Here is a 115343-nt window from a genome sequence, read left to right on the forward strand (position 1 = left end):
ACCAACCCCACCCAACGCGCCCAGCCGCCACCGGGGGACGGCACCAAGCAACCTACAAACTCAGGTCGTCGGAAATCGCGCCAGCGATTTTCGAACGAAACAAATCAACGGCATGCATGAGTACGAACCTCAAGTGACCCATCACTCACCCACGTCACGCCCCAACCCCCTGTAGCCTGGCGGTTCGTGCGCCTAGGAGTGCTCGACGTCGGTTCCAACACCGTCCACCTCCTCATTGTCGACGCCCATCGTGGCGGCCATCCCACCCCGATGACCTCGGAGAAGACCTCCCTCCGGCTCGCCGAGTCCCTCGACCAGGATGATCGGCTGAGCAAGGCGGGGGCGGATGCGCTGGTCCGCGCGGTGCGTGAGGCCCGTGACTCGGCGGCCGCCGCCAACTGCGGTGACCTCCTGGCGTTCGCCACCTCCGCGCTGCGTGACGCATCCAACTCCGCCGCCGTACTAGCGAGAGTCCACGACGAGACGGGCGTATCCCTTCAGGTTCTCCCCGGAGAGGACGAAGCGAGGTACACGTTCCTCGCGGTGCGCCGGTGGTTCGGGTGGTCGGCGGGGCGGCTGCTGGTGCTGGACATCGGCGGCGGCTCGCTCGAGCTGGCGGCCGGACTGGACGAACTGCCCGAGCTCGCGGAGTCGCTGCCGCTCGGCGCCGGGCGGCTGACCAGGGAGTGGTTCCGGTCGGACCCGCCGACCCGGCAGGAGGTCGCGGCGCTGCGCGAGCATATCGACATTGTGCTGGCGCCGGTGGCGGCCAAGTTGGGGACCCTCGATCGGGCGGATCGTGCGGTGGGCACGTCCAAGACGTTCCGGTCGCTGGCCAGGTTGACGGGGGCGGCGCCGTCCAGTGCGGGGCCTCGGGCACGGCGGGTGCTGACCGACACGGGGCTGCGTCAGGTGGCGGCGTTCATCAGCCGGATGTCCGCCTCTGACCTGGCCGAACTGGAGGGCGTGAGCGCCAGCCGGGCGCACCAGCTGGTGGCCGGCGCGTTGGTCGCGGAGGCGACCATGCGGGCGCTCGGGCGCAGCGAGTTGGAGATCTGTCCGTGGGCGCTTCGTGAAGGCGTTATTCTGCGACGCCTAGACTGGCTCGACGGGACCACCCGGGTCGACGACCCGGCCCATGACACTGGACTGGTCGCCTCTCGGGAGGCACGGTATACGGGATGACTGCGGACCACGGCTCCGACTCGGGGCGCCAGCGGACGGTCGCCGAGCTGCTCCAGCAGTACGGCGGTGAGAACCGCGGTGGCGGGCGTCGGCGTCGGCGCGCCTCCGAACCCGAGGACACCCCGGAGCCACGCTCGGACGAGCCGCCGGCCACCAGCGCCCCGACCGCCGACGAGCGCACCGACACCGTCACCGGCTCGGGCCAGCGCAGCGCCGCGCCGCCCGCGTCCTCGACGCCGCCCGCGCTGGACTCGACGTGGGCCTCGTTGGAGTCGCCGTCCAGCCGCGACGTCGGCTCGGGCACCGGCGGGTTCGACGCCCGCAACGGCTCCGGGACCTTCTCGGCGTCCTCCGTGCTCGACGGGCTCACCGGACACACGGGACACACCGGCCTCACCGGTCAGCCCGGTGAGGCGCCGCCGACCGGCCTGACCGGCTCGCCGTGGGACCGCCCGTCCCAGGCCACCGGCGCCGACTCGTTCACGCCGTCCAGCCCGTACTCCGGCACCGGCATATACCAGGCCCAGCCCTACCCGACCGGGATCTACCAGAGCGATCCGGTCACGTCCTCGACGCCCACCCGGCGCCCCGAGGAGCCGACCGACCAGCTGCCCAGATACCCCGGTGCCGGCGCCGAGGCGACCCAGGTGGCCGTCCCGATCGGCGACGACCCGAAGAAGAAGGTCGAGGGCTCACAGGGCACGAAGGCCGTCGAAGACAGCGGCCCGAGCACCGCCGTCGCCTCCCGGGCCTCGCTGTTCGACGACACGGACCCCGACGAGGACACCGAGGACACCGACGACGAGCCCGTCGACGACAAGGCCGCCCGCAAGGCCGCCAAGAAGGCCGCCCGCGAGAAGGCCCGCGCCGCCAAGGCCGAAGCGAAAGCCGAAGCCAGGGCCGAGGCGAAGGCGGACACGGACGGTGAGGCGCCCGCCGGGCTGGAGGACGGCGATGACGTCGACGTCGAACCGTCCGGGTTCAAGGCATGGGCGGTGCTGATCGCGCAGGGTGTGCTCGGCGCGGTCGGCGGCGCCGCGTTGTGGGTCGGGTTCCGTTACCTGTGGCTGAACCTGCCGGTCGTCGCGCTGGCCGCCGCCGTGGTGGCCACCGCCGGGTTGGTGCTGCTGGTGCGCACCATCCGGGGCAGCGAGGACCTGCGTACCACGATGCTCGCCGTGCTGGTCGGGCTGATCGTGACGATCTCGCCAGCCGTGCTTTTACTCGCCTCAGTGAGGTAGCCGCCCGTGCCCGATCAGCTTCCGCCGGTCGCGTTGTCCACCGCCTCGGTGTATCCGGAGTCCGCCGAGGTCGGCTTCCTGCTCGCGGCCGAGCTGGGCTACGACGGGGTCGAGCTGATGGTGTGGACCGACCCGCTGTCCCAGGACATCAAGGCCGTGGAGCGGCTCTCGGCGCGGTACCGGGTGCCGGTGCTGGCGGTGCACGCGCCGTGCCTGGCGGTGACCCAGCGGGTGTGGGGGACCGACCCGCTGGAGCGGTTGCGCCGCAGCGGCGAGGCGGCCGGCATCCTCGGCGCCGGCACTGTGGTGATCCATCCGCCGTTCCGCTGGCAGCGCGGGTACGCGGCGGCCTTCGCGGACACCGTCGAGGACGTGGCGCGCACGTACGAGGTCGCCCCGGCGGTGGAGAACATGTTCCCGGTGCGCAGGGCCGGCCTGAGCGCCGTGCCGTACGCGCCGAGCGCCGACCCCACCGACGTCGGTCACCGGTACTACACGCTGGACCTGTCGCACACCGCGGTGGCCGGCGTGGACGCGCTGGCCATGATGGACAGGATGGGCGACGGGCTCGCGCACGTGCACCTGGCCGACGGCAGCGGCTCGGCCCGCGACGAGCACCTGGTGCCCGGGCGGGGCAACCAGCCGTGCGCCGAGGTGTGCGAGCGGCTGGTGGCCAGCGGCTTTGACGGCGTGGTGGTGCTCGAGGTGAGCACCCGGCGGGCGCGAACCAGGCACGACCGCGCCGCGCTGCTCGCCGAGTCGCTGCTGTTCACCCGGCTGAGTTTGCAACCCCCGGCCCCGGTCGTGCCGACCCAGGCCGAGCCGCTCGACCCACCCGTACCGGCCGTGACGCCGGGCACAGAACCCGCTCGCTGAACGGGCGGTCACCGGCCCGGGGTGATACAAGTAGCTATATGCAACCCAGCTCGCCGGCTACCGCCGTCACCGCCTCCGACCAGCCATTCTCCGACGGACTCGCGCTGACCGCGCTGGGCGCCGGGCGCTACGGGGCCGAGCTGGGCGAGCAGTGGACGGTCGGGTACGGGCGGTTGCACGGCGGGTTCCTGCTCGCCCTGGCCACCAGCGCCGGCCTGACCGGCCTGGCCGAGCACTCCGAGAACGCCGAGCACGCCGACCAGCCCGACCCGGTCTCGGTGAGCGCCGAGTTCCTGCGCGCCCCCGTGGTTGGCCCGGCGGAGGTGACCACCGAGGTACTCAAGACCGGCCGAACGGTCTCGGTGGTGCGGGCCGTGCTGCACCAGTCCGGCCGCCCGGTGCTCAACACCACTGTCACCGCCGGCCGCCTCCCCGACGGGCCGAACGACTGGACCGACCTGCCCGCGCTGGCCGCCGAGCCACCGCCCGACGCGATCGCCACCACCGAGGTCCCCGGCACGCTGCCGCCGCTGGCCACCGCGTGTGACGTACGGCTCGATCCGACCACCACCCACTACCTGCGCAAGGAGAACGGCCCGCCGCTGATCCAGGGCTGGGTCCGGCCGCACCGCGAACCGACCAGCACCCTGTTTGCGCTGGTCGCCAGCGACCTGCTGCCGCCCGTGCTGTTCAACATGGCCCGCCGGGGCTGGGCGCCGACGGTGCAGCTCACCGCCCTGGTGCGGGCCCGCCCGGCACCGGGCTGGCTGCGCCTGCGGACCAGCTGCAACGTGGCCGGCGGCGGCTGGCTGGACGAGGACTACACGGTGATCGACTCCGCCGGCCGGCTGGTCTGCCAGGCCCGCCAGCTCGCCCTGGCGCCGTTGCCCCAGGACTGACCGCGCACGAGCGCCCAAGCTAGCGTGACCGGCATGAGGAACATCGCTGTGCTGGGCGCCGGCAAGATGGGCGAGGCGCTGCTGGCCGGGCTGGTGAAGTCCGGCCACCCGATCGACCGGCTGTGGTTCACCGAGCGGCACCCGGAGCGCGTCCGTGAGGTGGCCGAGCGGCACGGCGTCGGCCCGGTGGACGTCCCCGGCGCCGCGAAGGCGGCCGACGTGCTCGTGGTCGCCGTCAAGCCGCAGGACATCGAGCCGCTGCTCGCCGAGCTCGAACCGGCCATCCGCCCCGGCACCCTGGTCGTGTCGCTGTGCGCCGGCCTCACGACCGCCCTGTTCGAGCGCAGGCTGCCCGAGGGCATCGGCGTGGTCAGGGTCATGCCGAACACGCCGATGCTGGTCGGCGAGGCGATGAGTGCAATCTCACCCGGGCGCCACGCCACCGAGGAGCACCTGGTCACCGTTGAGGGCATGCTCGGCACCGTCGGAAGGGTGGTGCGGGTGCCTGAGGCGCAGCAGGACGCGGTGACCGCGCTGTCCGGCACGGGGCCCGCCTACTTCTTCTACGTCGTGGAGGCGATGGTCGAGGCCGGGGTGCTGCTCGGCGTGCAACGCAAGCTGGCCACCGAGCTGGTGGTGCAGTCCGCGCTCGGCGCCGCCCGCATGCTGCGCGAGACCGGCGAGCACCCGGCGGTGCTGCGGGAGGCGGTCACCTCGCCCGGCGGGACGACCTCCGCGGCGCTGCGCGAGCTGGAGCGGCACGGCGCGCGAGTGGCCCTCACGGCGGCCGTCGAGGCGGCTCGGGATCGTTCGGTTGCGCTAGGCGCCGCTGACTCTCTGTAGCTATAGCGGCAAGAATATTAGGCCGTTCGAGTAATCTTCACCCACAGGGCTTGTTATAACCTTCGCCTGAGTAACCGATGCCACGTTAGTCTCAGGGAGAACGTACGGGTAGCTCAGACGCGGGCGTCCCAGTAGCGCAGCGTGACCGACGCCGAGGTGAAGGCGATCAGCATGCTGATCGCATTTCAGTCCGCCGGCGAGCGAGGCACGAGCACGGGTGAAGGTGAGGGGCCGTATGGCGGGAGAACAGGCGAACCAGCCGGACCTTGGCAAGGTCGCGTTTCTGACAGTTGCCGAGGTGGCCGCCATGATGCGGGTCTCCAAGATGACCGTATACCGATTAGTCCATTCAGGTGAGCTCCCCGCCGCCCGAGTCGGCAGGTCCTTCCGGGTGCCGAAAGAGTCAGTTCAGGACTACCTGCGCAACGCCTACCACGACGCCGGCTGATCATCAGCCCGTGCGCGGGTGCTCCGCTTCGTTGCGCGTTCATCCGGCCAGGTAGACTCGGCGACCAGCGCCTGTAGCGGTCCCTCACCCCCCGGTCGGGGCGGACGGTACCCCGGGTAGCCAGCGCAGTTCGTCAGATCAGAAGGGTGCCGCCGAGTGGGCTCGGTCATCAAGAAGCGTCGTAAGCGGATGTCGAAGAAGAAGCACCGCAAGCTCCTCCGCAAGACTCGCGTGCAGCGGCGCAAGCTCGGCAAGTGACGCCTCGGCTCGGCTCGGTGGTCGCTCGCCGTGCCGAGCCGGAGCGAGCGGGCTCGGTTACCACAGGACGACACCTGCCGGACACACCCGGATGGCGTAGGTAACCCGGCGGTCTCCAGCCGGTAGCGGCATGTAAGAGGTGCGTGAATTCCACCGCTAGCAGGTATCCCGTTCCGCTCTGAGGACTAGCATCGGCCGTCGCGGTTCGTTCGGGGAGCGACGTTCAGGAGACCTGGTGACGCCTTCGGTTGTCCTTGTGACCGGCGTCAGCCGGTTCATCGGTGCACATCTGGCGGCGAGGTTGGCCGCCGACCCTGGGATCGACCGGGTGCTCGGCGTGGACACCGTGCCGCCACCGAGGGACTGGCTGCGCGGCATGGGCCGTGCCGAGTTCGTCCGCGTCGACATCCGTAACCCGCTCATCGCGCGGGTGATCGGCTCCGCCGAGGTGGACACCGTGGTCCACACGTCGCTCACGTCCAACCCGATCTCCTCGGGCGGGCGCGCGGCGATGAAGGAAATGAACGTCATCGGCACCATGCAGCTGCTCGCGGCGTGCCAGCGCTCGCCGAGGGTGCGCCGCCTGGTGCTCAAGTCCACCACGGCCGTGTACGGGTCGAGCCCGCGCGACCCGGCCATCTTCACCGAGTCGATGGCGCCCAAGGCGCTGCCGTCCGGTGGGTACGCCAAGGACGCCGCCGAGATCGAGGGCTACGTGCGGGGGTTCGCCCGCCGTCGCCCGGACGTCGCGGTGACCGTCCTGAGGTTCGCCAACTTCATAGGTCCGCGCATCGAGACCGCGCTGACCAGGTATTTCTCCCTCCCGGTCGTGCCGACGGTGCTCGGTTACGACGCCCGGATGCAGCTGTTGCACTCCGAGGACGCGTTGGCCGTGCTCGAACAGGCCGCCCGGGAGGACCTGCCAGGGGTGTTCAACGTCGGCGCTGACGGGGTACTGCTGCTGTCCCAGGCGATCCGCCGGGCCGGCCGGGCGCAGGTCGCCATGCCCAGCGCGGTGATCGGTCCGGTCAGCCAGCTGTTCCGGAGTGCGCGGTTGGTCGACTTCACCCCTGAGCAGATGCGTTTCTTGAACTTCGGCCGCGTGGTGGACACCGAGCTGCTGTGGGAGACCTTCGGGTTCGCCCCCCGGTGGACGACCATGCAGGCCTTCGACGACTTCGTGCGGGGCCGTCAGCTTCGTCCGGTGATCTCGACCGCGCAGGTCAGCGCGGTCGAGAAGGGCGTGCTGGCCACCGCGCGAGCCTTACTCTGAGGGAGACGGCGTGACCGAGGCACGAGTGATCCCGCTGCGCGGTGCTCAGAAAACGGCCCAGACGACGCCCACCGTGCCGTTCCAGGACAGGGGTGGAGCCGAGCGGCTGGCACCGGTCCGGGTGGTACGGCGGCCGGTGCCGACACGGCCGGAGGTCACCCCCGAACCGGACCAACGGCCGGACCAGCCAGCCCGTGACCTCGAGGAACGGCTCACCGAGGCGGTGGAGTTCCTGCGCAGGCGCGCGGGCGGCGACTACCACGTGGACGAGTTCGGCTTCGACCGCGAGTTCACCGACCACATAGTGATGCCGCTGCTGCGCCCGCTGTACGAGCACTGGTTCCGGGTGGAGACCATCGGCATGGACAACGTGCCGGGCACCGGCGGGGCGCTGGTGGTGGCCAACCACTCGGGCACCCTGCCGATGGACGCGCTGATGACCACGGTGGCGCTGCGCGACCACCACCCGGCCGGGCGGCACCTGCGGATGCTCGGCGCGGAGCTGCTGTTCCGCACCCCGATGCTCGGCTCGCTGTCCCGCAAGGCCGGGCACACCCTGGCCTGCAACCCGGACGCGGAACGGCTGCTCACCTCGGGCGAGCTGGTCGGGGTGTGGCCGGAGGGCTTCAAGGGCGTCGGCAAGCCGTTCAAGGACCGCTACAAGCTGCAGCGCTTCGGCCGGGGCGGGTTCGCCTCCGCCGCCATGCGCACCGGGGTGCCGATCGTGCCCTGCTCGATCGTGGGCGCCGAGGAGATCTACCCGCTGATCGGCGACCTCAAGCCGCTGGCCCGGCTGTTCGGCCTGCCGTACTTCCCGATCACGCCGACGTTCCCGCTGCTCGGGCCGCTGGGCGTGGTGCCGCTGCCGTCGAAGTGGTACATCGAGTTCGGCGAGCCCATCCGCACCGACAAGTACTCAACGGCGGACGCCGAGGACCCGATGCTCGTCTTCAACGTCGTCGACCAAGTCCGCGAGACCATCCAGCACACGCTCTACAGGCTGCTGTCCCAACGCCGCAACGCATTCACCGGGTGAGCGGTCAAGACCTGCGCCGGTACGCGAGGCCCGCGGCGACCGCGCCGGCCACGGCGCCGGCGCCCAGTACGGACGGCACGCCGATCTTGGCGGCCTTGCGGCCGGTGCGGAAGTCACGGATCTCCCAGCCGCGCCGCCGCGCCACGTCACGCAGCTCGGAGTCCGGGTTCACAGCGACCGCCGTACCCACCACGGACAGCATCGGCACGTCGTTGACCGAGTCGGAGTACGCGGTGCAGCGGCGCAGGTTCAGGCCCTCGCGGGCGGCCAGGGCGCGGACCGCGTGCGCCTTGGCCGGGCCGTGCAGGACCTCGCCGACCAGCCGACCCGTGTACACCCCGTCCTCGCTCTCCGCCACGGTGCCCAGCGCCCCGGTCAGGCCCAACCGGCGGGCGATGATCAGCGCCAGCTCCACCGGGGTCGCGGTGACCAGCCAGACCCGCTGGCCGGCGTCCAGGTGCATGTTGGCCAGCGCGCGCGTCCCCGGCCAGATCCGGTCCGCGATCAGCTCGTCGTAGATCTCCTCGCCGAGCGCCACCATGTCCGCGACCGGCCGGCCGGCCACGAAGGACAGCGCGCTGTCCCGGCTGTTGCGCATGCCCGACCGGGTCTCCCGGCCGCCGACCCGGAACTTCAGCTGCTGCCAGGCGAACAACGCCAGGTCGGAGGTGTCGAAGAACTTGCGCGCGGCCAGGCCCCTGGCGAAGTGGAAGATCGACGCGCCCATCATCATGGTGTTGTCCACGTCGAAGAACGCGGCGGCGGTGAGGTCCAGCGGGATCAGCGCGCCGGTGGTGTCCCTGGCCTCGAGCTGCGGTTTGAGGTTAGCCAGGGCGGCGGCGGCCGACGCCTCACCGGCGATCTCGGCCGAGGTCGTCACCGGTGTCGCACGGGGCTCGGCTGTGCGTCCAGCCGTTGCCTTCCCAGGGTCAGGTGGAACAGCCACCCAGCGCCTCCGATCAGCGGGGTGCGTGCGTACCCGGTCAGCGTACTTGGCAAGGACGCCGATCGGGGTCCCTGTCAGCCGTCGCTTCGCTTGTTCAACCCGTTGGCGATCGGCTGGAACAGGATGGGCAACAGCGGCAGCTGGAGGTTCAGTCCCGGCTGCGGCTCCTTGCTCGGGGTCGGCAGCAGGTCACCACCGTTGGTCGACTCCCGCCCCGGGAGCGGACCGATGCCACCGGAGCCGGACTTGTCACCGCCGGTCAGGCCGCCGAGCCCGGGCAGCTCGGGAGCCTTCTGCTTGCTGGACTTCTCCGACGACGACCCGCGCGAGGACTCCGACGACTCGCTCGACGACGAGCTGGAGCCGCTGGACTGCTCGGACGACTTGCTCGACTTCGAAGGCGAGCTCGGCGCCACCGACTTGATCGGCGCGAGCGTGTTCTCCTTGGAGGTGCACGAGCCCTTGGCCGGCAGCGGCCCGAGCTGGTCGGAGTCGCCGGAGGTGACCTTGTCGCAGCCCTGCCGGTTGATCAGCGACTGGGCGCGGGTGCGCAGGTCCTCGAGCAGGCGCATCGAGTGGTCGGCATCGGGCTGCGCGTTCGCCGGCATCGTGGAGCGCAGCGAGTTCAGCTTCTGCTGCTGCGTCTGCGCCCAGTTGGCCAGCGCGCCCAGCTCGGCGCTGTTGTTCGTGCCCGCCGAGGACAGCCACATCCGGGAGCCGTCGGCGGTCTGCTGGTTGAAGCCCTTCAGCGCCTGGCTGATGTCCGCGCCCCGGTCGATCGTGGGGGTGGGCCCGTTGTTGAGCTGGCGCACCTCGTCGATCCGGCTGGCCGCGTAGTCGAGCTGGCGCTGAGCCTTGTTGCCCTGCCCGGGGGTGACCCCGACCAGCGCGGACTCGGTGGCCTGTTTGACGCCGTAGAGGCTGTCGCCGGGCAGCGCGTCCTGGCTGAACATGGCACCGCCGCCGGTGATGGCCAGCACGATCACGCCGGCGGCCGCGGTGATGGTCAGCTGGGCGCGCCGGTGCGGGCTCGGGCTCGCGGTCCTGGCCTTGCGCGGGAACCGGTGCCGGCCCCGACCGCGCTCGATCGGGACGACGTTGGTGTCCTCGGGCTTGTCGTCCTCAACCGCGTCAGCGATGAGCGTCGCGTCGCCGGGAACCGTCGGCGCGTCCATCACGGTGGTCGCGTCCTCGTCGTCATTCGATGAGGTGGACGCGTCCTGCTCGGGCTGAGGGAGCATCGTCGCGGCGGCGGCCATCACCTTCGCGCGCATCCGCGCCGACGCATCGGCGTCCGGGGCCAGCGCGGCGCGGCTCTCCTTGAGTAGCGCGACGAGCTCCAGCTCACGGCGGAGTTCCTGGTCACCCGGTGGCACGGCCGCCATGCCGCGCTCTAGCGCGGCGGCGAACCGCTCGCGTCCCTGACCGTCACCCGCCGGCATGTCTGTCGTCCTCACTGCTTCACCGCGCTTACCCGACCCTGATCTACACAACGAGTCAGGAGACAGAGGGTTACGGGGGTGACGGCGTTCAGCATATCGAGTGAAGCAGTCACCAAAACTGTGCGCGACGTGATCATGTCGGTTACGCCCCGTACGGGGGACGGGGCGCTCACCGGAGGCCTTCAGGGAGTAACTGGGCGAGACGCCGGACGGCACGGTGCTGCAGCGCCTTGACGGCGCCCTCGTTGCGTCCCATCAGCCGGGCGGTCTCGGCGACCGAGAGCCCCTGAAGGAAGCGCAGCGCTATGCATTCCTTCTGGTCGGAGTTGAGCTTGGCCACGCAGCGCAGCAGCTCCTCGTAGGTGGCACCGTCGAGGACCTGCTGTTCGGGGCCGGTGGTGCTCGGCGACAGGTCGGCGATCTCCGAGGTGGTCTGCTCCAGGCGGTAGCGGCTGGACTTGACGTGGTCGAGCACCAGGTTGCGGGCGATGGTGACGAACCAGGCGCCGATGTCGCGGCCCTGGTAGCTGACCGACCCGATCCGGCGCAGCGCGCGCAGGAAGGTCTCCGCCGTCAGGTCCTCCGCGAGCTGCCGGTCGCCGACCCGGAACAGCACGTACCGGAACACCATCTCGTGGTACCGGTCGTAGAGCTGGCCGAACGCCTCCTGGTCACCGGCCTGCGTGGCACGGACCAGGTCCCACCCGGCCAGACCGGTGCCGTCCGGGCCGGGCCCCTCGTTGCCGGCGGCGGGAGCGGAGCCGTTGTCGGGGCGTCGGGGCGTTGTGTCCACCCCATGAGCCCCGCCCACCCTGTCACCGGAGCGCGGCTCGGCGACGCGGGGCGCGGCCGGCCTGCCCCGCACCGGTCCCTGGGGTCCCGTCTGCGACGGAGCCCCCGGTCGCGCGGCCGGGGGCGTCTGGGTCGGAGCCGAGCTCCGGGGCGGGGTCTGTGCGGTGGGCCCGCCGTTGAGCGGGGGAGCCGGCACTTCGTCGGGTCGGGGGCGCGGCAGCACGGGCAGCGAGCGGCCCGGCTGGCGCCCGGTCGGCTGGCCGCTGCGCTGGGCGCCCGGGTCGGCCGACCGTGAGGTGGGGAGCTGACCAGTGATCTCCGCCTCCGAGCGTTTCTCGGAACGCAGGAGTCTCGTTGGCCTGAATGGGCGGGTCACGATTCCCGGGGCGGGGTGCTTGCGGTGCCCCGGGTCGAGGTGACCAAGACCCGTGACTGGACCGGCCTGCTGCCGGTGGCGTTCAGCATGTGGCGCTCCCTCGGATCGACGGTGCCAGGCGGCCGTCCCCGCCTGCCCAGCCGGTCGTGCAGGGAGCATAGGGCCGACGGCTTCCGCGTTTTCACCGCATCCCCACGTTCTTGGAATGCAGCCGGTGAACGGCCTGTAGTGGTCGTTCGGCGCGGCATTTGTGTCGTTCGGCGGTCGGCGGCGTGTCGCGTGACCGATAAGCGGGTGGTCTATGCCGATGAGTGGGGAGTTTCCGCCGATCGTCGCCGATCATGACGCCGGTTGGTTGATTACGGAGGGCAAGGACGAGGCGGTTGGTGGCGACCGGGCCCTGTGGGGTAGCTGTGAGCGGCATGTGCTGTGCGCCGGATGCCGCGCGACGCGACCGGCCCGGGCGTGTCAGACTGCCGCCGTGGCCAGCCAGCCGAACATGAGCGATGCCGGAGCCGTGCTGGGCGGGAACCTGGTGGACCTGGTCGCGGCGGCCGCCGAGCGCGGACCCGACCACCCGGCCCTGGTCGACCCGGGTCGTGGCGTGGCGCTGAGCTGGTCACACGTGCAAGCGGCCGCCGATGCCGAGGTGGCCAGGCTGCGCGCCGCCGGGGTCCGGCCGGGGGAGCGGGTGCTGGTCCGGTTGGCCCACGGCGTGCCGTTCTGCCTGGCGCTGTTCGGCGCCGTCCGGGCCGGGGCGGTGGCGGTACCCATCGGCGCGGGCGCGCCCGCGCGCGAGCTGGCCGCGATCGTCGCGGACTGCGCGCCGTCGGTGCTGGTCGCCGAGCCGGGAGACGCGGCGGTCGCCGAGGTCGCGGGCGGAGCGCGGGTGCTCGGTCCGCCGGCACTGGACGCCTCTGCCGCTGCCGGGGCGGACGTGTCGCCGGCCGGTGCCGGTGAGGACATCGCGGTGCTCGGCTACACCTCGGGCACCACCGGCGTGCCGCGCGGCGTGCGGCTGTCGCACCGGGCGCTGCTGGCGAACCGGGCTCAGATCGCACGGTTGCGCCCGGCGCCGGTCAGCCCGGCGGACCGGGTGCTGCTGCAGTTGCCGCTGTTCCACCTGTTCGGGTTGGGCGCCGGCCTGCTACAGGTGTGCTGGTCCGGGGCCACCGGCGTGCTGGTCTCCGGCGCGGACCCGGTCGAGCTGATCGACGTGATCCGGGCCGAGCGGGTGACCGTGCTGGCCGGGGTGCCGTCGCTGTACCGGTCGATGTTGCGGCTGCCGGCCGAGCGGCTGCGCGAGGAGCTGGTCACCGTGCGGCTGTGCACCACCGGCGGCGCCCCGCTCGCCCCGGAGCTGCCCACGGAGTTCGCCGAGGCCACCGGGCTGGAGCTGTACGAGGGCTACGGGCTGACCGAGACCGGGCCGGTGCTGACCAGCACCCTGGTCGGCGGCCGGAGCAAGCCGGGTTCGGTGGGCCGCCCGCTGCCCGGCGGTTCCGAGGTGGCCGGCGTGGAGCTGCGGCTGGTGGACACGGACGGGTCGGAGGACCCCGACGACGAGGACTCCGGCGACGACGAGGACTGGGACACGGGCCAGCCGGACACCGGGCTGGTGTCGGTGCGCGGGCCGAACCTGTTCTCCGGGTACTGGCCCGACGGCGCCGGCGGTCCGGACGCGGACGGTTGGTTCCGGACCTCGGACGTCGGCTACCTGGACGCGGACGGTGACCTGCACCTGGTGGACAGGGCCAGCGACCTGGTCATCGTGAACGGCTTCAACGTCTACCCGCACGAGGTGGAGCAGGTGCTCGAGGAGCACCCCTCGGTGGCCGAGGCGGCGGTGATCGGGATCGCGGACCCGGCGACCGGGGAGGCGGTGAAGGCGGTGCTAGTGCCGCGCGCCGGCGCCACGCTGACCGAGGACGAGGTGCGGGCGCACTGCGCCGCGCGGTTGGCCAGGTTCAAGGTTCCCTCGGTAGTCGAGTTCGCGGACGTGCTGCCGCACTCGGCCACCGGCAAGATCACCAGGGTGGCGCTGCGGGAGGAGCGGCGATGACGGCGGTGACGGTGATGACGCGGCGGGAGTGCTCGCTGTGCGAGAAGGCCGTCGACGCGGTGCGCCGGATCTGCGGTGAGTTCGACGGCGTGCGATGGGAGACCGTGGACATCGACACCGACGCCGAGCTGCGCGCCGAGTACGGCGACCGGATACCGGTGGTGTTGATCGACGGCAAGGAGCACGGGTACTTCGCCGTGGAGGAGGACCGGTTCAGGGCGGCGCTGGCCCGCCTGGCCGCCGCCGGGGGCTGAGCATTACCGATCGCTGACGGTATCGCCCGCAAGCCTGGAAACGACCGCCGACCTGGTAAAACCGGGTTCATGACGGACACTCGCGCGCCCGCCGAGGCGCCGCTGCGGTTGCCGGCGGGGCAGGCCATCGGCGTCGTGGTGCTCGCGTTCGCGGCCGCCATCGGGGTGGGGCACCTGGTCGCGGGCGTGGTCAGCCCGCTGTCCTCGCCGTTTCAGGCGGTGGCCGACGCGGTGGTGCGGCTGGCCCCGTCGCCGCTGGTCGAGTTCGGCAAGTCGCTGGCGCTGCCCGGGCTGCCGGCGGGGCGGGCGGACAAGGTCGGGCTGTTGGTCGGCGTCGGCGTCGTGCTGTTGGGAGTCGCGGTGGCCGCCGGCTTGGCCTCACGGGCGAGTGCCCGGCCGGCGCGGTGGGCTCTGGTGGTGCTGGGGCTGGTGGGGCTCGCGGCGGTGTTCTCCTCGCCGGTGTTCGCGCTGGCCGACCTGGTGGCGCCGTTGGCCGCGATGGGCGCCGGGTTGTGGTCGCTGCGCTGGCTGCACGAGCGGGCCATGGCGGACGCGCTGACCGGTGTGTCGGAATCCGCGACTCACCCTGACAAAATCCCCGACTCGCGGGCGGTTGGGACGGCGGGGGTCACGCGGCGGGGGGTTCTCGTGGGTGTGGGGGCGGTGGGGGCCGGGGTTGGGGGGTATCTGCTGGGGGCTGGGGCGGATGTTAGCGGTGGGGCTGGTGGGGAGTTGGTGGCGCGGTTGCGGGGGGCGAGCCGGGCGGGGGCGGTGCCGGTGGGGGCGGACTTCGCGGGGTTGGGGACGCCGACGTTTTTGACGGCGAACGCGGACTTCTACCGGATCGACACCGCGCTGCGGCTGCCGGTCACCTCGGCGGCCGACTGGTCGATGCGGGTGCACGGGATGGTGGAGCGCGAGCTGGTGCTGTCCTACGCGGATCTGTTGCGCCGTCCGCTGGTGGAGCGGCCGGTGACGCTGGCCTGCGTGTCCAACGAGGTGGGCGGCGACCTGATTTCGACGGCCAATTTCGTCGGCGTGGAGCTGCGGCCGTTGCTGCTGGAGGCGGGCGTGCGGCCGGGCGCGGACCAGCTGCTGTCCACCAGCCAGGACGGCTGGACCGCCGGCACCCCGACCGACGTGCTGCTGGAGCCGGACCGGGGCGCGCTGCTCGCGCTGGGCATGAACGGCGAGCCGCTGCCGCTGGAGCACGGCTTCCCGGTGCGGATGGTGGTGCCGGGGCTGTACGGGTACGTCTCGGCCACCAAGTGGCTGGCCGACCTGGAGCTGACCACGTTCGAGGACGCGCAGGCGTACTGGCTGCGGCGCGGCTGGGCGAAGCTGGCGCCGATCAAGACCCAGTCCCGGATCGACCGCCCGCGCTCGGGCGACTCGGTGCCCGCCGGGCCGCTCACGGTGGCCGGGATTGCCTGGGCGCAGCACCGTGGGGTGTCCGGGGTGGAGGTCCGGGTGGACGGCGGCCCCTGGCAGCCCGCCGTGCTGAGCACCGAGGTGGGCCGCGACACCTGGCGGATGTGGCGGGCCGACCTGACGCTGCCGCCCGGCCCGCACCGGATCCAGTCGCGCGCCACCGATGCCACCGGGGTGCCGCAGACCGAGGCGATCGCGTCGCCGGTGCCCGACGGCGCCACCGGGTACCCGGAGATCTCCGTGAGCGCTCGCTAGAAACAGGCGCCGGCGCGGCCGTCGCGTGATCGGGGAGACACACCCAACACCCGTTGGAGTGCGCAAGCTATCCGCAGGTCAGCGACTTGCGGGCCGATCTTCAGGCCGGTTTCAAGATCGCTACTTTGTGCCTGCGTTCACAAGCGGCTACCGTAGTCGCCGACGCTACGACATGGACGGCGACCTGCCGGTCGGGCACCCGCGGACAGCGCCACAACCTGGGCGCCGCGACCGAGCCATCGACCCAGTGTCGGCGCGCAGACCAGCCGTAAGGATTCGAGGAGAAGCCAGCGTGACGTTGCATCCGCAGGCCGATCCGGCTGAGTCGGAACCGGCCCGCGCCGCCGCTGACCGAGCGATCCCGGAGGCGACGGTCGCTCGGCTGGCGGTCTACCTGCGCGTGCTGGGCGACTTGGCGCGGACCGGCGGGATGCCCGGGGTGGTCACGGTGTCCAGTGAGGACCTGGCCGCGGCGGCCGGGGTGAACTCGGCGAAGCTGCGCAAGGACCTGTCCTACATCGGCTCGAACGGCACCCGCGGCGTCGGCTACGAGGTGACCCGGCTGGTCCAGCAGATCGAGCACACCCTCGGGCTGACCCAGCGGCACGGGGTCGCGCTGGTCGGGGTCGGGAACCTCGGCCACGCGCTGGCCGGCTACAGCGGGTTCGCCAACCGCGGCTTCCCGCTGCGCGCGCTGTTCGACGTCGATCCCGACCTGGTCGGCATCCACATCGCCGGCATCCTGGTCGAGCACGCCGACCGGATCCCGGAGCTGTGCGTGCAGCGCGGGGTGACCATCGGCGTGATCGCCACCCCCGGCCCGGCCGCGCAGAAGGTGTGCGACCAGCTGGTCGGCGGCGGCGTTCGGTCCATCCTGAACTTCGCCCCGGTGGTCCTGCAGGTGCCCGACGAGGTCGAGGTGCGCAAGGTGGACCTGGCGGTGGAGATGCAGATCCTGTCCTTCCACGTTGCCCGCCGGCACGGGGAGACCCTCCCCGAGGTCGCCGGGAACGGCACCGGGGTGATGCCGCGATGAGCGTCCTCGTGGTCGGGCTGTCGCACCGCAGCGCCCCTGTCGACGTCCTGGAACGCGCCTCGGTGTCCGCGCAGGACGTACCGAAGCTCCTCGACGAGCTCATTCGGGCCGGCGCGACCAGTGAAATCCTCGTGCTCTCCACCTGCAACCGCGTCGAGGTCTACGCGGTGGTGGAGACGTTCCACGGCGGGCTCGCCGACGTCTCCGGGGTGCTGGCCAGGCACGCCGGCAGCGACGTCGGCTCACTGTCCCGTCACCTGTACGTGCACTACGCGGCGTCCGCGGTGGAGCACCTGTTCTCGGTGGCCGCCGGGCTGGACTCGATGGTCATCGGTGAGGCGCAGATCCTCGGCCAGCTTCGTACCGCGTACAACGCCGCGATCGAGGCGGGCACCGTCGGCCGGGTGATGCACGAGGTGGCCCAGCAGGCGCTGCGGGTGGGCAAGCGCGCGCACACCGAGACCGGCATCGACGCAGCCGGCGCCTCGGTGGTGTCCGAGGCGCTGGTGGACGCCGACGCGACGCTCGGCGGGCTGGCCGGCCGCCGCGCGCTGGTGGTCGGCGCCGGTTCGATGGGCGCGCTGGCCGCCGCGCAGCTGCGCCGCGCCGGGGTGTCCGAGCTGACGGTGGCCAACCGCACCCCCGACCGGGCTGCCCGACTGGCCGCCGCGCAGACCGCCGAGGGCCTGCCGTCCCGTGCCGTCGGCCTGGACCGGCTGGCCGCCGAGATCGAGCTGGCCGACCTGGTGGTCACCTGCACCGGCGCGGTGGGCACGGTGCTCACCGCCGACATGGTCGCCGAGGCGGTCGCGCGCCGAGCCGGACGGCCGCTGGTGATCTGCGACCTCGGGCTGCCCAGGGACGTGGACAAGGCGGTGGCCGAGCTGGTCACCGTCGTCGACCTGGCCACCCTCAACGAACGCCTCGGCGACCGGATCGAAGGCGACACGGTCAAGGCGGCCCGCCAGATCGTCGCCGACGAGGTGGCTGCCTACCTGTCAGCGCAGCGCTCCGCCGAGGTCACCCCCACGGTGACCGCGCTGCGCCGGCGCGCCGCCGAGGTGGTGGACGCCGAGCTGCTGCGGCTGGCCGGCCGGCTCCCCGAGCTGGACCCCGCGGTCCGCGACGAGCTGACCAGAACCGTCCGCCGCGTGGTGGACAAGCTGCTGCACACCCCGACCGTGCGGGTCAAGCAACTGGCCGAGGCGCCGGGCGGGGACACCTACGCCGAGGCGCTGCGCGAGCTGTTCGGGCTCGACCCGCAGGCACCCGCCGCCGTGGCCGCCGCCAGAGGAACGGCCGGCGTGCCCCTTGACCAGATTCCCCAGGACGGTGTCCATTGACCCAACGAGCGTCAGAGAGCGCGCTCACCAGGACGCTTCGGATCGGAACCCGAGGCAGCGCGCTGGCACTCGCGCAGGCGAACTTCGTGGCCGACACGATTCGCAAGGCGGGCTGCCCGGTCGAGCAGATAGTGGTGAGCACCACCGGCGACGAGTCGTCCGCCCCGGTGGCCGACCTCGGCATCGGGGTGTTCACCTCCGCGCTGCGTGAGGCGCTGGCCCGCGGCGAGGTCGACTTCGCGGTGCACTCCTTCAAGGACCTGCCCACCACGCCGGACCCGAGGTTCACCCTCGCCGCCGTCCCGGTCCGGGAGGACCCCCGGGACGTGCTGGTGGCCCGCGACGGCCTCGCACTGGCCCAGCTGCCGTCCGGCTCGGTGGTCGGCACCGGCTCGCCGCGCCGGGCCACCCAGCTGCGCGCGCTCGGGCTCGGCCTCGAGGTGGTCGGGATGCGCGGCAACGTCGGCACCCGGATCCAGAAGGTCCGCGACGGCGAGCTGGACGCGGTGGTGCTGGCCCGCGCCGGCCTGGCCCGGTTGGGCCGGCTGGACGAGATCACCGAGGTGTTCGACCCGCTGCAGATGCTGCCGGCGCCGGCACAGGGCGCGCTGGCCATCGAGTGCCTGGCCGACGACATAGAGACCGAGCACCGGCTGGCCGCCCTGGACGACCCGGCCACCCGCGCCGCGGTGACCGCCGAGCGCGCCCTGCTGGCCGGCCTCGGCTCGCCATGCAGCGCGCCGATCGGCGCGCTGGCCGAGGTCGTCGACGATTTGGACGAGGACGGCCACGTCATCGAGAGCTTGTCGCTGCGCGGCGTCGCTGCGACCGCCGACGGCACGCTGCTGCGTGCCTCGATCACCGGAAAGACAACCGAAGCCGCGTCGCTGGGGCGTGCCCTGGCGGCCGAGCTGCTTGACCTGGGTGCCGAGCCGCTGCCCGCGGCCGGAGGCCCCGCGCACCGTTAGATCGGGGAGTTCTCCAGATGAGTTCAACACACACCGCCAGCCGGATCGCCTTCGTGGGCAGTGGTCCCGGCGACCCGGGTCTGCTCACCGTGCGGGCCAGGGACACCCTCGGCACGGCGCCGCTGATCATCACCGACCCGGACGTACCTGAAGAGGTGCTGGCCGTTGCCGACGAGGGCGCCGAGATCCGCCCCGCCGTGGGTGACCCGACCCAGGTCGCCAAGGAGCTGATCGCCGAGGCCAGCGCCGGCCGGGCGGTGGTACGCCTGGTCGCCGGCGACCCGCTGACCGCCGACGCGGTGGTCGCCGAGGCGCTCGAGGTGTCCCGAGGCCCGGTCCCGTTCGACGTGATCCCCGGCGTGCCCTCGGCGACGTCGGTGCCCGCCTACGCCGGGGTGCCGCTCGGGTCCGCCTACACGGTGGCCGACGCCCGCGCCGGCGTGGACTGGGCCCGGGTGGCCGGCGCGCCCGAGCCGCTGGTCCTGCACGCCACCGCCGCGCACCTGGCCGAGGTGGCCAACGGCCTGACCGAGCAGGGCGTGCCGGGGCACACCCCGGTCGCGGTGACCACCGAGGGCACCGGCTCGGTGCAGCGCACGGTGACCACCAGCCTCGGTGCGCTCGCCGTCGACGCCGCCATCCTGAGCGGCCCGCTGGTGCTCACCGTCGGCGACGCCGTGGCCCAGCGCGACGCGCTGTCCTGGTGGGAGTCGCGCGCGCTGTACGGCTGGCGGGTGCTGGTGCCGCGCACCAAGGACCAGGCCGGCGTGATGAGCGAGCGGCTGCGGGTACACGGCGCCATCCCTGAGGAGGTGCCGACCATCGCCGTCGAGCCGCCGCGCTCGCCCGCGCAGATGGAGCGCGCGGTCAAGGGCCTGGTGGACGGCCGCTACCAGTGGGTCGTGTTCACCTCGACGAACGCGGTGCGCGCGGTCTGGGAGAAGTTCGCCGAGTTCGGGCTGGACGCGCGGGCGTTCTCCGGCGTGAAGATCGCCTGCGTCGGCGCCGCCACCGCCGCCAAGGTCCGCTCGTTCGGCATCCACCCCGAGCTGGTGCCGGACCCGACCGAGATCACCGAGGTCTCGTCCGAGGGCCTGCTGCAGATCTTCCCGCCGCACGACGACGTGCTCGACCCGGTGGACCGGGTGCTGCTCCCGCGCGCCGACATCGCCACCGAGACGCTGGCCGCCGGCCTGCGCGACCGCGGCTGGGAGATCGACGACGTGACCGCGTACCGCACGGTGCGCGCCGCGCCGCCGCCCGCCCCGATCCGCGAGGCCATCAAGACCGGCGGCTTCGAGGCGGTGTGCTTCACCTCGTCGTCCACGGTCCGCAACCTGGTCGGGATCGCCGGCAAGCCGCACGCCCGCACCCTGGTGGCCTGCATCGGCCCGAAGACGGCGGAGACCGCCCGCGAGTTCGGCCTGCGCGTCGACGTCCAGCCCGACCACGCCCAGGTCCCCGCTCTGGTCGACGCCCTCGCCGCGCACGCCGCGCGCCTGCGCGCCGAAGGCGCCCTGCCGCCCCCGCGCAAGGCGAAAGCCCGCCGGAGGTAAACCCCGCCCGCACCCGCACCCCGCCCGCGAGTCGGGCGTCTGAGCACACTGAGTCGCGCGTTTCAGCACACTGTGACGTGAGGCTCTTCGGTGCTCGGACGCCGGGTCGTAGGCTCGGACGCATGTTCCCGACGCAACGCCCGCGCCGGCTTCGCACCACCCCCGCGATGCGGCGGCTGGTGGCGGAGACGGAGGTGCGGCCGAGAAACCTGATCCTGCCGATGTTCGTCAGGGAGGGCGTCACCGAGCCGGTGCCGATCGCGTCCATGCCGGGCGTGGTGCAGCACAGCAGGGACTCGCTGCGCAAGGCCGCCGCCGAGGCGGTGGCGGCCGGCGTGGGCGGGCTGATGCTGTTCGGCGTCCCGGAGCACTACGACGCCGTGGGCTCGGCGGGGGTGGACCCGGACGGCGTGCTCAACGTGGCCCTGGCCGACGTCCGCGCCGAGGTCGGCGACGACGCGGTGATCATGTCCGACTGCTGCCTCGACGAGTTCACCGACCACGGCCACTGCGGCGTGCTGGACGAGTCCGGTGCGGTGGACAACGACGCCACGCTGGCGGTGTACGCCGAGATGGCGGTCGCGCAGGCCGAGGCCGGGGCGCACATGGTCGGGCCCAGCGGCATGATGGACGGCCAGGTCGGCGTGATCAGGGAGGCGCTGGACGGCGCCGGGCACACCGACACCGGCATCCTGGCCTACACCGTGAAGTACGCCTCGGCGTTCTACGGCCCGTTCCGCGAGGCGGTGAACTCCCAGCTCAAGGGCGACCGCAAGACGTACCAGCAGGACCCGCCGAACGCCAGGGAGGCGCTGCGCGAGCTCGCGTTGGACCTGGAGGAGGGCGCCGACGCGGTCATGGTCAAGCCGGCCATGTCGTACCTGGACATCGTGCGGGTGGTCGCCGACAACGCCGACGTCCCGGTGGCCGCGTACCAGATCTCCGGCGAGTACGCCATGGTCGAAGCGGCCGCCGCCAACGGCTGGCTGGACCGTGACCGCACGATCCTCGAGACGCTCACCGGCATCCGCCGCGCCGGCGCCGACCTCGTCCTCACCTACTGGGCCACCGAGGTCGCCACCCGCCTCACGTAACCCCGCGAGTCGGGATTTTTGTCAGGGTGAGTCGGGATTTTTGTCAGTCCTGCGGCATGCCCGACACGTAGTGTGGAATCGGCGATCCGCGGTGCGGAACGCGGCGATGCGGCGGTATCGGCGGGCGGGGGTCCGCTACGGTGCACCGCTGTGTCCACGGACGTGGGTCCCTTACCGCCGGCTCCGGTGCGAGCGTCGTTCGCGCTGTTCCTCGGCGTGGTGGTGCTGTCGCTGCTCAACGCCGTGATCCAGTCGGCCTTCCGGCTCAGCGGCACCCCGGTGCTGGTCGGTGCGCTGATCGAGTCCGTGCTGTTCCTGGTCCTCGGGGCGCACATGCGGGCCGGCCGGCCCTGGGCGCGGGTCACGCTGGCGAGCGTGGCCTGGGTGTTCGTGGTGGTGAGCCTGGTCGCGGTGTACGGCCTGAACGGCGAGTGGGGAGGGAACCTGCGCGGGCTGGTGATGTTCACCCTGGTCGCGATCGTGGCCAAGCTCGCCATGATCGTCGCGGCCACCCTGTTGATGTACCGGCCGAGCGTTCGGGCGTACTTCACCGAGGCCAACGAGGCCAGGCCGGTGGGAGCTAAATGAGGTAGGTGGCATGCTTTAAGGTGCCCCTTGTGACCACACCGTCTGAGCCTCGCCACCGGGAAGCGGCCGAAGACCTCGCCCCGTCGGCCTCGGTCGACGATGGCGGCGCGGCGAGCGATTCCGTGCCCGAGGTGACCCAGTCCCTCTACGCGAGGGACGACCAAGGGGGCACGTCCACCCATGCGGCGCAGCGCCGGCCGGCCGAGATGTGGGGCGGTGCGATCTTCCTCACCCTGGCCGCGCTGCCGGTGGTGTTCTCCGGGTTGCTGCTCGCGCTGCAGCCCGGCTCGGTGGGCGCGAACCTGAAGCAGCTCGCCGGCACGGCGGTGAACGCGGACACCGTGCTCACCGCGGCCAAGGTCGCCGGCGGCGTGCTGTTCGTGCTCGGCGTGCTGTTCGTCGTGTTCGCCTGGCAGGCGGTGAAGCCCAAGCGCAGCGCCCGCAAGGTGGTCACCGTGATGGTGGTCATCGAGGTCGTGCTGCTGGTCTTCGCCATGGTGGTGTCCGCGCCCGACCCGGTGTTGGTGGGCATGCTGCTGCTCGCGGTGGCCGGCACCGTGCTGCTCTACCTGCCCCGGTCCGAGGAGTTCGTCAGCCACCGACGCTGACTGTGGATAACTCGGCGCCTCTCGCGACCGAGACGTCCCGACTCTGCGAGACTGGCGGCCGTGACCCGCTTGACGACCCAGCCTGACGCCAGCACCCGCACCCGATCCGCCGAGCTGTTCGAGCGCGCCGTCCAGGTCATTCCAGGCGGCGTGAACTCACCGGTCCGGGCGTTCGGCGCGGTCGGCGGCACGCCCCCGTTCGTGGTCTCGGGGCGCGGGCCGTGGCTGACCGACGCCGACGGTGCGCGCTATGTCGACCTGGTCTGCTCGTGGGGGCCGATGATCCTCGGGCACGCGCACCCGGCGGTGGTCGATGCGGTGCGCGCGGCCGCCGTCGACGGGCTCTCGTTCGGCGCCCCCACCGAGGGCGAGGTGGCGCTCGCCGAGGAGATCGTGGCGAGGGTGGAGCCGGTCGAGCAGGTCAGGCTGGTGAACTCCGGCACCGAGGCCACCATGAGCGCGGTCAGGCTGGCCAGAGGCGCCACCGGCCGGCGGGTGATCGTCAAGTTCGCCGGCTGCTACCACGGGCACGTGGACGCGCTGCTCGCCCAGGCCGGCTCCGGGGTGGCCACGTTCGGGCTGCCCACCAGCCCCGGGGTCACCGGCGCGCAGGCCGCCGACACGGTGGTGCTGCCCTACAACGACCTGGACGCGGTGGCCGCCGTGTTCGCCGAGCGCGGCGACGAGATCGCCTGCGTGATCACCGAGGCGGCGGCAGGGAACATGGGCGTGGTGGCCCCGTCGCCGGGGTTCAACGCCGGCCTGCGGTCGCTGGCCAGCCAGCACGGGGCGCTGCTCGTGATCGACGAGGTGATGACCGGGTTCCGGGTGTCCCGGTCGGGTTGGTACGGCATCGAGGGCGTCCCGGGCGACCTGTACACCTTCGGCAAGGTGATGTCCGGAGGGCTTCCGGCGGCCGCGTTCGGCGGGCGCGCCGAGCTGATGGGCCACCTCGCCCCGGCCGGCCCCGTCTACCAGGCCGGCACCCTCTCCGGGAACCCGATAGCGGTGGCCGCCGGGCTGGCCACGCTGCGGGCCGCCGACGACGCGGTGTACGCCGCGCTGGACGCGAACGCCGGGAGACTCGGCGGACTGATCGACGAGGCGCTGACCTCGGCCGGCGTGCCGCACCAGGTGCAGTACGCGGGCAACATGCTCTCGGTGTTCTTCGCCGAGGCGCCGGTGACCGACTTCGCCACCGCGAGCGCCGCGCAGACCTGGAGGTTCCCGCCGTTCTTCCGGGAGCTGCTCGGGCGCGGCGTGTACCCGCCGCCGAGCGCGTTCGAGGCCTGGTTCGTCTCGTCCGCGCTGGACGACGAGGCGTTCGAGGTCATCGAGGCCGCGCTGCCGGCCGCCGCCAGGGCCGCCGCGGCCGCCGTCGACCCCGCTGGGGGCGGCCGGTGAGCCCCCTTCGGACGACTGTGCACCTGCTCCGGCACGGCGAGGTCTACAACCCGGAGCAGATCCTGTACGGGCGGCTGCCCGGCTACCGGCTGTCCGAGCACGGCGAGCGACAGGCCGAGGCGGTCGCGGAGGCGCTGGCCGGCGAGGACATCACGGTGCTGCTCGCCTCCCCGCTGGAGCGCGCGCAGCAGACCGCCGCCGCGATCGCCGCGTCGCACGGCCTGGAGGTGGTCACCGAGCCCAACCTGATCGAGGCGGCCAACGCGTTCGAGGGGTCGATCGGGGTGGGAGACGGTGCGCTGCGCCGCCCCTCGGCGTGGCCGAAGCTGATCAACCCGTTCCGGCCGTCCTGGGGCGAGCCGTACGCGGGGATCGCCGCCCGGATGCGCGCGGCCGTGCACCGGGCACGCGAGCTCGCCGCCGGTCACACCGCCGTGTGCGTGTCCCACCAGCTGCCGATCTGGACGCTTCGGCGCAGCCTGGAGGGCAAGCGGCTCTGGCACGACCCCCGGCGGCGGGAGTGCGCGCTGGCGTCGCTGACCAGCCTGGTTTTCGACGGCACGCGGCTGGCCGAGCTGCGCTACCGGGAACCGGCCGGATCCAGCGACCCGAAGGTGACGGGCGCATGACCGCCCGGCGGCTGGCGGCCGCGCTCGCGTGCCTGCTGGCGGCCGTCGCGCTCACCGCGTGCAGCACGGGCCGCGACGCCGTGGCCAGCGGCGGCGAGTTCCAGTTCGTCGCGCCGGGCGGCCAGACCGAGATCCGCTACGACCCGCCGGCGAACCGGGGCACGGTCACCGGGCTGGCCGGCGACAGCCTCACCGAGCCCGGCAGGCGGATCGGGCTGCACGACTTCCCCGGCCAGGTCGTCGTGGTCAACATCTGGGGCTCGTGGTGCGGGCCGTGCCGCGCCGAGATGGACGACCTGCAGCAGCTGCACCAGGGCACCGCCGCCCCGGGAGCCTCCGGGGTCACGGTGCTGGGCGTCGACGTGCGCGACGAGCGGACCGCCGCCGCCGACTTCGTCCGGGACCGCAAGATCACCTATCCGTCCATCTTCGACCAGCCCGGGCGAAGCCTGGACGCGCTGCACGGTTACCCGCGCAACACCGTGCCGTCCACCATCGTGCTGGACCGCCGCCACCGGGTGGCCGCCGTGTTCCTGACCGCCGTCCGCATCGGTCAGCTCGCCCCCGTGGTCCAGCAGGTGGCCGCCGAGGCGGGCTGAGCCGGCGGCCGGCCGATCCGAAGCGCGGTGACGAGCAGGAATGTGACGTAGATCGGCGACCCGGCCGCCACGCCCGGGCGCGCGCTGCTTACGCTCGACGTATATGGACCCATCCACCAGCCTCGCCATCTCAGGGCCGCCGCTGCTCGCGGTCCTGGTGGCGATCGCGGCCGGGGCGGTCAGCTTCGCCTCGCCGTGCGTGGTGCCGCTGGTGCCGGGATACCTGGCGTACCTGGCCGGGCTGGTCGGGGCGGACGCACCCCCGGTGACCCGGGACGAGGCGGCCACGCCGCACGCCGGGCGCTGGCGAGTGGCCGGGGCGGCCGCGCTGTTCGTCCTCGGGTTCACCGTTGTGTTCGGCGCGATCATGGTCGGGGTGGTCCGGCTGGCCGACGCGCTGACCCGCAACGAGGAGCTGCTGCGCCGCGCCGGTGGCGTCGTCACGATCGTGATGGGCCTGGCGTTCGTCGGGCTGGTGCCGGTGCTGTCCCGGGAGCGGCGGCTGCACCTGGTGCCGCGCGCGGGGTTGTGGGGGGCGCCGCTGCTGGGCGCGGTGTTCGGGCTGGGGTGGGTGCCGTGCATCGGGCCGACCCTGGCCGGCGTGGTCGCGGTGGCGGCGGGGACGGGCGGCGGCTCGCTGCGCGGGGTGGCGCTGACGCTCGCCTACTGCGCCGGGCTAGGCGTGCCGTTCGTGCTGGTCGCGGTGGGTGCGGCGCGCGCGGTGCGGGCGTTGGCCTGGCTGCGCCGGCACGTGCGGGCGGTCCAGGTCTGCGGCGGCGCGCTGCTGGTGCTGGTCGGTGTGCTGTTGGTCACCGGGCTGTGGGGCACGCTGGTGGCCAGCCTGCAGACCTCGATCGCGGGATTCACCCCGGCGATCTGATGACGAGCTCAACCCCGCGCACCCGGGACGCGACCGAGGCCGAGCCCGTCGTCGAAGAGCCGGTCACCCCGGGAAACGGGTCGGGTTGGCGGCCGGGGCCGGTGCGCGGGCTGGTCAGCGCGGCCCGGAACACCTGGCGCGGGCTGACCAGCATGCGGACCGCGCTGATCCTGCTGTTCCTTCTCGCGCTCGCGGCGCTGCCCGGCGCGCTGTTGCCGCAGCGCTCGCTGAACGCCGCGAAGATCACCGAGTACGTCCAGCAGCACCCCACCGTGGGGCCGGTGCTGGACAAGCTCGGGTTCTTCGACGTGTTCGCCAGCCCGTGGTTCGCCGCCATCTACCTGCTGCTGTTCGTGTCCCTGGTCGGCTGCCTCGGGCCGCGCGCGCTGGAGTACGCGCGGGCGTGCCGAGCCCAACCGGTGGCCACCCCGCGCAACCTGTTCCGGCTGCCGCACCACGCCGAGGGCCACCTCGACGACCCGCCCGACGAGGTCCTGCGGCGGGTACAGCAAAGGCTGCGGGGCTGGCGCACGGTGGTGCGGGAGCGGCCCGGTGCGGACGGCGAACCTGGCTACACCGTGTCCGCCGAGCGCGGCTACCTGCGCGAGGCCGGCAACCTGGTGTTCCACCTGGCGCTGGTCGGGCTGCTGGTCGCGTTCGCGGTCGGCAAGCTGTTCGGGTACGAGGGCCAGGTCATCGTGCTCACCGGCGGGCACCAGTTCTGCAACTCCGGCATCCTCGGCTACGACTCGTTCCGCGCCGGCGCGCTGGTGGACGGCACCTCGCTGAGCCCGTTCTGCGTCAAGGTGAACGACTTCAAGGCCGACTACCTGCCGAACGGCCAGCCGGTGCAGTACCGGTCGAACATCGGTTACCAGGCCGGCGACGACCTGGCCGCCGGCGACACCGGGCCGTGGCGGCCGTACCTGCTCGAGGTGAACTCGCCGCTGCGCATCGCCGGCGACCGGGTGTACCTGCTCGGCAACGGGTACGCGCCGACGTTCACGGTGACCTACCCGGACGGCACCGCGCGCACCCAGACCATCCAGTGGCGCACCGCCGACCAGGCCACCATGCTCGCCGAGGGCGCCACCAAGTTCGACCGTCCCGGGCTGTCCGACGAGGCCGCCCGCCGGGCCAACCAGATAGCCGTGACCGGCCTGCTCGCCCCGACCTCCACCGGCGGCAAGGTGATCACCTCGCAGTACCCGGAGCTGCTGCGGCCCGAGGTGGCGGTGGACGTGCTGCGCGGCGACCTGGGGCTGGACGACGGGCGCGGCCAGTCCATCTTCGAGGTGCCCAAGCAGCGGCTGGACTCCGGTGCGGTCAAGCGGGTGGCCAGGCAGAACCTGCTGCCCGGCCAGCAGCTCAGGCTGGACGACGGCACCACCGTCCGGTTCGACTCGGTGACCACATGGGTGTCGCTGCAGGTCTCGCACGACCCGGCGCAGGACTGGGTGCTGGTGTTCGCCGTGCTCATCCTGGCCGGCCTCGGCACCTCACTGACCATCAAACGGCGCCGTTTCTGGGCGCGCATCCGCCCCGCTCGGCCGGGTGAGGGGGATGACGGGCGGCGACGTACCGTGGTGGAGATCGGTGGGCTGGCGCGCACCGACCAGGCCGGGTACGGCGAGGAGTTCGCCCGGCTGCGCGCCGACCTGCTGCCCGCGCGGGAGGACGTCCCCCGCGACTCGCGCAACGATGGAGGCACGGCCTGATGCCGGTCAACGAGGCACTGGCGACGTACAGCGACTACGCGTTCCGTACGGCGGTGGTGATCTACCTGGTCGCCATGCTCCTGCACCTCGGTGAGTACGCCCGGGTCAAGGCGCCGAAGCAGCTGGTCGCGGTCGGTGCCGGCGACGGGCTCGACGTGGCGCCGGAGGCCTCGGGTGAGCGGACCCGGACCGACCGGTTCGGGCGGATGGCCGTGGCGATGACCATCCTGGGCGCGCTGCTGCACGCCGGCTCGCTGCTCACCCGTGGGCTGGCCGTGATGCGCTGGCCGTGGGGGAACATGTACGAGTTCAGCTCGGCGATCACGCTGTTCGCCGTGCTGGCCTGGCTGGTCGTGCTCCGGCGCAACCCCGGGATGCGCCGGGTCGGCGCGTTCCTGCTGCTCCCGGTCGTGATCCTGCTCTTCCTGGGCGGCACCGCGCTGTACGCGCAGGCGGCCCCCGTGGTGCCGGCGCTGCGTTCGTACTGGTTGGCCATCCACGTCTCGGCGATCAGCCTCGCCACCGGGATGCTCACCATGGCGGGGGTGGCCAGCGCGCTGTTCCTGGTGCGGCGGTCCGGGAACTCCGAGCGGAGCGGCGGGTTCGTCTCGATGCTGCCGGCGGCGGACGCGCTGGATCGGGTGGCCTACCGGGTCACGGTGATCGCGTTCCCGCTCTACACGTTCGCGATCATGGCCGGCGCGATCTGGGCCGAGGCGGCCTGGGGCCGGTTCTGGGGCTGGGACCCCAAGGAGACGGTCGCCTTCGTCGCCTGGGTGATCTACGCGGGCTACCTGCACGCGCGCTCCACCGCCGGCTGGCGGACCGGGCGGGCGGCGTGGATCAACGTGGCCGGGCTGGTGGCCGTGTTGTTCAACCTGTTCTTCGTGAACCTGGTCACCGCCGGGCTGCACTCCTACGCGGGTGTCGGCTGACCCCGAGTCGTTATATCTAGGCCCCTCGCGCCGCGCGTCGAGCCGGACTACCGTCCCACTGAGTGGTCGCGCATCGACCGACGGTGACGGCATGTCGCGACGGGGCGGTGGCGGAGAAAGAGGAGAACGGTGGAGCAGCGGGAGCGGGACTACCCACCCGGCACGGTGGGCTACCTGGCCCAAGGCCGAGGCTGGGGCAAGCCGCCACCCGACACGACAAAAGATCCGGCAACCAGCTCGTCCGAGCCGGCGACCGACACCGAGGACGAGGCCCGTCCCGCCCCGCCGGATGGCGGCGAGGCCCAGGAGGATGCCGAGCGCGGCCCCGCCGGCCCGGACATCCACACCGACGAGGACGCCGACGACGAGTTGGACTCCCGGTCGGGCGCCGGCGAACGGACCGGTGAGCGCCGGACCGAGCCGTCCGGCGAACGCGCCGGGGACCTGACCGAAGAAACGGCGGGCGAACGCCCGAGCGAGCCGGCCGGCGACCGCGACGCGGACAACGCCGGATCCGGCCCGACCGCGCGGGCCGGCGCGCTCGGCGAGGAGGCCTCCGGTGAGAGCCCGAACGAACAGGCCGGTGCTCGTGGTGCTGAGCGGCCCGAGGCTCGTGTTGGCGATCGTCATGGCGAGCGGCCCGGTGATCGTGCTGATGAGCGGGTCGGTCGCGGTGATGAGCGCGGCGGTGATCGTCTTGGGCTCAACGGGCGGTTGCGGGCGGTCACGGACGCCGGGCCGTCCGCCGATGAGCCTGTACCGATCGACACCGCCGTGCCCGAGGACACCCGGGTGGACCCGCCGGCCCCGATGCGCGAGCCGACGCGGCGGCGGCCGGCCCGTTGGGTGGAGCCCGGCGCGCTGGCCGCCCAGCAGGCCCAGCGCGCCCGGACCGGCCAGCTCGGGTTCGGCCTCGGCGACGGGCCGGCATCCCCGCCGGCGGCCCGCCAGGAGCGGCGCATCCCGAGGTCCGGGTGGCGGCGGATCGTCTACGTGCTCTCCCGTGGCCTGATCAACTTCGGGGAGAGCCCCGCCGACCTGCGCCGACGGCACCTCACGGCGCGGGTCAACCAGCCGCTGCACGGCTGCTACAAGATCGCGATGCTCAGCCTCAAGGGCGGCGTCGGGAAGACCACCGTGACGGCCACCCTGGGCGCCACGTTCGCCTCGTTGCGCGGTGACCGGGTGATCGCGGTGGACGCGAACCCGGACCGGGGCACGCTCAGCCAGAAGATCCCGTTGGAGACCAGCGCGACCGTCCGCCACCTGCTCCGCGACGCGCAGCGGGTGCGCCGCTACACCGACGTGCGCGCGTACACCTCACAGGGGCCGTCCCGGCTGGAGGTGCTGGCCAGCGAGCAGGACCCCGCGGTGTCCGAGGCGTTCAGCGAGCGGGACTACCGGCGGACGGTGACCCTGCTCGAGCACTTCTACAACATCGTGCTCACCGACTGCGGCACCGGTCTGATGCACTCGGCGATGTACGGGGTGCTGGGCCTCGCCGACTCGCTGGTGATCGTGTCGTCCGGCTCGATCGACGGCGCGCGCAGTGCCTCGGCCACCATGGACTGGCTGGACGCGCACGGCCACGGCGAGCTGGTGGCCAACTCGGTGGCCGTGATCAACTGCGTGCGCCGGTCGTCCGGGCAGGTGGACCTGGACCGGGTCGCCGAGCACTTCGCGGCGCGGTGCCGTTCGGTGGTCAAGATCCCGTTCGACAGCCACCTGGAGGAGGGGGCGGAGCTGGACCTCGACAGGCTGTCCACCGCCACCCGGACCGCGCTGCTGGAGCTGGCCGCGACGGTGGCCGACGTGTTCCCCAACTCGCACGGGTGACCCCCGGAGCCGGCGTCCGCCGGCTCCCCCCTTCCGAGCCGGCGAACGTCGGCCGGCGCCCAGATCCTCTGGCTTGCCGGGCCGGGCGACCGGGTCGTGCTGGTCCGGTGAGACTAAGGCCCGACGAGCCGAGACTGGGAGGAGTTGAGGAAGGCTTGACCTTTCCTTGAGGAAGACATGAGGTGGGGTGGTTGACGGCGTGGCGCCGCGTCAGCGCCGCCGGGGCGGATCCTCATCGTCACGGCGCAACTGCTCGCCGAGCTGGCGGAGGAACTCCGGGTCATCATCCGGAGCGCTCACCCGGCGGGGCGCGCTGGGCCGGGACACCGGCACCGGGGGCCGCCGGATCATCGTCTGCCACAGCAGCAACCCGACGAAGAGCCCGGCGGCCAGAGCAACGAGCAACAGCATGTCGACCACCTCCAGTCATGAGGCTAACCCAGCGAACGCTCCGCCGGGTGACACCATCCACATCCATCACCAGAGAGTGACCGATCGGGTCAGAAGCGGTATCAGGAGCAACATCAATTGAGCGATCCGGGGGATGGCCGGCGTCGGAGCGAGAGCGACCCTCGTAGGCTCGATGCCGTGACGTCCGAGGTACCAGAAGCGCCCGTCGGCCGGCCGCCACGCGGGCTCGGCTCCGCGATCGCCCGGTACGGCCTGGCCAGGGCCGGCCTCGTCGCCGTGCTGGCGGCGCTGCTGGTGCTGGTCGGGGTGCCGGTGTGGATCGCGTTGATGGTGGCGCTGGTGGCGGCGTTGCCGTTGTCGTGGCTGCTGTTCAAGACGCTGCGCGAGGACCTGAGCCTGGCGCTGGCCGACGCCGGCCGGCGGCGGGGCGAGCAGAAGGCCAGGCTGCGTGCCCAGCTGCGCGGCGAGGAGGCCGACGAGCCAGACGGGTCAGGACAGCGGTCAGGAGAGCATGGCCAGGGCCAGGCCGACGGCGGTCCCGAGCGACCAGACCAGCATGATCCTGGCGGTGTCGCCGAGCACGGCGACCAGCTCCCGTCCCTCGACCCCACCGAGCACCCGCCGAATCGGTGAGATGGCCAGCGGCGCGGCCAGCAGCCCGAGCAGCATCGGCAGGCTGCGCAACCCGGCCAGCAGGCTGAGCAGGAACGGGATCGAGATCAGCGCCGCGTACAGCCACCGGGTGTGGGTGTCGCCGAGCAGCACCGCCAGCGTGCGCTTGCCCACCACGGCGTCGGAGCCGATGTCGCGCAGGTTGTTCGTCACCAGCACCGACGCGGACAGCATGCCGACGCCGATCGCGGCGACGATGATCAGCGCGCTGGGCGGCCCGCTCTGCACATAGGCGGTGCCCAGCACGGCGACCGGCCCGAAGAACACGAACACCGCCACCTCGCCCAGCCCGAGGTAGGCGTACGGATGCTTGCCGCCGGTGTAGAACCACGCCCCGAGCAGGCACACCGCGCCGACCGCGAGCAGCCACCAGTGCCGGGTCAGCGACACCAGCAGCACGCCGGCCAGCATTCCGGCCGCGAGCCAGGCCAGCGCCATGGTGCGCACCGCCTCCGGCGCCGCCACGCCCGAACCCACCAGCCGCAGCGGCCCCACCCGGTTGTCGTCGGTGCCCCGCTTGCCGTCCGAGTAGTCGTTGGCGTAGTTGACGCCGATCTGCAGCGTCACCGCCACGACCAGCGCCAGCAGCGCGTATCCCGGTTGCAGGGCTCCGGTTCCGATCGCTCCGCCGGTGCCGACCAGCACCGGGGCCACGGAGTTCACCAAGGTGCGGGGGCGGGCTCCCTGAACCCACTGCGCAACGCTCGCCACGGCGACACGCTACCGTGACTCTCGATCGCGCGCGGGTCAGCAGTCGCCGATGCGGACGTCGTCGGCGAGCGTGACGTCCTCGCCCGGCAGGTACTCGCCGGGGCCGATCCGCAGCCAGCCGTCCGGTGTGGCGCATTCCACGGCGACGCCGGCCTCGGCGGCCGCCACGCCGACCGACGGGGCGTCCTCGGTCGGGGCGGAGCGGACGGTCAGGGCGTCGGAGACGGTGTCCACCCGGCTCAGCGCGCGGCCGCCGGTCCACAGGAAGGTGACGCTCACCTCGGTGGTCCCGGTCAGCCCGAGGGCCTGGCGGAACAGCCGGTCGGACAGGTCGATGCCGGCCGGGTTGCGCACCGTGCGCCCGGTGCCGTCCTTGCCGTCGTTGTGCCTGTCGTGGAACGCGGCCTGCGCCTCCGGCAACCCCTGCGGCAAGGCATGGAACTCCTCGCGTGTGACACTCCAGTAGTCGTCCCTGGTGTTCCACGGCCCGACGTCCCACACCGGTGCCCAGGCGCAGCGCGGGCCGAACTCCACGTCCGGCGCGCACACCTTGACGCTGTACTCCGAGCCGTCGGTGTCGGACAGCACCCGCCGGGACGGCAACGCCACGAAGTAGTCGTCCGCCGTGACCCGGTGGCCGTTCGCGGTGCGCCGGTGCAGCAGCCCGAGCCGGGTGGCGTACACCTGGAAGCTGTCCGGCTCGCCGGGCGCGGCGACCGTCATGTTCGTCGCCGGCTCGGCGTGCGCCCGTAGTCCGTGCACGGTGGGGTCGCCGCCCGCCAGCAGGACGCGGAGCTGGAGCTGGGTGCTCGGGCCGGGCAGTTCGGTGGGGCGGCCGGGAACGCTGGGTAACCATTCGCTCCAGCGCCCGCCGAGCAGCCGGCCGCGCACGTCCACCTCGGCCGAGGCACCGGGCGGGACCCGCGCGTCCAGCGTCGGGGTGACCCTGGCGGCGGGTTGGGCGAGCGGTTGGGCGGGCAGGGTGAGCAGCCCGGTCGGCGCGGTCAGCCGCAGCGCGCCGTCCTGGTAGACGGTGTCGACGGGGTGGCCCTGGCTCAGGTCGACCACCCAGTCCGGCTCGGCGGCGGCGAGCACGGGCGCGGGCGCGGGCGTGGGCGGTTGCACGGCCAGCCCGCCGGCCAGCGCCGCGGTGATCAGCGGGGCCAGTACGGATAACCATCCGCTCATGGCGTGAGCAGATACGACGAACGGGTGGGAATCAACATTACGGAGCGTGAGTTGCCGGAACGGGTGGCGCCCGTCAGGGTTACGGACGGCTCAGTATGCGGGCGACCTCGGCGCGGTCGGGCTTGCCGATGCCACGCAGCGGAAGCTCGGGCAGCGCGCGCAGCAGCTTGGGCACCGAGGGCGCGCCCAGCTCGTTGCGGACGGCGGCGTCCAGCTCGGTAGGGGTGGCCGCGTCCGGCTCGGCGAGCACGAGGGCGGCGGCCACCAGCTGCCCCCACTCCGGGTCGGGCAGGCCGATCACGCACGCGGCGCGCACCCCGGGCTGGGCCATGAGCACCCGCTCGACGGCGGCCGGGTGCACCTTCTCGCCGCCGGTGGTGATCACGTCGTCGGCGCGGCCGAGCACGCGGAGCCGTCCGCCGTCCCATCGTCCCAGGTCGGAGGTGCGGAACCAGCCGTCCGCGAACGCCTCGGCGGTCAGCTCGGGCCGTCCGAGGTAGCCGCTGGCGAGCACCGGCCCGGCCAGCGAGATGCGGCCGGAGCCGTCCAGCCGCACCTGTACGCCGTCCAGCGGCACGCCGTTGTAGACGCACCCGCCGACGGTCTCGCTCATGCCGTACGTGGTGACCACCGTGACCCCCGCCGCGCGCGCCTGTGCCAGCAGCGTCGGTGAGGCGGCCGCGCCGCCGACGAGGATCGCGTCGAAGCCGCGCAGCGCGTCAACCTCGGCCGAGCCGGCGGCCAGCACCCTGTGCAGCTGGGTGGGCACCAGCGAGGTGTAGCACCGGGATCCCGAGGCGAACAGCTCGGTGGCGGCCGCCGCGAACCGGTCGGGACGAAACCCCGAGCGGTTGTCCAGCACCGAGGGCCGATGGCCGGCGAGCAGCGCGCGCACGATCACCTGGGAGCCGGCCACGTGGTGCGCCGGCAGCGCCAGCAGCCAGCGGCCGGGTCCGCCGAGGCGCCGGTGGGTGGCGTCCGCCGAGGCGCGCAGCGCGGCCGAGCCCAGCGCCACCCGCTTCGCCTCGCCGGTGGAGCCGGACGTCTCGATGACCAGCGCCGTACCGTCGATCCAGCCGTCGTTCGGGGCCGTCGCCGGCCGGCTGTCGTACGGCTCCACGGCGGGGCCGCCGCGCAGCGCGTCGGCCAGCGCGTCGGTGAGCGCGGCCGCCGAGGACGGCGAGCCGTCGCAGGCCACCGCGCGGACGGGGGGATCGAATGCCACGCCTCGACTCTGCCACGCGAGCGCGTGATCGACGGTACAAGCGTCACGGGCGTCACGGGAGCAGCCGCAGGCCGTCCTCCAGCGCGAGCCGGGCCGCGGACGTGCGGCCCTTGGCGCCCAGCTTGTCCAGGATGTGCTCGACGTGGTGCGCCGCGGTGCGCTCGCTGATGTCCAGCCGGTGCGCGATGGCCACGTTCGGCAGGCCGTCGGTGAGCAGCGTGAGCACCTCCAGCTCGCGCACCGTCAACCCGCGCGCCGAGGCGTCCGGCGCGGTGACCAGCAGCGTGCCCCGCTCGACCCGGGACAGCCGCACCCGCCACCACCGGCCGCGCCACCGGTGCCGGTACCAGCCGTCACGCTGCAGGTGACCCGCCCGCCGCCATCGGGCCACCCGGCGCGGCAGGTCGGGGTCGCCGGTGCGGTTCGGCGTGCCGGACAGCGGTACCACCGTGCCGCGGTCGGTCACCACGGCGGCGTGTTCGTCCGGCCCGAGATCGACGAGCCCAAGCCGCAGCCGTCGGGTCACGTCCACGGCGGCGGCCAGCAGCGGTGCCGCGTGGTGCAGCGCGAGCATCAGGGTCGGCGTGGGCAGGTCCGCGTCGGTGGTGCTCATGTGCAGGTCGCCGGCGTAGCTGCCGGTGCGGGTGGTCAGCCGCGCGGTGGCGCCGCCGGCGAACCCGGCCGGCCGGAACACCTGGACCACCGAGCGCGTCTGGGTGTAGTCCACGTGGACGTCGCGCCAGCACCGCGCGCGCTTGCCGGGGTGGTCCACCAGCAGCCGGTAGCCGACGTCGTCGGACAGGAACGCCGGCGAGCGCAGGAAGTCCAGGACGTTGCTGGTGTAACCGGTGGAGCAGAGCGCGCGGTGGCTGTCCGTGATCGGGTCGTAGCAGGTCAGGGTGGCCGCCGCGACGGGCTCCCTGGCGCACAGCTCGGCGAGCACGTCCGCCGCTGCCTCGGCGGGGTCGTCGCGGCCGTGCGCGGCGGTGGCCAGGCGCAGCGACAGGTCAAGCGCGGCTTCCATGAGCGACCACTCCGCAACGGTGAGGAGACGTCGACGCCCGACAGTCTGCCCCTCGGCGCCCGGCCGGGCGAGTGCTCACGGGTCCAGCGGCGGCAGCGGCTCCGGGTCGGTGAAACGTTTCAACACGTTGCCGGTGAGGCGCGAGACGTCGTTGTCGTACCCGTTGTGCGCCAGGCTGCCGGCCCACGCGATCGATCCGGTGGAGAACACCGCGCCCCCGCCGGCCGTGGTGAAGTACACGATGTCGCCGCGCACCTGGAAGTGGTCGGTGCCGCCCATCCCGTCGAACGGAAAGTAGATCTCCTCGGCGACCAGCGGATAGTTGTCCGAGTGCCGGCCCGCGCTGGTGGCCAGCAGCAGCGCGTGCGCCGGGGTGCCCAGCGTGAGGTCGTACCGATCGCACTCGTGGCCCGCCGCGCCGCCGCCGACCAGCCCGTGCGCGCCGATCTCCGCCTTGCCCTCCAGTCCTTGGGTGATGAACCCGGCGCGCGGGTCGGCGAAGTCGGTGAGCGTGGTGTACGGGGAGGAGCGGTCCATGCCCTCGGTGGCGAACCCGACGCCGAACAGCTTCTGCGGCGCGCGGCCCCGGTTGCGCCACAGCCCGCCGCGCTCCGGGGCGAACGCCATGTGCAACTCGCCGGGGCGCGCCTGCCAGGCCCGGCAGCCCGCCTCGCCCTTGCGGACCTCGATCAGGTGCGGCTTGTCCGGGTGGTAGGCGATCACCCAGTAGAACCCGTTGCCGCCCAGGTACATCGCGCGCCCGCCGGCGCCGAGGTAGGTCTCCCAGGCGTCGAGCATCCGGGTCGAGTAGTACTCGGGGTGCGAACCGGTGAGCACCACCTGGTAGCGGGCGAGCAGCTCGGCGCCCTCGGCCTGCAGGTCCTCGTCGGTGGCCACGTCGAACTCGACGCCGGTGCCGGTCAGCCAGTCGACGATGTGCAGGTCGGCGGGGAACTGCCAGCACGAGCCGGTGCTGTGCCGGAAGCCCGGTCGCATGGTGATCACCGGGCGCAGCCGGCTGGTGTGGCCGACGCCGGAGCCGTCGGTGTGGTGGTCGTAGGTGGACGAGCCGAACTCCGGGTGCTCGATCAGGTGCAGGTCCGCGCCGGCCATCACCGAGGTGTGGCCGAGGATGGACTGCGCGACCGGGACGTCCGGGACGATGTGGTCGTTCGCGTACGCCAGGTAGCTCGCGGTGGGGAACAGCAGCAGCACCTTCGCGGTGGCCGTGCCGCGAGGCGGGAGGACCCAGAACGGGACGTGGTCGGTGTGCTCGCGGTAGGTCACGCGCAGCGCGTAGACGCCGCTGGGCAGCTCGTCCGGGATCGTGAGCGACAGGTCGGTGTCCCAGCCGGCGTCGTCCAGCGCGTCGTCGTGGAAGTGCACGGCGCCGTACTGCTCGGGGGCGTGGCGGTAGTTCTCCTCCTCGCCCGTCCAGTTGCGGCCGGTCATGCCCCGGTACGGCGCGTTGTGGCCCCGCCCGTGCCAGCCGTTCGGGCCGGTGTCGGTGAAGGTGTCCGAGGGGACTCCGTGCGCGCCGATCTCCGCCCCGAAGTCCCAACTGGCGACTAGACCGACGGTCGGTCTGTCTTCGGGGTTGGGCGGGGGTTCGGTGAGTACGGACGGCGAGTCGAGCTTGCCGTTCAGGTGCGCGACGGTTGCGCCGGCCACACCGTCCCAGCAGGCCGCGAACGCGGTCGGCGCATCGGCCGCCGCCGGCACGGGCGCGTCACGGCCGCTGCCGGCGGTCGCGCGGGCCAGCCCCACGGCCGGGCTCCACAGGCTGTTCGTCGAGGTCAGGGTCGGTTCGGCGCGCACGGTGGTGACGCCGTCGCGCCAGCCGGCGGTGATCGAGTACCAGGTCCAGGCGTGCAGCGGCTCGTCGGTGAGCGTCTCGTGCACGGACTCGCCGTCACCGAGCCGCAGCGCCAGCCGCCCGCCGTCGGTCAGCCCGACCCACCAGCCGCGCCCGGTCGCCTCGTCCCACCGGGAGACCAGCGCCTGGTCGCGCAGCGCCGGTGTGGTCGGCTGCGCGAACACGTGCACCCCGCCGGACGCCCCGAGCGCGAGCCCGCCGCGGTCGTCCACCAGCACCGCCGACCCGGTGCGGATGTGCTGGGTTCGCGCCGGGTAGCTGCCCGACGCCGGGGTAGCCACCACCTGTTCGCGGAACCCGGGGCCGTCCGGGTTGGTGTCGCCATTGCGCAGCCGGACCACGTCGGCCCGGAACTCCCCGTCACCGTCGCAGCTGATCTTGAACTCGATCGTCTCGCCGGGCGCTACCGAGAACCGGTCCGGGTAGCCGACCACCGACGGCCTGGTAACGCCGGTCATACCGCCACCCCCAGCTCGCGCACCCGACGCAGGAACACCGCGTGCATGGCGTCCGCCTCGGTGGCGTAAGGCCCGTCGTCGAGCACGCGCGGTGGCTCGCCCCGCACCCCGGTCAGCGCCGCGATCCGGTACTCCGCCCAGGGCCGGACGGCCACGATCACGTACTTGCCCTCGACCGGCGCCCGGCGCAGGTACCGCAGCACCCGCTGCAGGTTGTCGCCGTGCGGCCCGGACGGGTTCGCCGCGTGCTCGGCGATCACCTCGTCGGTGACCAGCGCGGCGGCGCGTGCCCGGGCGCCGGCGTCGAACAGCTCGTAGACCTCGAGTTCCCGGTCGCGCATGCCGCATCCGCCTCTCGTGGTGGGATGCGCTCAGGGAACATGTGCCCCCCGCCACGTTCAATGGGCAAACCTGCCCATAACCCGTCCGCGAGTCGGGGATCTCAGCACACCGAGTCGCGGGCGGGTGTGACGGTGGTCAGTAGTACCAGGGGAAGCGGGTCCAGTCCGGCGGGCGCTTCTCCAGGAACGAGTCGCGGCCCTCGACCGCCTCGTCGGTCATGTAGGCCAGCCGGGTGGTCTCGCCGGCGAAGAGCTGCTGGCCGACCAGGCCGTCGTCGATCAGGTTGAACGAGTACTTGAGCATCCGCTGCGCGGTCGGCGACTTGCCGTTGATCTCCTTCGCCCACTGGATGGCGGTGGCCTCCAGGTCGGCGTGCGGGATCACGGCGTTCACCGCGCCCATCTGGTGCATCTGTTCGGCGGTGTACGGGCGGCCCAGGAAGAAGATCTCCCGGGCGAACTTCTGCCCGACCTGGCGCGCGAGGTACGCCGAGCCGAAGCCGCCGTCGAAGGAGCCCACGTCGGCGTCGGTCTGCTTGAACCGGGCGTGCTCGGAGGAGGCGAGCGTGAGGTCGCAGACCGCGTGCAGGCTGTGACCGCCGCCGGCCGCCCAGCCGTTGACCACGGCGATGACCACCTTCGGCATGAACCGGATCAGCCGCTGGCACTCCAGGATGTGCAGCCGCCCGGCGCGCGCGGGGTCGATGGTGTCGGCGGTCTCGCCGCTGGCGTACTGGTAGCCGGTGCGGCCGCGAATGCGCTGGTCACCGCCGGAGCAGAAGGCCCAGACGCCGTCCTTGGGGGCCGGGCCGTTGCCGGTCAGGAGCACGCAGCCGACGTCGGAGCTCATCCGGGCGTGGTCCAGCGCGCGGTACAGCTCGTCCACGGTGCCGGGGCGGAACGCGTTGCGCACCTCGGGGCGGTCGAACGCGATGCGCACGGTGCCGTGCTCGACGTGACGGTGGTAGGTGATGTCGGTGAGGTCGAAGCCGTCGACCTGGCGCCAGGCTGACGGGTCGAAGGTCTCCGAGACATCGGGATCAGGGGTGGTCACGGGCGCCACCCTATGACCAACAGAATGCCGCCCAGGCTCGACGGGGCCGGGTCGAGCCTGGGCGGCGGTGCGGGAGGTTGATCTCAGTTCGTCCCGGTGGGAACCGAGCGGACCGAGGTCCCCGCGTGGGGAGCGTTCGGATACGTCGTTGTCATCCCTCGGTGCGGGCCGGGCTGGCGTTCCCGCTGCCCGAGCCGGTGCTGCCCGCGTTCGAGGCCGTGTCGGGCGCGGCGGCCGGCTTGGCGTTGCACGGCGGACCCCAGAGCCCGGCGTGCCTGCCCTGCGCCGACGCCTCGGCGGCCTTGATGTCGCCGGACATCTTCGTGGCCTGCGGGCTGTCGTAGTAGCGGACCATGCCTTCCTTCGCGGCCTTCACCGAGTAGTCGGTGCCGTCGGCCAGCTTCAGGAACGCCAGCCGGTGCCCGGCCCGGCTGGTCATCTGCTGCGACGGGTCGGAGACCAGGGTGACCTCGGTGTTCGCCAGCTCGTGCGAGGCGAACGTCTTGGCCGCCGCCGCCCCGCACTGGTTCTTGTCCAGCCTGGGGGCGACGATGCCGAGCACCTCGACCGGGCCGTTCACCTCTTCGCCGGCCACCTCGACGGTGTCGCCGTCGACCACCTTGGTGATCGTCACCTTCGGTCCGACCGGCGACTCGGCGGCGGCCGGCGCCGGGCTCACCGGGGCGGCCTGCGACTGGTCCTGGTGCATGAACTTCGCCCCGCCGACGGCGGCGAGCGCGAGCACCGCGGCCGCGGCGGCGCCCGCCCAGACCCACTTCTTGCGTCCGCCATCGGGGCCGAACTTCGGCGGCTTGATCTTCGGCTCCACCCGGCGCGGGGACCGGACGGCCTCGGTCTCGGCCTGGATGCGCCGCACCGCGCCGGTCAGCGTCTGGTCGGGCACCCGCCAGACGATGGGTTGCGGGCGCTCGCCGTTCTCGGCGTTGTCGGCGGAACCCTCGGCGTTCGGCTTCGCGGCCGCCGCTTCCGGCGTGTCCGTCGCGGGGACCGGACCGACCGCGCCGATGGCGGTGGTCGTGGCGTTCACCGCGACGGTCGGCTCCGAGCCGTCGAGCAGCCGAGGCGGCACCGCGAGCTGGGTGGCCGTCTCCTCGGCGGCCAGCTGGCTGACCGGCACCTCACCGACGATCACCGGCGAGATGCCGATCCTCGTCTCGGCGTGCCTGCCGTTGAGCGGCGAGTGCGTCGGCTGGAGCTGCTCAGGGGCCTGCGGCGCGTGGTGCTGGCCGGTCTGGGTCGCGGCGGCCTGCTGCCGCACGACCTCGTCGGTGACCGGCGCCATGGTGGTGGTGACGCCCGGCTCCTCGCTGGTCGGAGGGGCCACCGGTGGCACCGCGCCGGTGCCGTTGGGCTGCTGGACGCCGGGCGGCATGACGCCCCGAGGCACCGCGGTCGTGGCGTCCTGAGGGCTCGTCACCTGCGTGACCGGCGTCGCCTGGGTGGCCTGCTGCTGCTCGGCGCCCGGGGCGACCGGCGGCGCGCTGGGCTGCGGCGCCGACGACTCCGCGGGCGGCTGCTGGGCCGGGATGGTCCCGGTCCGCGACAGCAGGGTCACCGGGACCGCGCCGTTGGTGTAGATCGCGGCCGGCGACCTGCGCAGCAGCGGGCTGCCCTGCGGCAGGTTGTGCAGCGGCACCGCCGGGATCGGAGGCATCGACGGCGAGGTGTGCGAGCCCCGCGAGGCCTGCGAGGCCTGCGGCGCCGACTGGCCGACGGGCGTGCCGTGGCCGTTCTGGCCGCCGTGCCCGTTCTGCCCGTGCCCGTTCTGCCCGCCGTGGCCGTTCTGCCCGTTCGTGCTCGCGGCCTCGGCGCGCTGGGTGTCCTGCTGCCCCGCCGTGATCCCGGGCCAGCGCCTCGGGTGCGACGAACCGCCGTTGTCCCGGTTCATCAGCGCGCGCACCAGGCCGACGACCTCCTCGCCGTCGGCCAGCGCGACCTCCCGCAGCTCGGCGACGCTGTTCGAGTCGGAGACGGTGATGGTCCCCCGACCACCATCGACCACCCACTCGGCGGTGGACAGGCGCTCCAGCGGGAAACCCTCGCTGGCCTGTCCGCTGCGCCCGTCCCTGAGCAGGACAACCCGCAGGTCGGTGACCGCGAGTAGCCCGGCGCCGGCGCCGTAGACACCGGAGGCCAACCGCTGCACGGTCTCGCCCTCGCGGAGGTAGGCAACGAGCTGCCGGATCTCCCGATTGACGTCGTACGCGGATGTCATGCGCGCAGCCGCGGTCGCGATGTCAGACCTGAGCTCCATGGCGACATCCCCCAATCGCTTGTGCTCATGTCGGCCGCGTCCCCGGCGGCTCGACTTCCCGTGAGGCATAACGACCTATTCACGGGCTCGATACTGGCGACACTCTTTTCCCGGCCGTCAACGGAAAGTCGCGAGCCGCGAACTTGATGTTCCCAGCACTAGGCCATTCGAATTACAGAGGCAAATTTCATGCGTGTAATTCTACTGTTATTGCAGGTTGTCGGCTTGCGTGAGTTCGACCACTGTGAGGGGGGTCGCACGCCCGTTTGCACGCAAGTCTCGTTCCGTCGCCCTGGCCCCTAGCGGCACACGGCCTGGAGCAACGGCATTGTCACTCGGATGGGCTAGAGATTCGTGTCGCCCTGAAGTGGTATTGGGGCGGAACCGGGGGCCGGCGTCCGGCTGCGTGAGTCGTTGACCGGTGGCATGCCAGGTGACACCATCCGGCGATGGCCGCCGGGCGTTGCTGCCTCCGCGCTCTCCGCGCTCGGGTGCCGTTCGCATGAAGCAGGTCCGGCAGACGGCCACCGTCAACGCGCAGGTGCTGGAGGCGCTTCGCGCGGCGGTGATCACCGGCGAGCTCCAGCCGGGCACCCTGCACTCCGTGCACACCCTGGCCGAACAGCTCGGGGTCTCCCGCACGCCGGTCCGGGAAGCGTTGATCAAGCTCGCCGAGCAGGGCATGGTGCGTTTCGAGCGCAACCGGGGCGTGCGCATCCTGCAGACCTCGCTGCACGACCTGGAGGAGGTCTTCGCGCTGCGGCTGCTGCTGGAGGTGCCGGCCACCCGGCGCGCGGTCGGTCAGCTCGGCGCGGACGCCCGCGGCGAGCTGCGCGCGGTGTTCGCGGCCATGGAGCGGGCGGCCGACGCCGACGACGCGCCTCGGATGTGGCAGCACGACAGGCGCTTCCACCGGGTCCTGCTGGAGGCGTCCGGGAACGGCCGGCTGGCCGAGTACGTGGACGGCCTGCGTGACATGGTGCTGCGCCGGGGCGTGTCCACCGCGCACCAGTCCCGCTCGCTGGCCGACATCGTCGCCGAGCACCGCGCCGTGCTGGAGCCCGCGCTGGCCGGGGACGCCGACGCCGCCGCCGAGGCGATGCGCGCGCACATCCTGCACACCGCCGAGCTGCTGGTCGCCCAGGAGGCCGGCTCGGCACAGGGCGAGGTGGACGTCGACCTCGGCTGGACCTACCGGTGATCACCGAGCGGCGTTATAAACCGACCCGCATGCGTCATTGACCCGGTGGCATGTGGCATGCCACGGTTCTGTGGCGTAGACCACCCCTCAGTGTCGAAGGGACCCGCCATGGCTACCGCTAACAAGGTGAGCGTCATCCCCTGCGGGGCGATGTCCGCCGATCTGACCTGGCTGCTGCTCAAGCCCGGCAAGGCCATCCAGGACCGCAGCCACCGCGACACCCCGGCACCGTGGGTGGACGTCCCCACGCACTGCGTGCTGGTCGAGACCGACCAGGGCAAGCTGCTCTGGGACACCAGCTGCCCCCGGGACTGGGAGGAGCGCTGGGGTCCGACCGGCCTGCAGGAGTTCTTCCCGTACGACCGGGTCGGCGACGACGAGTACCTGGACTCCCGGCTGAACCAGATGAACGTCGGGCTCGAGGACATCGACCTGGTGGTGCTGTCCCACCTGCACTTCGACCACGCCGGCAACGCCCAGATGTTCAAGAACACCGGCGCCAAGCTGCTCTGCCACCAGCGGGAGAAGGAGTTCGCGTTCGGCTACGAGGGGTTGTTCAACGGCGCACACCTCAAGACCGACTACGAGGGCCTGCCGTTCGAGACCGTCGACGGCGACACCGAGATCCTGCCCGGCGTGACCCTCATCGAGACCCCCGGCCATACCACCGGCTGCATGTCCATGCAGGTCGACCTGCCCGACACCGGCACGATGATCTTCACGTCGGACGCCGTGTACCTGGGCGAGAGCTACGGTCCGCCGGCCACCCCGGCCGCGATCGTGAACAACCTGGAGCAGTGGTACGCCTCGGTGGAGAAGCTGCGCGGCATTCAGGAAAGGACGAACGCCCAGATGGTGTTCGGGCATGACGGCGAGCAGATCCACAAGCTGCGCCTGGCCCCGGATGGTGCGTACACATGACCGGTCTCGATCTTCGTGAGGAAACGATCTTCACGTGGGGGGCGCCGCCGCTGAAGTTCGGCGCCGGCGCGGCCGACGAGGTCGGCTTCGAGATGTCCGCGTACGGCGTGCGCCGGGTATTGATCGTCACCGACTCCGGGGTGAACGCGCTGGGCGCGCCGGCGCGTATCGCGGACAACCTGCGCCGGTACAAGATCGAGGCGGAGATCTTTGACGGCGTGCACGTCGAGCCGACCGACGACTCGATGAACAAGGCCGTCGAGTACGCCCGCGCGCAGGGCGACTGGGACGGTTTCGTGGCGGTCGGCGGCGGCTCCGCGATCGACACCGCGAAGGCGATCAACCTGCTGACCAGCTGCTCCGGCGAGCTGATGGACTACATCAACAAGCCGATCGGCAACGCTCGCGTCCCCGACGGCGCGTTGAAGCCGATGATCGCGATCCCGACCACCGCCGGCACCGGCTCGGAGTCCACCGCCATGTGCGTGCTGGACATCCTGTCGATGAAGGTCAAGACCGGGATCAGCCACTGGCGGCTGCGGCCCACCCTGGCGGTGATCGACCCGCTGCTGACGATGACGCTGCCGCCCACGGTGACCGCCGCGTCCGGCATGGACATCGTGTGCCACGCGGTGGAGTCGTACACCGCGCGCTGGTACACCACGTTCGACCGCAAGCAGCCCGAGCAGCGGGTCACCTACTGCGGCTCGAACCCGGTCTCCGACCTGTGGTGCGAGCGGGCCATGGAGCTGTTGGCGCGCTCGTTCCGGACCGCCGTCCACAAGGGGGCCGAGGACGTCGAGGCGCGCTCGGACATGATGATGGCGGCCACGTTCGCTGGCATGGGGTTCGGCAACTCCGGGGTGCACATCCCGCACGCCAACGCCTACCCGATCGCCGGCATGGTGCGCGACTACGTCCCGGCCGGCTACCCGCCGGACGAGCCGATGGTGCCGCACGGCCAGTCCGTGTCCCTGACCGCTCCGCAGGCGTTCCGGTTCTCCTTCGAGAGCGCGCCGGAGCGGCATTTGCGGGCGGCCGCGCTGCTGGACCCTGGCGCGGAGACGCTCAACGACGCGAGCGAACAGCTTCCGTCCGTGCTGATCAAGCTGATGCGCGACATCGACATCCCGAACGGCATCGGCGGCGTGGGCTACTCCGAGTCCGACGTGCCCGACCTGGTGCCCGGCACCATGAAGCAGCAACGCCTGCTGGCCACCTGCCCGAAGACCCCGACCGAGGAGGACATCGCCGACATCCTCACCAAGTCCGTCCAGAACTGGTAGCCGCCGATGCCGATCTACGTGTACAGGTGCGAGTGCGGGCGGCGGTTCGAGCGGCTGGCCGGGTTCGACGCGGCCGCGCCGATGTGCCCGGACTGCGGCGGCCAGACCCGCAAGGTGCCGGCCGGGTTCAGCCTGGGCGGCCAGGCCGACTCCGGGCTGACCCGCGACCAGATGCCCCAGACCTGGCGCGGGGTCTACGACGGCAACCGCGAGTACGTGTCCCAGATGCGCCGGCGGTGGGAGAACCGGCAGCGGCTGGAGGCCAAGCACCCGGAGATCGCCGGCGACCAGCGCCCGATCCTGGCGCACGAGGGCAGGTTCCACGACGCGCCGCTGCGCGCCGGCGACCCACTGCCCGGCCAGGGACACGGACATGGTCATGGTCACGGACACGGCCATTCGCCCGCTCCGGCCACGGAGAACACCACCGGGAAGAAGTCCGAACCGAAGCCCGAGTCAAACTGAGCACGTGAGCTACCCCGAACAGACAGACATCCGAGCCCTGAGCGCGGATCTCGCCGCCAGAGTCGCCGGTGAGGTTCGCTTCGACTCCGCCAGCCGCGCCATGTGGTCTGCCGATGCGTCGAACTATCGCCGGGTGCCGATCGGGGTGGTCAGGCCGCGCGACGTGGCCGACGCCGAGGCCGCCGTCGCGGTGTGCCGGGAGCACGGCGTGCCGGTGCTGCCCCGGGGCGCCGGCACGTCGATCGCCGGCCAGGCGGTGAACACCGCCGTCGTGCTGGACTTCACCAAGCACGTCAACAACATCGTCTCGATCGACCCGGACGCCCGCACCGCGCGCGTCGAGCCCGGCGTGGTCTGTGACGCCCTGCGCGACGCCGCCCGCCCGCACGGCCTGACCTTCGGCCCGGACCCGTCCACGCACAACCGCTGCACGCTCGGCGGGATGATCGGCAACAACGCCTGCGGCTCGCACTCGGTGGCCTGGGGCAAGACGGTCGACAACGTGCACGAGCTGGACGTGCTGACCTACCGGGGCGAGCGCCTCACCGTCGGACCCGGCGCCCCGGCGGCCGGCGCGATCCCGGACGCGCTGCGCGCCCTCGGCGAGCGCTACGCGGGTGACGTCCGGGAGGCGTTCCCGGACCTGACCCGCCGGGTGTCCGGCTACAACCTCGACCAACTGCTGCCAGAGAACGGCTTCGACCTGGCCAAGGCGCTGGTCGGCACCGAGGGCACCTGCGTCACCGTGCTCGGCGCGACCGTCCGCCTGGTCGAGTCCCCGCCGGCCCGCGCGCTGGCCGTGCTCGGCTTCCAGGACGCCTACCTGGCCGCCGACCACGTGATGGTGGTCCGCGAGCACAACCCGCTGACCATCGAGGGCATGGACGCCGGCCTGATCGCCGCCCTGCGCGCGCACAACCCCAACGAGACGACCAGCCGTGCCCTACCTGACGGCGGCGGCTGGCTGTACGTCGAGACCGGCGGCTCGACACCCGAGGAGGCCGAGGCGGCCGCGCACGCCGTGGCCCGCGCCATGAAGCCGTACGGCGCGACGAACGTCGTGGTCAGCGACCCGGCGAAGATGCGGGCGCTGTGGCGGATCCGGGAGGACGGCGCCGGCATCCTCACCCGCTCCCCGGACGGCGGCGAGGCCTGGCCGGGCTGGGAGGACGCGGCGGTGCCGCCGGAGCGGTTCGGCGCCTACCTGCGGGAGTTCGACGCGGTGCTGGCCAGGCACGGGCGGCGCGGGGTGTACTACGGCCACTTCGGGGACGGCTGCCTGCACGTGCGCATCGACTTCGACCTGCTCACCCGGGACGGCATCGCCAACTTCCGGGCCTTCATGGAGGATGCGGCGGACGCCGTCGTCGCGCACGGCGGGTCGCTGTCCGGTGAGCACGGCGACGGCCAGGCGCGCGCCGAGCTGCTGCCCCGGATGTACCCCAAGGAGATCATCACCGGGTTCGAGGAGTTCAAGGCCGTCTGGGACCCGGACGACAAGATGAACCCGAACCGGGTGGTCCGACCGGCGAAGATGGACGAGGACCTGCGCGTGTTCGTCGGCATGCCGCTGCTGGAGGGCCGCCCGCCGGAGCTGGCGTTCGCCCACGACAGGGGCAGCTTCGCCCGCGCCAACCGCCGCTGCCTGGGCGTCGGCCGCTGCATCACCGGCTCGGGCGGGGTGATGTGCCCGAGCTACCGGGCCACCGGCGAGGAGATGCACTCCACCCGTGGCCGCGCCCGGCTCCTGTTCGAGATGGCCACCGGCGAGGTGATCACCGAAGGCTGGCGCTCGCCCGAGGTCGCCGAGGCCCTGGACCTGTGCCTGTCCTGCAAGGGCTGCAAGCGGGACTGCCCCGTCGGCGTCGACATGGCCGCCTACAAGACGGAGTTCCTCTCCCAGCGCTACAAGCGACGCCTGCGCCCGCTCTCGCACTACTCCATGGGCGCGCTGCCCCGCTGGCTGCGCCTGACCGCCCGTATCCCCGGCCTCCCCCGCGTCCTCAACGCCGCCGCCCGCCGCCCGTCGCTGGCCAAGCTCGCCAAGGCCCTAGCCGGCATCGCCCCCGAACGAGCCATCCCCCCGCTCGCCCCCCGCCCGTTCACCTCGTCCGCGAGTCGGGGATTTCGTCAGGGTGAGTCGCGGGTTTCGTCAGTGACAGAATCCGCGACTCACCCTGACAGAAACCCCGACTCGCGGGTGGTTTTGTGGCCGGACACGTTTACCGATCACTTTGACCCGGTGATCGCGGAGGCGGCCGCCTCGGTGCTCGGGGCGCTCGGGTATCGGGTGGAGGTGCCGGGTGGGCCGGTGTGTTGTGGGTTGACGTGGCATTCCACCGGGCAGGTGGACGCGGCGCGGCGGGTGTTGCGGCGGACGTTGCGGACGTTGCGGCCGTGGCTGGAGGAGGGGGTGCCGGTCGTCGTGTTGGAGCCCAGCTGCGCGGCCGCGCTGCGCGCTGATCTGCCCGAGCTGCTGCCCGGCGACCCGGAGGCGGCCAAGCTGGCGCCGTCCGTGCGGACCTTCGCCGAGGTGCTGGCCGCGCACACCGACGAGCTTTCCGCCCGTAGCGTCCGTACAGACCTGCGCGCGCTCGTCCAGGTGCACTGCCACCAGCACGCCGACCTGGGCGCGGAGGACGACCGGGCGGTGCTCAAGGCGCTCGGGGTGGACGCCGAGGTGCTGGACTCCGGCTGCTGCGGGCTGGCCGGCAACTTCGGGTTCGAGCGGGGGCACTACGAGGTGTCCATGGCCTGTGCGGAGCGGGTGCTGCTGCCGGCGGTGCGCGCGGCCGACGAGGACGTCGCGGTGCTGGCCGACGGGTTCAGCTGCCGCACCCAGCTCCGCCAGGCCGGCCAGCGCGAGCCGCTGCACCTCGCGCAACTGGCCGCCCGCGCCCTGGGCCTGGACGGCTAGGTCAGCTGGTCGAGGTCGATCGTCAATGGGTACGGCCGGGTGGTGGTGAAGGTGCCGGTCCTCTCGCCGTCGTCGGCGTAGCCGAGTTCGCCGGCCAGGTGGCAGGCGAGCAGGGACACGGGCTTGTCCAGGTCGACGATCCAGTAGTGGCCGATGCCGGCGTCGGCGTACTCGCCGCGCTTGACCACGTGGTCCATCCGCCGCGACCCCGGCGACACGATCTCGACCGCGAGTCGCACCTCCGACGCGCGCAGCATGCCGCCCTCGGCCCGGACCCGGTCGATTCCGTCTTGATCGTCGATGATCAGGTCCGGTATCCGGGCCGTGCCCGGTTGGTCTGTCGGCGCGAGCCGCAGGTCGATATTGACCTCTGAGATGACGCGAACGCCGGGCGGTAGCTGTGGCTTGAGCTGATCGCGAAGTTCGCCAACAGCGAGCATGTGGTCCGGGGTCGGGCTCGGCGACATGACGAGCGCACCTTCCTGCAGCTCCGCCCAGCGATAGTCGTCGTCCTCGCCGAGCGCGGTGAACTCGGCGACGGTCAGCGGCCGCGTGGGCGGCGGTTGCGGAAAGGCCGTCATCCCTCAGCTCCTTCCTGGGCGGCGACCAGTCTGGCATGCCGGCGCCCGTCCGCTAGCCACCTTCGGGTCGGAAGTGTTTGTCAGCGCCGGTTAGCGGCGTGCGCCCGGGGTAGGGTCGCCGGCATGACGGAGGTACCCAACATCACGCTGAACAACGGCGTGGAGATCCCACAGTTCGGTTACGGGGTGTTCCAGGTGCCGCCGGAGCGGACGTCGGCGGCTGTGCTGGAGGCGTTCGCGGCCGGGTATCGGCACATCGACACCGCGCAGATGTACCGCAACGAGGAGGGCGTCGGGCGCGCGCTCGCGGAGTCCGGGCTGGCCCGCGACGAGGTGTTCGTCACCACCAAGCTGAACAACGGCGCGCACGGCTACCAGCGGGCCATCGCGGCGCTGGACCAGAGCCTGGGCACCATGCGGCTGGACTACGTCGACCTGTTCCTGATCCACTGGCCGCTGCCCCGCCAGGACCGCTACGTGGAGACCTGGAAGGCGTTCGAGAAGCTGCTCGCCGACGGCAAGGCCCGCGCCATCGGGGTGTCCAACTTCCAGCCAGCGCACCTGGAGCGGCTGGCGATGGCGACCGAGGTGGTGCCGGCGGTCAACCAGATCGAGCTCCACCCCCGGCTCACCCAGCACGAGCTGCGGAAATACCACGCCAAGCATGGCATCGCGACCGAGGCGTGGAGCCCGATCGCCAAGGGCAGGGTGCTGGAGCACCCGACGCTTCAGGGACTGGCCGACAAGTACGGCAAGACCGCCGCGCAGGTGGTGCTGCGCTGGCACATCCAGATCGGCAACATCGTGTTCCCCAAGACCAGCAGCCCGGAGCGGATGCGGGAGAACATCGACGTGTTCGACTTCGAGCTGGACCCCGACGACGTGGCGGCGATCGAGGCGCTCGACGACAGGCACCGCACCGGGCCGGACCCGGACACCTTCGACATGACGGGCTGAGGTACGGCCGGCGCAACGCCCGTTCCGCGTGTCAGCGACTATAGAAACCGTGAGCTACGCACTGAAGCTGGTTCCCGCGCTGGACCGTCCCGACCTGCTGGCCGAGCCGGTGCGGGACGCGATCGTCGCCCTCGGCCCGGTCGGCGGGTCCATCGAGGTCGCCGAGATCGACCCCGAGCTGGCCGATACCGCCGCGTTCTGCGAGCGCTACGAGGTCCCGCCGGAGGAGTCGGCGAACTGCGTGCTGGTGGCCGGCAAGCGCGCCGGCGAGTCGCGGATGGCTGCGGCGCTGGTGCTGGCGACGACGCGCGCGGACGTCAACGGCGCGCTGCGGCGGCTGCTGGACGTGCGCAAGGCATCGTTCGCGGCGCGGGACGTGGCGACCGGCCTGACCGGGATGGAGTACGGCGGGATCACCCCGCTCGGGCTCCCCGACGGCTGGCCGGTGTACGTGGACGGCGCGGTCGCGGCGGCCGCCCGGGTGGTGATCGGCTCGGGGGTGCGGCGGAGCAAGCTGGTGCTGGCGGGTTCGGTCCTGGCCGCGCTGCCGTCGGTGACGGTGGTCGATGAGCTGGCGGTGCCGGTCGGTGCCGGCTAGACGCGGCGGTCGGCGGCGGTCGGTGTGAACCCGTCGACCGCCCAGGCCGAGGTGATCGTCGACGAGCTGATCCGCCGGGGCGTCGCCGACGCGGTGCTCTGCCCCGGCTCGCGCAACGCGCCGCTGTCGTTCGCGCTGCACCGCGCGGAGCTGGCCGGCCGGATCCGGCTGCACGTGCGGATCGACGAGCGGACCGGGGCGTTCCTGGCGCTCGGGCTGGCGCTGCGCTCCGGGCGGCCGGTGCCGGTGGCGTGTACGTCCGGGACGGCGGCCGCGAACCTGCACCCGGCCGTGCTGGAGGCGTCCTATGCAGGGGTGCCGCTGCTCGCCCTGACCGCGGACCGGCCGCCGGAGCTGGTCGGGACCGGCGCGAACCAGACGATCGTGCAGCACCAGCTGTTCGGTCGGGCGCCCCGGCTGTCGGTCACGCTGCCGGTGGCGCGGGCCGGGACCGACGGCGAGCTCACGGCCTGGCGGGCGTCGGTGGCGCGGGCGGTGGGGGTCGCGCTCGGCGCGGCGGGCGGCGGCCGGGTCGGGCCGGTGCACCTGAACCTTCCGTTCGCCGAGCCGCTGGTTCCCGACGTGCCGGGCGGGTACGACGTGTCCGAGCCGGTGGACGGCGCGCCGTGGCCGGCGCCGGCGCTCCCTCCAGCCGTGGCGGACGCCGCGACGCTGCCGCTCGACCCGTCCGCGCCGACGTTGGTGCTGGCCGGCGGGGTGCCGGCGGGACCGGTGCCGGGGCTGCCGGCGGACCTCGGCGTCCCGGTGGTGGCCGAGCCGCACTCGCCGTTGTGGCCGCGTGCGCTGCGCACCGGCCCGTGGCTGCTCGGTTCCCCGGCGCTCGAGCGGCTGCGCCCGGCCCAGGTGCTGCTGCACGGCCGGCCGACGCTGCACCGGCCGGTGGCTCGGTTGCTGGCCGACCGGCGGGTGGCGGTGTACGCGGTGGCGGGCACGGTCGGGACCACCGGCCCGGAGGGCGCGGAGCTGCCGCCGTCGGTGCGGGCGGTCGGGGTGCCGCCGCCGCTGCGCCCGCCGCCGGACTGGTGCTCGCGGTGGGAGCGGGCCGACGCGGCCGCCTCCGCCGCGCTGGACCGCGCGCTGGCCGATCCGGCGACCCCGGTCGGGCTTCGGCTGGCCGCCGCCGTGGTCGCCGGGCTGCCGGACGGCGCGCTGCTGGTGCTCGGCTCGTCCAACCCGGTCCGCGACGCCTCGCTGGCCGCGCGCCCCTGTACCGGGCTGACAGTGCTGTCCAACCGGGGCGTGGCCGGGATCGACGGCACAGTGTCCACCGCGACCGGCGCTGCGCTGGCGCACGGCGGGCCGGCCTACGCGCTGATCGGCGACCTGACGGTGTTGCACGACCTGACCGGGCTGGTGGTCGGCCCGTACGAGCGCGCGCCCGAGCTCACCCTGGTGGTGCTCAACGACGCGGGCGGCGGGGTGTTCTCGCTGCTCGAACAGGGCGCGCCGGAGTACGCGGGGAGCTTCGAGCGGGTGTTCGGCACGCCGCACGCGGTGCGGTTGGACGCGGTGTGCGCCGGGCTGGGCATCGGGCATCGGCGGGTGGACGACCTGGGCGGGCTCGCGGACGCGCTGGCCGGCGGTTCGGAAGGCGTGCGCGTGCTGGAGGTGCCGGCCAGCCGGGCGGGGCTGCGCGCCGGCCATGCCGCGGTGCGGGCGGCGGTGGATGCCGCGGTGTCCGATGCCGGTGTGTCGGAAACCGCTGCTCGTGGTGGCGGGAGCCACGACTCGAGCTGACGAAATCCGCGACTCACCCTGAGAAAATCCCCGACTCGCGGTTACGAATGGCCCGGTTCGCGGAGGGTGGCGAGCCAGGCGCGGGTGTGGCGGGGGGAACGGAGGCGGACGACGGGGGGTACGGACTCGTCGGTTTCCCAGGCGCGGACTCGGGTGCGCTTGTGCTGGAACGAGCGGAAGTGGAAGGCGACTATCGAGTCCGGGGAGAACGCCTGGCGGAGGGTCTCGCGGTTGCCGTTGCAGATCGGGCGGCCGTCGAGCGTCCTGGCGAGGGTGCGGCGGACCAGGCGGGACAGGGAGACCCAGCGGGGGTAGTCCAGGGCGACGATCAGTTGGGCGCGGCCGAGGGCCAGGTCGAGCCAGGAGCTGTACGCGGTGTCCAGGATCCACTCATCGCCCGCGCAGATCTCCTCGAACCGGCGCCGTTGCTCGTCGGCGGGCACCCCGACCCAGCCGGGTTCCCACGTCAGGTTGTCCACCTCGTGCCAGCGGATGCCGACGGTAGCGCCGAGCCGAGAGGCCAGCGTGGTCTTCCCCGACCCGGTGACGCCGTAGATCACGATCCGGCGGATACCGCGCACAGATTCCGGTCCGCGCACCCGTAAACTCCCTTCGGTGAGCAGCAGCCCAGCCGCCGCCGGTCCCGGCACGACCGGGCGATTGCTCGACGAGGCCGCCAGCCTGCTGCTGCCGGTGGTCATGCCGGTGGTCAGGCGGCTGCCCGCGATCATCCTCATCCTCACCGGGCTGGTCAGCCTGGTGGGAGTGCTGGTGCTGGTCGGGGCGGCGCGCGACGACCATGCGATCGAGGCGCACCCGGCGGTGGCCACCGCCGAGGTCCTGCCCGGCTCGGACTACACCCGCACGCTGATCAGGTTTACCACGGACGACGGCGAGACGGTCGTCCCGGAGAGCGGGGTGTTCTACCCGCGCGGCCTGGAACCGGGCCAGATCGTGCGGGTGGAGTACGACACCACCCACCCGGAGCGGGCGCGGGTGCTCGGGCGGGACGCCGGGTTCGGCTACCTGCCGATCGGGCTCATGATCGTCGTGGTGAACGCGGTGGCGCTGCCGATCGCGTTCATGCTGCGCGGGCGTCAGCTGCGCCGGCTCGAGGCCGAGCTGCCGCCCGTCGAGTAGGGGTCCTCCGAGCTGGCCGCCCGCCAGCAGTCCAGCACCTGCGCGGCCGCCGACGGCGCGGCCACCAGCAGCCCGTTCTCCGGCACCGGGTCCGGCCGCCCGCACCTGTCCAGCACCACCGCGCCGGCCTCCAGGGCGAGCGCCAGCCCGGCCGCCACCTCCCAGCCCCGGTACTCCTCCAGCACCGCCGCGGCCGCGTGACCGAGCGCGACCTGGGCGATCGCCAGCGACGCCGAGCCGAGCACCCGCACCCCGAGCCGGGCCCGCGCCGCGGCGCCCAGGAACGCCGGCAGGCCGTCGCGCGCGGGCTCCACGCAGATCGGGTAGCCGCCGCCGGCCGCCCGCTCCCGCACCCGCACCGGCACCCCGTTCACCCGCGCGCCCCGGCCCCTGGCCGCCGCGTAGATCTCCGCGCGGGTCGGGTCCGAGATCACCCCGACCACCGGGCCGGTGGCGTCGAGCAGCGCCAGGCTGTAGCCGTACCAGGGCAGCCCGGCCAGGTAGTTCGCGGTGCCGTCCACCGGGGCCACCAGCCAGCGGTACCCGGCGCCGTTGGGCTCGCTGTACTCCGCGCTCATCACCGGGCTCATCACCGGTCCGACCACCGGGATGTCCGGGAACTCGGCGGCCAGCACCCGGCGGGTGTGCCGTTCCAGCGTGCGGTTGGTGTCGGTGACCCAGTCGAACAGCGCGGTCTCGGCGCCGGCCCGACCGCCCCGCTCGGCGGTGGCCGCGATCACCTCGGCGGCGTCGTTGGCCAGCCGCCCGCCGACCTCCAGCGCGCGGGACAGCAGCCCGGGGTCGACCGGTCCGGAGGGCGGTGTGTGCACGACCGTCATGTCGGCCCAGCGTGACCGGGCCCGGTGACCCGGGTGCGTCCGGCGGGTGACGGGTAGCGGATCACCAGGTCAAGTGTGTGTTCGAACCGCCGGGTTCGCGAAGTTGTCGCGGTGTTCCATAGCTGGTCACGCCGGTGTCGGCTCGGGGGATGCTGGCCGGGGCATGGTCCGGGGCGTGAGGGTGGCGATCGTGTCGGAGTGTTTCCTGCCCACCGTGAACGGGGTGACCAACTCCGTGCTGAGGGTGATGGAGCACCTGCGCGGCGGCGGGCACCGGGTGATGGTCGTCGCGCCCGGCGTGAGCGACCCGGAGGAGCACCTCGGCACCCCGGTGATCCGGGTGCCCGCGATGGACCTGCCGGTGGTCAACTCGATGCCGGTGGGGCTGCCCACCCGCCGGGTGCTGACCGCGCTGCGGGGCTTTCGGCCCGACCTGGTGCACCTGGCGTCGCCGTTCGTGGTCGGCGCGCGCGGGCTGGCCGCCGCCCGCAGGCTGGCCATCCCGACCGTCGCGGTGTACCAGACCGACGTGGCCGGGTTCGCCGGTTCGTACGGGCTGGCGCTGACCGCGCGGGCGGCCTGGCGCTGGACCTGCCGGCTGCACACGCTGGCCGACCGGACCCTGGCCCCGTCCAGCTGGGCGGCGGACGCGCTGCGCTCGCGCGGGGTGCCCAGGGTGCACCGGTGGGCGCGCGGGGTGGACACCTCGCGGTTCCGGCCGTCGCGGCGGCGCCGGTGCTGGCGCGAGCGGCTGGCGCCGGGCGGCGAGCTGCTGGTCGGCTACGTGGGGCGGCTGGCGCCGGAGAAGCAGGTGGAGCGGCTGGCCGCGCTGGCCGGGCTGCCGGGGATCAGGCTGGTGGTCGTGGGCGAGGGGCCGAGCGAGCCGAAGCTGCGCGAGCTGCTGTCCGGGCTGGGCATCGACGCGCGGTTCCTGGGCTTCCGGGACGGCGAGGAGCTGGCCGAGATCTACGCCTCGCTGGACGTGTTCGTGCACACCGGCCCGTCCGAGACGTTCTGCCAGGCGGTGCAGGAGGCGCTGGCGTCCGGGGTGCCGGTGGTCGCCCCCGACGCCGGCGGCCCGCGTGACCTGGTGATACCCGGCCGCACCGGGTACCTGGTGCCGCCCGGCGACGGACCGACCGACCGTCGGTCTAGTTCGGCGCTGCGCGCCGCCGTGCTCGCGCTCGCCGACCCGGACACGTGCCGCCGCGCCGGGGTCGCCGCCCGCCGGTCGGTGCTGCGCCGGGACTGGCCGACGGTGTGCGCCGAGCTGGTCGGGCACTACGCCGAGGTGCTCGGCGAGGCCGGCCGCGCCACCGGCCGGACGGCGGCCTGACCTGGCCGGCGGCGGCATGCACATCGTCCAGCTGGCCAACTTCTACGGCCCGCGCTCCGGCGGCCTGCGCACCGCGCTGCACCACCTCGGCGCCGGGTACGCCGCGCGCGGGCACACCGTCACGCTGATCGTGCCCGGCGGGCGGCACACCGACGAACGGCTGGCCACCGGCATCCGGCGGATCACGCTGCCCGCGCCCAAGCTGCCCGGCACCGGCGGCTACCGGGCGGTGGACCCGTGGCGGGTGCGCCGGCTGCTGGACCGGCTGCGCCCGGACACGATCGAGGTGTCCGACCGGCTGACCCTGCGCGGGCTGGGTGGCTGGGCGGCCGAGCGTGGGGTCCCCAGCGTGGTGATCTCGCACGAGCGGCTGGACCGGCTGCTGGAGCAGTTCCTGCTGCCCGGGCCGGCGGCGCGCCGCGTCGCGGACTGGGCGAACCGACGGATGGCGGCCAGCTACGACAGCGTGGTGTGCACCACCGCGTTCGCCGGCGCCGAGTTCGACCGGATCGGCGCGCGCAACGTGCTGCGGGTGCCGCTCGGGGTGGACCTGGCCGCGTTCTCCCCGTCGCGCCGGGACGCTGGCCTGCGACACCGGCTGGCCGGCCCGGCGGACACGCTGCTGGTGCACTGCGGGCGGCTGTCCGCGGAGAAGCACGTGGAGCGCAGCGTGGACACGGTGGCCGCGCTGCACGCCGCCGGCGCCCGGGTCCGGCTGGTGGTGGCCGGCGACGGCCCCCGGCGGACCGCGCTGGAGCGGCGGGCACGGTCGCTGCCGGTGACCTTCCTCGGGTTCCTCGCCGACCGGGCGGCCGTGGCCACGCTGCTGGCGTCCTCGGACGTGGCGCTGGCGCCCGGCCCGCACGAGACGTTCGGCCTTGCCGCGTTGGAGGCGCTGGCCAGCGGCACCCCGGTGGTGGTGTCCCGGTCGTCGGCGCTGGTGGAGATCGTCCGCCCGGACTGCGGCGCGGCGGTGGCCGACGACCCGGCCGCGTTCGCCGGCGCCGTGCGCGGCCTGCTCGCCTACGAGGAGTACGCCAGGCGCGCGTCCGCGCGCGCCCGCGCCGAGGAGTTCACCTGGCCGGCCACCGTGGCCGGGATGCTGGACGCGCTCTCACCTCCCGGCGGCGAAGGCCCGTAGGTCGGCGACGAGCAGGTCGGGTTCCTCCAGCGCGCCGAAGTGCCCGCCCCGGTCGAACGTGGTCCAGCGCACGATGTTGTTCGTCCGCTCCGCGATCCGCCTCACCGGCAGCGCGATGTCGTGCGGGAACACCGCCACCGCCGTGGGCACCGTGGACGGCGCCGGCGGTTGGTCCCAGGTCGCGGCGCCGTCGCGGTAGTAGCGGGCGGAGGAGCCGGCCGTGCCGGTCAGCCAGTAGAGCATCACGTTGGTGAGCAGCGCGTCGCGGTCGACCGTCCCGCGCGGGTCCGTCCAGTGCTGGAAGCAGTCCACGATCCAGGCCAGCTGCGCGACCGGCGAGTCGGTGAGCCCGTAGGCGATCAGCCGGGGCCGGGTGCTCTGGATCACCGCGTACCCCATCAGCTCGTACTGGTAACGCCTGGCGGCCTCCGCGCTGCGGGCCTCCTCGGGGTCGTCGGAGTCGGAGGCGTCCGCGCCGGAGGCGAACAGCTGCAGCACGTGCAGCGCGACCACGTGCTCCGGGTCGACCAGCCCGAGCTCGCGGGTGATCGAGGCGCCCCAGTCGCCGCCGTGCGCGAAGTACCGCCCGTACCCCAACCGCCGCATCAGCTCGGCCCACGCCCTGGCCACCCGCTCCGCCGTCCAGCCGTCGCCGTGCGTGACCCCGGACAGCCCGAACCCCGGGATCGACGGCACCACGACATGGAACGCATCCGCCGGGTCGCCGCCGTGCGCGCGCGGGTCGGTGAGCGGGCCGACCAGGTCGAGGTACTCCACGATCGAACCGGGCCACCCGTGCGTCAGGATCAGCGGCCGCGCGCCCGGCTCGGGCGACCGGACGTGCAGGAAGTGCACGTTCTCGCCGTCGATCTCGGTGCTGAACTGGTCGTACGCGTTGATCTTCTTCTCGGCCGCGCGCCAGTCGTAGCCGGTGCGCCAGTACTCGGCCAGCTCGCGCAGGTCGTCCACCGGCGGGCCGTCGCTCCACTCCGGGTTGGACGGCTGCTCCGGCCACCGGGTGTTCGCCAGCCGGCGGTGCAGGTCGTCCAGCGCGTCCTGGGGGATGTGCAGGCGGTACGGGTTGATCTCCGTCATGGGAACGACGGTATGAGGGATACAGGACAGTTTTGGTCCGCTATTGCCGACGGGTTAGCCTTCTGGACGTGTCCCGAGCCGGCCTGGACAAGGATCCGCGTGATGTCGCCCGCATGTTCGACGCGGTGGCGCGCCGCTACGACCTGACGAACACGCTGCTCTCCGGCGGGCAGGACAGGCTGTGGCGGATGGCCACCCGCCGCGCGCTGGCGCCGGGGCCGGGCGAGCGGGTGCTGGACCTGGCCGCCGGCACGGGGGTGTCCACCGTCGAGCTGGCCAGGGACGGGGCCTGGTGCCTGGCCGCGGACTTCTCGCTGGGCATGCTGCGGAGCGGGCGGCACCGGGGCGTGCCGATGGCCGCCGCCGACGCCCTGCACCTGCCGTTCGCGGACGCCAGCTTCGACGCGGTGACGATCTCGTTCGGGCTGCGCAACCTGGTCGACCCCGCCGCCGGCCTCGCCGAGATGGCCAGGGTCACCCGTCCCGGCGGCCGGCTGGTGGTCTGCGAGTTCTCCACCCCGACCTGGGCGCCGTTCGCGCTGGTGTACGGCAACTACCTGATGCGCGCGCTGCCCGCGATCGCCACCAGGGTGAGCAGCAACCCGGACGCCTACGTCTACCTCGCCGAGTCCATCCGCGCCTGGCCCGACCAGCCCGCGCTGGCCACCAAGATCGCCGCCGCCGGCTGGTCCGACGTGGAGTGGCGCAACCTCACCGGCGGCATCGTCGCGCTCCATCGCGCTCGCCGCCCGTGACCGGGAACAGGGTTACGAGCGTGGCGGCCGCGGCGTGGTCGCCGGTCACGGTGAGCGCGCCGGAGCGTTCGGCGTCGGCCAGCGGGCGGCCGCCGAAGATCACGGCGCGCAGCGTGGCCGGGTCGGTGTCGATGGTGACGTCGGCGGAGCCGTCGTCGGTACGGGCGGCCGTGAGCACACCGTCGGCCACCGTGAGGTGAAACGTTTCAACATCGAGCCGTAGCCGGTAGCTCGCCCGCAAACCCGCCGCCCGCCCCGGGTCGAACATCGACTTCAGCGCGATGACCAGCGAGTCCACCGTCAGCTCCGCCTCGGTGTCGACGGCGGTGGCGGCGCCCCAGCGGCCGAGCGCGAGCAGCGCCGGCTCCAGCTCGCGCCCCCTCGCGGTCAGCTCGTAGACCACCGCGCCGGTCGGCGGCCCGAGCCGGCGGCGTTGCACCACCCCGGCCGCCTCCAGCTCGCGCACCCGCTGGGACAGCACGTTCGGGCTCACCGCCCCCAGCCCCTGCCGCAGCTGGCCGAACCGCTTCGGCCCGAGCAGCAGGTCGCGCACCACCAGCAGCGCCCACCGCTCGCCCACCAGGTCGAGGGCGCGCGCGATCCCGCACGGGTCCTGATAGCTGCGCGCGGCGGTCACGTTTTCAAGTCTATACGAAATCCGTACCGTATAGTCCTAACTTAGGACTAAGGAGGAGAAGGTCATGGCTACCTACGTTCTGATCCCGGGGGCCGGCGGCGAGGCGTGGTACTGGCACCGGGTGGTGCCCCTGCTGCGCGAGCGCGGGCACGACGTGATCGCCGTCGACCTGCCCGCCGACGACGACTCGGCCGGCCTCGCCGAGTACACCGACGCCGTGGTCGAGGCCATCGGCGACCGGCACGACGAGCTGATCCTGGTCGCCCAGTCGATGGCGGGATTCACCGCGCCGCTGGTGTGCGAGCGGGTGTCGGTGCGGCTGCTGGTCATGCTGGCCGCGATGACCCCGGCGCCAGGGGAGTCGCCCGGCGACTGGTGGGCCAACACCGGCCAGCCGGCCGCCGAGCGCGAGCTCGCCGAGCGGGAGGGCCGCGCCTGGGGCGGCGAGTTCGACCCGCTCGTGACGTTCCTGCACGACGTCCCGCCGGCCGTGGTGGAGCAGGCGATGGCGCGCGGACAGCGCGACCAGTCCGACGCGCCGTTCGCCAAGCCGTGGCCGCTGTCGGGCTGGCCGGAGGTGCCGACCCGGTTCCTGCTCACCAGGGGCGACCGGCTGTTCCCCGCCGAGTTCCAGCGCCGGGTGGTCCGCGAGCGCCTCGGCATCACCCCGGACGAGATGGACGGCGGCCACCTGGTCGCGCTCAGCCGCCCCGCCGAGCTGGTCGACCGCCTGGAGGCCTACCGCGCCGAGGCCGGCCCGCGCTGACGTCCGGCGGGCCCGAGGAGCCCATCGACCTGGACCTCTTAGTGAAGGCTTAAGGTCGCGGCCGTGAGAGCGCGCGCGGGGTGGCTGGTCGGGGTTGCGGTGGTCGCGGTGGTCGCGGGCGGATGTGGCTCGCCGTCGGCACCGCCCGCGAGCTCGGCCCCCGCGAGCCCGCCCGCGCCCGCCCCCTCGGCCACCGCGCCTGGGACCCTGCCCGCCGACGCCCCGGACGTGATCAAGCTCCCGCCCGGTTTCGCGCCGGAGGGGATCGCGGTCGGCCAGGGTTCCACGGCGTACCTCTCCAACAGGGAGAACGGCGCGCTCTACCGGGTCGACCTCGCCACCGGCCAGGGCGCCCAGCTCGCGCCGCCGTCCGGCAAGGGCATGCAGGGCCTCAAGGTCCGCGACGGCCGGATCTACGCGGCCGGGCGCAGCGCCGGCGACGCCAGGGTGCTCGACGCCGCTACCGGCCGCCAACTGGCCAGCATCCCGCTGGTCCAGCGGCCGACCGAGGACAACAACCTGATCAACGACGACCTGCTGACGAACGACACCTGGTGGCTGACCGACTCGCGCAACCCGGTCCTCTACCGGATCGCCCTCAAACCGGACGGCACCCCCGGCGACGTGCGCAAAGTCCAACTGACCGGCGACTACCGCCACCAGAAGGGCGTCAACGCCAACGGCATAGCGCTCACCCCGGACGGCACCGGCCTGCTGATCGTCCAGTCCAACACCGGCACGCTGCTGCGCGTCGACCCGAACACCGGCAACGCCCGCACCGTGGACCTGGGCGGGGAGAAGCTGGACGACGGCGACGGCCTGCTGCTCGACGGCCAGACGCTCTACGTCGCGCAGAACGACCCGAACAAGCTCGTCGTCATCCAGCTCGACAAGACCGCATCCACCGGCCGGGTCACCCAGCGCATCGCCGACCCCCGCTTCGACAACCCGAGCACGATCGCCGCCTACGCCGGACGCCTGTACCTGCCGAACGCCCGGTTCGGCGTCGACGCGACCCCCACGACCGCCTACACGGTGATCTCCGTCCCCCTCCCGCGCTAAGCCGCACAACGCCCACACGGGCTTACCCAGGAGACCCGCCCACCCGTGATTGGGCGAGCGCCAGGGGTCCGGCTTACACTCGCGAACGGACTTCGTGAATCCGTTCACAAGCGACCGGACAGACCAGCAGAACACGCGCTACCACCACATGCGCCACAACGCACCGGGAGAGCCGTATGGCCGAGCCGACCGCACCGAGCGCCGCCGGTGACACGGACCGCACGGCCGATGTCATCGTGGTCGGCGCCGGCCCGGCCGGCTCGACGGCCGCCGCCTACCTGGCCCGCGCCGGCCTGGACGTGCTGCTGCTGGAGAAGTCCACGTTCCCCCGGCCGAAGGTGTGCGGCGACGGCTTCACCCCGCGCGGCATGAAGCAGATCATCGACCTGGGCATCGACTGCTCCGAGGCGAACGGCTGGCTGCACAACCGGGGCCTGCGGGTGCTCGGCGGCGGCGTCAGCCTGGAGCTGGACTGGCCGGACCTGGCCAGCTTCCCGAACTTCGGCGCGGTCCGGCCCCGGCAGGACTTCGACGAGCTGCTGGTCCGCAACGCGGAGAAGGCCGGCGCCCGGCTGCACGAGCAGACCAGCGTCACCGAGGCGATCACCGACGAGCGCACCGGCCGGGTCACCGGCGTGCGCGCCACCATCGGCAAGGGCAAGGACAAGCAGGCCCTCACCTTCCGCGCCCCGCTCACCCTGGCCTGCGACGGCGTCTCGGCACGGGTCGCGCTGTCCCTGGGCATGGCCAAGCGGGACGACCGGCCGATGGGCGTTGCGGTGCGCCGCTACTACACCAGCCCGCGCCACAACGACGACTACCTCGAGTCGCACCTGGAGCTCTGGGACCGCAGTGATCCACGTAGCCCCAAGCTCCTCCCCGGCTACGGCTGGATCTTCGGCATGGGCGACGGCACCAGCAACGTGGGCCTGGGCATCCTGTCCACCAGCCGCGCGTTCGGCTCCACCGACTACCGCGCGCTGCTCAAGTCCTGGCTGGACGGCACCCCCGAGGAGTGGGGCTACCGCGACGAGAACGCGGTGGGCACGGTGGGCGGTGCCGCGCTGCCGATGGGCTTCAACCGGACCCCGCACTACCGCCCGGGCCTGCTGCTGGTCGGCGACGCCGGCGGCATGGTGAACCCGTTCAACGGCGAGGGCATCGCGTACGCCATGGAGTCTGCGTCCATCGCCGCCGGCTGCGCGATCCAGTCGCTGGCCCGCTCCGGCTCGGCAGCCGAGCACGCGCTGAGCGGCTACCCGACGGCGATGCGCCAGGCCCTGGGCAGCTACTACCGCATCGGCAACCTGTTCTCGCGCGCCATCGGCAATCCCACGGTGATGCGGCTGGCCACCCGGCACGGGCTGCCGCGCAAGACGTTGATGGCGTTCCTGCTCAAGCTGCTGGCGAACCTGTACGACCCGAAAGGCGGCGATAGCTCGGACCGGGTCATCCACGCGATGACGCGGCTCACACCCAGCCTTGAGTAAGGCTTGCCTCACTCGCGGAGCGAGCTGAGCAGATGATTAGGGTCGGCAAAGTGTCGGCTGAGATAACAGGGATTCGGGCGACAAGCGAAATCGGAGGCGAGAGATGCTCCAGCCCTACCTCCCGCTAGTGCTCATGTTCGCGCTGGCCGGTGCGTTCGCGTTGTTCTCCGTGACGGCCGCGCCGTTCGTGGGTCCGCGCCGGTACAACAAGGCCAAGCTGGAGGCCTACGAGTGCGGCATCGAGCCGTCGCCGCAGCCGATGGTCGGCGGCGGGCGGATGCCTGTCGCCTACTACCTGACGGCGATGCTGTTCATCCTGTTCGACATCGAAATGGTGTTCCTCTACCCGTTCGCCGTCACCGCCGATTCGCTCGGATTGTTCGGGCTGGTCGAGATCGTGCTGTTCATCGGCACCGTCGGTTTCGCCTACATCTACGTATGGCGGCGCGGCGGGCTGGACTGGAACTAAGGGGCTAACCATGGGACTAGAGGAGAAACTCCCGAGCGGTGTGCTGCTGGCCAGCGTGGAGAAGCTGGTCAACTGGACCCGTAAGTCCTCGCTGTGGCCGGCCACCTTCGGGCTGGCCTGCTGCGCGATCGAGATGATGACCACCGGCGCGCCCCGCTACGACCTGGCCCGGTTCGGCATGGAGGTGTTCCGCGCCTCGCCCCGCCAGGCCGACCTGATGATCGTGGCCGGCCGGGTGAGCCAGAAGATGGCCCCGGTGCTGCGCCAGATCTACGACCAGATGCCCGAGCCGCGCTGGGTGCTGGCCATGGGCGTGTGCGCGTCCTCGGGCGGGATGTTCAACAACTACGCGATCGTGCAGGGCGTCGACCACATCGTGCCGGTGGACATGTACCTGCCCGGCTGCCCGCCACGCCCGGAAATGCTGATGGACGCCATCCTCAAGCTCCACGCGAAGATCATGGACGAGCCGCTCGGCCCGAAGCGGGCGGCGCTGCTCGCCGAGAGCGGCCACCGCACCGAGCTGATCCCGTCGTCTATCAAGTTTGCGAACAAGTGATGGCTGAGTCGAACGAACCGAGCACCCCGGAGCCGGGCGACGAGCACTCCTCGGCCGAGCGGCCCACCGAGAACGGCCTGGTTGCTCACGAGCCCAGCGGCGACGGCGGTCCGGTCGTGGCGGGGCACGAGCGGTCGGGCATGTTCGGCGTGCACGACAGCGGGGACACCTCAGGGTTCGGCGGGCTGCGACTGCCGGCCTACGCGCCGGCCCCGGCGGAGCGCCCGTACGGCGGCTGGTTCGACGACTTCGCCGACGAGCTGACCGCGTCGCTGGCCGAGCGGGGCATCGAGTCCAGCGCGATCCGGCAGGTCACCGTCGACCGGGGCGAGCTGACCCTGTACGTGCACCGGGACCGGATCCTCGACCTGTGCCGGACCATGCGCGACGACGAGGGCCTGCGGTTCGAGCTGCTGTCCAGCCTGTCCGGGGTGGACTACGGCGAGAAGGTCGCCGAGCGGCTGCACGTGGTCTACCACCTCACGTCGATGACCTACCGCCGTCGCGTCCGGCTGGAGGTCGCGGTGAGCGTGGAGGACCCGCACGTGCCCAGCGTCGTCGAGGTCTACCCGACGGCGGACTGGCAGGAGCGGGAGACCTGGGACATGTACGGCGTGATCTTCGACGGTCACCCCGCGCTGACCAGGATCCTGATGCCGGACGACTGGGAGGGCCACCCCCAGCGCAAGGACTACCCGCTGGGCGGGATCGCGGTGGAGTACAAGGGCGCCGAGATCCCCCCGCCCGACCAGCGGAGGAGCTACAGCTGATGACGACAGACCCGTACGCCGAGGAACGGATCACCACCGAGGGGCCGGTCTACACCGTGACCGGCGGCGACTGGGACTCCATCGTCGACTCGGTGACCGACGAGCACGACGAGCGGATCGTCGTCAACATGGGTCCGCAGCACCCGTCCACGCACGGCGTGCTGCGCCTGGTGCTGGAGCTGGAGGGCGAGACCGTCACCCAGGCCCGCTCGGTGATCGGCTACCTGCACACCGGCATCGAGAAGAACTGCGAGTACCGCACCTGGACGCAGGGCGTCACGTTCGTGACCCGCTGCGACTACCTGTCGCCGCTGTTCACCGAGACCGCCTACTGCCTGGCCACCGAGCGCCTGCTGGGAATCACCGCGCCCCGCCGCGCCCAGCTCGGCCGGGTGCTGCTGATGGAGATCAACCGGATCTCCTCGCACCTGGTCGCGATCGCCACCGGCGGCATGGAGCTGGGCGCGCTGACCGGCATGACCTCCGGCTTCCGCGAGCGCGAGGTCGCGCTGCACCTGCTGGAGCACCTCACCGGCCTGCGGATGAACCACGCCTACATCCGCCCCGGCGGCCTGGCCCAGGACTTCCCCGAGGACTACCGGGAAAAGATCCAGGAGTTCGTCGACTGGATGGACAAGTACCTGCCGTCCTACGACAAGCTCCTCACCGGCCAGCCCATCTGGAAGCAGCGGCTGGAAGGTGTCGGCTACCTCCCGGTGGACGGCTGCCTGGCGCTCGGCGCCACCGGACCGATCCTGCGTGCGGCCGGCTTGCCGTGGGACCTTCGTAAGACGGAGCCGTACTCCCTGTACGAGGAGTTCGACTTCGAGGTGCCCACCGCGACCGAGGCGGACTGCTACGCCCGCTACAAGCTGCGGGTGGCCGAGATGCACGAGTCGCTCAAGATCATCCGGCAGTGCCTGGAGAAGCTGGAGCCAGGGCCGGTGATGGTCGAGGACAAGAAGGTGGCCTGGCCGGCGCAGCTGTCGCTGGGCGCGGACGGGCTCGGCAACTCGCTGGAGCACGTTCGCAAGATCATGGGCCAGTCCATGGAATCCTTGATCCACCACTTCAAGCTGGTCACCGAGGGGTTCAAGGTGCCGCCCGGGCAGGCCTACTGCGCGGTGGAGTCGCCGCGCGGCGAGCTGGGCGCGCACCTGGTGTCCGACGGCGGCACCCGGCCGATGCGGGTGCACCTGCGCGAGCCCAGCTTCATCAACCTGCAGAGCATGCCGGCGATGAGCGAGGGCGGCATGATCGCCGACGTGATCGCGGCGGTGGCGTCGATTGACCCGGTGATGGGGGGATGCGACAGATGAGCGAGGTCCCGAGGGCGACGCCGGAGATGGCGGTGCCCCAGGCCGAGTCGACCGCCGAGGCGGAGTTCGACGAGCTGACCCGCCAGCGCGCGAAGCTGATCGTGTCCCGCTACCCGCACTCCCGGTCCGCGCTGCTGCCAATGTTGCACCTGGTGCAGTCCGTGCAGGGCTACGTCAGCCAGGCCGGCATCCAGTTCTGCGCCGAGCAGTTGGACCTGAGCACCGCCGAGGTCAGCGCGGTGGCCACCTTCTACACCATGTACAAGCGCCGCCCCGGCGGGGAGCACCTGGTCAGCGTGTGTACGAACACGCTGTGCGCCGCGATGGGCGGGGACAAGATCTACCAGCGGCTGTGCGAGCGGCTGGGCTCGGACGGGCGCCCGCTCAAGCACGAGGAGACCGCCGGCGACCCCGGCGCCACGGGCTCGATCACGCTGGAACACGCCGAGTGCCTGGCCGCCTGCGACCTGGCGCCGGTGATCCAGGTCAACTACGAGTACTACGACAAGCAGTCGCCGCGCTCGGCCACCGAGCTGGTGGACGCGCTGCGCCGGGGCGAGAAGCCGCCGCCCACCCGCGGCGCCCCGCTGACCGACTGGCGCACCGTCGAGCGCGAGCTGGCCGGGTTCTTCGACGACCTGCCGGCCGCCGCGGACGGCCCGAACGCCGCCGAGGAGACGTTCGCTGGCAACCGCCTCGCCGAGCAGAACGGCTGGGCCGCGCCCGCCATGCCGGAGAACGTCGAGCTGCCCCCCGTACCGGAGAAGAAGTGATGACGACCCCCGTAACCCCGGTGCTCACCCGCCGCTGGACCGCCGACCGGTCCTGGTCGCGGGAGACCTACGAGCGCACGAACGGCTACACGGCGCTGCGCACCGCCCTGGCCGCTCACCCGGACCAGCTGATCACGCTGGTCAAGGACTCCGGGCTGCGCGGGCGTGGCGGCGCCGGCTTCCCGACCGGCATGAAGTGGTCGTTCATCCCGCAGGGCGACTCCGGCCCGGCCGCCAAGCCGCACTACCTGGTGATCAACGCCGACGAGGGCGAGCCCGGGACCTGCAAGGACATCCCGATGATGATGGCCGACCCGCACGCGCTGGTCGAGGGCTGCATCATCACCAGCTACGCGATCAGGGCCAACTTCTGCGCCATCTACGTGCGCGGCGAGGCCCTGCACTGCATCCGCCGCGTCCAGCACGCCGTCAACGAGGCCTACGAGGCCGGCTACCTGGGCCGCGACATCCTGGGCAGCGGCTTCCACCTGGACATCGTGGTGCACGCCGGCGCCGGGGCGTACATCTGCGGCGAGGAGACCGCGCTGCTCGACTCGCTCGAAGGTCGTCGTGGTCAACCCCGTCTCAAGCCTCCGTTCCCGGCCACCGCCGGCCTCTACGCCGCACCCACCGTGGTGAACAACGTGGAGACCATCGCCAGCGTTCCCGACATCGTGAACGGCGGCAGCGACTGGTTCCGCGCGATGGGCACCGAGAAGAGCCCCGGCCCGAAGATCTACTCGCTGTCCGGGCACGTCGAGCGGCCCGGCCAGTACGAGGCGCCGCTGGGCACCACCCTGCGCGAGCTGCTGGAGCTGGCCGGCGGCATGAAGGACGGCATCCCGCTGAAGTTCTGGACGCCGGGCGGGTCGTCCACCCCGCTGTTCACCGCCGAGCACCTGGACGTACCGCTGGACTTCGAGGGCGCGGCGGCCGCCGGGTCCATGCTGGGCACCACCGCCGTGATGGTCTTCAACGAGACCGTCTCGGTGCCGTGGGCGGTGATGAAGTGGACCGAGTTCTACGAGCACGAGTCGTGCGGCAAGTGCACGCCGTGCCGCGAGGGCTGCTACTGGCTGGCCCAGGTCCTGGAGCGGATGGTGGCGGGCGAGGGCACCGAGGCGGATATCGACACCATGCTCGACGTCTGCGACAACATCCTCGGCCGCTCGTTCTGCGCGCTCGGTGACGGCGCGACCAGCCCGATCACCAGCGGGATCAAGTACTTCCGGCAGGAGTTCCTCGACCTGTGCAAGGCGCAGCCGGCGGTCCAGCGGCCGGAGCAGTTGGAAGAGCTGGTGGGGGCATGACTGTCACGCAAGACGCAACAACCGACGCGAGGCCGGTGCCGGAGGGGCACGTTCGGCTGACCATCGACGGCATCGAGGTGGACGCCCCCAAGGGCGAGATCCTGATCCGCACCTGCGAGCGGCTGGGCATCATCGTGCCCCGGTTCTGCGACCACCCGCTGCTGGAGCCGGCCGGTGCCTGCCGGCAGTGCCTGGTCGAGGTGGAGCTGGGCGGGCGGCCGATGCCCAAGCCGCAGGCGTCGTGCACGATGACGGTCGCCGACGGCATGGTGGTGCGCACCCAGCACACCTCGAAGGTCGCGGACAAGGCGCAGCAGGGCGTGATGGAGCTGCTGCTGATCAACCACCCGCTGGACTGCCCGATCTGCGACAAGGGCGGCGAGTGCCCGCTGCAGAACCAGGCCATGTCCAACGGCCGCGCCGACTCCCGGTTCATCGACCGCAAGCGCACGTTCCCCAAGCCGATCCCGATCTCCACGCAGGTGCTGCTGGACCGCGAGCGCTGCGTGCTCTGCCAGCGGTGTACGCGGTTCTCCGAGCAGATCGCCGGCGACCCGTTCATCGAGCTGCTCGAACGCGGCGCCGAGCAGCAGATTGGCGTGGCCGAGGACAAGCCGTTCCAGTCCTACTTCTCCGGGAACACCATCCAGATCTGCCCGGTCGGGGCGCTGACCAGCGCGGCCTACCGTTTCCGCTCGCGCCCGTTCGACCTGGTGTCCACCCCGTCGGTGTGCGAGCACTGCGCGGGCGGCTGCGCGCAGCGCAACGACACCCGGCGCGGCACCGTGATGCGCCGGCTGGCCGGCAACGACCCCGAGGTCAACGAGGAGTGGAACTGCGACAAGGGCCGGTTCGCGTTCCGGTACCTGACCTCGAAGGGACGCATCGAGCGGCCGCTGGTCCGCGGTGAGGACGGCGAACTGCGCGAGACGTCCTGGACGGAGGCGCTGCGGACGGCCGCCGAGGGGCTGATCGCCGCCCGCGAGGGCACACTGCCAGAAAGCGCGACTCACCCTGACGAAATCCCCGACTCGCGGAGTGGTGCGCGCGGGCTGGGCGTGCTTGTGGGTGGGCGTGTCACGTACGAGGACGCGTATGCGTATGCCAAGTTCGCTCGGGTGGCGGGGCGGACCAATGACGTGGACTTTCGGGGGCGGCCGCATAGTGCGGAGGAGTTGGAGTTCCTGGGCGCGCACGTTGTCGGCACGAACCCGGAGAACGGTGGGCTGACGTACGGCGCGGTGGAGGCGGCGCCGGCGGCGCTGGTCGTGGCGCTGGACCCGGAGGAGGAGGCGGGCATCCTGTTCCTGCGCTTGCGCAAGGCCGTGCGCAAGGGCGGGCTGCGGGTGTTCCACCTGGGGCAGTGGACGACGCCGAGCGTGCGCAAGACGAACGCCACCTTGATCCCGGCGGTCCCGGGGGACGAGCCGGCCGTGCTCGCCGGCTTGGACGGTGACGTGGTGGAGGCGCTGGGCCAGCCGGGCGCGGCGATCCTGGTCGGCGAGCGGGCGGCGGAGGTGCCCGGGCTGTACTCGGCGGTGTCCGAGCTGGCCGCGCGCACCGGCGCCACCATCGGCTGGGTACCGCGCCGGGCCGGCGACCGAGGCGCGCTGGAGGCCGGCGCGGTGCCGAATCTGCTGCCCGGCGGCCGCCCGGTCACCGACGCCCAAGCCCGTGCCGAAGTGGCCACCGCCTGGAACGTCGACGACCTCCCGACCCAACCCGGCCGCGACACGTCCGCGATCCTGGCCGCCGCCGCAAACGGCGAGCTGGCCGGCCTCGTGGTCGGCGGCCTCGACCCGTACGACCTGGCCGACCCGGAGGCCGCCCTGACCGGCCTGCGCGCCGCCGGCTTCGTCGTGAGCCTGGAGCTGCACACCTCCGCCGTGACCGAGCTGGCCGACGTGGTCCTCCCGGTCGCCCCCGACGTCAACCGCTCCGGCAGCTACCTGAACTGGGAAGGCCGCCGCCGCGCTTTCGACGTCACCCTCGAGGCCCCCGGCATGCTCCCCGACTGCCGAGTCCTGGACACCCTCGCCGTAGAAATGGACGTCGACCTCTACACCCAGACCCCGCACGCCGCCGCATCCGAGCTCGCCCGCCTAACCCCCCGCGAGTCGGGGATTTTGTCAGGGCGAGTCGCGGATTCTGTCAGGGGCACGCCCGCGCAGTCGCCGCAAGACGGGCAGGCCGTGCTGGCGAGCTGGCGGCAGCTGTTGGACGAGTCGTCGCTGGGCGTGGACGAGCCGCACCTGGCCGGGACCGCGCGGGCGCCCGAGGCGAGGGTGAACGCGGAGACGGCCGGGCGGCTCGGGTTGAGCGAGGGCGAGCCGGCGGTGGTGGCCACCGAGCAGGGCGCGATCTCGCTGCCGGTGCGGCTGGCCGACCTGCCCGACGGCGTGGTGTGGGTGCCGGCGCACTCGCCCGGCGCCAGGGTTCGGGCCACGCTCGGCGCCGGTCACGGCGATCTGGTCACGGTCACGGCGGGCACGGTTCAGGGCGAACCGGTCGGCGCCGCCTCGGAAGGACGGTCATGACGACGCTGCTGGCCGCGCACGCCGGGGGGCTCCTGGCTGCATTGTCTGGCGAGCGCGCAAGCTTGCTCGCGGCGAACGCGGAGGAGACCGAGCGGCTGCTCGCCGACGACCCGATCTGGCTGGTCATCCTCAAGGTGGTCGCGCTGTTCGCGATCGGCGTGGTGCTGACCCTGTTCATGATCAACTGGGAGCGCAAGGTCGTCGGCCGGATGCAGCACCGGCCCGGGCCGAACCGGGTCGGGCCGAACGGCTGGCTGCAGTCGCTCGCGGACGGGCTCAAGCTCGCGTTCAAGGAAGACATCATGCCGGTCACGGCGGACAAGGTGGTGTTCTTCCTGGCGCCGGTGATCTCCACGATCCCGGCCTTCGTGGCGTTCTCGGTGATCCCGTTCGGGCCGGAAGTGTCGATCTTCGGCGAGCACACGGTGCTGCAGCTGACCGACCTGCCGGTGGGGCTGCTGGTGGTGCTGGCCTGCTCCTCGCTCGGGGTGTACGGCATCGTGCTCTCCGGCTGGTCGTCCGGATCGCCGTACCCGCTGCTCGGCGCGCTGCGCTCGGCCGCGCAGGTGATCTCGTACGAGATCGCGATGGGGCTGTCCATCGTGGCGGTGGTGCTCTACTCGGGCACGCTGTCCACCGCCGGGATCGTGGACGCCCAGAAGGACGGCTGGTACATCTGGCTGCTGCTGCCCAGCTTCGTGGTGTTCTGCATCTCCATGGTCGGCGAGACCAACCGCGCCCCGTTCGACCTCCCGGAGGCGGAGTCCGAGCTGGTCGGCGGGTTCCACACGGAGTACTCCTCGCTGAAGTTCGCGCTGTTCTTCCTCGCCGAGTACGTGAACATGGTGACCGTCTCCGCGATGGCCACCACGTTCTTCCTCGGCGGGTGGCGGGCGCCGTGGCCGCTGAGCCTGTGGGAGGGCGCGAACCAGGGCTGGTGGCCGATGGTGTGGTTCATCGGCAAGATGCTGGTCTTCCTGTTCGTGTTCATCTGGCTGCGCGGCACGCTGCCCCGGCTGCGCTACGACCAGTTCATGCGGCTGGGCTGGAAGGGCCTGGTGCCGGCCAGCCTGCTGTGGATCCTGATGATCTTCGCCATCCGGACGTACCGGAACACCGGCGGCGGGGTCACCCTCGCGGTGGTGATCGGGATCGTGGTGGTGGCCGCGCTGATCTTCGCGTTCCTGATGCCCGAGCAGCGGCGGCCGGAGTCCGCGGAGGTCGAGGTGGCCTCGGACTACCCGGTGCCGCCGCTGGACCTGAAGGTGCCGACGCAACCGAGGCACCGGCTGCGGGCGCGGACGGTCGCGGAGGGCGAGCGGTCCGAGGGCGCGGCCCTGACCAGTGCACCCAGCAATGCAGGGAGCAACGACGATGTTTGATGCCTTCAAAGGCTTCGGCGTCACCTTCGGCACGATGTTCAAGAAGGTGGTCACCGAGCAGTACCCGGAGGACTTCCGGCCCACCGCGCCGCGCTACCACGGCCGCCACCAGCTCAACCGGCACCCGGACGGGCTGGAGAAGTGCGTGGGCTGCGAGCTGTGCGCCTGGGCCTGCCCGGCCGACGCGATCTTCGTCGAGGGCGGGAACAACACCGAGGAGGAGCGCTACTCCCCGGGTGAGCGCTACGGCAAGGACTACCAGATCAACTACCTGCGGTGCATCGGCTGCGGGCTGTGCGTGGAGGCCTGTCCGACCAGGTCTTTGACGATGATCAACTTCTACGAGCTGGCCGACGACGACCGGCAGCACCTGATCTACACCAAGGAACAGCTGATGGCCCCGCTGCTGCCGGGCATGGAGCAGCCGCCGCACCCGATGCGCCTCGGCGACGACGAGCAGGACTACTACGTCCAGGCTCCCGCCCAGGCCCGCGACCCAGAGGTGTCCGATCCGGTGGGGGAGCAGGTGAAGTGAGCACGCTCGTACTCGCGCAGGCCGCGGCGGACACCGGCGGGCCCGTGACGATCGGTGAGGCCGTCGCGTTCTGGATCCTCGGCCCGATCGCGCTGGCCGGGGCGCTGGGCATGGTGTTCGCCCGCAACGCCGTGCACTCCGCGCTCTGGCTGGCCATGACCATGCTCAGCCTGGGCGCGCTGTACATGGCGCAGCAGGCGCCGTTCCTCGGCTTCGTGCAGATCATCGTCTACACCGGCGCGGTGATGATGCTGTTCCTGTTCGTGCTGATGCTGGTCGGGCGGGACAGCTCGGACTCGGTGGTGGAGGTGCTGCGCGGGCAGCGGCTGGCCGGCGCGGTGCTCGGCATCGGCCTGGCCGGGCTGTTGGTCGGCGGGCTCGCCCCGTCGCTGACGGCGGTCACCCCGGCCGGGCTGGGCGGCGCGAACGCGGCCGGCGGCCAGGCCGGCAACGTGGCCAGCCTCGGCAACCTGATCTTCACCAAGTACCTGTTCGCCTTCGAGCTGACCTCCGCGCTGCTGATCACCGCCGCGCTGGGCGCCATGCTGCTGGCGTTCTCGCAGCGCAAGCACGCGGCCAAGCGCGGCCAGCGGGCCACCGTGGAGGCCAGGCTGCGCGGCGAGCACGACAGGATCTCGCCGCTGCCCGGCCCCGGCGTGTTCGCCACCACCAACTCGGTGGCCACCCCGGCGCTGCTGCCGGACGGCTCGATCGCGCCGGAGTCGCTGTCCGAGATCATCGAGTCGGTGCCGGCCGAGGAGGAGCCCGAGCTGCCCGCCCCGGACGCGCACGCGCTCACCGGCGGCGGTCCCGCCGAGCTTGCGGAGCGCGAGGAGAGCCAGCGATGACCCCCACGTACTACCTGCTGCTGTCCGCGCTGCTGTTCACCATCGGCGCGGTCGGGGTGCTGGTCCGCCGCAACGCCATCGTGGTGTTCATGTGCATCGAGCTGATGCTCAACGCGGTGAACCTGACCCTGGTCACCTTCTCCCGGATCAACGGCGCGCTGGACGGCCAGGTCATGGCGTTCTTCGTGATGGTCGTCGCCGCCGCCGAGGTGGTGGTCGGGCTGGCCATCATCATGTCCATCTTCCGCACCCGCCGCTCGTCCTCCGTCGACGACGCCAACCTGCTCAAGTACTAGGAGTCGACCTTGTTCAGCTCCCCAACGTCGCTCCTTGCGGTCGGTGATGTCGCGCCGGCCACCGGGCTCGGTTCGTACGCCTGGTTGCTGTTCGCGCTGCCGGCGGCGGGCGCGGCGGTGTTGTTCCTGGCCGGGCGGAGGGCGAACGCCTGGGGGCACGTGCTGGGCTGCCTGACCGTGCTCGCCTCGTTCGCCATCGGGCTCACGCTGTTCTTCCAGGCGCTCGGCGCCGCGCCCGAGCAGCGCACCACCGAGCTCAAGCTGTTCAGCTGGATCGCGGTGAACGACCTGCACGTGGACTTCGGGCTGCGCCTGGACCCGCTGTCGCTGACGTTCGTACTCCTGATCACCGGCGTCGGCTCGCTGATCCACATCTACTCGATCGGCTACATGGCCGAGGATCCGGGCCGGCGGCGGTTCTTCGCCCAGCTCAACCTGTTCGTCACGGCGATGTTGCTGCTGGTGCTCGGCAACAACTTCGTGCTGCTCTACCTGGGCTGGGAGGGCGTCGGCCTGGCGTCGTACCTGCTCATCGGGTGGTACCAGGACCGCCCCTCGGCGGCCACCGCCGCGAAGAAGGCGTTCCTGATGAACCGGGTCGGCGACGTCGGCCTGGCGTTGGCGATCTTCCTGCTCTGGACGAACCTGGGCACCATCCAGTACAGCGAGGTGTTCGCGCGCGTCGGCGAGCTGGGTCACGGCACGGTGCTGGCGATCTGCGTGCTGCTGCTGCTCGGCGCCTGCGGCAAGTCCGGCCAGTTCCCGCTGCAGGCCTGGTTGCCGGACGCGATGGAGGGCCCGACCCCGGTGTCCGCGCTCATCCACGCCGCAACCATGGTCACCGCCGGTGTCTACCTGGTCGCGCGGACCAACCCGATCTACAACGTGAGCGACGACGGCCGGCTGATCGTGACCCTGGTCGGGGTGATCACGCTGCTCATCGGCGCGATCATCGGCTGCGCGTACGACGACATCAAGAAGGTCCTGGCGTACTCCACGGTCAGCCAGATCGGCTACATGATGCTCGGCGTCGGGCTCGGGCCGGCCGGCTACGCGCTGGGCATCTTCCACCTGCTCACCCACGGCTTCTTCAAGGCCGGGCTGTTCCTCGGCGCCGGCTCGGTGATGCACGGCATGAACGACAACGTGGACATGCGCCACTACGGCGGGCTGCGCAAGTACATGCCGATCACCTTCTGGACGTTCGGGCTGGGCTACCTGGCGCTGATCGGGTTCCCGTTCCTGTCCGGCTACTTCTCCAAGGACGCGATCATCGAGGCGGCCGCCGCGCAGCCGGGCTGGCGCGGGGTGGTGATGGGCGGCGCCGCCATGCTGGCCGCCGGACTCACCGCGTTCTACATGACCCGGCTGATGCTGATGACCTTCTTCGGCAAGGAACGCTGGAAGGAGCTGCGCGCGCCGGACGGGCACGAGTACCACCCGCACGAGTCGCCGGCGGTGATGACCATCCCGATGGTGCTGCTGGCGGTCGGCTCAGTGTTCGCCGGGTTCGCGCTGCAGTCCAACCACGCGATCATGAAGTGGCTCTCCCCTACGCTCGGCGAGCTGGAAGAGGGCGGGCACGGCATCCTGTCGCACACCACGGTGGCCACCGGCACCCTGGTGCTCTCCGCGCTGGGCGTGCTGATCGCGTACCTGGTGGTCGGCCGGCGGGCGGTGCCGGTCACGCGGCCGGAGCCGGTGTCGTTCCCGGTACAGGCCGCGCGCCGCGACCTGTACGCCAACGCGATCAACGAGGCGCTCATCGCCCGGCCAGGCACCTGGTTGTCGCGCGCGCTGGTGTTCCTGGACAACAAGGGCGTGGACGGCATCGTGAACGGGATCGCCGCCCTGCTCGGGGGGACTTCCGGGCGGATGCGCCGGTTGCAGACCGGGTTCGTGCGCTCCTACGCGCTGAGCATGCTCGGCGGCACTGTACTGATCATCGCGGCGCTGCTGGCCGTCCGCTTCGGGACCCAGTGAGGACTATTCGGTGAACGTGTCTCAGAGCTCCCTGTTGCTCATCCTGCTGCTGCTCCCGCTGGTCGGGGCGGGGGCGGTGGCCACGCTGAAGGAGAACGCGCGCGCGGCCAAGGCGATGGCGATGGTCTTCGCGCTGGCCGAGCTGGCGCTGACGGCGGTGGCCTGGTTCTCCTACTCGATCGGGCTGGCCTACCTGACCCGGTTCCAGCTGGTGTTCGACGTGCCGTGGATCCCGGCGTTCGGCACCCGGCTCAGCCTGGGCGTGGACGGCATCGCGCTGGTCATGCTGGCGCTGATCGCGGTGCTGGTGCCGATCGTGATGGGCTCGTCGTGGGCGGACCGGCTGCCGGAGGGGCGCAGCGCGGCCGGCTTCTACTCGCTGCTGCTGGCGACGCAGGGCCTGCTGGTCGGCGTGTTCGCGGCCACCGACGTGTTCCTGTTCTACGTGTTCTTCGAGGCCATGCTGGTGCCGATGTACTTCCTCATCGGCCGGTTCGGCGGGCCGAAGCGGCAGTACGCGGCCGTGAAGTTCTTCCTGTACTCGCTGCTCGGCGGGCTGATCATGCTCGGTTCGGTGATCGGGCTGTACGTGGTCAGCGCGGACCGGCTGCCCACGGGTGGCACGTTCAGCTGGACCGCGCTGCAGTCGCTGGCGGCGAGCGTGCCCGAGTCGGTGCAGATCTGGCTGTTCCTCGGGTTCTTCGTGGCGTTCGCGATCAAGGCCCCGCTGGTGCCGCTGCACACCTGGCTGCCCGACGCCGGTGCCGAGGCGCCGATCGGGGCCGGCGTGCTGCTGGTCGGCGTGCTGGACAAGGTGGCCACCTTCGGCTTCCTGCGCTACTGCCTGCCGCTGTTCCCGGCCGCGTCCAAGACGCTGGCGCCGCTGGTGCTGGTGCTGTCCGTGATCGGGATCATCTACGCGGCGCTGCTCGCGGTCGGCCAGGACGACATGAAGCGGTTCGTGTCGTACACCTCGATCGCGCACTTCGGGTTCATCTCGCTGGGCATCTTCGCGTTCTCGTCCCAGGCGTTCGCCGGCTCGGTGCTGTACATGGTCAACCACGGCATCACCACCGGCATGCTGTTCATCACCGTGGGCATGCTGATCGCGCGCGGCGAGTCGCGGCTGATCTCCGACTACGGCGGGGTGTCCAAGCTGACCCCGGCGCTGGCCGGGTCGTTCCTGGTGGCCGGGCTGGCCTCGCTGGCGCTGCCGGGCACGAACTCGTTCGTCAGCGAGTTCCTGGTGCTGATCGGGTCGTTCCCGCGCGAGCCGGTGTACACGATCATCGCAACGGTCGGGATCATCTTCGCCGCGCTGTACGTGCTGTGGGTGTACCAGCGGCTGTTCCAGGGGCCGGTGCGGGGAAACGCGGTGCTCGCGTCCGTGCCGGGGCCGGGCTCGGTCGGTGACCCGGCGGTGCGCGGGGCGTTCGCGGACCTGACCCGCCGGGAGATCGGCGTGCTGGTCCCGCTGGTCGCGCTGGTGCTGGCGATCGGCTTCTTCCCGGGGCCGGTGCTGGACGTGATCAACCCGTCGGTGACGGCGACCATGCATGAGGTCGGGTTGCCCGACCCGGTTGGAGGGTTGAAGTGATGTTCCTGGCTCAGGGGGCGGTGGCGGAGGTGCCCTCGGTGGCGTACTTCCCGCTGTCCCCGCTGCTGGTCATCCTGGCGGCGGCCTGCCTCGGCGTGCTGGTGGAGGCGTTTCTGCCCCGGCACCAGCGGTGGGCCTCGCAGGTCACGCTGACCCTGCTGGCGCTGGTGGTGGCCGGGGTGCTGCTCGGCGCGTACGCGGTCGGCGGCGCGAAGCCGGTGGTGACGCTGGCCGGCTCGATCTCGGTGGACCGCCCGACGCTGTTCCTGTGGGGCACCCTGCTGGCGCTCGGGCTCGGCGGCGTGCTGTTGATCGCGGACCGCTCGGTGGAGCCGGGCGGGTCGTTCATCACTGACGCCGCGGGCGTGGAGACCGCTCGGGTGCCGGCGGCGGTCGGTGCGGGCGGCAACGGCCCCGGCTCCGGTGAGACCCGGCGCGAGGTGATCCCGCCGGGCACGCCGCAGGACCGGATCACCGCCGGGCGGGCCGGCATGCAGACCGAGGTGCTGCCGCTGACCCTGTTCGCGCTGGCCGGCATGATGACCTTCTGCGCGGCCAACGACCTGCTGACCATGTTCGTCGCGCTCGAGGTCCTGAGCCTGCCGCTGTACCTGCTGTGCGGGCTGGCGCGGCGGCGCCGGCTGCTCTCCCAGGAGGCGGCCGTCAAGTACTTCCTGCTGGGGGCGTTCGCCTCGGCGTTCTTCCTGTACGGGCTGGCGCTGCTGTACGGCTACGCGGGCTCGGTGAAGCTGGCCGACATCGCGGCGGCCTCGGCCGGCTCGCAGCGCTCGGACACGCTGCTGTTCGGCGGGCTGGCGCTGCTGGTGGTGGGGCTGCTGTTCAAGGCCTCGGTCGGGCCGTTCCACACCTGGACCCCGGACGTCTACCAGGGCGCGCCGACCCCGGTCACCGCGTTCATGTCGGCGGCGACCAAGGTGGCGGCGTTCGGCGCCATCCTGCGGGTGCTCACCGTCGGGTTCGGGGTGACCCGGTGGGAGTGGCGCGGGGTGCTCTGGGCCGTGGCGATCGCGTCCATGGTGATCGGCGCGGTGATCGGCCTCACCCAGACCGACATCAAGCGCCTCGTCGCCTACTCCTCGGTGGCGCACGCCGGTTTCATCCTGGTCGGCGCGATCGCGATCACCGAGTCCGGGCTGTCCGGCACGCTGTTCTACCTGCTCACCTACGGCTTCACCTCGCTGGCGGTGTTCGCGGTGATCAGCCTGGTGCGCGACGGCAACGGCGAGGCCACCCACCTGTCCCAGTGGGCCGGCCTGGCCAAGCGCTCCCCGGTGACCGCCGCGATCATGTCGTTCCTGCTGCTCGCGCTCGCCGGCATCCCGCTGACCAGCGGCTTCACCGGCAAGTTCGCGGTGTTCTCGGCGGCGCTGGCGGACGGCATGGCACCGCTCGTGATCATCGCCCTGGTGGCGAGCGCGGTGGCCGCGTTCTTCTACCTGCGGGTGATCGTGCTCATGTACTTCAGCGAGCCCGCGCCGGACGGCCCCACCGTGACCGTCCCCGGCGCGTTCACCACCGCCGCGATCACGCTGGGCGTGCTCATCACGCTGCTGCTCGGGGTGGTTCCCACGTTGGCCTTGACGTGGGCGGGCGCCGGAGGGTTCGTAAGCTGAAAGGCGTGCAGGAATCGAGTCGGGTGGCCGGGATCGACTTCATGGACCCGGCGTTGGCCGAGGCCATCGACAACGGGCTGGCCCGCGTCGAGGAGGTGCTCCACCGCGAGGTGCGCAGCGACTACGACTTCGTGGTCGAGACGTCGCTGCACCTGATCGACGCCGGCGGCAAGCGGTTCCGCCCGCTGTTCACCCTGCTCGCCGGCCAGGTCGGCCCGCAGCCGGACTCGCCGGGCGTGGTCACCGCCGGCGCCGTGGTGGAGCTCGTGCACCTGGCCACGCTGTACCACGACGACGTGATGGACTCGGCCACCATGCGGCGGGGCGCGGAGAGCGCGAACGCCCGCTGGGACAACTCGGTGGCCATCCTCACCGGCGACTTCCTGTTCGCGCACGCGTCGCGGCTGGTCGCCGACCTCGGCCCGGAGGCGGTGCGGATCATCGCGGACACCTTCGCCGAGCTGGTCACCGGCCAGATGCGCGAGACCCGAGGCCCGCGCGCCGGCGAGGACCCGGTGAAGCACTACCTGGCGGTGGTCGCGGAGAAGACGGGTTCGCTGATCGCCACCGCCGGCCGGTACGGCGCGATGTTCGCCGGCTGCACCCTGGAGCAGGTGGCCGCGCTGCGCCGGTTCGGTGAGATCATCGGCACCGCGTTCCAGGTCTCCGACGACGTGATCGACATCGCCTCGCCGAAGGAGAGCTCGGGCAAGACCCCCGGCACCGACCTGCGCGAGGGCGTCTCCACGCTGCCCATGCTCTACGCCGTGCAGTCCCCGGGCGCCGACCGCCTGCGCTCGCTGCTGTCCGCGCCCCTGACCGACGACGCCCTGGTCGACGAGGCCCTGGCGCTGCTGCGCGCCGGCGACGGCCTGGACCGCGCCCGCGACACCCTCCGCGCCCAGGCCGAGTCCGCCCGCGCCGAACTGGTCGCCCTCCCCTCCTGCACCGCCCGCGACGCCCTGGCCTCCCTCACCGAGTACGTGGTCGACCGCACCGGCTGACCGGCCTCCTTGCCGGCCGCCGCACACCTTGTTGGGGTGTCGCACACGGTGCGAGGTGTGCGGCGGACCCGGTAGGTAGGCGGCGGGCCTCAGGTACGGGCGGTCACCTGGGTGAGGATGTGCTCCAGGCGGTGGGCGGTGGCGAGCAGGGCGCGGTCGCCGCCGGGGGTGCCGTCCAGGGACAGGCCGATCGGGAGGTTCTCGGTCGGGATCGGGAGGGTCAGGCCGGGGAGGCCGATGAGGCTGCCGGGGGCGGTGTTGCGGGTGAGGACATCGAAGGCGCTCGCTTCGTCGGCGCCGGCCGGGGCGGCGGGCTGGGGCGTGGTCGGGAACGCCAACGCGTGCAGGTCGTAGGTACCGAACGCGCGCCGGTACGCGCTGTGCAGCTCGCCACGGCCGTGCGCTATCGCGTGGTCGTACGCCTCCTCGGCGATCGCGCCCGGGGCGCCGTCCAGCACACAGCCCTGGAAGAAGGCCCGCACCCGCTCCCCGGACACCTTCTCCACCAGGTCGGACAGGGTGAGGGACGGAAGGTACGCGGCGAGGTAGCGGGTCAGCTCGCGGCGGGCCTCGAACGCGACGATCGGCAGGCCGATCCGCTGCTCGACGTCGTTGACCTCGAAGTTCGGCACATCGATGACCGTCACGCCCGCGCCCCGCAACAGCTCCAGCGCGGCCTCGAAGGCGTCAACGGTCGAAGGGTCGGCGGGGGCGCGGCGCCACGAGGTGGGCACCCCGATCCGGAGCCCCGTGGCGGGGGGTACGAGCGGTCGGGTGACCGGTTCGCCGGCCAGGACGCTGTCCAACAGGGCGAGGTCGGCCACGGTGTGCGCGATCGGGCCGGGCGTGTCCCTGGTGCCGGACAGCGGTGTGATCGCCTCGGTGGGGTAGCGCCCGCGTGTGGGCCGCAGCCCGCACACGCCGTTGAGCGCGGCCGGGATCCGCACGGACCCGCCGGTGTCGGTGCCCAGGCCCGCGGGCACGCCCAACGCCACCGCCACGGCGGTCCCGGAGCTGCTGCCGCCGGCGATGTGCCCGGCGTCGCGGGCGTTGAGCGCGGGCCCGGCCGCCGACGCCGCGCCGGTCACGCCCATGGACAGCTCGTGCATGTTGGCCTTGGCGAGCACCACGGCGCCGGCCGCTCGCAGCCGAGCCACCGCCGGGGCGTCGCCGGCCGGCACGAAGCCGGACATCGCGGGCGTCGCCGCGGTGTTGGGCAGCCCGCCGACGTGGATGTTGTCCTTGACCACGATCGGCACGCCGTGCAGCGGGCCGGCCTCGCCGCGCTGGTGGTCGACCTGCCAGGCCGCGCGCAGCGCCGGCTCCTCGGCGAGCGTGATCACCGCGTTGCGGTCGGCGTGGCGCCGCAGCGCGTCCAGCGCCCGCTCGGTGAGCGCCTGGCTGGTGGCGCGGCCGAGGACGGCATCGTCCAAGCCCGTCATCGGGACACCTCCTCGAGCCGGCGGTTGCGGGTACTGGCCGCGAACAGGTTGACGATCGCGGCGACCACCAGGAACCCGACCAGCAACAGCAGGGCCGGCAGCGGCGCCAGCGAGGCGGCGAACCCGGCGACCACGAACACCCCGATCCCGCCGCCGACGTGCCCGATGCTGTCGGACACCGCGTAGCCGGTGGTGCGGCACCGGGTGGGGAAGCTCTCGGCGGTCAGGGCGTACTGCGGCGCCACCCAGACGTTCTGGCCGAAGAACGAGATCACCGCGCCGAGGAACACCAGCGCCGGGCTGCCCCCGGCCAGCGCGACCAGCACCGCCCCGACCACCGCGACCGCGGCCCCGACCGGCAGCCAGTACTTGCGCTCCAGCGCCTCGGAGTACCACACCGCGACCACCGCGCTGGCCACGAAGCCGAGCAGGCCGACCGCCGAGACCATCCCGGCCGCCGGGGGCGAGTAGCCGAACGCGGTCAGCACGCTGGTGAAGCCCGCGCCGAAGGCGTACAGGGTCACGTACCCGGCCATCCACGCGCCGCCGAGGATCAGGCAGCGCCGCAGGTAGACCGGATCTCCGAACAGCTCGCGGTACGCACCGGGGCCGGCCAGCGTCGGCGCCGGGGCATCGGTGGCCGGCGCGGGCAGCGGCCCCCGGCGCTCGGCGCGGCGCTCCATGTCCCGGATGACCGTCTCGGCCTCGGCGGTGCGGCCGGTGACCAGCAGCCAGCGCGGCGACTCCGGCAGCTTCGCCCGCAGCAGCACCGACGCCAGCGCCAGCAGCGCGCCGAGCACGTACATCCAGCGCCACTGCGGCCCGGACGGCCCGGACGCCAGCGCGAACGGCAGCCCGTCCGGCCAGGGCGCCGGCTGGGTGGTCAGGATCAGCCCCAGCCAGACGGCCAGTGCGCCGCCGACGGCCGCCAGCAGAAACAGGATCGAGGTGAACCTGGCCCTGGTCCGGCGCGGCGCCACCTCGTTGACGTAGGTGTTCATCACCGCCAGGTCGGCGCCGATGCCGAGGCCGGTGACCAGCCGCGACACCGAGAAGTTGGTGAAGTCCCCGCTCAGCGCGCTGTAGAGCGAGCCGGCGCCGGTCAGCGCCATGGTGAACATCAGGATCTGGCGGCGGCCGAACCAGTCGGCCAGCGGCGCGATGGTCAGCGCGCCGATGCCGTAGCCGATCAGGCTGACCAGGATCGGGATGTTGATCGAGCCGAGCGCGTTCAGCGGCGTGCAGCCCGGCTTGATGTCCACGCAGGTCTGGATGAACGACACGTTGATGTCGAACACGTCGTACTGGACGAACAGCATGCCCAGCCCGATGATCACGAAGAACAGCCTGGTCAGGCTCCATTCCTCGATCCGGTCCAGCCGCGCGGACAGCGTCGAGACGTCGCTGCCCAGGCCTCGTGAGGCCTGTTCTGGTTTGCTCATGACCGACCTTCGGTGCTCGGCCCGACTTCTTGTGGGCGGCGAGCGTATCTCTCATACTCACCCACACGGTTGGCTCAGAGAGCACAAGGAATTGTCCGTGCGCGCAGCTGGTGTCTTCTTCAGGAGTCGGGCTATTCATCGAGACCGCCTCCGGCGGTCGCGCGCCGTCACGTCGGTCTTTCCTGTGACGTCCGTTTGGCGCGGATCCGTCGCTCGGGCGGGCTGCATCCATCCGCCACCTCCCCGCCGCCCCTGGCCCGCCGTCGCTAGACGGATTCATGAATAGCCCTCCTGGTGGAGACTTCGCCGTCGACCTGTCCACCGAGGTCGCGCGGCGGGAGCGGTTCGACTACTGGCAGGACGTCATCTGTGACGTCTTCGTCAAGCTGGACGCGCGCCGGCTGGTCGCGGCCGAGGAGTTCACCGGGTCGCTGAGCAGCGTGCGCGCCGGCGCGGTGCGGGTGAGCCGGATGCGGGTGTCCGCGCACGAGGTCACCCGCTCGGCCCGGGCGATCGCGCGCTCCGACACGCACTCACAGCTGATCAACATGCCGCTGACCGGCCGCTGTGACGTGCTCATGCAGGACGGTCGCTCGGCCGTGCTCAACGCGGGCGACTTCGCGCTCTCGGACACCTCACGCCCGTACCGGCTGCGGTTCCGGGAGTCGTTCGATATGTTCGTGCTGCACATCCCCGACCAGCTGCTCGCCGGCCTGGTGCCGAGGCTGCCCGAGCTGACCGCGACGGCCGTGCGCGCCGACGGCTTCACCGGCTCCCTGCTGCGCCCGCTGCTGGCGAACATCCACGCCGGCGCCGGGGCGGACGGCTCGGAGCGGGCGCTGCATCTGGGCGCGGCGGCGGTCGACCTGGTCGCGGCGTCGTTGGCCGAGCTGTGCGACCAGCGCGGCGTGTCCGTGGCCCGCCCGCCGATGCCCCGGAGCGTGCACCTGATGCGCGCCAAGCGGCTCATCGACCAGCGGCTGCGCTCGCCGGACCTGACGCCCACGGCGATCGCCGCCGGCTGCGCCATCTCCGTCCGCTACCTGCACGCGCTGTTCCAGGACGAGGGCACCACTGTCTCCCGCTACGTGCTGGACCGCCGGCTCGCGCTGGCCGCCCGCGACCTGACCGACCCCCGGCTGGCCGGCCACACCATCGCCGAGCTGGCCGCCCGCAACGGCTTCAAGGAGGCCGCGCACTTCACCAGGACGTTCACCAAGCGGTACGGCCACAGCCCGCGCGAACACCGCCGCCTGCCGTCGTCCTGATCGATCACCTGGTTGTGCTATAGAAAATTTCGGGAATTAGGTCTCCGGGCGTGGCCTGACGCGGGTTGTTCTGTGATTATCTTCACCGATCAGACCGGAGGGAGGGCAGACGATGGCGGAGCTGTTGCAGCACGGACCGGTTCTGCCGCTGGTCCTCGCGGTGATCGTGGTGCTCGTCGCGATCGTCGTGATCGGGGTACGGATGCGCGCGGTGCGGCGGCGTCGAGCCCGGGCGGAACGGGAGGCCGAGGCGAACGTCATCGAGACGCCGCCGGACTCCGATCCCGGCCCGCCGGATCCGAACGACCAGGTGCGGCCGGCCGATGCCAACCCTGCCGAGCCGGCCGCGCGCGAGGCCGGTCCGCCGGAACCCGAGCCCCGGCCGCCGGCCCCCGTGGCCGGGGTGGACTCCGCGCTGGCCGCCCTGGACGTCGGACGGTTCACCTCGAGCCTGTCACCGGGATCGGGCGCCCGGAGACGCCCGCTGATGCCCGTACCCCGAGCCGCCGCCGACGACACCGCGGCCGACCCCGCCGCCGACGACCCCGAACCGGCCGATAACCCCGAGCCGGCCGACGAGCGCGCTACGGAACCGCCGTACCCCGGTGCCGCGCACCCCCGCCCGGACGGCTCGGCGCCCTCGTCCGAGTACCGGATCAAGGCGAACCTCGCGGTGAAGCGCTACTACACGGACGCCTCGCCCTACTACGCCCGCACCACCGCCCAGCTCTGGTTCCGCACCGCCGAGGACGCCGAGCGAGCCGGCTTCACCGCCGCGCGCTGACGCGCGAGGCCTACTCCACCGTCCAGGTGTCGTTGCCGCGCAGCAACGCGGCCAGGTCGGGGGACTTGCGGGCCTTCGCCTCGGTGAGCTGGGCGCGGGCGCCGTCGTCGTAGGTCGGGCGCTGCACGGAGCGGAACACGCCGGTCACCGTGTGCGTGAGGTCCTGGTCGGACAGCCGCGACAACGCGAACGCGAAGCTCGGGTCGTCCCGGGAGGCGTCGTGCACCACCACGGCGTCCTCGCCGACCTCGGCCACCGGCGCGACCTTCAGCCCGTACCCGTCCTCGGAGCGGATCACGCCCAGCTCGCCGTCCGCGCCGAACCGGATCGGCTCGCCGTGCTTCAACGGAATCAACCGCTGCTTGGACTCGTCGCCGCCGCGCCGGATGACGTCGAAGGCGCCGTCGTTGAAGATCGGGCAGTCCTGGTAGATCTCCACGAACGACGTGCCTCGGTGCGCCGCGGCCGCGCGCAGCACCTCGGTCAGCTCGGCGCGGTTCGCGTCGATGGCGCGCGCCGCGAACGTCGCCTCCGCCCCGAGCACCACCGACAGTGGGTTGAACGGCTGGTCCAGCGAGCCCATCGGGGTCGACTTGGTGACCTTGCCGATCTCCGAGGTGGGCGAGTACTGGCCCTTGGTCAGCCCGTAGATCCGGTTGTTGAACAGCAGGATCGTCATGTTGACGTTGCGCCGCACCGCGTGGATCAGGTGGTTGCCGCCGATGGACAGCGCGTCGCCGTCGCCGGTCACCACGAACACCGACAGGTCAGGCCGGGTCACCGCCAGCCCGGTGGCGATCGTCGGCGCGCGCCCGTGGATGGAGTGCATGCCGTACGTGTTGAGGTAGTACGGGAAGCGCGACGAGCAGCCGATGCCGGAGACGAACACGACGTTCTCCCGGCGCAGCCCGAGCTGCGGCAGGAAGGCGCGCACGGCGGCCAGCACGGCGTAGTCACCGCAGCCGGGGCACCAGCGGACCTCCTGGTCGGAGGTGTACTCCTTGGCGGTCTGCTTCTCGTCGGTGGTCGGGATGCCGTCCAGTCCGCCGATCGACGGCAAGCCGAGGTCGGTCGCGGTCACAGCAGATCCCCCTTCAACGCGTCGATGAACACGTTCTGCAGCTCCTCGGCCCGGAACGGCAGCCCGGAGACCTTGGTGTACGACTTGACGTCCACCAGGTACCGGCCGCGCAGCAGCAGCGCGAGCTGGCCCAGGTTCATCTCCGGGACCAGCACCGTGCGGTAGCTGCGCAGCACGTCGCCGAGGTTGGCCGGCAGCGGGTTGAGGTGGCGCAGGTGCGCCTGGGCGACGGACATCCCGAGCCCGCGCACCCGGCGGCAGCCGGCGCCGATCGGCCCGTACGTGGAGCCCCAGCCCAGCACCAGCACCTCGGCGTCGCCGTCCGGGTCGTCCACCTCGATGTCCGGCACCGGGATGTGGTCGATCTTGGCCTGGCGCAGCCGGACCATCCGGTCGTGGTTGTCCGGGTCGTAGGAGATGGAGCCCTTGCCGTCGGCCTTCTCCAGCCCGCCGATCCGGTGCTCCAGGCCCGGGGTGCCGGGGATGGCCCACGGCCGGGCCAGCGTGTCGTCGTCGCGCTGGTACGGCCAGAAGTCGCCGGAGTCGTCGGTGGCGTTCGGCTCGGTGGCGAAGCCGGGGTCGATCCGCGGCAAATCGTGCACCTCGGGGACTTTCCAAGGCTCGGAGCCGTTGGCCAGCGAACCGTCCGAGAGCAGCATCACCGGGGTGCGGTAGGTGACGGCCAGCTTGGTGGCCTCCAGCGCGGCCGCGAAGCAGTCGCCGGGCGAGCGCGGCGCGATGATCGGCAGCGGGCACTCGCCGTTGCGGCCGAACATGGCCTGCAGCAGGTCGGCCTGCTCGGTCTTGGTGGGCAGCCCGGTGGACGGCCCGCCGCGCTGCACGTCGATGACCAGCAGCGGCAGCTCCAGTGCCACGGCAAGGCCGGTGGCCTCGGACTTCAGCGAGATGCCGGGCCCGGAGGTGGTCGTCACCCCGAGCGCGCCGCCGAACGCCGCGCCGATCGCCGAGCCGATGCCGGAGATCTCGTCCTCGGCCTGGAACGTGGTCACGCCGAAGGACTTGTGCTTGGACAGCTCGTGCAGGATGTCCGAGGCCGGGGTGATCGGGTACGAGCCGAGGAACACGGGCAGCCCGGACTGCTGGCCGGCCGCCACGATGCCGTAGGCCAGCGCGGTGTTGCCGGTGATCTGGCGGTAGATGCCCTGCTTGAGCTTGGCCGGGGCCACCTCGTAGGTGACGGCGAAGCTCTCGGTGGTCTCGCCGTAGTTCCAGCCGGCGCGGAAGGCGAGGATGTTGGCCTCGGCCAGCTCGGGCCGGCGGGCGAACTTCTCCCGCAGGAAGCGTTCGGTGCCCTCGGTGGGCCGGTGGTACATCCAGCACAGCAGGCCGAGGGCGAACATGTTCTTGGCCCGCTCGGCGTCCTTCTTGGACAGCCCGGTCTCGGCCAGCGCGCCGCGCGCCAGGGTGGCCATGGCCACGCTGTGCACGGTGTAGGCGGACAGCGAGTCGTCCTCGAGCGGGTTGGCGTCGTAGCCGACCTTGGTCAGGTTCCGCTTGGTGAACTCGTCGGAGTTGGCGATGAGGATGCCGCCGTGCGGAAGGTCGGCGATGTTGGACTTGAGCGCGGCCGGGTTCATCGCCACGAGCACGTCCGGCCGGTCGCCCGGGGTCAGAATGTCGTAGTCGGCGAAGTGCAGCTGGAAGCTGGAGACGCCGGGCAGCGTGCCGGCTGGGGCACGGATCTCGGCGGGGAAGTTCGGCAGCGTCGCCAGGTCGTTGCCGAACGCGGCGGCCTCGGAGGTGAACCGGTCGCCGGTGAGCTGCATGCCATCACCCGAGTCGCCGGCGAACCTGATGACGACGCGCTGGCGCTTGCGTACCTCGCGGTGGTGGCCGTTCGAGTTCCCGTTGGACGAAGGGGAGCCGTCTTCGACACTTGCCTCGACGGTGCTGTCCGGGATGGTCATGTGTTGTCTTCCGTCGATCGCGGACTCAGGGCAGGGCATGCCCGATATCGAGCGTAGTCCCACCATGAGTTCCTGTCGGTCAAGACCGGGTGCACGTCACAGTCACGTTCTGTTTTCCGGAACGCCAGGTGAACTGCCGATCACTTGTTCCGTCCCGAGACCTGGGCCTTGAGCGCGGCCAGCCGTTCGGCGAACGCCGGCGAGTCCAGGGATGCCAGCTGGGCGCGGATCTCCACGTCCACGGCGGCGGACTGCGCGGGCAGGGTGTCGGTCACCCGCATGGTCCGTTTGGTGGTGACGGCCAGCTCGCGGGGTGCCGCGGCGGCGCGGGCGGCCAGTTCGACCGCGGCGGTCACGGGGTCGTCCACCGCGCGCCAGACCAGCCCGGTGCGCTCGGCCTCCTGGGCGTCGAGCACCTCACCGAACAGTGTGACAGCGGCGGCGCCCTGCGGCCCGAGGATGCGCTGGGCCATCCAGGTGTATCCGCCGCCTGGGTGCAGCCCGAGCTTCAGGAACCGCGAGTCGAACCGCGCCTTCGGCCCGGCCAGCCGCACGTCGCAGGCCAGCGCTAGGTTCATGCCGGCTCCGACGGCCGCCCCGTTGACCGCCGCGATGGTCGGCAGCGTGCACTCCGCCACGGCCAGGAAGCCCTGGTAGATGCGGCGTAACCCGTCCTCGCGGGAACCGCCGGCGGCGCCGAGCTGGCTCAGGTCCGCGCCCGCGCAGAAGCCGGGCGGCTCGCCGGTCACGACTACCGCGCCGATGGCCTCGTCGGCTTCGGCGTCTTTCACCGCTGCGACCAGGTCTTCGGCCAGGTCGATGGCCATCGCGTTGCGCCTGGCCGGGTCGGAGACGGTGATCACCGCTACCCCGTCCCGCCGCTCGGTGCGGATCTCGCGCTTGGTCTCGACGTCGGTCGCTGCGTTGTCGGCCATGTCGGCATCTTGCCCGCTGTGGCCGGCCGGCGCCGAGCGGCCCGGTCCGGTGGGTGGGTCGGCTATGTCACGTGGCGGTTGGCTCGGGTCGCGGAACCGGCGGTGTTCGTCAATCGTTTATCGCACGGCTGGGTTCGGGCAGCGGCCTCGGTCTGTGGGAGGAAGTGAAGCGTCGTGCACAACCACCTCAACGGGCTCAAGACCGCTGTGCTGCTCGGTGGGCTGAGCGCGCTGGTGTTGCTGGTCGGGTCGCTGTTCGGCAAGACCGGGTTGTTCATCGCGGTGATCGCGGCGCTGGGGATGAACGCGTACGCGTACTTCAACTCCGACAAGCTCGCGCTGCGGGCCATGCATGCGCGGCCGGTGACCGAGGCGGAGCAGCCGGTGATGTACCGGATCGTGCGCGAGTTGGCCAACACCGCGCACCAGCCGATGCCCCGGCTCTACATCAGCCCGACCGCCGCGCCGAACGCCTTCGCCACCGGGCGCAATCCGCGCAATGCCGCCGTGTGCGCTACTACCGGCATCTTGGAGATGTTGGACGAGCGGGAGCTGCGCGGGGTGTTGGGGCACGAGCTGTCGCACGTCTACAACCGGGACATCCTGATCTCGTGCGTGGCCGGCGCGCTGGCCACCATGATCAGCTTTATGGCGAACCTGGCGATGTTCGCGTCCATCTTCGGCGGTGGGGACGACGACGAGCGGGCGAATCCGCTGGCCATGATCGTGGTCGCGCTGGTCGGGCCGATCGCCGCGGCTGTCGTTCAGATGGCCGTGAGCCGCTCGCGGGAGTACCAGGCCGACGCTTCGGGGGCCGCGCTGACTCGTGATCCGCTGGCGCTCGCGTCCGCGCTGCGCAAGCTGGAGCGGGGGACTCAGCTCGCGCCGCTCCCGCCGGACCCGCAGCTCGTGTCTCAGTCCCACCTCATGATCGCCAACCCGTTCCGGCCGGGTGAGGGGATGTCGAAGCTGTTCTCGACGCACCCGCCGCTGGCCGACCGCATCCGCCGCCTGGAGCAGATGGCCGGCCGCTAGTTCCGGCAATGCTCGGCACACCCACTCCGTACCCCGCACACGCGCTGAGGCAGGTGTGCGGCATACGACGTGGGTGGGCGGGCCGTGCCGAGGGCCGGCTCATAGCCGCTCGCGCTTACCCGTCGTCGGCCAGGGACGCGGCCACCGCGCGGCAGAACTCGGCCGCGTCGGCGCCGGTGAGCGCGACCTCCAGCAGTTGGTCCAGCCAGCGGGAGTACCGCGCCAACGCATCCGGGTCGGTGATCTGCATGCTGCCGTCGAGCGTCTCGATCACGACGAGATCGCGGTCGTACATGGCCCAGCCCGACAGCGGGGTGAACGGCATGCGGACCGAGAACGGGATCACGCCGAACGTGAGCGTGGGCAGCTCGGCCATCTCAACCAGGTGGGCGAGCTGTCCGCGCAGGGTTGCGAGGCTCATGCCCCCGATCCGGGTGCGCAGCGCGGCCTCGCCGACGACGTGCACGAACTGTCTTCCCGGCTCGTACAGGAGTGCTTGTCTCCGGAGCTTGGCCGCTATGACGTGGCCTATTTGATCCGGCGGAATGCCGTCCTCGGTCAGGAACTCGTCGCCCACGGCCATCTCACGCATGTAGGTGGGTGTCTGCAGATAGCCGGGAATCATCGCGGGCTGATAGGAGGCGAAGAAGGCACATGATGCGGCGAGCGCGGTGACCTCGTTCTGTACACCGAGCGGGCCACCGGCGTCGGTGATCCGTTCCCTATAGGCGGTGTATTCGGCAGTTGCCTTCGCCCGCAGAGCCAGCAGCTGTTCCGTGTCGGCTCCGGTTGCGCCGGCCCACGCCGTGATCTCTTCGACGGTCGGCAGTTGGCGGCCGGTCTCGATCTTGGAGACCTTGGGCTGCGCCCAGCCCGCGCCGAGTGCGGCAGCCAGTCCGCTGCCGGAGAGGCCCGCCGCTTCGCGGGCCGCGCGCAGCCGTGCTACCAGCGCGTCGAGCGCAGGCCTGCTGGACGCCGGATTGGACAATCGGGATTGGCTCCTGTCATTCGGTCTGGCGAGAGGCCAGGTAGTCGTTCAGCGGCACCGCCTGGGCGAGTGCGAGGTCACGCCACCCTAGATGCTGAGTGATCAAGTCTGGATCCTCGATCAGCTCGGCGCCGTGGAACGTGTAGTCGTCGTTGTAGTACATCCGCCACACGTCGTGATCGTCGAACAGCCAGTAGTCATGGTGGGGCAGCCCGGCCGGCCACTCTCGCTCGGATATGGCGATGATCCGAATATCGCTTCCGGCGGCGGCTAGCTCCGGGTACACACTGAGTTCGAACCGTGTGTAGTCGGTCGGTGGCTCGACAACTAACCGAACCCTGGTCATGGTCCGCCCGGCGTCCGCCTGAGCGCGCAGCTTGGGAATCGGAAACGACAGGTCGAGACCGTGCGGTTGGCCGGCTAGGAACCTGGCCATCGCCGCATCCTCCTCCGGGTCCGAGTAAATCTGCTGGGCTTCAAACCGGTAGGCCAGCTTGGTATATCCGGTGAACAGCGCGCCCCACTCGGCCATGTCGTGGTCGTTCTGCTTGGGGAACAGCCAGCGGCTCACAAGCCAACTCCCCACCTGCCGGCGACGAACGTCTCGATCTCGGCGCCGAGTTCGGTTCGGCCGTGTGCGGTCAGGACCAGTGCGGCCGCCCGAAGCACCGTCTCAGTCGGGATGGCCACGCCGGCCTCGTCCTCGCCGAGGTGCAGCAGTTGGGCAGTCGCGTCCTCGTCCAGTCGTTTGCCCTGGCCAACCATCATTCCGGGGTCTTCGTCCAGATACATGGCCGGGCAGTCTTGAACGCGCAAGGAGTCTGCGGCCTTGCAGAGACGGGTGAGCTTCATGGAGTACCAACCTTGGTGAAGTTGGGGGTCGAGCTACTCATCCTGCACTTCTAGATTGACTTTCGCAAGGAGAAGAATAATATTCTCGACATGACCGAAGCCTCAGGCGGCGAGCCTGTGACGGGTGACCCGACGGACAGGTGGGAGACGGCGGAGCTGATCGCGGCGTTGGATCCCCGGATCGCGGCGCGGATGCTCGCGCAGCACCCTGCGGAGGGGTACTGCTGGCGCTGTCGGACGGATGCGCCGTGTTCGTCGCGCATCCTTGGGCAGGCGGTGAACCGGGCGGCGCTGCGGCGGATGAACCCTGGCTGAAACGGGGTCGACGGGCGGTGGTTCGTCGGTCAGGGTGATCTCGTGGCGGACTACGAGGTGGACGACGACCCTGGGCGGATCGATCTTGACGCGGTGTGCGCGTTCCTGCGGACCGAGGCGTACTGGGCGCGGTGGCGGTCGGACGAGGTGATCAGGGCGCAGGTGCGCGTGGCGTGGCGGGTGGTGGGGGCGTACGGGCCGGACGGGGCGCAGGTCGGGTTCGCCCGAGGGGTGTCCGACGGGTACTCGCTGGCCTACCTGGCGGACGTGTACGTGCTCGACGAGCACCGGGGGCACGGGCTGGGCAAGCGGATCGTCCGGAAGATGATCGACGAGGGGCCGGGCGCGAAGTTCCGCTGGTCGCTGCACACCGCCGACGCGCATGGCCTGTACGCGCAGTTCGGCTTCGCCGCGCCGGACACGACGTACCTGGAACGCCCGGGCACCCCCGGTACCTGACGCGTCAGGCGGTGGCGCCGGCGGCGCGGGCTATGGACATGACGTACTCGCCGTAGCGGGAGCCGGCGAGCTTGGCGCCGAGGGCGTAGCAGGCGTCGGCGTCGATGTAGCCCATGCTCAGCGCGATCTCTTCCAGGCAGGCGATGCGGATGCCCTGGCGGTGTTCGAGGACCTGGACGTACTGGCTGGCCTCGATCAGCGAGTCGTGGGTGCCGGTGTCCAGCCAGGCGAAGCCTCGGCCCAGGTCGATCAGCCTGGCGGTGCCGCGTTCGAGGTACGCGCGGTTGACGTCGGTGATCTCCAGCTCGCCCCGGGCGGACGGGCGGATCTGCTTGGCGATCTCCAGCACGTCGTTGTCGTAGAGGTACAGGCCGGTGATCGCCCGGTTGGAGCGCGGGCGCGCGGGCTTCTCCTCGATCGAGATGAGCCGGCCGTCGGCGTCGGCCTCGCCCACCCCGTAGCGGCCGGGTTCCTTGACCGGGTAGCCGAACAGCACGCAGCCGTCCAGCTCGGCGATGCTGCGGCGGAGCTGGGCGGGGAAGCCGGGGCCGTGGAAGATGTTGTCGCCGAGCACCAGGGCGGCGGAGTCGCCGCCCACGTGGTCGGCGCCGATCAGGAACGCCTCGGCCAGGCCGTTGGGCTGCGGCTGCTCGGCGTAGGACAGGTTCAGCCCGAGCTCCTCGCCGGTGCCGAGCAGGCGCTCGAACTGTGGCAGGTCGGTCGGGGTGGAGATGACCAGGATGTCCCGGATGCCGCCGAACATCAGCACGGACAGCGGGTAGTAGATCATCGGCTTGTCGTAGACCGGCAGGAGCTGCTTGGACACCGCGTTGGTGATCGGGTGTAGCCGGCTGCCGGCGCCCCCGGCCAACACGATGCCCTTCACGTTCACTCACCCTAGGTGGTGCGGACACCCGGGGTCAGCGGGCGGCGTCGGCGGTGAGGTGGGCGGCCAGGGTGCGGAGTTCGGCGCGCAGTTGGTCGGGCTCGTGCACGGTGAAGCGCCAGCCGAGGCCGGCGAGCATCCGGGCCAGGCCGTCCAGGCGCTGGGCGCGGGAGCGCAGCAGAGTGCCGTCCGGGTGGGGTTCGAGGGTGCCGGCGGTGCGGGGCAGGCGGGCGCGGACCTCGTCGGGCGGGGCGTGCAGCACGATGGTGACCGCTGTCGCCCACGGGACCTCGGAGATGCCGGCCATCACGGTGCCCACCGGGTCGAAGCCCTCGGGCGGTGGGGTGCCGGCGCCGATCGGGTCGGCGGAGGCGATCCGGTCCAGGCGGAAGGTGCGCACGCCGTCCCGGCGGTGGTCGTGGCCGGTGACGTACCACCGGCCGGAGTGGAATACCAGTCCGAACGGGTCCAGCTCGCGCTCGCTGGCCTCGCCGCGCCAGGAGGTGTACGCGATGCGGACGCGGTGGTGGTCGCGGGCGGCCTCGCCGAGGGTGAGCAGCACGTGCGAGTCGGGCGCGGCCGGCTGGCGGGTACGCATGGAGAAGCCGAGCGTCTCGGCCACCGCCCTGGTCCGTTCCCGCAGCTCGTCGGGGAGCACCCGGTCGATCTTGGCTCGGGCGCTGGCCAGGGAGGTGGCCGCCGCGTGCAGGCCGGTCCGCTCGGCGGCCAGTAGTCCGAGCACGACCGCGACGGCCTCGTCGCGGGTGAGCATCAGCGGGGGCAGCTTGTAGCCGGGCATCAGCCGGTATCCGCCGTACTTTCCCCGGTTAGCGAGCACCGGCACGCCGAGGCCGTCCAGGGTCGCGACCAGCCGGCGGACGGTGCGGGCGTCGACCTCGAGGCGGGCGGCGAGCTGCGGGCCGGTCAGGCCGGGGTGGGCCTGGAGCAGTTCGAGCAGGGCGAGCACGCGGGCGGCGGACATGTTCGGAGATTCTGCCCGCGAATCAGGGCGAGATTCGTCCTGTTTTGGGGATAGCGTTCCTCTTATGACGACATTCGTGCTGGTACCAGGGTTCTGGTTGGGGTCGTGGGCGTGGGACGAGGTGGCCGCGCGGCTGCGTGCGGACGGCCACGAGGTGGTCGCGGTGACCCCGGGCGGCGTGGCCGAACGCGCCGCCGAGCGCGACGCCACCATCGAGTCGCAGGTCGCCGACCTGGTCGCCCTGCTGCGCGAGCACCGCGACGTGGTGCTGGTCGGGCACAGCGGGGCCGGCGTGGTGATCGCGGCCGCCGCCGAGCGGGCCAGGGACCGGGTCGCGCGGCTGGTGTACGTGGACACCGGGCCGCTGCCCGAGGGCATGGCGCAGATCGACTTCGTGCCGCCCGAGGTTGCGGACTGGACCAGGGCGCAGATCGCCGCGAACGACGGCCGGCAGCCGATGCCGACCAGGGAGCAGTTCGAGAAGAACGGGGCGAGCACGGCCGGGATCGACGACGAGACGTTCGCCCGGGTGCACGCGCGGAGCACGCCGGAGCCCGGCGGTGTCGTGACCGGGACGGCGCGGCGCGCCACGCCGGACCCGACGCTGCCCAAGACGGTGATCGCGTGCAGCTTCACCGAGGCGGACGCGCGGGGCGCCGTCGCCGCGGGCGTGGTGGGGTTCGGCGAGATGGGCGGGCCGGAGTGGTCGTTCGTGGAGCTGCCGACCGGTCACTGGCCGATGTTCTCCAGGCCGGTGGAGCTGGCCGAACGGCTGCTGGCGATCTCCGAGGACGGCTGAGGTGGCACGCTGGGCGGCGTGAGCGGCGTCGACCTGCACCTTGGTGCGATCGGGGACGGCGGGAAGGGCCGGTCGCTGGAGGCCGCGCTGCGCGAGGCGGTGCGGTCCGGGCGGCTCGTGGCGGGAACCCGGCTGCCGGGCACCCGGGGGCTGGCCGCCGACCTGGGGCTGTCCAGGGGGACGGTGGTGGCGGCGTACACCCAGTTGGTGGCGGAGGGGTGGCTGGTCGGCGTCCCCGGCTCCGGCACTCGGGTGGCCGACGTGCCTTTTGGTGTCGGGCACGGGGAGTCGACCACCGCCGTCTCGACCGCGCCCACGCCGCCGTCGCCGCCGGATGTTGATCTCCGACCGGGGCGTCCGGATCTCAGCTCGTTCCCGCGTACGGCGTGGGCGTCCAGCGTGCGGCGGGCGCTCTCGGCGGCGTCGAACGACGCGCTGGACTACGGCGACGACGCCGGCCTGCCGGTGCTGCGGGCGGCCCTCGCCGACTACGTGTCGCGGACAAGGGGGGTCGCGGCCGACGCGGGGTCCGTGCTGGTCACGGGCGGGTTCATGCACGCGCTGGGGCTGCTCGCCCGCGCGCTCGGCGGGCTGGGCGTGCGGGCGGTGGCCACCGAGGACCCCGGCCTGGCCAGGCACCGCGAGCTGATCACCGCCGCCGGGCTCGCGGCCGTACCCCTGACGGTCGGTCGAGACGGCGCCGACCCAGGCGAGCTCACGTCACGGGCCGGCGCGGCGCTGCTCACCCCGGCGCACCAGCACCCGCGCGGCGTGGTGCTGGCCCCGGACCGGCGCGCGGCGTTCGTGGCCTGGGCGCGTCGGCGCGACGGCTACCTGATCGAGGACGACTACGACGGCGAGTTCCGCTACGACCAGCAGCCCGTCGGGGCGATGCAGGCGCTGGCCCCGGATCGGGTGGTGTACGCGGGCAGCGCCAGCAAGGCGTTGGCGCCGGGCGTGCGGCTGGGCTGGCTGGTCGTCCCGCCGGCGCTGCGCGGGCCGCTGCTGGAGGCGATCGCCGAGACCGGCACCTCGGTACCCGCCATCGACCAGCTCGCGCTCGCGGACCTGATCGCCCGGGGCGACTACGACCGGCACATCCGCCGCGTCCGGCTGATGTACCGTCGCCGCCGCGCCGAGCTGGCCCAGCGGCTGGCCACCGTGACCCCGACCGGCCTGGACGGGGTGGCGGCCGGGTTGCACGCGCTGCTGCCGCTCGCCTCAGCGGACCGCGAGCGCGAGCTGGTCGACGCCGCCGCCCGGGACGGGATCCGGCTGCACGGGCTGCACACCGCCGGCTACTGGCACCGGCCAGGCCCTGAGCGCCCCGCCGCGCTGATCATCGGGTACGCCACGCCGCCGCCGCACGCCTGGCGCCGGAGCCTGGACGCGCTCGCCGCGGTCGTCGGCCGGGTGGCGGGTCAGACGGTCGCCACCAGGAACTCCTCCGCGCGCGACGGCGGCCGAAGCCCGTCCGCCCGGCCGGCGAAGTAGCGCTCGGCGAGGTCGTCCGCCGACACGTGGCTGACCTCGCCGAAGCCGGCCTCGCGGGCCAGCGCCAGCATCTCCTCCGGCGCGAAGTGGCTCAGGAACGGCGTCCCGGCCGCCCGCGCGGCGCTCGCCACCGCCTGGCGCACCGGGCGGTCCGCCGCGTCGGCCAGCTCCAGCGGGAGCATGAACGACAACGCCAGCGTCGACCCGGGGGCGAGCGCCGCGGCCCGCCGCAGCAGGTCCATGACGGCATCCCTGGTCAGATACATGATCACGCCGGTGCACGCGACCACGGCCGGCCGGCCTGCGTCGAAGCCGGCGTCGGCCAGCGGTCCCGTCCAGTCCCCGTCCTTCTCGAAGTCGACGGGCACCAGCCGCAACCACTCCGGGACTCCGTACCCCAGCTCGACCAGGCGCCGCCGCTTCCAGTCCTGGTGCCCGGGCTGGTCGATCTCGAAGACCCTCGGCCGCCCGGCGGCCTCCGCCCTGCGTTGGGCGAACGTGTCCAGCCCGGCGCCGAGGATGACGTACTGGTCGGCCGCCCGCTCGATCACCAGGTCCTCGATGAATCGGGCGCGCGCCACGATGCTCGCCCGGAAGCTCTTCGTGGCCTCGGGATCCATGTCCGGCCGTTCGCGCCAGCCGTCCTCCGGGTCCGCCAGCCGCAGGCCCACCTCGTCCTCGAACACGTGCGGCGGCGGGTCGATCTGGACGTGCAGCGCGCGCCACAGCGCAACCCGCACCGCCGTGCTGTCCGCCTGATCCAGCATGCCGTCAGTCCTTGAGCGGAGCCTGCAGGCTCCAGATCCGGCCGTCGGGGTCGCGGACGGTCATCTCCCTGGTCCCGTAGTGGGTCTCCTCGAACTCCGTGACCACGTCGACGTCGGCCTTGAACGCGTCGGCGTCGGCCACCTTCAGCAGGAGCTGCACCTGTGGCGTCCGGTGCTCGGGAACCTCGGCGACGATCAGGTACGGCCCGCCGGCGGCGTTGCGCACCATCGAGGAACCGCCCTCGCTGGTGAACTCCACCTCGTACCCGAGCGCCTTCAGGAACCCGGCCGTCTTGCCCCAGTTGTGCGTCTCCAGGTAGACGCCCTCGACGCCCTCGGTCGCCATGTTCAGGACTCCTCCTCGTTCGATCGCCGTTGCTGCCCGTGGGCGTCGTCGAGGTACCCGCGCAGCGCTTCGGCGACCAATGCCGAAAGGGAAAGCCCCTCCTCGATGGCGTGATGCTTGACCTGTTTGATCAGCTCCACCGGTAGGTACACGTTGAACTGCTTGACGTCCTCACTGCCCACTCGTCCGATGCTAGCACGCTAGGTCGCTAGCTCCTCCTCGGCGCGCGGCGGCCCCGCCGCCGCTCCAGCTCGTCCTCGGGCACCAGGGTCAGCATCGGCTCGCCGGGCACGCCCATCATGACCACCACGAACCGGCTCCATGCGTCCGCGAGATTGTTGGCGGCCTGATAGTGGATGACGTCGCCGCCCGGCTCCCAGAACGCTTCGCCCGCGCGGATGACCCGCTCCGGCTCGCCCTCCAGCTCGAAGATCATCTCTCCTTCGAGCATGTAGCCGAACACCGGGCCCGAGTGCCGGTGCGGCGGCGTGCCCGGGTCGCCCGGCGGCAGCTCGACCATCATGGTCATCACCTCGGCGCCGTCCGGGACGAACGGCGGCCGCTCGCACAACAGCGAGGTCAGGACGGTGTTGCTCAGGGGGGATGCGGTACTCATGCCGACCACGCTAAGCACGGCCCGGACCAGTCACCTAGACCAGTTGCGCTTTGGTTTGTTGTACCGGTTCAGCGGTAGTTGGTGAACTGCAGCGCGATCCCGAAGTCCTTCTCCTTGAGCAGCGCGATCACGCTCTGCAGGTGGTCCTTCTTCTTGCCGGACACCCGCAGCTGGTCGCCCTGGATCTGGGCCTGCACGCCCTTCGGTCCCTCGTCCCGGACCGCCTTGGCGATCTGCTTGGCCTTGTCCGAGGCGATGCCCTGCACGATCGTCCCGGTGACCCGATGAATCCGCCCCGAAGGCTTCGGATCACCCACCTCGAACGCCTTCAGCGAGATCCCTCGCTTGATCAGCTTCTCCTTGAACACCTCGACCGCGGCCCGGCACCGCTCCTCGGTCTCCGCCTCGATGCTGATCCCGTCCTCGCCGGCCCAGCTCACCCCCGCCCCGGTCCCCCTGAAGTCGAACCGCTGCGACAGCTCCTTGGCCGCCTGGTTCAGTGCGTTGTCCACCTCCTGCCGGTCCACCTTGCTGACCACGTCGAACGAAGGGTCTGCCACCGTCTCCTCCTCCATGTCACGAACCCGGTGTGGCCGGCCCGGGCCACTGTCGTATCCTCTCTAACGCGCACACCCCCGGTGAGGCGCACCCTGGCAGGTTGCCCGAGCGGCCAAAGGGAGCGGACTGTAAATCCGTCGGCATCGCCTTCGAAGGTTCGAATCCTTCACCTGCCACACCAGCCGAGATCGGCCCTGACCAGCGCAAACGCAAAAGTTGGGGCCGATCTTGCTGTGTCCGGCCGGCACTGGCTGTCGATGGGGTTCGCGGCGAATTTCAGCCCTTGGTCGGCGACGTCCAGCGTTACCAGGACCAAGCTCGGTCTGGCGCGCCTGGACAAGGCCGAGCTCCGGCGAGGCGAACCTGATCGGCGCCGACCTCGGCGGGCCTACCTGGCGGGCGCCCTCGTGGGACAGGAGCGGCTCGACAGCGCCCGGATCACCCCCGTCGCTCGGATGCCGAACGACCCGCGGGGGTTCGGGGACCAGCTCGACGCCCTGGCCGCGCTACGCCGGCCAGGGTCCGGCCGCTGGCGTGCCAGCAAGCGCGGTGAACCCTGGTCCGGGGTAGCGATCGACCTCCTACTCGAGCATGGCGACCAGCTCGACGGTGCCACCGAGAAACAGTTCCGCGAGTCCGCCCGGTGCGCGCCCCTCCACGGTCGGCGTCGTTTCGCTCACGACGGAGGAGGACCTCCGCGACTTAGGGCGACTAGCTTGATTGCTGACATGCATAAGGCGTCCAATTTTGAGCGGTGGCAGAGTTTTTTGATCGCGTACAAATCGGGGTAGCTTTGTCAATATTGTTACCAATATCGAAGTCCACGGAGTCGCCCAATGTTGCGCTCGCGGCCATGCCGTTGACGCATCCCGGCGGGTCAATCGCCCGGATCCGACGATTACCGGAATCGTAGTATGCAAGCTCGTGATGGCGATCGCAAATGTTGGGGGCACTCTTGACAAGCCCGGTGGGGAGGTACCGATACTCGCTCTGTACGGATTTGATATTGGACAGCTTCCCGGGCGGGGCAGCGTTAGTGTTGTCTCTGTCTATACTTATACACTGGACGGCGTCTGTGCCCGGCGCATTTGTGCAGGTTTCCAGGCTGCCGCGAGTAGATTGAGACTTATGGTGAGTCGGCGACGTCAATTTTGAACCTTGCACGGGTACCGGTCGAGACTCGCTGGCGTACGCTCTCGCACTGAAAGTAAACGAGAGAATCGAAACAGATCCAAGTATCAGAACGACTGCGAGCAGTCTCTTGGTGACGACGAGCGCCGAGGGACACTCGCGCGAACCAAGCTTCGCACGCTCGCCGAGGATCTGCACGCCAGCAGCATCGGTGGGCACCATGCGCGCTACAGCGGAGCCGCCCCGCCGAGGTTTTGGCTTACGTTGCGGCGCGCCGTCGAGCCGTAGCACTGGCGCGAGCCTAGCGGCTACTCCTGCCCTAGCCTCGAGCCACAGTGCGCCCAGACTCGTAGGTAATAACATATCATCTCGCCCTTATATCGCGCCGCCAAGGGAATGGCGGGTCGTCGCGGGGAGGAAGCATGGCATACAGATGCGGCCGACGGGGGCCGTATGGTCAAATTTCCTAGCCACTACAAGCGGGGTCGGTACAAGTATCGCTTGCTCCACCTGAACAGTTGTTCGTTGTTGTCTCTGTGTCGTCTGTTACGGGCACCGACTCATCCCTACTCGAACTCGCGTTCGAGTATTTCGAAGGATTGCGGCGTGCCCACAAGCACGACTCAGGCGGTACGGGCAGCGTCATCGGGACGAGGTCGAGGCGCTGACCGTGTGGCCCGACAACCAGCAGCCGGTCCGCCGCGGCACCGGCGAAGGCTGGGCTAGATTCGCCTCATGCTCAGCACCGAGGACCTCGTCGCCGCCGCCCATCCGCTCATCAACGACATCGGGTCCGGGTTCTACTTCACGCCCGAGGCCCTTGCGGTGGGGAGGGAGTACGGGCTTGACGGGTACAGGTTCTACTTCTTGGGGCGCGGTGGTGTGCTCGGCGACGTTGAGCCGGCGGTGGTGGCCAGTGCTTTTGGGTACTTTCATCCGGCGTTGGTGGAGAGGATGTGGACCAGCGGGCTGGAGCGTTCCGGGCTGTCCGCCCGTCAGCTCGGGCAGATCTATCTTCGGTGTTGCCATGAGTTTGGACGGCGCCATCTCGGGCAGGTGAGCGGGCTCGACGCGTTCTGCGAGGCGGCGTCGGTGGTCAACTCGGTGAGCGACCGGGCGGGGCTCACCCTGTATGCCGCGATCGCCGCGCAGCCGTTGCCCTCGGATCTTCCGGCGCGGGCGGTGCAGCTGGCCGCGGTGTTGCGTGAGTTCCGGGGCAGCGCGCATCTGGTGGCGGTGACGGCCACCGACGGCATCGACCCGCTGGCCGCCCATGCCATCCGTCGACCGGAGTCGTGGACCCTGTTCGGCCATGATGAGGACAGCCGGCCTCAGGGGACGGCCCAGCGACACGCCGCGCTCATACACGCGGACACTCTCACCGACCGACTGGTCATGCCCGCGTTCGACGCGCTCGACGCGGACGCCCGCAACGCACTGCTCGACGGGCTCACCGCCATCCAGCGGGCGTTGCCTCAGCGCGCTACGGCCTCCCGGGGCTGACCGCGGCGGTCAGGGTTGGGGGCGGGGCTTTGGGGCGGTGTCGATGAGGGTGTCGAAGGTCAGGCCGCTGGAGGTTTCGCCTCGGCCGGTGGTGCGGCGGGTGCTGAGCCAGACGGCTATTTCGCCGTTGGTCCAGCGGGTTCGGTTGTAGCTGACGGTGAGGGTGGTGCCGGTGCGGGGGACTTCTTCCTCGTTGATGTAGTACGGGTCGCCGGCGTCGACGCCCTCGCGGAGCAGGGCGGTTCGGGGGCGGACGAAGTCGGTGCCGCCGAGGATGCTGAGCATGGTGGCGCGTTGGAGGCGGACGGCGCGGGTGTCGTCGGGTTTGTGGGCGGGGATGAACGGGATCCAGTTTTCCGGGGTGACGTTGATGGCCTGGTAGGCGACGGGGGCGCGGGGGTCGGGCGGGGTGGTCGGGGGGTGGCGGCGCAGGCGGTGGGCGACGGTTTCGGCGGCCAGTTCGCTGGCTCGGCGGCTGTCGCCGGTGGCGGTGCGGGCGGTCAGTTCGACGCCCCAGACCATGTTGGCGTTCTCGTCGCGGATCAGGGTGACCTCTTCGAGGGTGGTGCCCTCGGCGGCGTGCGGGATGCTCGGCGGCAGGAACAGGCCGGGGTTCGGGAGGGCGGTGGGGGCGTCCACGGTGTCCAGGGTGAACATCGACCAGTTTTGCCGGTCCTTGGCGTCGCCCGTGCCGACCGGGGTGATCAGCTGGGACTGGCCGAAGACGTCGGTGACGGTCAGGGCCGCGATGGTGGCGAGCGTGCCGACGGGCAGGTCGCAGGGCACCTGGTACCAGTCGTTGCTGTAGACCAGCGCGAACTCCAGGAAGATCAGGCGGGCCAGGTCGGTGCTGTCGGGCGTGACGGCGGCGAAGTTGGTGCGGCCGTCCTCCAGCGCCCACCAGCGCGGCAGCGGCATGCCGGAGAACCGGATCGGGGCCGGGAACACCGTGCGGTGGATCGGGGCGGGCGGTGGGGTGGTGCCGCCGATCGGGGCGGCGGCGGGGTCGACGGAGAACGCGTGCCAGTCCAGGGTGCCGCCGGGGTACTGGCGCGCGGTGAGGACCCGCTCCCCACCGGGGGCGGCGGTCGCGACGGAGAACTCGTGTTCGAGGCGGCCGGGGTCCCAGGCGGCGACGCCGGTGGGCTGGTGGATCAACCCGTCGAACCACTTCACCAGCCGGTCGCCCAGGGCGTTGAGTGCGTTGGTCTGGCCGAGCGGCACGTTGATGCCGTCGGCGGCGTGGCCGCCGCGTTTGATCTGCCGGTAGAGCAGGTAGCCGTCCATCCGCCGGCCGGCCATCGCCTGCATGGCCGCCCACACCTCGGGGTGGGCCACCCGGGCGCGGTCGGCGTCCGAGTCGGGGTTGGGCAGCGCGATGGGGAACCGGGTGACGTACTGGCCTCGGATCACGCGCAGCAGCAGGTTCGGGAACAGCATCTTCATCCAGCGCCGTCCGATGGCCAGGCGCAGGTCGAACGAGATCCGGTCGGTGTCGAAGTCGAACGGGAGCGCCCGGCGCTCTGCGAGGTCCTCCAGCGGGCGGTCGGAAGGTACGGGCTCGGGCTGGCCGCCGTCAGGGCGGAACCTGGTGGGGGCGACGGCGTCCACCGAGTAGGTCACGGTGACGGGCGAGCCGCCGTCGCTGCCCCGGAACTCGCCGAGCTGCCACTGCCTGGTGAGCAGCCACAGCGGGTCGCGGATCTCGGCGCGCAGCGCGCGGTCGAAGTCCTTGGTGCGGGGACGGCCCTCCAGGCGGTTCCACAGGCCGACGGTGGGGCGGGCGCGGTTGCGCAGCGCGGCGGCCAGGTCGGGGATGCCGGGCTCAGTCATGGTCGGCCCTCCAGCGCAGGTTGGCTGTCGCCAGGTCGGTGCTGATGGTGATCGGCCGGCGCGTCGAGGACATGACGGTGGCCGGCAGCAGGTGCGCCCAGGCGGTGTCGTCGAGATGGGCCGGCTCCACGGCCCGGCTCCTGGCCAGGTCGAACGTCTCGACGACCGCGGCGACCAGGTCGTCCTGGGTCCAGGTGCCGGACACCGACGGCGGGGCGACCAGCAACATCGCCTGCGGCGGCTCGGAGTCGGGGCCGTCGTAGTTGACGGCGATCCCGGTGGTCTCCTGGGCGGCCGGGACGACCTCCGACCATTCGTCGAGCAGCAGGCCGCAATGGTTGTCCCTGGCGAGCAGCGGCGGCGTCGCGTAGTGCGCGGTGAGCAGCACCTTGTCCTCGGTGATCGCTGCGTCGGGCGCGAACTCCATGGCCAGCCAGGTGTCGCCCTCCCGGTACGGCAGCTGGACCGGGGTCAGCGGGGGTTCCTGCCAGCCGAGGATGTTGCCGAGCAGGCCGTTCGGGCCGCGCAGCGCGTCGGAGAGCAGCACCGTCTTCTCCCATGTGCGGGGCTTCTCCCGGACCCGGGCGATGCCGTGCACCCAGTCGTCGACCGGGAAGTCGCGGGTGGGCGCGAGGTGCGCGACCAGCTCGTCGCTGTCCCGGTAGGCGTCGCGCCACTGCTCGCCCAGCGGCTCGGGCGGGGTGAACTGGGGCACGGCGAGCACGTCCTCGCCGAGCAGCGCCTTCAGCGCGTCGGTGGCGGCGGTGACCTTGTCCGGGCCGGTCACCGCGGCATCCAGGGCCACCAGCGCCTTGTCGGCGGCGTCCAGCCTGTCCTTGATCTCCGCTCGCAGCGCCTCGGCGCGGGTCAGCAGCTCGCGGCCGAAGGTGACGATCCGGTTCTGGAACGGGGTGAGGTCCAGGCCGACCGGGTCGAGGTCGGTCAGCGGCAGCAGCCTGGTGACCTCGGTGAGCAGGCCGCTCAGCGTGGACTCGTTGGTCTTGGCCACCCGGAGCAGGTCGTCGAGCTTGAGGTCGAGGTCCGTTCGGTGGGAGCGGACCTTGGAGCGCAGTTCGAACGGGGTGCCGGGGCGCGGGCTCGGCTTGGTGGTGAGCAGCCGGTCGGCCTTCTCCAGCAGTTGGAAGCGTTCCTCGTCGGAGGTGGAGGACGGCAGGCGGTCGTAGCGTTCGAGCAGCGCGTCGGCCTCGGCCAGCGCGCGACCCATCCGGGCGGCGGTCTCGGCGACGGCCTTGAGCACGTCGCGGAAGACGGCGCCGCGCCACAGCGTGAGCTCGCCCCAGCCGCTGCGGACCATGCCGAAGCCACCGGCGGTGGTGATCAGCTTGGCGTACCGGGTGAGGAACGCGTCGATGCCGTCCAGGATCTCGGCGGTCTTCGGGCCGGTGGTGGGGTACAGCGCTGTCAGGTCGGTGCGGTACTCGTCGACGTCGTCGCGCAGCTCGACCAGGGCGGCGCGGACGGCGACCGGGCGTTCCTTCGGCAGCGACACGGCCTGGTCGACGGCGCGGTCGACGGGCGCGGTGCCGGCGGCCGGCACCAGGTCGGTGGTCCGCACCGGTCGGGACGTGGTCAGCAGCGCCCGCAGCGCGGTGATCAGCGGAGACAGCTCGAAGAAGGTGATGTTGTCCGCGACCCGGGTGGTGTGCTCGATCGTCAGCGGGACGTCGGGGCGCGGGTCGTCGCGCTCGACGACGTAGCCCAGGATCCGGTCATCCAGGTCGGTCCGCTCCGCGTCGCCGACCGGCCGGACCGCCCAGAGCAGGTCGATCGGCGCCAGCCCGATGTCCGACTGGCTCACCACCCGCTTCTCGGGCCGGTTCGTGACCGGGTCTTTCCAGGTCACCAGGGCGACCACCCTCAGCTCGGAGGGCAGCAGCGTGGGCAGCCAGTCGTTGACGGCCGGCTCGGCCCGCGACCTCGGCGTGCCAAGCCCCGGGTTCAGGTCCGGGCGCAGGAACAGCGCGAGCCGGTGGGTCAGGGTGACGCCCCGGCGGGGGGTCTCGACCACGGCGGGCGGGGGCGGGAAGCCCTCCTTCGCGTAGGCGTCCAGGGTCGCCGAGGCCCGCTCGGCGTTGCCCAGCAGCGCCTGGTGGGTGCCCTCCGCGACCGCCAGGTCGGCCAGCGCGTCGTGGATGTCGATCAGGTGCTTGACCTCGTCGTTCATCGCCTTCGCCTGGCCGGGTTTCAGCTTCTCGACGGGCGGGAGGCCTGTCGCGCCGAAGGGGTACTCGGGGGTGGCCGGCGGTCGGGTTGCGCGGCGGACCAGCTCCAGGCCGTCCACCACGTTGCGCGCCTCGACCAGCTTGACCTCGCTGGGCGGCTGGTCGTGGGCCGAGAGCTTGCCCGCCCGCAGCGGGAACGCCCCGCGCAGCAGCGGGATCATGCTGTCCAGCTCGACGCCGGGGTGGCCCTCGTGCAGCCCGCGCTCGAACCGGTACCCGAGCAGCGCGCCCAGTGGCTGCCCCTGGCGCAGCCCGTCCAGCAGGGCCAGCGCCACCCGGACCCGCTCGGAGCTCAGCCGCACCGCGAACGACCCGGGGTCGGTGGCCGAGCGGTTCGCCACATAGCCGGCGCGCAGCACCGCAGCGGTGCGGGCGTGGCTGGGCGAGGGCGCGTGGATGTAGCCGCCGTTCGTGGTGTCGTGCGGCACCGTCGTTCCGCCGTGGACCTCGGCGAGCGCGGCGGGCAGCGCCATCTCGGTGAGCGGTCTACCACCGGGGCGGACGTCCTCCAGCCAGCCGTACGCGCCGACGTGCACCCCGCGCTTCGGCGTCGCGGTGCCGCTCGTGCCGTAGCGCAGCTCGGCGATCCGCTCGTTGGCCAGCCCGAGCAGCCAGGCGTCCAGCCGGTAGGTGGCGCAGTCGAGGTGCTCGGCCACCACCCGCTCCAGCCGGGCGGTGGGCAGCTCGGCCAGCCGGCCCAGGGCACGGATCTGCTCGGCCAGCCGGGCGGTGGCCTGCCCGGTGTCGATCACGCCGGGGATGAACTGGTGCACCAGCTTCGCCGGGTCTCCGGTGATCCGCCGGTCCGGCGTGTAGAGCTGGCGGTACCGGCTCTCGCTGAGCCGCGTGTCCGGCCTGTTCGCGTCCTTGACGTGCACGAACAGCGGGTCGGCCGGTGAGGGGATGTTCGGGCTCTGTGCCGCGACGGCGAGGCGGCGCGCGGCGTCCGCCCAGCCCAGCAGCAGCGCGTGCCGGGCGAGCAGGTAGAGCAGGGTGGCCGGCGGGTGGTTGCCGAGGAAGCCGGTCTCCATGCGGACCGCGTCCAGGTCGGATCGCCCGTTGTCGGCCAGCCAGCGCAGGTAGTTGCGCTTGTCGGCGGTGTAGGCCCGGAGCGGGTCGGTCTCGGACAGCGGCGCGTCGTCGATCAGCGGGGCCAGCAGCGGGTGCTGCGTGTCGGTGAACAGCCGGCGCAGCAGGTCGGGGTCCGACGGGTGGTACGGCTCGGTCCACGGGCTGGGGTAGCCGAGGCGGGTGAGCAGCGCGCGCAGCGGCGGCGCCATGCCAAGGCCGGTCAGCGTGGTGAGCACCTTGGTGCCGGCGCCGCCCAGGTTCTCCCTGTTGAACATGTCCTCGACGCTGCGGGCGTAGCGCTGGTGGTACTCGGCCGAGGTCGGGTGCAGCGCCAGGATGTCCAGCAGCTTCTGGTGCGCGTCGTCCTGCGGGCGGTGCCCGACGCGGGACACCTTGGCGGTGGCGTCCCGCCAGTCGTTCGCGGCCTCGACCAGCAGCTTGTGCAGGCCCCGGCGGTGTCCGGCGGTCGGGGAGTCCGGCCAGGTCAGCTTGGTGAACGCGGCGGTGGGCAGTATCCCGTAGGGCTGGCGGCCGATCTTGACGGTGGGGATGGGGCCCCGGCCGGAGACATTGCGCAGGAAGAACTCGCGGGTCAGCTCGACGGTGCTCTCCGGCAGGATCGGGTGCAGCACGGTCTGCAGGAAGTTTCCCCAGGTCGCGGGCCAGAGGGCGAGGTGGGCGGCGTGCGCCTCGGCACGGTCGGTCAGGTCCGCGTTGGGCAGGCCGGCCAGCTTCTCCGGGTCGAGTCCGAGCAGCTCGGCGAACCACTGGCCGTCGGTCTTCGCCGTCCAGTCGCCGGGGGCCGCCGCCGCGACGGGCGTGAACGCGGTCCGGCGCGCGGCCTCGGCCTGTTGCGCGGCGTCCTGGCCGGCAGGGGCCCGCTCGGTGTTGTTGGTGGGGGTGCCCTGCGGCAGCAGGCTGAGCCCGGCCGGGCTGTGCAGTTGGTCGGCCAGCAGCTCGCCGAGGTCGAGCGCGGCGCGCTCCGGGGTGACCTGCCGCAGGCCGATCACGACCAGCCGGTCCAGGCCGTCGCGCTTGGTGTCGGGGTCCAGCCCGATGCGGATGCCCATGCCCACCCCGTGGGCGCGCTCGAAGTCCGTCATCCAGGCCAGCGCGTCCGGCACGTGCAGCTGGCCGGTCTTCTCGTCCACCTGTGGCTTGTCGTCGGAGCTGGGGTCCGGGCTCACCGCCAGTTCGGCGCTGACCGGTTCGCCGGGCACCGCGAACACCTGGCGGCCGCCGGCGTAGCCGAGCACGGTGAACCGGTCGGGCAGGAACCGGGCGCGGGCGACCTGCGTCCACGACTCCGGGGCGATCTCGGCGGCCGGCGGCGGCGCCAGCACCAGGAAGGCGACCACGACGGGGTCACCGGGCGCGGTGGCGGCGGTGGTGCTGGCGGCGTCCACGCCGACCGGCCGGCGGGCCCGGATGGCGTCCGCGCGGGCCGCGCCGACCGAGGCGAGCAGCGCGATGTCGGCGTCCCGCAGCCGTTCGCGGTTGCCGTGCGCGCGCCAGACCGCGCTCCAGTAGGTGATCGTCGGCTGCCTGTCGTCCGCCGGCAGCGCGGCGTCGCTGGCGATCACGAGCACCGTCGTGCCGGCCGGCACCCCCGTCGGCCGGTCGGCGGGGTTGGCCGGGGCGTGGCGGGTCAGCTGCCAGCTCGCCCTGCCGGCCGGGATGCGCCCGACCAGCTCGTGCCAGGCGGCCTGCTCCGCCACCGGGTTGCCGCCGGCGCGCCAGTACGCCGTCCAGTAGGCGTCCAGGGCGCCCAGCTCGGCGCGGGTGTAGCGCCGTTCCAGCTTGTCGATCGACCACTCGTCGGGGAACACCCGGACCAGCAGGTCGTCGCCGAGGAACCGGGTCTCGACCCGGACCGGGCCGAGCAGGACGGGGAAGTCGTAGGTCAGCGGGTCGGCCATCAGGGCAACATCTCCTGTGCGTGCACGGCCATCAGCACCGGCGCCTGGAAGAGGATGTAGGCGATGTCCGAGGAGCTCAGCCCCGCCTTCCAGGTCTGGATGGCCACGTCCTCACGGAACTGCTCGTCCTTCTCGTCGTCCTCGACGATGTCGTCGAGCCCCTGCAGGTCGACCGAGACGGCGTCGTCGAGGGTGATGAACCCGGTCCGGCCGCCGGGGTCGACGTGCGACCAGCACAGGTCGTTCCAGACCTCCACCCGGGTGGTCGACGGGCCGTCGTCCAGGCCGAACCGGGGATCGCCTGGCCGTTCCTTGATGACGAAGAACCAGCCCGGGTCGCCCAGCGGGCTGCCCTTGGCCACGTCGGCCCTCAGGTCGAACCCGAGCAGGGTGATGTCCGGGTCCACCTTGGCCTCGTAGATCGGCAGCTTGATCTCGTCCTCGGTCGGGCGCATCGGGTCGGCCGGCTCGACGGGGGTCCGCTCCCGCTTGCGGTCCGGGTTCGCGTTGCTGGGCTGCCAGCGGGCGCGGTGCGCGTAGATCGCGGCGTTCGGGTACTTCTTGAGCAGCTCGCCCCGGATGACCAGCACCAGCTCGTTCTTCTGGGAGCCGGCTGTCTCGCGGCTGTCGTGCGTGCCCAGCTCGCTGGTGACCGCCCAGTCCGTGATCGGCTTGATGTCGTAGAGCCGTTCCCTGCGCTGCCCTGGCGACTCGCCGGGCGGCGACAGCGCCGGGCGCGGGTCCCAGAACTGGCGGAACGGGGTGCAGCGCTGGTCGGTCGGGTACTCCCGCCAGAGCAGCTCGCGGGCCATCTCGTGGTTCAACCCGACCAGGTAGGCCTCGATGAACTCCTGGTCGGTCTCCAGCAGGGTGATGCTGTTGGGTGGGACGAGGTTGAGGTTGGGCACGAACGCGTCCACCGAGAGGTCCCGCAGCGCCTGGTACATCGGCAGGTCGATGATCGGGTACGCCATCGCCTCGATGAACCTCTCGGCGAACGGGGCCAGGCGCTCGGGCAGGGTCACCGAGCTGAGCAGGCTCCTCGGGACGGTGCCGTCGGCGCTCAGGCCGGTCAGCATGGCGCCGGCGGCCGGCGTGACGCCCAGCGGCGTGGGTGGGCGGGTGACCCGGCCGCCGATCGCGGCGTCGGCGAACGCGAGCGTGACCTCGGCCAGGCCGGTCTTGAACGCTGTTGCCTCGTCGCTGTCCGGCACGCCGGTGGTCGGGACGACGTGCTCGGTGGGCAGGCTGATCGTGAAGTCGTTGCTGGTCGGCAGCGGGGGGAGCCCTCGGGGGTACAGGACGTGGTCCACGTCGGCGGGCGTGACCAGGGCGAACGGTTTGACCTTGGCGGGGGCGGCGGTGACGGCCCCGGTGGGCAGGTCCATCCTCGGCAGCAGTGCCTCGGGCGGCTGCGTGTCCGGGAACGGCAGGGTGCGGACCAGCCGCGAGCCGGGGCGGGTGATCCGGCGCATCGCGGGGGAGGTCGGCGCGGTGCCGATCTGGCTGGTGGAGACCTGGTGGCCTACCGCGACGGTGGCCTGCGGGGCGGCTCGCCGGTCGGTGGTGGACGCGGTGGACGCGGTGGGCTGGCCGGGTCTGGTCACGCGGGACTGGGCCGGGGCGGTCAGGGCCAGGATCCGGCCGACCGGTCTGGCCGGTGTCCCCGCCCCGGCGGTGAGCCCCGTCGTCAACGCCGCCATGAACGCGGCCGGGTCGGTCGGGCCGACGTGCTTGTTCTGCAGCGCGTGCCCGACCTCGCGGGCCAGCTGCGCGGCGCGGATCCTGGCGTTCGCGGTGAGCACGTCGCCGACCTGTTCCCAGGCGGCGGCCATGAACTCCTCCTGCCGGGCCTGGACGACCTGGGTGCCGAAGTTCGCGGCCACCCGGAACCGGGGGTCCAGGTTGAGTCGGTGCACCCAGTTCTTCTGGTTCTGGCCGGTCAGCAGGCGGGCGGTGCGCGCGTGCCAGCGGCCGTACAGCGGCGGGGTGATGACCGGGTCGCCCTGGCCAGCCGCCGTGGTGACGGACGGGCCGGCGTTGTTGGCCAGGGCGGCGTGCGCGTCGGCCGGCGCGTGCTCGAGGTAGTCGTCGGACAGGTTGACCACGCCGGCCAGTGCCGTCTGGAACGGGTGTGGGTAGGTCCCGGTCGGCGCAGGCTCCGGGTAACGACTGTCCCAGTTGTCCCACTGGTCCCGAGCGCGCAGCGTCACCTGGAGCGCGCCGCCGAGCTTGAGCACGCCGCCGATGCCGGCCGGGGTGTCGATCGGCGGCAGGCCGACGCCCGCCGAGCGGGCCACGTCGATGTCGCGGCGGGCGAGCTTCGGCTCGTCCCCGGCGTCCCACGGCCGCAGCAGGCGGACCAGGTACTCGAAGTCGCCCGAGGTGCCGGTGGAGAAGTACCAGCGGTGGTAGTACGGCATGGTGCCCGGCAGCGGCTGGTCCTGGTACGGCGGCCACGCGAGCTGCAGCGGGCCGGGGAGGTTGGTCGGCGGTTTCAGGCCGAGGCCGGCCAGCCGCCCGGTCTCGAACGCGGGCACCAGGAAGGCGTGGTAGCCGGTGTTCGCCGACAGGTGCCGGGGACAGACGATCCGCGAGCACGCCCGGTCTGGGTTGGTCCGCAGCAGCTCGCGCAGGCTGGCCAGCGGCCCGGCCATCTCGGCGGGGTCGTCGGCGAGCACGTCGCCGCCCAGGCCGCCGTCGACGTGCACGTGCGCGAACGCGCCGAGCTGGTCGGACGGCTGCAGCGCGGCCGGGTTCGTCACCGTGATGGACGGCAGCGGCCGGCCCGGCAGCGTGCCCTCGGTGAACTCGCCGCCCGGCCCCGGCTCGACCGCGCCTTCGAGCACGATCAGCGCCAGCCAGGGCCGCAGCCGGTTCCTGGCGGTGTCCGGCGCCGACGGGCTGTAGCGCCAGGCGAAGTCCTCCTCGTAGAACTCGATGTGCGCCAGGTAGTTGGGCTCGACGTTGGTGGTCCACGGCCGGGGCTCGGTGCGCGAGATGGCGCGCGGGTCCACCCCGATCACGTCGCCGGGGCCGTAGAGCTGCAGCGGCTGCGTCACGTCCTGGGTGATCGGGGTGGGGCCGGTGAGCGGGTCGCCGGTGAGCAGCAGCTTGATCGGGATGGTGGCGCGGGTGGTGCCCTGGCCGGTGGGGTCGGCGGTGATGCGGGTGCTCAGGCCGGTGCGCAGGTACGGCAGGAAGGCGTAGGCGTTCGCGGTCACGGCGTGTAGACCTCCGTGGACCTGGTCAGGTCGTCGACGTCCGGGTCCGCCGCGGCCAGGCCGGAGCCGGTGGTGCCGCCGGCGACGAGCACCTTGCCGCCGTCCAGCGCGGTGGCCGCGAACGCCCACCGGCCCACGGCCAGCCCGCCCACCGGGGTCCAGGTCTTCGCGGCGGAGTCGAAGACCAGCACGCTCTGGTAGCCGACGTCGTCGCGCACCTCGCCGGTGCCGCCGATCACCAGCACCTTCCCCGAGCCGAGCGCCACCGCGCGGTGGAATCCGCGGCCGCCGGGCCGTGTCGACAATGTCGTCCAGGTGCCGTTGTTCAGGTTGTACAGCTCGGCGGTCAGGCTGGTGAACGGGTCGAACCTGCCGTCCCCCGGGGCGCCGGGGGCGCTGCCGCCGATGACCAGCGCCGTGGTGTCGGACAGCGCCAGCGCCTGGTGCCTGGCGCGCGGCTCGGGCAGGTTCGCGGTGGTCGTCCAGGCCTTCGAGGTCGGGTTGTACAGCTCGCAGAAGGCCAGCGCCGCGTCCGCGCCCCTGGCGATCGGCACCGTGCCGCCGCAGACCAGCACCCGGCCGTCCTTGAACGCGACAGCGGTGTGCCCGGTGCGCGCGTCGGTCATCGGCTTGACGGTGGTCCACTTCTTGGCCGCCGGGTCGTAGGTCTCCACCGAGGTCAGCGCCTTGACGGTGTCGTCGGACCGTTTCGCGGTGCCGCCGGCCACCAGCACCTGGTCGCCGACCAGCACGGCGCAGTGGCCGTAGCGGCCCTCGTTCATGCTCCCGACGGTCTCCCAGGCGTTCGTCGCGGGGTTGTAGACCTCCGCGGTGGCGAGCGCGGGCGAGGCCGGCGACGGGCCGCCGATCCCGCCGGCGACCAGGACGTTGCCGTCCTTGAGCACCGTCGCGGTGTGCAGCCGCCGCGCGGTCTGCAGCTTGCCGGCGGGGCTCCACTTCTTCTCCGCCGTGTCGTAGCGCACCGCCTGGTCCAGCGCGGCCGACCTGCCGTCCGCGCCGCCGACCAGCAGCACCTTCTTCGTGGTGGTGGTCAGTAGGACGGCGCCGTCGTACTGGCCGTACCAGCTTCCCGCCACCGGCAGCTCGCCGGTGGACGTCCACGGCGCCGTCGCAGTGGTCATGACGTCGAACCCCTTCCCGGTCACGGGGTGTAGATCTCGGCTGTGTCGGTCGTGGCGGCGCCGGCCGCCTCCCCGGAGCGCTCCCGGCCGCCGGCGACCAGCACCCGGCCGTCGGCGAGCGCCACCGCGGCGGGGTCCGCACGGCCGGTGGCCATGCCCTCGGCGGCGGTCCAGGTGTTCGTGCCCGGGTGGTAGCGCACCGCGCCCCGGTAGCCGGCCGCGAACGACGGCCCGCCGGTGCCGCCGACCACCAGCACCTCGTCCGCCCGGAGCCGCACTGCCCGGTGCCGGGTGCGTCCCACCGGCATGGCGGCGACCGGCGTCCAGGCGTCGTGCTCGTGGTCGTAGCGCTCGGCGGACGCCAGGCCGTGCGGGTCGATCGCCCCGCCGACGGGGATCCCGGTGGGGTCGCCGCCGGTCACCAGGATGTCGCCGTCGTCGAACGCGGTGGCCTGGTGGCCGGCGCGGGGGGTGGTCATGCTCGCGGCGGGGGTCCACCTGCCGGTCGTGGGGTCGTAGCGCTCGCAGTACGCCAGCGCCGCCTCGCCCGCGCCGGTCCGCACCGCGCCGCCGATGACCAGCACGTGTCCGTTCGGCAGCGGCACGGCCTGGTGGCCGGTGCGGGCGTCGGTCATCGGCTCGGCCGCGCTCCAGGTGCCTTCGACGGGGTCGAACAGCTCGGCGGAGGCCAGCGCGCGCCCGTCCGGCCCGGTTCCGCCGGTGACGAGCACCTTCCCGTTCGCCAGGGCGGTCGCGCGGTGGCCGGAGCGGGCGGTCGCCAGGTGCCCCGGCGTGGCCGTCCAGGTGCCGCCGATCGGCTGGTAGACCTCCGACGAGCCGAGCGGCGCCCCCGCCGCGTCCACGCCGCCGGCGACCATGACCCGGCCGTCCGCGAGCAGGGCCGTCGAGTGCAGCCGCCGCCCGGTCGTCATCGCCCCGGTGGCCGTCCAGGTGGCGACCACCGGGTCGAACAGCGCCGCCGCCTGCCCCGTGCCGCCGGTGCCGCCGGCGACCAGCACCGTGCCGGTGCCCAGCCGGACGATGCCACCGTCCGCGACCGCGACCGGCATCCGGTTCACCGCCGGAGTCCAGGTGTCCCGCGCGACCTGGGTGCCGGTGGCGTCGGACTCCGGGATGACGTGCAGCGCCTGGGCCAGGCTCGGGTCCACCGCGACCCAGCCGGCGAGCGCCTCGTCGGCCAGGGTCCGGTTGCGGTAGCTCTCGGCGACCTGGCCCCGGTACCCGCTCGGCGGGAACGCCCGCTGGTTGTTGCGCAGGTAGGCCACCACGAACCGCTGGTCGGTGACCTGGATCGTCTCGCTCGCGGGGAACGGCTGGCGTCGCCGCGCGTCCGTGGCCGACAGCGCGGAACGGCTGGTGCTGCTGCCGTCCAGCAGCCTGTCGAACACCGCCGGGCTGACGCTGACCAGCCGTTTCCGCTCGGTGGCCGGCACGACCACCGCGTCCGCCCTTCGGCCAAGACTGGTGGCCTGGCGACGCTTCTTGTCGATCACGATCTGCTCGTAGCGGGAGCTGCGCCGCGCCATCCGGGGCGACTCCATGGCGCCCTGCGCCGCCGTCAGCTCCAGCCCCGCGTCCTGGGTCTCGTATGCCGGCCGGGACAGCTTCGCGGCGTCGTCCATGTCCTGGAACTGCGCCATCGCGAACCTGTCACCGGTCTTGGACACCCGCACCAGCCCGCTGTCCGCGGCGGGCTCGACGGTGAACCGGTTGCCGTCGCCCGGCCGCTGCTGCCCGACCTTGTCCAGCCGCACGCCCAGCGGGATCGCCCGCTGCTGGATGAACAGCGTCCCCAGCGGGTGCAGCACCAGCTTGTCGGTCTCGTCCAGCGGCCGGAGGTTGACCAGCGCCTTGGCGCCGCCGGTCGGCAGCCGGGTGGTCCAGCCCTCCAGCTTCTTGATCTCGGCCTCCAGCAGGGGCAGCACCCGCGCCGGCGGCAGCGTCGGGTTGTTGTCCTCACCCCAGCTGATGTCGAAGTCCGCGGAGATCTCGAAGAACAGCAGCGAGATCGAGCCCCGCCCGTGCGCTCGCCACGGCTGCGGGCCTTCCAGGACGAACTGGAGGTCGATGCCGAACACGCCGACCCCGAACGCCTTGAGCGTCACCCCGGCGGAGATCTCGATGAGGAACGCGAACGGGGAGAACCGGAACAGCGCGTCGAAGCTCAGGTGCCCTTCGAGGTAGAAGCCGCCGAACCCCAGCCGCATCTCCGCCCGCGCGCCGAACTGCACGGTGTTGCTGGTGACCGCGAAGTAGCCGGTGACCCGGATCA

At 72.1% G+C, this 115343-nt stretch carries 101 protein-coding genes, 1 tRNA gene and 1 pseudogene (1 of these 103 running past the window's edge); 66 read left to right on the top strand and 37 right to left on the bottom strand.

Features of this window, described 5'->3' with window-relative positions:
• Positions 1-186 precede the first annotated feature (186 nt).
• The 9 genes from N912_RS56635 (at position 187) to N912_RS0135350 (ending at position 8059) form a co-directional block, all read left to right on the top strand.
• The gene (locus tag N912_RS56635) at positions 187-1185 is read left to right on the top strand and encodes a Ppx/GppA phosphatase family protein (RefSeq protein ID WP_084211499.1); all 999 of its coding nucleotides are present in this window, start codon (positions 187-189) and stop codon (positions 1183-1185) included.
• Complete coding sequence (locus tag N912_RS64010) at positions 1182-2426, top strand: hypothetical protein (RefSeq protein WP_028926135.1); 1245 nt, start codon at positions 1182-1184, stop codon at positions 2424-2426. The genes N912_RS56635 and N912_RS64010 overlap by 4 nt, the downstream gene beginning before the upstream one ends.
• Before the next feature lie 6 nt (positions 2427-2432).
• Positions 2433-3302 carry a sugar phosphate isomerase/epimerase family protein gene (locus tag N912_RS56645; protein WP_051581257.1) on the top strand — a complete coding sequence of 290 codons (870 nt, stop codon included), beginning with the start codon at positions 2433-2435 and terminating at the stop codon, positions 3300-3302.
• 38 nt (positions 3303-3340) lie between these two features.
• On the top strand, positions 3341-4201 hold the full coding sequence (locus tag N912_RS0135330) for a thioesterase family protein (protein ID WP_028926136.1): 861 nt from the start codon (positions 3341-3343) through the stop codon (positions 4199-4201).
• Between the two features lie 33 nt (positions 4202-4234).
• The gene (proC, locus tag N912_RS0135335; protein WP_028926137.1) at positions 4235-5044 is read left to right on the top strand and encodes a pyrroline-5-carboxylate reductase; all 810 of its coding nucleotides are present in this window, start codon (positions 4235-4237) and stop codon (positions 5042-5044) included.
• 235 nt (positions 5045-5279) lie between these two features.
• On the top strand, positions 5280-5492 hold the full coding sequence (locus N912_RS0135340) for a helix-turn-helix domain-containing protein (protein WP_028926138.1): 213 nt from the start codon (positions 5280-5282) through the stop codon (positions 5490-5492).
• A gap of 156 nt (positions 5493-5648) precedes the next feature.
• Positions 5649-5750, top strand: a complete 102-nt coding sequence (locus tag N912_RS62675; protein WP_010241351.1) for a 30S ribosomal protein bS22 — start codon at positions 5649-5651, stop codon at positions 5748-5750.
• 235 nt (positions 5751-5985) lie between these two features.
• Positions 5986-7023 (top strand): NAD-dependent epimerase/dehydratase family protein, encoded by a 1038-nt coding sequence (locus N912_RS0135345; RefSeq protein ID WP_028926139.1) that lies wholly within the window; start codon positions 5986-5988, stop codon positions 7021-7023.
• 10 nt (positions 7024-7033) lie between these two features.
• Positions 7034-8059, top strand: coding sequence for a lysophospholipid acyltransferase family protein (locus N912_RS0135350; protein ID WP_028926140.1), 1026 nt, complete (start codon positions 7034-7036; stop codon positions 8057-8059).
• Positions 8060-8063: 4 nt separating this feature from the next.
• Here N912_RS0135350 and N912_RS0135355 read toward each other — a convergent pair whose 3' ends face one another.
• From N912_RS0135355 to N912_RS66035, 3 genes are all read right to left on the bottom strand, one after another.
• Entirely contained in the window at positions 8064-8939 is an 876-nt protein-coding gene (locus tag N912_RS0135355) for an HAD family hydrolase (RefSeq protein WP_028926141.1), read from the bottom strand.
• A 140-nt stretch (positions 8940-9079) separates the two neighbouring features.
• Complete coding sequence (locus N912_RS0135360; RefSeq protein WP_028926142.1) at positions 9080-10447, bottom strand: DUF5667 domain-containing protein; 1368 nt, start codon at positions 10445-10447, stop codon at positions 9080-9082.
• Positions 10448-10616: 169 nt separating this feature from the next.
• Positions 10617-11159, bottom strand: coding sequence for a sigma-70 family RNA polymerase sigma factor (locus tag N912_RS66035; RefSeq protein WP_051581321.1), 543 nt, complete (start codon positions 11157-11159; stop codon positions 10617-10619).
• A 955-nt stretch (positions 11160-12114) separates the two neighbouring features.
• On the opposite strand from N912_RS66035, the gene N912_RS0135370 reads away from it, so the two are divergent.
• The 17 genes from N912_RS0135370 to N912_RS66040 all read left to right on the top strand — a co-directional run bounded on the left by N912_RS0135370 (position 12115) and on the right by N912_RS66040 (position 30811).
• On the top strand, positions 12115-13677 hold the full coding sequence (locus tag N912_RS0135370; protein WP_028926143.1) for an AMP-binding protein: 1563 nt from the start codon (positions 12115-12117) through the stop codon (positions 13675-13677).
• A complete protein-coding gene (locus tag N912_RS0135375) occupies positions 13674-13931 on the top strand; it encodes a glutaredoxin family protein (RefSeq protein ID WP_028926144.1) in 258 nt (85 codons plus the stop codon). Before N912_RS0135370 ends, N912_RS0135375 begins: the two co-directional genes overlap by 4 nt.
• 69 nt (positions 13932-14000) lie before the next feature.
• Positions 14001-15617 carry a molybdopterin-dependent oxidoreductase gene (locus tag N912_RS0135380; RefSeq protein WP_028926145.1) on the top strand — a complete coding sequence of 539 codons (1617 nt, stop codon included), beginning with the start codon at positions 14001-14003 and terminating at the stop codon, positions 15615-15617.
• 172 nt (positions 15618-15789) lie between these two features.
• A complete protein-coding gene (locus N912_RS56655) occupies positions 15790-16653 on the top strand; it encodes a redox-sensing transcriptional repressor Rex (RefSeq protein WP_084211502.1) in 864 nt (287 codons plus the stop codon).
• A complete protein-coding gene (locus N912_RS56660) occupies positions 16650-17996 on the top strand; it encodes a glutamyl-tRNA reductase (protein WP_051581259.1) in 1347 nt (448 codons plus the stop codon). Before N912_RS56655 ends, N912_RS56660 begins: the two co-directional genes overlap by 4 nt.
• Complete coding sequence (hemC, locus tag N912_RS56665; protein WP_051581260.1) at positions 17993-18964, top strand: hydroxymethylbilane synthase; 972 nt, start codon at positions 17993-17995, stop codon at positions 18962-18964. Before N912_RS56660 ends, hemC begins: the two co-directional genes overlap by 4 nt.
• 17 nt (positions 18965-18981) lie before the next feature.
• On the top strand, positions 18982-20520 hold the full coding sequence (locus N912_RS0135400; protein ID WP_037068329.1) for a bifunctional uroporphyrinogen-III C-methyltransferase/uroporphyrinogen-III synthase: 1539 nt from the start codon (positions 18982-18984) through the stop codon (positions 20518-20520).
• A gap of 122 nt (positions 20521-20642) precedes the next feature.
• Positions 20643-21614, top strand: a complete 972-nt coding sequence (hemB, locus tag N912_RS0135405) for a porphobilinogen synthase (RefSeq protein ID WP_028926147.1) — start codon at positions 20643-20645, stop codon at positions 21612-21614.
• Positions 21615-21800: 186 nt separating this feature from the next.
• A complete protein-coding gene (locus N912_RS0135410) occupies positions 21801-22202 on the top strand; it encodes a hypothetical protein (protein WP_028926148.1) in 402 nt (133 codons plus the stop codon).
• 29 nt (positions 22203-22231) lie between these two features.
• Positions 22232-22810 carry a hypothetical protein gene (locus N912_RS0135415; protein ID WP_156994244.1) on the top strand — a complete coding sequence of 193 codons (579 nt, stop codon included), beginning with the start codon at positions 22232-22234 and terminating at the stop codon, positions 22808-22810.
• A 60-nt stretch (positions 22811-22870) separates the two neighbouring features.
• A complete protein-coding gene (gene hemL / locus N912_RS0135420) occupies positions 22871-24214 on the top strand; it encodes a glutamate-1-semialdehyde 2,1-aminomutase (RefSeq protein WP_245645661.1) in 1344 nt (447 codons plus the stop codon).
• The gene (locus N912_RS0135425) at positions 24211-24843 is read left to right on the top strand and encodes a histidine phosphatase family protein (protein ID WP_028926151.1); all 633 of its coding nucleotides are present in this window, start codon (positions 24211-24213) and stop codon (positions 24841-24843) included. The genes hemL and N912_RS0135425 overlap by 4 nt, the downstream gene beginning before the upstream one ends.
• Positions 24840-25442, top strand: coding sequence for a TlpA family protein disulfide reductase (locus N912_RS0135430; RefSeq protein WP_028926152.1), 603 nt, complete (start codon positions 24840-24842; stop codon positions 25440-25442). Before N912_RS0135425 ends, N912_RS0135430 begins: the two co-directional genes overlap by 4 nt.
• A 103-nt stretch (positions 25443-25545) precedes the next feature.
• Positions 25546-26322, top strand: coding sequence for a cytochrome c biogenesis CcdA family protein (locus N912_RS0135435; RefSeq protein WP_028926153.1), 777 nt, complete (start codon positions 25546-25548; stop codon positions 26320-26322).
• Positions 26322-28040 carry a cytochrome c biogenesis protein ResB gene (gene resB / locus N912_RS56670; protein ID WP_084211503.1) on the top strand — a complete coding sequence of 573 codons (1719 nt, stop codon included), beginning with the start codon at positions 26322-26324 and terminating at the stop codon, positions 28038-28040. The genes N912_RS0135435 and resB overlap by 1 nt, the downstream gene beginning before the upstream one ends.
• Positions 28040-28975 (top strand): c-type cytochrome biogenesis protein CcsB, encoded by a 936-nt coding sequence (ccsB, locus tag N912_RS0135445; protein ID WP_028926154.1) that lies wholly within the window; start codon positions 28040-28042, stop codon positions 28973-28975. Before resB ends, ccsB begins: the two co-directional genes overlap by 1 nt.
• Before the next feature lie 129 nt (positions 28976-29104).
• Positions 29105-30811, top strand: a complete 1707-nt coding sequence (locus N912_RS66040; protein ID WP_245645663.1) for a nucleotide-binding protein — start codon at positions 29105-29107, stop codon at positions 30809-30811.
• Positions 30812-31021: 210 nt separating this feature from the next.
• Here the strand turns inward: N912_RS66040 and N912_RS0135455 are convergent, their stop codons facing one another.
• Complete coding sequence (locus N912_RS0135455; protein ID WP_028926155.1) at positions 31022-31222, bottom strand: hypothetical protein; 201 nt, start codon at positions 31220-31222, stop codon at positions 31022-31024.
• 177 nt (positions 31223-31399) lie between these two features.
• Here N912_RS0135455 and N912_RS66580 point away from each other — a divergent pair.
• Positions 31400-31636, top strand: a pseudogene (locus N912_RS66580) (DUF4229 domain-containing protein); the annotation flags it as partial.
• Between the two features lie 87 nt (positions 31637-31723).
• On the opposite strand, the gene N912_RS0135465 reads toward N912_RS66580, so the two are convergent.
• The 8 genes from N912_RS0135465 to N912_RS61015 form a co-directional block, all read right to left on the bottom strand.
• A complete protein-coding gene (locus N912_RS0135465; protein WP_028926157.1) occupies positions 31724-32605 on the bottom strand; it encodes a 1,4-dihydroxy-2-naphthoate polyprenyltransferase in 882 nt (293 codons plus the stop codon).
• A gap of 36 nt (positions 32606-32641) precedes the next feature.
• Positions 32642-33793: a hypothetical protein gene (locus N912_RS56680; RefSeq protein WP_051581261.1), complete on the bottom strand. Its 1152-nt coding sequence runs from the start codon at positions 33791-33793 to the stop codon at positions 32642-32644.
• A 79-nt stretch (positions 33794-33872) separates the two neighbouring features.
• Positions 33873-35018, bottom strand: a complete 1146-nt coding sequence (gene menE, locus N912_RS0135475) for an o-succinylbenzoate--CoA ligase (RefSeq protein ID WP_037068333.1) — start codon at positions 35016-35018, stop codon at positions 33873-33875.
• 52 nt (positions 35019-35070) lie between these two features.
• Complete coding sequence (locus tag N912_RS0135480; RefSeq protein WP_028926159.1) at positions 35071-36042, bottom strand: helix-turn-helix transcriptional regulator; 972 nt, start codon at positions 36040-36042, stop codon at positions 35071-35073.
• A gap of 75 nt (positions 36043-36117) precedes the next feature.
• The gene (locus N912_RS0135485) at positions 36118-38376 is read right to left on the bottom strand and encodes a N,N-dimethylformamidase beta subunit family domain-containing protein (protein WP_028926160.1); all 2259 of its coding nucleotides are present in this window, start codon (positions 38374-38376) and stop codon (positions 36118-36120) included.
• Positions 38373-38717: a N,N-dimethylformamidase alpha subunit family protein gene (locus tag N912_RS56685; RefSeq protein WP_051581262.1), complete on the bottom strand. Its 345-nt coding sequence runs from the start codon at positions 38715-38717 to the stop codon at positions 38373-38375. Before N912_RS56685 ends, N912_RS0135485 begins: the two co-directional genes overlap by 4 nt.
• Positions 38718-38853: 136 nt before the next feature.
• Positions 38854-39771 (bottom strand): 1,4-dihydroxy-2-naphthoyl-CoA synthase, encoded by a 918-nt coding sequence (locus tag N912_RS0135495; protein ID WP_028926161.1) that lies wholly within the window; start codon positions 39769-39771, stop codon positions 38854-38856.
• A gap of 151 nt (positions 39772-39922) precedes the next feature.
• On the bottom strand, positions 39923-42007 hold the full coding sequence (locus N912_RS61015; RefSeq protein ID WP_156994246.1) for a thermonuclease family protein: 2085 nt from the start codon (positions 42005-42007) through the stop codon (positions 39923-39925).
• Positions 42008-42548: 541 nt separating this feature from the next.
• Here N912_RS61015 and N912_RS0135510 point away from each other — a divergent pair.
• The 5 genes from N912_RS0135510 to N912_RS0135530 all read left to right on the top strand — a co-directional run bounded on the left by N912_RS0135510 (position 42549) and on the right by N912_RS0135530 (position 48836).
• Positions 42549-43247, top strand: a complete 699-nt coding sequence (locus tag N912_RS0135510) for a GntR family transcriptional regulator (RefSeq protein WP_028926162.1) — start codon at positions 42549-42551, stop codon at positions 43245-43247.
• A gap of 108 nt (positions 43248-43355) precedes the next feature.
• On the top strand, positions 43356-44168 hold the full coding sequence (locus N912_RS0135515; protein WP_028926163.1) for an N-acyl homoserine lactonase family protein: 813 nt from the start codon (positions 43356-43358) through the stop codon (positions 44166-44168).
• On the top strand, positions 44165-45454 hold the full coding sequence (locus N912_RS0135520; RefSeq protein ID WP_028926164.1) for a hydroxyacid-oxoacid transhydrogenase: 1290 nt from the start codon (positions 44165-44167) through the stop codon (positions 45452-45454). Before N912_RS0135515 ends, N912_RS0135520 begins: the two co-directional genes overlap by 4 nt.
• Positions 45455-45460: 6 nt before the next feature.
• Positions 45461-45919: an FmdB family zinc ribbon protein gene (locus N912_RS56700; RefSeq protein ID WP_064745486.1), complete on the top strand. Its 459-nt coding sequence runs from the start codon at positions 45461-45463 to the stop codon at positions 45917-45919.
• A 133-nt stretch (positions 45920-46052) separates the two neighbouring features.
• The gene (locus tag N912_RS0135530) at positions 46053-48836 is read left to right on the top strand and encodes an FAD-binding and (Fe-S)-binding domain-containing protein (protein WP_425415350.1); all 2784 of its coding nucleotides are present in this window, start codon (positions 46053-46055) and stop codon (positions 48834-48836) included.
• Here N912_RS0135530 and N912_RS0135535 read toward each other — a convergent pair.
• Positions 48833-49417, bottom strand: coding sequence for a Uma2 family endonuclease (locus tag N912_RS0135535; RefSeq protein WP_028926166.1), 585 nt, complete (start codon positions 49415-49417; stop codon positions 48833-48835). The two genes, N912_RS0135530 and N912_RS0135535, sit on opposite strands and share 4 nt — an antisense overlap.
• 123 nt (positions 49418-49540) lie before the next feature.
• Between N912_RS0135535 and N912_RS0135540 the strand changes: the two genes are divergently transcribed.
• Genes N912_RS0135540 through menD form a run of 3 tightly spaced genes read left to right on the top strand, consistent with a single transcriptional unit; the run spans position 49541 to position 52730 of the window.
• Entirely contained in the window at positions 49541-50374 is an 834-nt protein-coding gene (locus N912_RS0135540) for an aldo/keto reductase (RefSeq protein ID WP_028926167.1), read from the top strand.
• A 40-nt stretch (positions 50375-50414) separates the two neighbouring features.
• Positions 50415-50972, top strand: coding sequence for a YbaK/EbsC family protein (locus N912_RS0135545; protein ID WP_028926168.1), 558 nt, complete (start codon positions 50415-50417; stop codon positions 50970-50972).
• A 24-nt stretch (positions 50973-50996) separates the two neighbouring features.
• A complete protein-coding gene (menD, locus tag N912_RS56705; RefSeq protein WP_051581264.1) occupies positions 50997-52730 on the top strand; it encodes a 2-succinyl-5-enolpyruvyl-6-hydroxy-3-cyclohexene-1-carboxylic-acid synthase in 1734 nt (577 codons plus the stop codon).
• A gap of 41 nt (positions 52731-52771) precedes the next feature.
• On the opposite strand, the gene N912_RS0135555 is transcribed toward menD, so the two are convergent.
• The gene (locus N912_RS0135555; RefSeq protein WP_051581265.1) at positions 52772-53329 is read right to left on the bottom strand and encodes a P-loop NTPase family protein; all 558 of its coding nucleotides are present in this window, start codon (positions 53327-53329) and stop codon (positions 52772-52774) included.
• Positions 53330-53345: 16 nt separating this feature from the next.
• On the opposite strand from N912_RS0135555, the gene N912_RS0135560 reads away from it, so the two are divergent.
• The gene (locus N912_RS0135560; protein ID WP_156994247.1) at positions 53346-53870 is read left to right on the top strand and encodes a DUF3592 domain-containing protein; all 525 of its coding nucleotides are present in this window, start codon (positions 53346-53348) and stop codon (positions 53868-53870) included.
• On the opposite strand, the gene N912_RS56710 is transcribed toward N912_RS0135560, so the two are convergent.
• Positions 53828-54709: an inositol monophosphatase family protein gene (locus N912_RS56710; protein ID WP_051581266.1), complete on the bottom strand. Its 882-nt coding sequence runs from the start codon at positions 54707-54709 to the stop codon at positions 53828-53830. The genes N912_RS0135560 and N912_RS56710 overlap by 43 nt on opposite strands.
• A gap of 175 nt (positions 54710-54884) precedes the next feature.
• Between N912_RS56710 and N912_RS0135570 the strand changes: the two genes are divergently transcribed.
• Positions 54885-56045 (top strand): glycosyltransferase family 4 protein, encoded by a 1161-nt coding sequence (locus N912_RS0135570; RefSeq protein ID WP_028926171.1) that lies wholly within the window; start codon positions 54885-54887, stop codon positions 56043-56045.
• Between the two features lie 16 nt (positions 56046-56061).
• Positions 56062-57186 (top strand): glycosyltransferase, encoded by a 1125-nt coding sequence (locus tag N912_RS0135575; RefSeq protein ID WP_028926172.1) that lies wholly within the window; start codon positions 56062-56064, stop codon positions 57184-57186.
• Here the strand turns inward: N912_RS0135575 and N912_RS0135580 are convergent.
• Positions 57160-58281: an epoxide hydrolase family protein gene (locus N912_RS0135580; RefSeq protein ID WP_028926173.1), complete on the bottom strand. Its 1122-nt coding sequence runs from the start codon at positions 58279-58281 to the stop codon at positions 57160-57162. The two genes, N912_RS0135575 and N912_RS0135580, sit on opposite strands and share 27 nt — an antisense overlap.
• 68 nt (positions 58282-58349) lie before the next feature.
• On the opposite strand from N912_RS0135580, the gene N912_RS0135585 reads away from it, so the two are divergent.
• Complete coding sequence (locus tag N912_RS0135585) at positions 58350-59036, top strand: demethylmenaquinone methyltransferase (protein WP_028926174.1); 687 nt, start codon at positions 58350-58352, stop codon at positions 59034-59036.
• Here the strand turns inward: N912_RS0135585 and N912_RS56715 are convergent.
• Entirely contained in the window at positions 58993-59673 is a 681-nt protein-coding gene (locus tag N912_RS56715) for a winged helix-turn-helix transcriptional regulator (protein ID WP_051581267.1), read from the bottom strand. The two genes, N912_RS0135585 and N912_RS56715, sit on opposite strands and share 44 nt — an antisense overlap.
• A 64-nt stretch (positions 59674-59737) precedes the next feature.
• Between N912_RS56715 and N912_RS0135595 the strand changes: the two genes are divergently transcribed.
• From N912_RS0135595 to N912_RS0135680, 18 genes are all read left to right on the top strand, one after another.
• Positions 59738-60439 (top strand): alpha/beta fold hydrolase, encoded by a 702-nt coding sequence (locus N912_RS0135595; protein WP_028926175.1) that lies wholly within the window; start codon positions 59738-59740, stop codon positions 60437-60439.
• A gap of 63 nt (positions 60440-60502) precedes the next feature.
• A complete protein-coding gene (locus N912_RS0135600; protein WP_028926176.1) occupies positions 60503-61501 on the top strand; it encodes an SMP-30/gluconolactonase/LRE family protein in 999 nt (332 codons plus the stop codon).
• Positions 61502-61677: 176 nt separating this feature from the next.
• Entirely contained in the window at positions 61678-62991 is a 1314-nt protein-coding gene (locus N912_RS0135605; protein WP_028926177.1) for a geranylgeranyl reductase family protein, read from the top strand.
• A 103-nt stretch (positions 62992-63094) separates the two neighbouring features.
• On the top strand, positions 63095-63460 hold the full coding sequence (locus N912_RS0135610; RefSeq protein ID WP_028926178.1) for an NADH-quinone oxidoreductase subunit A: 366 nt from the start codon (positions 63095-63097) through the stop codon (positions 63458-63460).
• A gap of 10 nt (positions 63461-63470) precedes the next feature.
• The gene (locus tag N912_RS0135615) at positions 63471-64019 is read left to right on the top strand and encodes an NADH-quinone oxidoreductase subunit NuoB (protein ID WP_028926179.1); all 549 of its coding nucleotides are present in this window, start codon (positions 63471-63473) and stop codon (positions 64017-64019) included.
• Positions 64019-64789 (top strand): NADH-quinone oxidoreductase subunit C, encoded by a 771-nt coding sequence (locus N912_RS0135620; protein ID WP_028926180.1) that lies wholly within the window; start codon positions 64019-64021, stop codon positions 64787-64789. The genes N912_RS0135615 and N912_RS0135620 overlap by 1 nt, the downstream gene beginning before the upstream one ends.
• The gene (locus tag N912_RS0135625) at positions 64789-66108 is read left to right on the top strand and encodes an NADH-quinone oxidoreductase subunit D (RefSeq protein ID WP_037068341.1); all 1320 of its coding nucleotides are present in this window, start codon (positions 64789-64791) and stop codon (positions 66106-66108) included. Before N912_RS0135620 ends, N912_RS0135625 begins: the two co-directional genes overlap by 1 nt.
• The gene (nuoE, locus tag N912_RS0135630) at positions 66096-66881 is read left to right on the top strand and encodes an NADH-quinone oxidoreductase subunit NuoE (protein WP_084211506.1); all 786 of its coding nucleotides are present in this window, start codon (positions 66096-66098) and stop codon (positions 66879-66881) included. Before N912_RS0135625 ends, nuoE begins: the two co-directional genes overlap by 13 nt.
• On the top strand, positions 66881-68191 hold the full coding sequence (nuoF, locus tag N912_RS0135635; protein WP_028926183.1) for an NADH-quinone oxidoreductase subunit NuoF: 1311 nt from the start codon (positions 66881-66883) through the stop codon (positions 68189-68191). The genes nuoE and nuoF overlap by 1 nt, the downstream gene beginning before the upstream one ends.
• Entirely contained in the window at positions 68188-70728 is a 2541-nt protein-coding gene (locus N912_RS0135640; RefSeq protein ID WP_028926184.1) for an NADH-quinone oxidoreductase subunit G, read from the top strand. Before nuoF ends, N912_RS0135640 begins: the two co-directional genes overlap by 4 nt.
• Positions 70725-72110, top strand: coding sequence for an NADH-quinone oxidoreductase subunit NuoH (nuoH, locus tag N912_RS56720; RefSeq protein ID WP_084211507.1), 1386 nt, complete (start codon positions 70725-70727; stop codon positions 72108-72110). The genes N912_RS0135640 and nuoH overlap by 4 nt, the downstream gene beginning before the upstream one ends.
• Entirely contained in the window at positions 72103-72645 is a 543-nt protein-coding gene (nuoI, locus tag N912_RS0135650; protein WP_028926185.1) for an NADH-quinone oxidoreductase subunit NuoI, read from the top strand. The genes nuoH and nuoI overlap by 8 nt, the downstream gene beginning before the upstream one ends.
• The gene (locus tag N912_RS0135655) at positions 72642-73493 is read left to right on the top strand and encodes an NADH-quinone oxidoreductase subunit J (protein ID WP_028926186.1); all 852 of its coding nucleotides are present in this window, start codon (positions 72642-72644) and stop codon (positions 73491-73493) included. The genes nuoI and N912_RS0135655 overlap by 4 nt, the downstream gene beginning before the upstream one ends.
• The gene (gene nuoK / locus N912_RS0135660) at positions 73490-73789 is read left to right on the top strand and encodes an NADH-quinone oxidoreductase subunit NuoK (RefSeq protein ID WP_028926187.1); all 300 of its coding nucleotides are present in this window, start codon (positions 73490-73492) and stop codon (positions 73787-73789) included. Before N912_RS0135655 ends, nuoK begins: the two co-directional genes overlap by 4 nt.
• 84 nt (positions 73790-73873) lie before the next feature.
• The gene (nuoL, locus tag N912_RS0135665; protein WP_028926188.1) at positions 73874-75772 is read left to right on the top strand and encodes an NADH-quinone oxidoreductase subunit L; all 1899 of its coding nucleotides are present in this window, start codon (positions 73874-73876) and stop codon (positions 75770-75772) included.
• A 10-nt stretch (positions 75773-75782) separates the two neighbouring features.
• The gene (locus N912_RS0135670; RefSeq protein ID WP_245645665.1) at positions 75783-77369 is read left to right on the top strand and encodes an NADH-quinone oxidoreductase subunit M; all 1587 of its coding nucleotides are present in this window, start codon (positions 75783-75785) and stop codon (positions 77367-77369) included.
• The gene (nuoN, locus tag N912_RS0135675; protein WP_037068344.1) at positions 77369-79003 is read left to right on the top strand and encodes an NADH-quinone oxidoreductase subunit NuoN; all 1635 of its coding nucleotides are present in this window, start codon (positions 77369-77371) and stop codon (positions 79001-79003) included. The genes N912_RS0135670 and nuoN overlap by 1 nt, the downstream gene beginning before the upstream one ends.
• Positions 79004-79044: 41 nt before the next feature.
• Entirely contained in the window at positions 79045-80007 is a 963-nt protein-coding gene (locus N912_RS0135680; protein WP_051581325.1) for a polyprenyl synthetase family protein, read from the top strand.
• An 89-nt stretch (positions 80008-80096) separates the two neighbouring features.
• Here N912_RS0135680 and N912_RS56725 read toward each other — a convergent pair whose 3' ends face one another.
• Positions 80097-81449 (bottom strand): amidase family protein, encoded by a 1353-nt coding sequence (locus N912_RS56725; protein WP_037068346.1) that lies wholly within the window; start codon positions 81447-81449, stop codon positions 80097-80099.
• Positions 81446-82891 carry an MFS transporter gene (locus N912_RS0135690; protein ID WP_037068349.1) on the bottom strand — a complete coding sequence of 482 codons (1446 nt, stop codon included), beginning with the start codon at positions 82889-82891 and terminating at the stop codon, positions 81446-81448. The genes N912_RS56725 and N912_RS0135690 overlap by 4 nt, the downstream gene beginning before the upstream one ends.
• A 278-nt stretch (positions 82892-83169) precedes the next feature.
• On the opposite strand from N912_RS0135690, the gene N912_RS0135695 reads away from it, so the two are divergent.
• Positions 83170-84159 (top strand): AraC-like ligand-binding domain-containing protein, encoded by a 990-nt coding sequence (locus tag N912_RS0135695; RefSeq protein ID WP_028926193.1) that lies wholly within the window; start codon positions 83170-83172, stop codon positions 84157-84159.
• A gap of 112 nt (positions 84160-84271) precedes the next feature.
• Positions 84272-84943 carry a sunset domain-containing protein gene (locus N912_RS0135700; protein ID WP_028926194.1) on the top strand — a complete coding sequence of 224 codons (672 nt, stop codon included), beginning with the start codon at positions 84272-84274 and terminating at the stop codon, positions 84941-84943.
• 10 nt (positions 84944-84953) lie between these two features.
• Here the strand turns inward: N912_RS0135700 and N912_RS0135705 are convergent, their stop codons facing one another.
• From N912_RS0135705 to N912_RS0135715, 3 genes are all read right to left on the bottom strand, one after another.
• Positions 84954-86024, bottom strand: a complete 1071-nt coding sequence (locus tag N912_RS0135705) for a 2-oxoacid:ferredoxin oxidoreductase subunit beta (protein ID WP_028926195.1) — start codon at positions 86022-86024, stop codon at positions 84954-84956.
• Positions 86021-87952, bottom strand: coding sequence for a 2-oxoacid:acceptor oxidoreductase subunit alpha (locus N912_RS0135710; RefSeq protein ID WP_037068352.1), 1932 nt, complete (start codon positions 87950-87952; stop codon positions 86021-86023). The genes N912_RS0135705 and N912_RS0135710 overlap by 4 nt, the downstream gene beginning before the upstream one ends.
• A gap of 140 nt (positions 87953-88092) precedes the next feature.
• Entirely contained in the window at positions 88093-88887 is a 795-nt protein-coding gene (locus N912_RS0135715) for an enoyl-CoA hydratase (protein ID WP_051581271.1), read from the bottom strand.
• A gap of 174 nt (positions 88888-89061) precedes the next feature.
• Between N912_RS0135715 and htpX the strand changes: the two genes are divergently transcribed.
• Positions 89062-89922 carry a zinc metalloprotease HtpX gene (gene htpX / locus N912_RS0135720; protein WP_028926198.1) on the top strand — a complete coding sequence of 287 codons (861 nt, stop codon included), beginning with the start codon at positions 89062-89064 and terminating at the stop codon, positions 89920-89922.
• A gap of 115 nt (positions 89923-90037) precedes the next feature.
• Here htpX and N912_RS0135725 read toward each other — a convergent pair whose 3' ends face one another.
• Genes N912_RS0135725 through N912_RS0135735 form a run of 3 tightly spaced genes read right to left on the bottom strand, consistent with a single transcriptional unit; the run spans position 90038 to position 91762 of the window.
• Entirely contained in the window at positions 90038-90910 is an 873-nt protein-coding gene (locus tag N912_RS0135725) for a DUF5753 domain-containing protein (RefSeq protein ID WP_028926199.1), read from the bottom strand.
• 16 nt (positions 90911-90926) lie between these two features.
• Entirely contained in the window at positions 90927-91481 is a 555-nt protein-coding gene (locus N912_RS0135730) for a DUF6879 family protein (protein ID WP_051581272.1), read from the bottom strand.
• Positions 91478-91762, bottom strand: a complete 285-nt coding sequence (locus tag N912_RS0135735; RefSeq protein ID WP_028926201.1) for a hypothetical protein — start codon at positions 91760-91762, stop codon at positions 91478-91480. The genes N912_RS0135730 and N912_RS0135735 overlap by 4 nt, the downstream gene beginning before the upstream one ends.
• A 90-nt stretch (positions 91763-91852) precedes the next feature.
• Between N912_RS0135735 and N912_RS0135740 the strand changes: the two genes are divergently transcribed.
• Together N912_RS0135740 and N912_RS0135745 are read left to right on the top strand one after the other, a co-directional pair.
• Positions 91853-92077: a hypothetical protein gene (locus N912_RS0135740; RefSeq protein ID WP_037068354.1), complete on the top strand. Its 225-nt coding sequence runs from the start codon at positions 91853-91855 to the stop codon at positions 92075-92077.
• Positions 92078-92119: 42 nt separating this feature from the next.
• Positions 92120-92536, top strand: coding sequence for a GNAT family N-acetyltransferase (locus tag N912_RS0135745; RefSeq protein ID WP_028926203.1), 417 nt, complete (start codon positions 92120-92122; stop codon positions 92534-92536).
• Positions 92537-92540: 4 nt separating this feature from the next.
• Here N912_RS0135745 and rfbA read toward each other — a convergent pair whose 3' ends face one another.
• Together rfbA and N912_RS0135755 are read right to left on the bottom strand one after the other, a co-directional pair.
• The gene (gene rfbA, locus N912_RS0135750) at positions 92541-93422 is read right to left on the bottom strand and encodes a glucose-1-phosphate thymidylyltransferase RfbA (protein WP_028926204.1); all 882 of its coding nucleotides are present in this window, start codon (positions 93420-93422) and stop codon (positions 92541-92543) included.
• 34 nt (positions 93423-93456) lie between these two features.
• Positions 93457-94404: a helix-turn-helix transcriptional regulator gene (locus tag N912_RS0135755; protein ID WP_028926205.1), complete on the bottom strand. Its 948-nt coding sequence runs from the start codon at positions 94402-94404 to the stop codon at positions 93457-93459.
• 64 nt (positions 94405-94468) lie between these two features.
• On the opposite strand from N912_RS0135755, the gene N912_RS0135760 reads away from it, so the two are divergent.
• Both N912_RS0135760 and pdxR read left to right on the top strand, forming a co-directional pair.
• A complete protein-coding gene (locus tag N912_RS0135760; RefSeq protein ID WP_028926206.1) occupies positions 94469-95203 on the top strand; it encodes an alpha/beta fold hydrolase in 735 nt (244 codons plus the stop codon).
• Between the two features lie 18 nt (positions 95204-95221).
• Entirely contained in the window at positions 95222-96697 is a 1476-nt protein-coding gene (gene pdxR, locus N912_RS56730; RefSeq protein ID WP_064745487.1) for a MocR-like pyridoxine biosynthesis transcription factor PdxR, read from the top strand.
• On the opposite strand, the gene N912_RS0135770 is transcribed toward pdxR, so the two are convergent.
• From N912_RS0135770 to N912_RS0135790, 5 genes are all read right to left on the bottom strand, one after another.
• Positions 96625-97461: a class I SAM-dependent methyltransferase gene (locus N912_RS0135770; RefSeq protein WP_211261525.1), complete on the bottom strand. Its 837-nt coding sequence runs from the start codon at positions 97459-97461 to the stop codon at positions 96625-96627. The two genes, pdxR and N912_RS0135770, sit on opposite strands and share 73 nt — an antisense overlap.
• Positions 97462-97468: 7 nt before the next feature.
• Positions 97469-97810, bottom strand: coding sequence for a VOC family protein (locus N912_RS0135775; protein WP_028926208.1), 342 nt, complete (start codon positions 97808-97810; stop codon positions 97469-97471).
• 2 nt (positions 97811-97812) lie between these two features.
• Positions 97813-97992 carry a ribbon-helix-helix protein, CopG family gene (locus N912_RS0135780; RefSeq protein WP_028926209.1) on the bottom strand — a complete coding sequence of 60 codons (180 nt, stop codon included), beginning with the start codon at positions 97990-97992 and terminating at the stop codon, positions 97813-97815.
• A gap of 26 nt (positions 97993-98018) precedes the next feature.
• On the bottom strand, positions 98019-98426 hold the full coding sequence (locus tag N912_RS0135785) for a cupin domain-containing protein (protein ID WP_028926210.1): 408 nt from the start codon (positions 98424-98426) through the stop codon (positions 98019-98021).
• Between the two features lie 68 nt (positions 98427-98494).
• Entirely contained in the window at positions 98495-98986 is a 492-nt protein-coding gene (locus tag N912_RS0135790; RefSeq protein ID WP_028926211.1) for a YajQ family cyclic di-GMP-binding protein, read from the bottom strand.
• A gap of 92 nt (positions 98987-99078) precedes the next feature.
• On the opposite strand from N912_RS0135790, the gene N912_RS0135795 reads away from it, so the two are divergent.
• Together N912_RS0135795 and N912_RS61020 are read left to right on the top strand one after the other, a co-directional pair.
• Positions 99079-99160, top strand: a tRNA-Tyr gene (locus tag N912_RS0135795).
• Positions 99161-100850: 1690 nt separating this feature from the next.
• Positions 100851-101618 carry an SCO6745 family protein gene (locus N912_RS61020; RefSeq protein WP_051581273.1) on the top strand — a complete coding sequence of 256 codons (768 nt, stop codon included), beginning with the start codon at positions 100851-100853 and terminating at the stop codon, positions 101616-101618.
• 9 nt (positions 101619-101627) lie between these two features.
• Here the strand turns inward: N912_RS61020 and N912_RS0135810 are convergent, their stop codons facing one another.
• The 5 genes in view from N912_RS0135810 to N912_RS0135830 are tightly spaced (at most 20 nt apart) and all read right to left on the bottom strand, a layout consistent with a single transcriptional unit that may run on beyond the window.
• On the bottom strand, positions 101628-103451 hold the full coding sequence (locus N912_RS0135810; protein ID WP_028926213.1) for a hypothetical protein: 1824 nt from the start codon (positions 103449-103451) through the stop codon (positions 101628-101630).
• The gene (locus N912_RS0135815) at positions 103444-108684 is read right to left on the bottom strand and encodes a hypothetical protein (protein WP_028926214.1); all 5241 of its coding nucleotides are present in this window, start codon (positions 108682-108684) and stop codon (positions 103444-103446) included. Before N912_RS0135815 ends, N912_RS0135810 begins: the two co-directional genes overlap by 8 nt.
• Entirely contained in the window at positions 108684-111908 is a 3225-nt protein-coding gene (locus tag N912_RS0135820) for a hypothetical protein (protein WP_028926215.1), read from the bottom strand. The genes N912_RS0135815 and N912_RS0135820 overlap by 1 nt, the downstream gene beginning before the upstream one ends.
• Positions 111905-113050 (bottom strand): Kelch repeat-containing protein, encoded by a 1146-nt coding sequence (locus N912_RS0135825; protein ID WP_028926216.1) that lies wholly within the window; start codon positions 113048-113050, stop codon positions 111905-111907. Before N912_RS0135825 ends, N912_RS0135820 begins: the two co-directional genes overlap by 4 nt.
• 20 nt (positions 113051-113070) lie before the next feature.
• Positions 113071-115343, bottom strand: partial view of a DUF6603 domain-containing protein gene (locus tag N912_RS0135830; protein WP_028926217.1) — the 3' end only. Its footprint extends 2410 nt past the window's final position; 2273 of the gene's 4683 nt are visible here — the last part of the coding sequence; the start codon falls outside the window, past its right edge — the gene reads right to left on this strand; its stop codon occupies positions 113071-113073.

It is taken from the genome of Actinospineispora acaciae DSM 45401 (genome assembly GCF_000620785.1).
GTDB lineage: Bacteria > Actinomycetota > Actinomycetes > Mycobacteriales > Pseudonocardiaceae > Pseudonocardia > Pseudonocardia acaciae.

Excerpts from the sequence above, each read along its gene's own strand:
- N912_RS64010 (WP_028926135.1), top strand. The coding sequence starts at position 1,182 with ATGACTGCGGACCACGGCTCCGACTCGGGGCGCCAGCGGACGGTCGCC.
- N912_RS0135330 (WP_028926136.1), top strand. The coding sequence starts at position 3,341 with ATGCAACCCAGCTCGCCGGCTACCGCCGTCACCGCCTCCGACCAGCCA.
- proC (WP_028926137.1), top strand. The coding sequence starts at position 4,235 with ATGAGGAACATCGCTGTGCTGGGCGCCGGCAAGATGGGCGAGGCGCTG.
- N912_RS0135340 (WP_028926138.1), top strand. The coding sequence starts at position 5,280 with ATGGCGGGAGAACAGGCGAACCAGCCGGACCTTGGCAAGGTCGCGTTT.
- N912_RS0135360 (WP_028926142.1), bottom strand. The coding sequence starts at position 10,447 with ATGCCGGCGGGTGACGGTCAGGGACGCGAGCGGTTCGCCGCCGCGCTA.
- N912_RS0135370 (WP_028926143.1), top strand. The coding sequence starts at position 12,115 with ATGAGCGATGCCGGAGCCGTGCTGGGCGGGAACCTGGTGGACCTGGTC.
- N912_RS0135375 (WP_028926144.1), top strand. The coding sequence starts at position 13,674 with ATGACGGCGGTGACGGTGATGACGCGGCGGGAGTGCTCGCTGTGCGAG.
- N912_RS0135380 (WP_028926145.1), top strand. The coding sequence starts at position 14,001 with ATGACGGACACTCGCGCGCCCGCCGAGGCGCCGCTGCGGTTGCCGGCG.
- N912_RS56655 (WP_084211502.1), top strand. The coding sequence starts at position 15,790 with ATGGACGGCGACCTGCCGGTCGGGCACCCGCGGACAGCGCCACAACCT.
- N912_RS56660 (WP_051581259.1), top strand. The coding sequence starts at position 16,650 with ATGAGCGTCCTCGTGGTCGGGCTGTCGCACCGCAGCGCCCCTGTCGAC.
- N912_RS0135400 (WP_037068329.1), top strand. The coding sequence starts at position 18,982 with ATGAGTTCAACACACACCGCCAGCCGGATCGCCTTCGTGGGCAGTGGT.
- hemB (WP_028926147.1), top strand. The coding sequence starts at position 20,643 with ATGTTCCCGACGCAACGCCCGCGCCGGCTTCGCACCACCCCCGCGATG.
- N912_RS0135430 (WP_028926152.1), top strand. The coding sequence starts at position 24,840 with ATGACCGCCCGGCGGCTGGCGGCCGCGCTCGCGTGCCTGCTGGCGGCC.
- N912_RS0135435 (WP_028926153.1), top strand. The coding sequence starts at position 25,546 with ATGGACCCATCCACCAGCCTCGCCATCTCAGGGCCGCCGCTGCTCGCG.
- resB (WP_084211503.1), top strand. The coding sequence starts at position 26,322 with ATGACGAGCTCAACCCCGCGCACCCGGGACGCGACCGAGGCCGAGCCC.
- ccsB (WP_028926154.1), top strand. The coding sequence starts at position 28,040 with ATGCCGGTCAACGAGGCACTGGCGACGTACAGCGACTACGCGTTCCGT.
- N912_RS0135455 (WP_028926155.1), bottom strand. The coding sequence starts at position 31,222 with ATGCTGTTGCTCGTTGCTCTGGCCGCCGGGCTCTTCGTCGGGTTGCTG.
- N912_RS56680 (WP_051581261.1), bottom strand. The coding sequence starts at position 33,793 with ATGAGCGGATGGTTATCCGTACTGGCCCCGCTGATCACCGCGGCGCTG.
- N912_RS0135480 (WP_028926159.1), bottom strand. The coding sequence starts at position 36,042 with ATGGAAGCCGCGCTTGACCTGTCGCTGCGCCTGGCCACCGCCGCGCAC.
- N912_RS0135485 (WP_028926160.1), bottom strand. The coding sequence starts at position 38,376 with ATGACCGGCGTTACCAGGCCGTCGGTGGTCGGCTACCCGGACCGGTTC.
- N912_RS56685 (WP_051581262.1), bottom strand. The coding sequence starts at position 38,717 with ATGCGCGACCGGGAACTCGAGGTCTACGAGCTGTTCGACGCCGGCGCC.
- N912_RS61015 (WP_156994246.1), bottom strand. The coding sequence starts at position 42,007 with ATGACATCCGCGTACGACGTCAATCGGGAGATCCGGCAGCTCGTTGCC.
- N912_RS0135510 (WP_028926162.1), top strand. The coding sequence starts at position 42,549 with ATGAAGCAGGTCCGGCAGACGGCCACCGTCAACGCGCAGGTGCTGGAG.
- N912_RS0135515 (WP_028926163.1), top strand. The coding sequence starts at position 43,356 with ATGGCTACCGCTAACAAGGTGAGCGTCATCCCCTGCGGGGCGATGTCC.
- N912_RS0135520 (WP_028926164.1), top strand. The coding sequence starts at position 44,165 with ATGACCGGTCTCGATCTTCGTGAGGAAACGATCTTCACGTGGGGGGCG.
- N912_RS56700 (WP_064745486.1), top strand. The coding sequence starts at position 45,461 with ATGCCGATCTACGTGTACAGGTGCGAGTGCGGGCGGCGGTTCGAGCGG.
- N912_RS0135535 (WP_028926166.1), bottom strand. The coding sequence starts at position 49,417 with ATGACGGCCTTTCCGCAACCGCCGCCCACGCGGCCGCTGACCGTCGCC.
- N912_RS0135540 (WP_028926167.1), top strand. The coding sequence starts at position 49,541 with ATGACGGAGGTACCCAACATCACGCTGAACAACGGCGTGGAGATCCCA.
- N912_RS56710 (WP_051581266.1), bottom strand. The coding sequence starts at position 54,709 with ATGACGGTCGTGCACACACCGCCCTCCGGACCGGTCGACCCCGGGCTG.
- N912_RS0135575 (WP_028926172.1), top strand. The coding sequence starts at position 56,062 with ATGCACATCGTCCAGCTGGCCAACTTCTACGGCCCGCGCTCCGGCGGC.
- N912_RS0135580 (WP_028926173.1), bottom strand. The coding sequence starts at position 58,281 with ATGACGGAGATCAACCCGTACCGCCTGCACATCCCCCAGGACGCGCTG.
- N912_RS0135595 (WP_028926175.1), top strand. The coding sequence starts at position 59,738 with ATGGCTACCTACGTTCTGATCCCGGGGGCCGGCGGCGAGGCGTGGTAC.
- N912_RS0135605 (WP_028926177.1), top strand. The coding sequence starts at position 61,678 with ATGGCCGAGCCGACCGCACCGAGCGCCGCCGGTGACACGGACCGCACG.
- N912_RS0135610 (WP_028926178.1), top strand. The coding sequence starts at position 63,095 with ATGCTCCAGCCCTACCTCCCGCTAGTGCTCATGTTCGCGCTGGCCGGT.
- N912_RS0135615 (WP_028926179.1), top strand. The coding sequence starts at position 63,471 with ATGGGACTAGAGGAGAAACTCCCGAGCGGTGTGCTGCTGGCCAGCGTG.
- N912_RS0135620 (WP_028926180.1), top strand. The coding sequence starts at position 64,019 with ATGGCTGAGTCGAACGAACCGAGCACCCCGGAGCCGGGCGACGAGCAC.
- N912_RS0135625 (WP_037068341.1), top strand. The coding sequence starts at position 64,789 with ATGACGACAGACCCGTACGCCGAGGAACGGATCACCACCGAGGGGCCG.
- nuoE (WP_084211506.1), top strand. The coding sequence starts at position 66,096 with ATGCGACAGATGAGCGAGGTCCCGAGGGCGACGCCGGAGATGGCGGTG.
- nuoF (WP_028926183.1), top strand. The coding sequence starts at position 66,881 with ATGACGACCCCCGTAACCCCGGTGCTCACCCGCCGCTGGACCGCCGAC.
- N912_RS0135640 (WP_028926184.1), top strand. The coding sequence starts at position 68,188 with ATGACTGTCACGCAAGACGCAACAACCGACGCGAGGCCGGTGCCGGAG.
- nuoH (WP_084211507.1), top strand. The coding sequence starts at position 70,725 with ATGACGACGCTGCTGGCCGCGCACGCCGGGGGGCTCCTGGCTGCATTG.
- nuoI (WP_028926185.1), top strand. The coding sequence starts at position 72,103 with ATGTTTGATGCCTTCAAAGGCTTCGGCGTCACCTTCGGCACGATGTTC.
- nuoK (WP_028926187.1), top strand. The coding sequence starts at position 73,490 with ATGACCCCCACGTACTACCTGCTGCTGTCCGCGCTGCTGTTCACCATC.
- nuoN (WP_037068344.1), top strand. The coding sequence starts at position 77,369 with ATGTTCCTGGCTCAGGGGGCGGTGGCGGAGGTGCCCTCGGTGGCGTAC.
- N912_RS0135680 (WP_051581325.1), top strand. The coding sequence starts at position 79,045 with ATGGACCCGGCGTTGGCCGAGGCCATCGACAACGGGCTGGCCCGCGTC.
- N912_RS56725 (WP_037068346.1), bottom strand. The coding sequence starts at position 81,449 with ATGACGGGCTTGGACGATGCCGTCCTCGGCCGCGCCACCAGCCAGGCG.
- N912_RS0135690 (WP_037068349.1), bottom strand. The coding sequence starts at position 82,891 with ATGAGCAAACCAGAACAGGCCTCACGAGGCCTGGGCAGCGACGTCTCG.
- N912_RS0135695 (WP_028926193.1), top strand. The coding sequence starts at position 83,170 with ATGAATAGCCCTCCTGGTGGAGACTTCGCCGTCGACCTGTCCACCGAG.
- N912_RS0135700 (WP_028926194.1), top strand. The coding sequence starts at position 84,272 with ATGGCGGAGCTGTTGCAGCACGGACCGGTTCTGCCGCTGGTCCTCGCG.
- N912_RS0135710 (WP_037068352.1), bottom strand. The coding sequence starts at position 87,952 with ATGACCATCCCGGACAGCACCGTCGAGGCAAGTGTCGAAGACGGCTCC.
- N912_RS0135715 (WP_051581271.1), bottom strand. The coding sequence starts at position 88,887 with ATGGCCGACAACGCAGCGACCGACGTCGAGACCAAGCGCGAGATCCGC.
- N912_RS0135735 (WP_028926201.1), bottom strand. The coding sequence starts at position 91,762 with ATGAAGCTCACCCGTCTCTGCAAGGCCGCAGACTCCTTGCGCGTTCAA.
- N912_RS0135740 (WP_037068354.1), top strand. The coding sequence starts at position 91,853 with ATGACCGAAGCCTCAGGCGGCGAGCCTGTGACGGGTGACCCGACGGAC.
- N912_RS0135755 (WP_028926205.1), bottom strand. The coding sequence starts at position 94,404 with ATGTCCGCCGCCCGCGTGCTCGCCCTGCTCGAACTGCTCCAGGCCCAC.
- N912_RS0135760 (WP_028926206.1), top strand. The coding sequence starts at position 94,469 with ATGACGACATTCGTGCTGGTACCAGGGTTCTGGTTGGGGTCGTGGGCG.
- N912_RS0135775 (WP_028926208.1), bottom strand. The coding sequence starts at position 97,810 with ATGGCGACCGAGGGCGTCGAGGGCGTCTACCTGGAGACGCACAACTGG.
- N912_RS0135785 (WP_028926210.1), bottom strand. The coding sequence starts at position 98,426 with ATGAGTACCGCATCCCCCCTGAGCAACACCGTCCTGACCTCGCTGTTG.
- N912_RS61020 (WP_051581273.1), top strand. The coding sequence starts at position 100,851 with ATGCTCAGCACCGAGGACCTCGTCGCCGCCGCCCATCCGCTCATCAAC.
- N912_RS0135810 (WP_028926213.1), bottom strand. The coding sequence starts at position 103,451 with ATGACTGAGCCCGGCATCCCCGACCTGGCCGCCGCGCTGCGCAACCGC.
- N912_RS0135815 (WP_028926214.1), bottom strand. The coding sequence starts at position 108,684 with ATGGCCGACCCGCTGACCTACGACTTCCCCGTCCTGCTCGGCCCGGTC.
- N912_RS0135825 (WP_028926216.1), bottom strand. The coding sequence starts at position 113,050 with ATGACCACTGCGACGGCGCCGTGGACGTCCACCGGCGAGCTGCCGGTG.